96 protein-coding genes, 1 tRNA gene and 1 pseudogene (1 of these 98 running past the window's edge) are annotated in these 115,343 nt (G+C 72.7%); 55 read left to right on the forward strand and 43 right to left on the reverse strand.

Annotation, left to right across the window (positions count from 1 at the left end; genetic code table 11):
* Nucleotides 1-205: 205 nt before the first annotated feature.
* The gene (locus tag ACFY7C_RS14195) at nt 206-1,807 is read right to left on the reverse strand and encodes an ankyrin repeat domain-containing protein (protein WP_389648817.1); all 1,602 of its coding nucleotides are present in this window, start codon (nt 1,805-1,807) and stop codon (nt 206-208) included.
* Between the two features lie 56 nt (nt 1,808-1,863).
* Nucleotides 1,864-2,703 carry a hypothetical protein gene (locus ACFY7C_RS14200; RefSeq protein ID WP_389648820.1) on the reverse strand — a complete coding sequence of 280 codons (840 nt, stop codon included), beginning with the start codon at nt 2,701-2,703 and terminating at the stop codon, nt 1,864-1,866.
* A 164-nt stretch (nt 2,704-2,867) separates the two neighbouring features.
* Here ACFY7C_RS14200 and ACFY7C_RS14205 point away from each other — a divergent pair, with 164 nt between their 5' ends.
* Entirely contained in the window at nt 2,868-3,650 is a 783-nt protein-coding gene (locus tag ACFY7C_RS14205) for a S1 family peptidase (RefSeq protein ID WP_389648823.1), read from the forward strand.
* 177 nt (nt 3,651-3,827) lie between these two features.
* Here ACFY7C_RS14205 and ACFY7C_RS14210 read toward each other — a convergent pair whose 3' ends face one another.
* Nucleotides 3,828-5,633: a beta-galactosidase family protein gene (locus ACFY7C_RS14210; protein ID WP_389648826.1), complete on the reverse strand. Its 1,806-nt coding sequence runs from the start codon at nt 5,631-5,633 to the stop codon at nt 3,828-3,830.
* A gap of 95 nt (nt 5,634-5,728) precedes the next feature.
* Here ACFY7C_RS14210 and ACFY7C_RS14215 point away from each other — a divergent pair, with 95 nt between their 5' ends.
* From ACFY7C_RS14215 to ACFY7C_RS14240, 6 genes are all read left to right on the forward strand, one after another.
* Complete coding sequence (locus tag ACFY7C_RS14215; protein WP_389648829.1) at nt 5,729-6,616, forward strand: helix-turn-helix domain-containing protein; 888 nt, start codon at nt 5,729-5,731, stop codon at nt 6,614-6,616.
* An 11-nt stretch (nt 6,617-6,627) separates the two neighbouring features.
* Complete coding sequence (locus ACFY7C_RS14220) at nt 6,628-7,038, forward strand: chorismate mutase (RefSeq protein WP_389648832.1); 411 nt, start codon at nt 6,628-6,630, stop codon at nt 7,036-7,038.
* Complete coding sequence (locus tag ACFY7C_RS14225) at nt 7,038-8,042, forward strand: asparaginase (protein WP_389648835.1); 1,005 nt, start codon at nt 7,038-7,040, stop codon at nt 8,040-8,042. Before ACFY7C_RS14220 ends, ACFY7C_RS14225 begins: the two co-directional genes overlap by 1 nt.
* A gap of 54 nt (nt 8,043-8,096) precedes the next feature.
* Nucleotides 8,097-10,580 carry an aminopeptidase N gene (gene pepN, locus ACFY7C_RS14230; protein WP_389648838.1) on the forward strand — a complete coding sequence of 828 codons (2,484 nt, stop codon included), beginning with the start codon at nt 8,097-8,099 and terminating at the stop codon, nt 10,578-10,580.
* Nucleotides 10,581-10,764: 184 nt separating this feature from the next.
* Complete coding sequence (locus tag ACFY7C_RS14235; protein ID WP_389648841.1) at nt 10,765-12,168, forward strand: pyridoxal phosphate-dependent decarboxylase family protein; 1,404 nt, start codon at nt 10,765-10,767, stop codon at nt 12,166-12,168.
* The gene (locus tag ACFY7C_RS14240) at nt 12,165-13,598 is read left to right on the forward strand and encodes a lysine N(6)-hydroxylase/L-ornithine N(5)-oxygenase family protein (protein WP_389648844.1); all 1,434 of its coding nucleotides are present in this window, start codon (nt 12,165-12,167) and stop codon (nt 13,596-13,598) included. The genes ACFY7C_RS14235 and ACFY7C_RS14240 overlap by 4 nt, the downstream gene beginning before the upstream one ends.
* Before the next feature lie 25 nt (nt 13,599-13,623).
* On the opposite strand, the gene ACFY7C_RS14245 is transcribed toward ACFY7C_RS14240, so the two are convergent.
* Complete coding sequence (locus tag ACFY7C_RS14245; RefSeq protein WP_389648847.1) at nt 13,624-15,420, reverse strand: bifunctional metallophosphatase/5'-nucleotidase; 1,797 nt, start codon at nt 15,418-15,420, stop codon at nt 13,624-13,626.
* A 115-nt stretch (nt 15,421-15,535) separates the two neighbouring features.
* Here ACFY7C_RS14245 and ACFY7C_RS14250 point away from each other — a divergent pair, with 115 nt between their 5' ends.
* Both ACFY7C_RS14250 and pyk read left to right on the forward strand, forming a co-directional pair.
* Nucleotides 15,536-16,219, forward strand: coding sequence for an SIMPL domain-containing protein (locus ACFY7C_RS14250; protein ID WP_389648850.1), 684 nt, complete (start codon nt 15,536-15,538; stop codon nt 16,217-16,219).
* A 160-nt stretch (nt 16,220-16,379) separates the two neighbouring features.
* Nucleotides 16,380-17,810, forward strand: a complete 1,431-nt coding sequence (gene pyk, locus ACFY7C_RS14255) for a pyruvate kinase (RefSeq protein ID WP_389648853.1) — start codon at nt 16,380-16,382, stop codon at nt 17,808-17,810.
* A 2-nt stretch (nt 17,811-17,812) separates the two neighbouring features.
* Here pyk and ACFY7C_RS14260 read toward each other — a convergent pair whose 3' ends face one another.
* The gene (locus ACFY7C_RS14260; RefSeq protein WP_389648856.1) at nt 17,813-18,595 is read right to left on the reverse strand and encodes a transcriptional regulator; all 783 of its coding nucleotides are present in this window, start codon (nt 18,593-18,595) and stop codon (nt 17,813-17,815) included.
* 110 nt (nt 18,596-18,705) lie between these two features.
* A tRNA-Leu gene (locus ACFY7C_RS14265) sits at nt 18,706-18,780 on the reverse strand.
* Between the two features lie 99 nt (nt 18,781-18,879).
* On the opposite strand from ACFY7C_RS14265, the gene ACFY7C_RS14270 reads away from it, so the two are divergent.
* Complete coding sequence (locus ACFY7C_RS14270) at nt 18,880-19,548, forward strand: response regulator (protein ID WP_345489405.1); 669 nt, start codon at nt 18,880-18,882, stop codon at nt 19,546-19,548.
* 92 nt (nt 19,549-19,640) lie between these two features.
* Here the strand turns inward: ACFY7C_RS14270 and ACFY7C_RS14275 are convergent, their stop codons facing one another.
* From ACFY7C_RS14275 to ACFY7C_RS14315, 9 genes are all read right to left on the reverse strand, one after another.
* Entirely contained in the window at nt 19,641-20,357 is a 717-nt protein-coding gene (locus ACFY7C_RS14275; RefSeq protein WP_389648860.1) for an ABC transporter ATP-binding protein, read from the reverse strand.
* Entirely contained in the window at nt 20,354-21,370 is a 1,017-nt protein-coding gene (locus ACFY7C_RS14280; protein WP_389648863.1) for an ABC transporter ATP-binding protein, read from the reverse strand. The genes ACFY7C_RS14275 and ACFY7C_RS14280 overlap by 4 nt, the downstream gene beginning before the upstream one ends.
* A gap of 5 nt (nt 21,371-21,375) precedes the next feature.
* Nucleotides 21,376-23,127, reverse strand: a complete 1,752-nt coding sequence (locus tag ACFY7C_RS14285) for a branched-chain amino acid ABC transporter permease (protein WP_389649529.1) — start codon at nt 23,125-23,127, stop codon at nt 21,376-21,378.
* A 5-nt stretch (nt 23,128-23,132) separates the two neighbouring features.
* Nucleotides 23,133-24,065: a branched-chain amino acid ABC transporter permease gene (locus tag ACFY7C_RS14290; protein WP_389648866.1), complete on the reverse strand. Its 933-nt coding sequence runs from the start codon at nt 24,063-24,065 to the stop codon at nt 23,133-23,135.
* 113 nt (nt 24,066-24,178) lie between these two features.
* Nucleotides 24,179-25,414 carry a branched-chain amino acid ABC transporter substrate-binding protein gene (locus ACFY7C_RS14295; RefSeq protein ID WP_389648869.1) on the reverse strand — a complete coding sequence of 412 codons (1,236 nt, stop codon included), beginning with the start codon at nt 25,412-25,414 and terminating at the stop codon, nt 24,179-24,181.
* A 448-nt stretch (nt 25,415-25,862) separates the two neighbouring features.
* Nucleotides 25,863-26,294 carry a hypothetical protein gene (locus ACFY7C_RS14300; protein ID WP_389648872.1) on the reverse strand — a complete coding sequence of 144 codons (432 nt, stop codon included), beginning with the start codon at nt 26,292-26,294 and terminating at the stop codon, nt 25,863-25,865.
* A complete protein-coding gene (locus tag ACFY7C_RS14305; RefSeq protein ID WP_389648875.1) occupies nt 26,291-27,175 on the reverse strand; it encodes a trypsin-like serine protease in 885 nt (294 codons plus the stop codon). Before ACFY7C_RS14305 ends, ACFY7C_RS14300 begins: the two co-directional genes overlap by 4 nt.
* A gap of 182 nt (nt 27,176-27,357) precedes the next feature.
* The gene (locus tag ACFY7C_RS14310; RefSeq protein WP_389648878.1) at nt 27,358-27,867 is read right to left on the reverse strand and encodes a PaaI family thioesterase; all 510 of its coding nucleotides are present in this window, start codon (nt 27,865-27,867) and stop codon (nt 27,358-27,360) included.
* Between the two features lie 59 nt (nt 27,868-27,926).
* Nucleotides 27,927-30,209: an FdhF/YdeP family oxidoreductase gene (locus ACFY7C_RS14315; RefSeq protein ID WP_389648880.1), complete on the reverse strand. Its 2,283-nt coding sequence runs from the start codon at nt 30,207-30,209 to the stop codon at nt 27,927-27,929.
* 155 nt (nt 30,210-30,364) lie between these two features.
* Here ACFY7C_RS14315 and polA point away from each other — a divergent pair, with 155 nt between their 5' ends.
* Nucleotides 30,365-33,085, forward strand: coding sequence for a DNA polymerase I (gene polA / locus ACFY7C_RS14320; RefSeq protein ID WP_389648883.1), 2,721 nt, complete (start codon nt 30,365-30,367; stop codon nt 33,083-33,085).
* 560 nt (nt 33,086-33,645) lie between these two features.
* Nucleotides 33,646-33,999 (forward strand): annotated as a pseudogene (locus ACFY7C_RS14325) (serine hydrolase); the annotation flags it as partial.
* 136 nt (nt 34,000-34,135) lie between these two features.
* Here ACFY7C_RS14325 and ACFY7C_RS14330 read toward each other — a convergent pair.
* Nucleotides 34,136-35,056 carry a DUF4184 family protein gene (locus tag ACFY7C_RS14330; protein WP_389648886.1) on the reverse strand — a complete coding sequence of 307 codons (921 nt, stop codon included), beginning with the start codon at nt 35,054-35,056 and terminating at the stop codon, nt 34,136-34,138.
* A 193-nt stretch (nt 35,057-35,249) separates the two neighbouring features.
* Here ACFY7C_RS14330 and ACFY7C_RS14335 point away from each other — a divergent pair, with 193 nt between their 5' ends.
* The 3 genes from ACFY7C_RS14335 (at nt 35,250) to ACFY7C_RS14345 (ending at nt 38,277) form a co-directional block, all read left to right on the forward strand.
* Entirely contained in the window at nt 35,250-36,992 is a 1,743-nt protein-coding gene (locus ACFY7C_RS14335; protein ID WP_389648888.1) for a lytic murein transglycosylase, read from the forward strand.
* Between the two features lie 158 nt (nt 36,993-37,150).
* Complete coding sequence (locus ACFY7C_RS14340; protein WP_389648891.1) at nt 37,151-37,291, forward strand: SPW_0924 family protein; 141 nt, start codon at nt 37,151-37,153, stop codon at nt 37,289-37,291.
* An 11-nt stretch (nt 37,292-37,302) separates the two neighbouring features.
* Nucleotides 37,303-38,277 carry a DUF3068 domain-containing protein gene (locus ACFY7C_RS14345; protein ID WP_389648894.1) on the forward strand — a complete coding sequence of 325 codons (975 nt, stop codon included), beginning with the start codon at nt 37,303-37,305 and terminating at the stop codon, nt 38,275-38,277.
* On the opposite strand, the gene hrpB is transcribed toward ACFY7C_RS14345, so the two are convergent.
* Nucleotides 38,261-40,816 (reverse strand): ATP-dependent helicase HrpB, encoded by a 2,556-nt coding sequence (hrpB, locus tag ACFY7C_RS14350; RefSeq protein ID WP_389648897.1) that lies wholly within the window; start codon nt 40,814-40,816, stop codon nt 38,261-38,263. The two genes, ACFY7C_RS14345 and hrpB, sit on opposite strands and share 17 nt — an antisense overlap.
* Before the next feature lie 92 nt (nt 40,817-40,908).
* A complete protein-coding gene (locus ACFY7C_RS14355) occupies nt 40,909-41,742 on the reverse strand; it encodes a class I SAM-dependent methyltransferase (protein ID WP_389648900.1) in 834 nt (277 codons plus the stop codon).
* A gap of 360 nt (nt 41,743-42,102) precedes the next feature.
* Here ACFY7C_RS14355 and rpsA point away from each other — a divergent pair, with 360 nt between their 5' ends.
* Complete coding sequence (gene rpsA / locus ACFY7C_RS14360; protein WP_345489430.1) at nt 42,103-43,605, forward strand: 30S ribosomal protein S1; 1,503 nt, start codon at nt 42,103-42,105, stop codon at nt 43,603-43,605.
* A gap of 120 nt (nt 43,606-43,725) precedes the next feature.
* Here rpsA and ACFY7C_RS14365 read toward each other — a convergent pair whose 3' ends face one another.
* On the reverse strand, nt 43,726-44,676 hold the full coding sequence (locus ACFY7C_RS14365) for a right-handed parallel beta-helix repeat-containing protein (protein ID WP_389648903.1): 951 nt from the start codon (nt 44,674-44,676) through the stop codon (nt 43,726-43,728).
* A 276-nt stretch (nt 44,677-44,952) separates the two neighbouring features.
* Here ACFY7C_RS14365 and ACFY7C_RS14370 point away from each other — a divergent pair, with 276 nt between their 5' ends.
* The 3 genes from ACFY7C_RS14370 to ACFY7C_RS14380 all read left to right on the forward strand — a co-directional run bounded on the left by ACFY7C_RS14370 (nt 44,953) and on the right by ACFY7C_RS14380 (nt 46,962).
* Nucleotides 44,953-45,834, forward strand: coding sequence for a PAC2 family protein (locus ACFY7C_RS14370; RefSeq protein ID WP_389649532.1), 882 nt, complete (start codon nt 44,953-44,955; stop codon nt 45,832-45,834).
* 31 nt (nt 45,835-45,865) lie between these two features.
* A complete protein-coding gene (coaE, locus tag ACFY7C_RS14375; RefSeq protein ID WP_389648906.1) occupies nt 45,866-46,471 on the forward strand; it encodes a dephospho-CoA kinase in 606 nt (201 codons plus the stop codon).
* 119 nt (nt 46,472-46,590) lie between these two features.
* The gene (locus tag ACFY7C_RS14380) at nt 46,591-46,962 is read left to right on the forward strand and encodes a tetratricopeptide repeat protein (protein WP_356691847.1); all 372 of its coding nucleotides are present in this window, start codon (nt 46,591-46,593) and stop codon (nt 46,960-46,962) included.
* 11 nt (nt 46,963-46,973) lie between these two features.
* Here the strand turns inward: ACFY7C_RS14380 and ACFY7C_RS14385 are convergent, their stop codons facing one another.
* Nucleotides 46,974-47,246, reverse strand: a complete 273-nt coding sequence (locus ACFY7C_RS14385) for a DUF6343 family protein (RefSeq protein WP_389648909.1) — start codon at nt 47,244-47,246, stop codon at nt 46,974-46,976.
* 139 nt (nt 47,247-47,385) lie between these two features.
* Between ACFY7C_RS14385 and ACFY7C_RS14390 the strand changes: the two genes are divergently transcribed.
* Nucleotides 47,386-48,126: a class I SAM-dependent methyltransferase gene (locus ACFY7C_RS14390; RefSeq protein WP_389648911.1), complete on the forward strand. Its 741-nt coding sequence runs from the start codon at nt 47,386-47,388 to the stop codon at nt 48,124-48,126.
* A gap of 25 nt (nt 48,127-48,151) precedes the next feature.
* On the opposite strand, the gene ACFY7C_RS14395 is transcribed toward ACFY7C_RS14390, so the two are convergent.
* Complete coding sequence (locus ACFY7C_RS14395) at nt 48,152-48,559, reverse strand: hypothetical protein (RefSeq protein WP_389648915.1); 408 nt, start codon at nt 48,557-48,559, stop codon at nt 48,152-48,154.
* 189 nt (nt 48,560-48,748) lie between these two features.
* Between ACFY7C_RS14395 and ACFY7C_RS14400 the strand changes: the two genes are divergently transcribed.
* From ACFY7C_RS14400 to ACFY7C_RS14415, 4 genes are read left to right on the forward strand one after another with little or no spacing between them, the layout of a single operon-like run.
* On the forward strand, nt 48,749-51,607 hold the full coding sequence (locus tag ACFY7C_RS14400; RefSeq protein ID WP_389648920.1) for a DEAD/DEAH box helicase: 2,859 nt from the start codon (nt 48,749-48,751) through the stop codon (nt 51,605-51,607).
* Nucleotides 51,604-52,932, forward strand: a complete 1,329-nt coding sequence (locus ACFY7C_RS14405; RefSeq protein ID WP_389648923.1) for an SWIM zinc finger family protein — start codon at nt 51,604-51,606, stop codon at nt 52,930-52,932. The genes ACFY7C_RS14400 and ACFY7C_RS14405 overlap by 4 nt, the downstream gene beginning before the upstream one ends.
* A 43-nt stretch (nt 52,933-52,975) precedes the next feature.
* Complete coding sequence (locus ACFY7C_RS14410) at nt 52,976-53,428, forward strand: hypothetical protein (protein ID WP_389648926.1); 453 nt, start codon at nt 52,976-52,978, stop codon at nt 53,426-53,428.
* On the forward strand, nt 53,425-55,641 hold the full coding sequence (locus ACFY7C_RS14415) for a tetratricopeptide repeat protein (RefSeq protein WP_389648928.1): 2,217 nt from the start codon (nt 53,425-53,427) through the stop codon (nt 55,639-55,641). The genes ACFY7C_RS14410 and ACFY7C_RS14415 overlap by 4 nt, the downstream gene beginning before the upstream one ends.
* Here ACFY7C_RS14415 and ACFY7C_RS14420 read toward each other — a convergent pair.
* A complete protein-coding gene (locus ACFY7C_RS14420) occupies nt 55,613-56,920 on the reverse strand; it encodes a hypothetical protein (protein ID WP_389648931.1) in 1,308 nt (435 codons plus the stop codon). The genes ACFY7C_RS14415 and ACFY7C_RS14420 overlap by 29 nt on opposite strands.
* Before the next feature lie 686 nt (nt 56,921-57,606).
* Here ACFY7C_RS14420 and ACFY7C_RS14425 point away from each other — a divergent pair.
* Nucleotides 57,607-58,365, forward strand: coding sequence for a chaplin (locus ACFY7C_RS14425; RefSeq protein ID WP_389648933.1), 759 nt, complete (start codon nt 57,607-57,609; stop codon nt 58,363-58,365).
* A gap of 154 nt (nt 58,366-58,519) precedes the next feature.
* Here the strand turns inward: ACFY7C_RS14425 and ACFY7C_RS14430 are convergent, their stop codons facing one another.
* Both ACFY7C_RS14430 and ACFY7C_RS14435 read right to left on the reverse strand, forming a co-directional pair.
* Nucleotides 58,520-59,179, reverse strand: coding sequence for a DUF2293 domain-containing protein (locus ACFY7C_RS14430; RefSeq protein ID WP_389648936.1), 660 nt, complete (start codon nt 59,177-59,179; stop codon nt 58,520-58,522).
* A gap of 97 nt (nt 59,180-59,276) precedes the next feature.
* On the reverse strand, nt 59,277-60,488 hold the full coding sequence (locus ACFY7C_RS14435) for a pyridoxal phosphate-dependent aminotransferase (protein WP_389648939.1): 1,212 nt from the start codon (nt 60,486-60,488) through the stop codon (nt 59,277-59,279).
* 84 nt (nt 60,489-60,572) lie between these two features.
* Here ACFY7C_RS14435 and ACFY7C_RS14440 point away from each other — a divergent pair, with 84 nt between their 5' ends.
* Nucleotides 60,573-61,229 carry a winged helix-turn-helix transcriptional regulator gene (locus tag ACFY7C_RS14440; RefSeq protein WP_389648942.1) on the forward strand — a complete coding sequence of 219 codons (657 nt, stop codon included), beginning with the start codon at nt 60,573-60,575 and terminating at the stop codon, nt 61,227-61,229.
* Nucleotides 61,230-61,237: 8 nt separating this feature from the next.
* On the opposite strand, the gene ACFY7C_RS14445 is transcribed toward ACFY7C_RS14440, so the two are convergent.
* On the reverse strand, nt 61,238-61,603 hold the full coding sequence (locus tag ACFY7C_RS14445) for a MerR family transcriptional regulator (RefSeq protein ID WP_389648944.1): 366 nt from the start codon (nt 61,601-61,603) through the stop codon (nt 61,238-61,240).
* Nucleotides 61,604-61,629: 26 nt separating this feature from the next.
* Nucleotides 61,630-62,409 (reverse strand): SDR family NAD(P)-dependent oxidoreductase, encoded by a 780-nt coding sequence (locus ACFY7C_RS14450; protein ID WP_389648947.1) that lies wholly within the window; start codon nt 62,407-62,409, stop codon nt 61,630-61,632.
* Nucleotides 62,410-62,562: 153 nt separating this feature from the next.
* Between ACFY7C_RS14450 and ACFY7C_RS14455 the strand changes: the two genes are divergently transcribed.
* Nucleotides 62,563-63,198, forward strand: coding sequence for a uridine kinase (locus tag ACFY7C_RS14455; RefSeq protein WP_389648950.1), 636 nt, complete (start codon nt 62,563-62,565; stop codon nt 63,196-63,198).
* A 57-nt stretch (nt 63,199-63,255) separates the two neighbouring features.
* Here the strand turns inward: ACFY7C_RS14455 and ACFY7C_RS14460 are convergent, their stop codons facing one another.
* The 4 genes from ACFY7C_RS14460 to ACFY7C_RS14475 all read right to left on the reverse strand — a co-directional run bounded on the left by ACFY7C_RS14460 (nt 63,256) and on the right by ACFY7C_RS14475 (nt 67,162).
* Entirely contained in the window at nt 63,256-64,146 is an 891-nt protein-coding gene (locus ACFY7C_RS14460; RefSeq protein ID WP_389648953.1) for a carbohydrate kinase family protein, read from the reverse strand.
* On the reverse strand, nt 64,143-65,054 hold the full coding sequence (locus ACFY7C_RS14465) for a pseudouridine-5'-phosphate glycosidase (RefSeq protein WP_389648956.1): 912 nt from the start codon (nt 65,052-65,054) through the stop codon (nt 64,143-64,145). The genes ACFY7C_RS14460 and ACFY7C_RS14465 overlap by 4 nt, the downstream gene beginning before the upstream one ends.
* 70 nt (nt 65,055-65,124) lie before the next feature.
* Nucleotides 65,125-66,288, reverse strand: coding sequence for a hypothetical protein (locus ACFY7C_RS14470; protein ID WP_389648960.1), 1,164 nt, complete (start codon nt 66,286-66,288; stop codon nt 65,125-65,127).
* Entirely contained in the window at nt 66,272-67,162 is an 891-nt protein-coding gene (locus ACFY7C_RS14475) for a hypothetical protein (protein ID WP_389648962.1), read from the reverse strand. Before ACFY7C_RS14475 ends, ACFY7C_RS14470 begins: the two co-directional genes overlap by 17 nt.
* A gap of 490 nt (nt 67,163-67,652) precedes the next feature.
* Here ACFY7C_RS14475 and ACFY7C_RS14480 point away from each other — a divergent pair, with 490 nt between their 5' ends.
* The 4 genes from ACFY7C_RS14480 (at nt 67,653) to ACFY7C_RS14495 (ending at nt 72,042) form a co-directional block, all read left to right on the forward strand.
* On the forward strand, nt 67,653-68,009 hold the full coding sequence (locus tag ACFY7C_RS14480; RefSeq protein ID WP_389648965.1) for a cupin domain-containing protein: 357 nt from the start codon (nt 67,653-67,655) through the stop codon (nt 68,007-68,009).
* Between the two features lie 273 nt (nt 68,010-68,282).
* Entirely contained in the window at nt 68,283-69,620 is a 1,338-nt protein-coding gene (locus ACFY7C_RS14485; protein WP_389648968.1) for a discoidin domain-containing protein, read from the forward strand.
* Nucleotides 69,620-71,047, forward strand: coding sequence for an MFS transporter (locus ACFY7C_RS14490; protein ID WP_389648970.1), 1,428 nt, complete (start codon nt 69,620-69,622; stop codon nt 71,045-71,047). Before ACFY7C_RS14485 ends, ACFY7C_RS14490 begins: the two co-directional genes overlap by 1 nt.
* Entirely contained in the window at nt 71,044-72,042 is a 999-nt protein-coding gene (locus tag ACFY7C_RS14495) for a hypothetical protein (protein ID WP_389648973.1), read from the forward strand. The genes ACFY7C_RS14490 and ACFY7C_RS14495 overlap by 4 nt, the downstream gene beginning before the upstream one ends.
* Before the next feature lie 114 nt (nt 72,043-72,156).
* Here ACFY7C_RS14495 and ACFY7C_RS14500 read toward each other — a convergent pair whose 3' ends face one another.
* Both ACFY7C_RS14500 and ACFY7C_RS14505 read right to left on the reverse strand, forming a co-directional pair.
* The gene (locus ACFY7C_RS14500) at nt 72,157-73,449 is read right to left on the reverse strand and encodes an MFS transporter (protein ID WP_389648976.1); all 1,293 of its coding nucleotides are present in this window, start codon (nt 73,447-73,449) and stop codon (nt 72,157-72,159) included.
* 73 nt (nt 73,450-73,522) lie between these two features.
* Nucleotides 73,523-74,086 (reverse strand): methylated-DNA--[protein]-cysteine S-methyltransferase, encoded by a 564-nt coding sequence (locus tag ACFY7C_RS14505; RefSeq protein ID WP_389648978.1) that lies wholly within the window; start codon nt 74,084-74,086, stop codon nt 73,523-73,525.
* Nucleotides 74,087-74,242: 156 nt separating this feature from the next.
* On the opposite strand from ACFY7C_RS14505, the gene ACFY7C_RS14510 reads away from it, so the two are divergent.
* The 5 genes from ACFY7C_RS14510 (at nt 74,243) to ACFY7C_RS14530 (ending at nt 81,231) form a co-directional block, all read left to right on the forward strand.
* Nucleotides 74,243-75,148 (forward strand): MHYT domain-containing protein, encoded by a 906-nt coding sequence (locus tag ACFY7C_RS14510; RefSeq protein ID WP_389648981.1) that lies wholly within the window; start codon nt 74,243-74,245, stop codon nt 75,146-75,148.
* A gap of 70 nt (nt 75,149-75,218) precedes the next feature.
* Nucleotides 75,219-77,351, forward strand: a complete 2,133-nt coding sequence (gene uvrB / locus ACFY7C_RS14515) for an excinuclease ABC subunit UvrB (RefSeq protein ID WP_389648983.1) — start codon at nt 75,219-75,221, stop codon at nt 77,349-77,351.
* A gap of 125 nt (nt 77,352-77,476) precedes the next feature.
* Nucleotides 77,477-78,055, forward strand: coding sequence for a TerD family protein (locus tag ACFY7C_RS14520; protein WP_352078609.1), 579 nt, complete (start codon nt 77,477-77,479; stop codon nt 78,053-78,055).
* A gap of 53 nt (nt 78,056-78,108) precedes the next feature.
* Nucleotides 78,109-80,001: a TerD family protein gene (locus ACFY7C_RS14525; RefSeq protein WP_389648987.1), complete on the forward strand. Its 1,893-nt coding sequence runs from the start codon at nt 78,109-78,111 to the stop codon at nt 79,999-80,001.
* Nucleotides 80,002-80,220: 219 nt separating this feature from the next.
* Nucleotides 80,221-81,231 (forward strand): TerC family protein, encoded by a 1,011-nt coding sequence (locus ACFY7C_RS14530; RefSeq protein ID WP_389648989.1) that lies wholly within the window; start codon nt 80,221-80,223, stop codon nt 81,229-81,231.
* Between the two features lie 82 nt (nt 81,232-81,313).
* On the opposite strand, the gene ACFY7C_RS14535 is transcribed toward ACFY7C_RS14530, so the two are convergent.
* The 3 genes from ACFY7C_RS14535 to ACFY7C_RS14545 all read right to left on the reverse strand — a co-directional run bounded on the left by ACFY7C_RS14535 (nt 81,314) and on the right by ACFY7C_RS14545 (nt 84,094).
* A complete protein-coding gene (locus ACFY7C_RS14535; RefSeq protein WP_389648992.1) occupies nt 81,314-82,600 on the reverse strand; it encodes an MFS transporter in 1,287 nt (428 codons plus the stop codon).
* A gap of 88 nt (nt 82,601-82,688) precedes the next feature.
* Nucleotides 82,689-83,345: an MBL fold metallo-hydrolase gene (locus tag ACFY7C_RS14540; RefSeq protein WP_389648995.1), complete on the reverse strand. Its 657-nt coding sequence runs from the start codon at nt 83,343-83,345 to the stop codon at nt 82,689-82,691.
* Between the two features lie 47 nt (nt 83,346-83,392).
* A complete protein-coding gene (locus ACFY7C_RS14545; RefSeq protein ID WP_389648997.1) occupies nt 83,393-84,094 on the reverse strand; it encodes a maleylpyruvate isomerase family mycothiol-dependent enzyme in 702 nt (233 codons plus the stop codon).
* A gap of 214 nt (nt 84,095-84,308) precedes the next feature.
* Here ACFY7C_RS14545 and uvrA point away from each other — a divergent pair, with 214 nt between their 5' ends.
* Nucleotides 84,309-87,317 carry an excinuclease ABC subunit UvrA gene (gene uvrA / locus ACFY7C_RS14550; protein WP_389649000.1) on the forward strand — a complete coding sequence of 1,003 codons (3,009 nt, stop codon included), beginning with the start codon at nt 84,309-84,311 and terminating at the stop codon, nt 87,315-87,317.
* 63 nt (nt 87,318-87,380) lie between these two features.
* Here uvrA and ACFY7C_RS14555 read toward each other — a convergent pair whose 3' ends face one another.
* On the reverse strand, nt 87,381-88,274 hold the full coding sequence (locus ACFY7C_RS14555; protein WP_389649003.1) for a carbohydrate kinase: 894 nt from the start codon (nt 88,272-88,274) through the stop codon (nt 87,381-87,383).
* A gap of 127 nt (nt 88,275-88,401) precedes the next feature.
* Here ACFY7C_RS14555 and ACFY7C_RS14560 point away from each other — a divergent pair, with 127 nt between their 5' ends.
* Nucleotides 88,402-88,827: a Rieske (2Fe-2S) protein gene (locus tag ACFY7C_RS14560; RefSeq protein WP_389649006.1), complete on the forward strand. Its 426-nt coding sequence runs from the start codon at nt 88,402-88,404 to the stop codon at nt 88,825-88,827.
* Between the two features lie 25 nt (nt 88,828-88,852).
* On the opposite strand, the gene ACFY7C_RS14565 is transcribed toward ACFY7C_RS14560, so the two are convergent.
* Nucleotides 88,853-89,782, reverse strand: a complete 930-nt coding sequence (locus ACFY7C_RS14565; RefSeq protein WP_389649009.1) for a hypothetical protein — start codon at nt 89,780-89,782, stop codon at nt 88,853-88,855.
* A gap of 234 nt (nt 89,783-90,016) precedes the next feature.
* Here ACFY7C_RS14565 and ACFY7C_RS14570 point away from each other — a divergent pair, with 234 nt between their 5' ends.
* From ACFY7C_RS14570 to ACFY7C_RS14625, 12 genes are all read left to right on the forward strand, one after another.
* Nucleotides 90,017-90,610, forward strand: coding sequence for a papain-like cysteine protease family protein (locus ACFY7C_RS14570; RefSeq protein ID WP_389649012.1), 594 nt, complete (start codon nt 90,017-90,019; stop codon nt 90,608-90,610).
* A gap of 5 nt (nt 90,611-90,615) precedes the next feature.
* Entirely contained in the window at nt 90,616-91,449 is an 834-nt protein-coding gene (locus ACFY7C_RS14575) for a hypothetical protein (RefSeq protein WP_389649015.1), read from the forward strand.
* 99 nt (nt 91,450-91,548) lie between these two features.
* Nucleotides 91,549-93,573, forward strand: coding sequence for an excinuclease ABC subunit UvrC (gene uvrC / locus ACFY7C_RS14580; protein WP_389649017.1), 2,025 nt, complete (start codon nt 91,549-91,551; stop codon nt 93,571-93,573).
* Nucleotides 93,570-94,526 carry an RNase adapter RapZ gene (gene rapZ, locus ACFY7C_RS14585; RefSeq protein ID WP_389649019.1) on the forward strand — a complete coding sequence of 319 codons (957 nt, stop codon included), beginning with the start codon at nt 93,570-93,572 and terminating at the stop codon, nt 94,524-94,526. Before uvrC ends, rapZ begins: the two co-directional genes overlap by 4 nt.
* Complete coding sequence (yvcK, locus tag ACFY7C_RS14590; RefSeq protein WP_389649021.1) at nt 94,523-95,557, forward strand: uridine diphosphate-N-acetylglucosamine-binding protein YvcK; 1,035 nt, start codon at nt 94,523-94,525, stop codon at nt 95,555-95,557. Before rapZ ends, yvcK begins: the two co-directional genes overlap by 4 nt.
* Nucleotides 95,548-96,537 (forward strand): DNA-binding protein WhiA, encoded by a 990-nt coding sequence (gene whiA / locus ACFY7C_RS14595; RefSeq protein ID WP_121830017.1) that lies wholly within the window; start codon nt 95,548-95,550, stop codon nt 96,535-96,537. Before yvcK ends, whiA begins: the two co-directional genes overlap by 10 nt.
* A gap of 167 nt (nt 96,538-96,704) precedes the next feature.
* Nucleotides 96,705-99,662 (forward strand): M14 family zinc carboxypeptidase, encoded by a 2,958-nt coding sequence (locus ACFY7C_RS14600; RefSeq protein ID WP_389649025.1) that lies wholly within the window; start codon nt 96,705-96,707, stop codon nt 99,660-99,662.
* A 247-nt stretch (nt 99,663-99,909) separates the two neighbouring features.
* On the forward strand, nt 99,910-100,917 hold the full coding sequence (gap, locus tag ACFY7C_RS14605) for a type I glyceraldehyde-3-phosphate dehydrogenase (RefSeq protein WP_356691770.1): 1,008 nt from the start codon (nt 99,910-99,912) through the stop codon (nt 100,915-100,917).
* Nucleotides 100,918-101,025: 108 nt separating this feature from the next.
* Nucleotides 101,026-102,237, forward strand: a complete 1,212-nt coding sequence (locus tag ACFY7C_RS14610) for a phosphoglycerate kinase (protein ID WP_389649028.1) — start codon at nt 101,026-101,028, stop codon at nt 102,235-102,237.
* Nucleotides 102,238-102,242: 5 nt separating this feature from the next.
* Nucleotides 102,243-103,019, forward strand: a complete 777-nt coding sequence (tpiA, locus tag ACFY7C_RS14615) for a triose-phosphate isomerase (RefSeq protein ID WP_389649031.1) — start codon at nt 102,243-102,245, stop codon at nt 103,017-103,019.
* A gap of 121 nt (nt 103,020-103,140) precedes the next feature.
* The gene (gene secG, locus ACFY7C_RS14620) at nt 103,141-103,371 is read left to right on the forward strand and encodes a preprotein translocase subunit SecG (RefSeq protein WP_030205174.1); all 231 of its coding nucleotides are present in this window, start codon (nt 103,141-103,143) and stop codon (nt 103,369-103,371) included.
* A gap of 77 nt (nt 103,372-103,448) precedes the next feature.
* The gene (locus tag ACFY7C_RS14625; protein ID WP_003957010.1) at nt 103,449-103,784 is read left to right on the forward strand and encodes an RNA polymerase-binding protein RbpA; all 336 of its coding nucleotides are present in this window, start codon (nt 103,449-103,451) and stop codon (nt 103,782-103,784) included.
* Between the two features lie 105 nt (nt 103,785-103,889).
* Here the strand turns inward: ACFY7C_RS14625 and ACFY7C_RS14630 are convergent, their stop codons facing one another.
* Nucleotides 103,890-104,741, reverse strand: coding sequence for a MurR/RpiR family transcriptional regulator (locus tag ACFY7C_RS14630; RefSeq protein ID WP_389649034.1), 852 nt, complete (start codon nt 104,739-104,741; stop codon nt 103,890-103,892).
* Between the two features lie 66 nt (nt 104,742-104,807).
* Between ACFY7C_RS14630 and ACFY7C_RS14635 the strand changes: the two genes are divergently transcribed.
* The 5 genes from ACFY7C_RS14635 (at nt 104,808) to ACFY7C_RS14655 (ending at nt 110,408) form a co-directional block, all read left to right on the forward strand.
* On the forward strand, nt 104,808-105,734 hold the full coding sequence (locus ACFY7C_RS14635) for an N-acetylglucosamine kinase (protein WP_389649037.1): 927 nt from the start codon (nt 104,808-104,810) through the stop codon (nt 105,732-105,734).
* A gap of 124 nt (nt 105,735-105,858) precedes the next feature.
* Complete coding sequence (locus ACFY7C_RS14640; protein WP_389649039.1) at nt 105,859-106,623, forward strand: sugar isomerase domain-containing protein; 765 nt, start codon at nt 105,859-105,861, stop codon at nt 106,621-106,623.
* A 79-nt stretch (nt 106,624-106,702) separates the two neighbouring features.
* Nucleotides 106,703-108,409, forward strand: a complete 1,707-nt coding sequence (gene pgi, locus ACFY7C_RS14645; RefSeq protein WP_389649042.1) for a glucose-6-phosphate isomerase — start codon at nt 106,703-106,705, stop codon at nt 108,407-108,409.
* Nucleotides 108,410-108,414: 5 nt separating this feature from the next.
* A complete protein-coding gene (locus ACFY7C_RS14650; RefSeq protein WP_389649044.1) occupies nt 108,415-108,906 on the forward strand; it encodes a PH domain-containing protein in 492 nt (163 codons plus the stop codon).
* On the forward strand, nt 108,903-110,408 hold the full coding sequence (locus ACFY7C_RS14655) for a PH domain-containing protein (RefSeq protein WP_389649047.1): 1,506 nt from the start codon (nt 108,903-108,905) through the stop codon (nt 110,406-110,408). Before ACFY7C_RS14650 ends, ACFY7C_RS14655 begins: the two co-directional genes overlap by 4 nt.
* A gap of 22 nt (nt 110,409-110,430) precedes the next feature.
* Here the strand turns inward: ACFY7C_RS14655 and pgl are convergent, their stop codons facing one another.
* The 5 genes in view from pgl to tkt are tightly spaced (at most 32 nt apart) and all read right to left on the reverse strand, a layout consistent with a single transcriptional unit that may run on beyond the window.
* Nucleotides 110,431-111,213, reverse strand: a complete 783-nt coding sequence (gene pgl, locus ACFY7C_RS14660; protein ID WP_389649050.1) for a 6-phosphogluconolactonase — start codon at nt 111,211-111,213, stop codon at nt 110,431-110,433.
* Nucleotides 111,210-112,277 (reverse strand): glucose-6-phosphate dehydrogenase assembly protein OpcA, encoded by a 1,068-nt coding sequence (opcA, locus tag ACFY7C_RS14665; protein ID WP_389649053.1) that lies wholly within the window; start codon nt 112,275-112,277, stop codon nt 111,210-111,212. Before opcA ends, pgl begins: the two co-directional genes overlap by 4 nt.
* On the reverse strand, nt 112,274-113,806 hold the full coding sequence (gene zwf, locus ACFY7C_RS14670; RefSeq protein ID WP_389649056.1) for a glucose-6-phosphate dehydrogenase: 1,533 nt from the start codon (nt 113,804-113,806) through the stop codon (nt 112,274-112,276). The genes opcA and zwf overlap by 4 nt, the downstream gene beginning before the upstream one ends.
* A 5-nt stretch (nt 113,807-113,811) precedes the next feature.
* A complete protein-coding gene (gene tal, locus ACFY7C_RS14675) occupies nt 113,812-114,930 on the reverse strand; it encodes a transaldolase (RefSeq protein ID WP_389649059.1) in 1,119 nt (372 codons plus the stop codon).
* Nucleotides 114,931-114,962: 32 nt separating this feature from the next.
* Nucleotides 114,963-115,343, reverse strand: partial view of a transketolase gene (tkt, locus tag ACFY7C_RS14680; RefSeq protein ID WP_389649062.1) — the final stretch only. 1,707 nt of this gene lie beyond the right edge of the window; 381 of the gene's 2,088 nt are visible here — the last part of the coding sequence; its start codon lies beyond the right edge, outside the window; it ends in the stop codon at nt 114,963-114,965.

Genomic DNA, 115,343 nt, shown 5'->3' on the forward strand with positions numbered 1-115,343 from the left:
GGGGAGGAGCCGCCGGCGCTGGTGTGCCGGGCGGAGGGTCGCTCCGGGGTTCCGGAAGCTGGGGGTGCCGGGCGGGTGTGGCTTCGGGCCGGCGTGGCCGGGCCGAGGGCGGGCGGCTCCGGGGTTCCCACCCGCGGCCCCGGCGGGTGCGGCTTTCTGGGCCGTCCGGTTCGGCCGGGGGGTGGGCCGGGCTTGGCCGGCGGGGTCAGCGGCAGCGGGGGGTCGTCCATTCCAGGCGGGTCCTGGTGCGCGGGTCCCGTACGTGATCGAGGGCGGCCAGGGCCGTCTCGCGCGGGGCGCCTTCGGGGTCGCCGTCGGCCAGGATGCGGGCCAGGGCCTCGACCGCCCGCGGGTCCTGACGGATGGCCAGTCCGCGGGCGGCCTCGGCGCTGGTGTCCGGGTCCGGATCGGTGAGGCGGGCGGCGAGGGCCTCGCGTACGGCGGGCGTGTCACCGGGCAGTTCGGCGAGGGCGAGGGTGGCCCAGTCGCGGACGCGGGGGTCGTGGTCGCGGCTCAGCGAGACGAGCACGGAGACGGCCTCCCCGTCCCCGAGAGGGACCAGCCCGGTCAGCGAGGCGGCCACCTGACGCCGTACCTCCGCGTCGGGATGCGCGGCGAACGCGAGCAGTTCGGGCACGACACCGGGGTCCCCGCACTCCCCGAGCGCGAAGGCCACCGCGAGCGCGAGCTCGCGCTCGGCAGGCTCCCCTGGCCCGTCGGTCGCAGGCCGGCCCACGGCTCCCTCCGGCCGGAGGGCGTCCGGGGCGGACCCGCCCATCGGCCCCTCCGTGCCGGGCACGTCGGTCGCGGCCCGCGGCGGGGCCGTCTCTGCCGCCAGGCGGCGCAGAACCGGGATCGCGCTCGTCCGCAGGGCCGGCGGGAGGGCGGCGAGGACGCGGGCGCCCAGGGCGCGGCGGAGGGGGGAGGGGCTCGCGCACCAGGTGGTGGCGGTGGCGAGGACGGTCTCGTCGGCGCGGTCGGCGAGCGCCGTGACCGACGTGATCCAGTCGTCCTGGTCGGACGCCCCGCAGCGCAGCGCCCGGTCGGCCAGTTCCTCGTGCGGGACGCGGATCCCGAGGGCGCCCTCCAGGAGGGTGGCGATGGCCGCGTGGCCCGTCTGCCGTTCGTCGCCGCGGCTCGGCGCGCCGTCCTCGCGCAGCAGCTCGACGACCACGGTCACCCCGCCGTCCTCCGGGACCCGCCGCACCACCGCCTCGTACGTGTCGCCGGCCCCGCCGCTCTCCACGAGCCCGCGCCGCAGCACCGCCGCCATGTCGACGCCGATCCACCGCCGGGCCTCGGCCAGCGCCTCCTCGAGGACCTCGCGGTCGCGTCCGGCGCCGTGGTCGAGCAGGGCGCGGACGGCGGAGGCCGAGCCGCGGCGGGCGGCGGCCGTGAGCGGGGCGAGCCCGTCCGGGCCCGGCCGGTCGGGAGCGGCGCCGGCCTCCAGGAGCGCCCGGACCACCTCCGCGTGCCCGAGCCGTACCGCCCAGGCCAGGGCGGTGAACCCGTACGCCTCCTCCTGGTCCGGGTCCGCGCCGGCCGCCAGCAGGGCCCGCACGACCTCGCCGTGGCCGCCGCACGCCGCCCCGCACAGCGGCAGGTCCCCCTCGTCCTCGCCGCTCGCCCGACCCGGGTCGGCCCCGGCGGCGAGCAGCACACGGACCGCGACCGGCCGGTTCGCGACGGCCGCGCGGTAGAGCGGCGTCTCGCCGTCGTCCCGCGCCTCCGGATCGGCACCCTCCCGCAGGGCCCGGACCAGCCCGTCGTCGTCCCCGTCCACCAGCGCGTCGAACACCTTGCTCATGTGCCGACCCTCACCCGAGCGGCGCGAATGGCGCAAATCTATTCCCCGACCGGGCGTTACGGCGCACACTCCAGGACCGTGCGGCACACCCCGCACCGGGCCTTCACCCGTCGCCGCCCGGCCGCCGCCACCCGCAGCCGCTGCCCGCACACCGGGCAGGGGAAGACGCCGTCCGCCGTGGCCCGGGCCCGGGCCCGTCGCCGCGCGGCCCAGCCGGCGCCGGCGAGCGGCGGGCGGCGCCAGTCCCGCGCGGCCTCCGCCCTGCCCCGTACCCACGCCTCGTACGCCACCGCGCTGGTGAACCACGGCGAGGGATCCTCGCCGAACACCTCGGCCCGCTTGGCCAGGACGTAACCGAACTCCTCCGGCGTCAGATAGCCGAGCTTCTGGCTGGACACGCCGTCCTGCCGGAAGGCGTCCAGGAGCAGCCAGCCCGCGCCCAGGTACGTGGTGACGACGTCGGTCAGGATCTCGTTCTCGGCGGTCGTGGGGAAGGCGAGCCCGAGGCGGTGCAGCAGCACATGGGTGACCTCGTGGGCGAGCGCGGCGCCGATGTCGCGGCGGTGGGTGCGGAAACGGTCGTTGAGCTCGACGAAGTACTCCGGGCCCGCCGTCAGTTCGACGCTCGCCGCGTGCTCCATGGCGCGAAAGCCCACCACCATCCGGGCGTCGGGAAGCCGCAGGTGGCGCACGAGGGCGCGGGCCGCGCGCTGGGCGCCGAGGTGCGGGCCGTCGTCGGTGGCGTCCACGCGTACGTCCGCCGCCGCGACGCTCGTGTCGTAGCGCCGTACGCCGTCGGGGGAGAGTCGCCCGTACAGCGCGGCGATCGAGGCACGGACCGTGTCGAGGTGCGGGAAACCGCGGACCACACGAGAGACTTCCTCGCTGTGCGACATGCCGGACCACCCCCTGCCGTTCAGGGTACGGGCGCAGCCCCCGTGTCCCCCGTCTGGCCGAAAAGGCCTCCTTGTGACCCGTGTTGGGCGCTCTCCATAATCCGGACCAAGTCTTGACGGGCGCATGCCATCAAGGTCAACCCCCCATGAAAGAAGGCAGTCGCATGAAGAAGAACAGACTGGTCCGCGCACTGCAGAAACTCGCCGCGGCCGGTGCGGTCGTCCTCGCCGCCGTCAGCCTCCAGCCCACCACCGCCTCGGCCGCCCCGTCGCCGGTCGTGGGCGGCACCCGCGCCGCCCAGGGCGAGTTCCCCTGGATGGTCAGGCTCTCCATGGGCTGCGGAGGCTCCCTGCTCACGCCTCAGGTCGTCCTCACCGCGGCGCACTGCGTGAGCGGCTCCGGCAACAACACCAGCATCACCGCCACCGCCGGAGTCGTGGACCTCCAGTCCAGCAGTGCGATCAAGGTCCGGTCGACCAAGGTCTACCAGGCCCCCGGCTACAACGGCCAGGGCAAGGACTGGGCCCTCATCAAGCTCGCCTCGCCCATCACGAGCCTGCCCACCCTGAAGATCGCCGAGACCACCGCGTACAACAGCGGCACCTTCACCGTCGCCGGCTGGGGCGCCACCCGCGAGGGCGGCTCGCAGCAGCGGTACCTGCGCAAGGCGACCGTCCCGTTCGTCTCGGACGCCGAGTGCCAGGCCGCGTACGGCAGCTCCCTCGTCCCGGGCGAGGAGATCTGCGCCGGCTACAACGAGGGCGGCGTCGACACCTGCCAGGGTGACTCCGGCGGCCCGATGTTCCGCAAGGACAACACCGGCGCCTGGATCCAGGTCGGCATCGTGAGCTGGGGCGAGGGCTGCGCCCGCCCGGGCTACCCCGGTGTCTACACCGAGGTCTCCACCTTCGCCACCGCGATCAAGTCCGCCGCGGCGACGCTGTAGCGCCCACCCGAACGCACAGAGGCCCGGGGCCGACCCAGCCCCGGGCCTCACGCGCGCCCCGGGCCTCACACGCCCCGCCCGTGCGCCGGGCCTCACACGCCCCGCCGGTGCGCCGGGCCTCACACGCGCCCGGCCTCACGCGCGCCGTCGCGCCCGCGCCCCCCCCGGGCCCCGCCCTCACGCCAGTTCCACCCCGCCACCCGCCCCGCCCGCCAGCTCCAGGACCCACACCTCGTTCGGGCCCTCGCGCAGTACCGGGCCCGGGACGAACAGGGACCCCTGCGGGCCCGCGTTCCAGTAGCGGCCGAGGCAGAAGCCGTTGACCCAGACGAAACCGCGGGTCCAGCCGGGCAGGCGCAGGGACGCGTCGCCCGGGGACGCCACCGGCACCGCGGCCCGGTACAGGCCGGGGGCCGCCGCGCCCGACGGCACGTCACCGAACGGCACCTTCGCCACCGCCGCCGCCTCGAACGCGTCCAGCCGCAGGCCCCGCGCCCGCACCCCGTGCAGGAACTGCCGCTCGTGCCGTACGCCGCCCGTGACGCCCTTCGGCTCCCCCTGCCGCGGCCCGTAGTTGACCCGGCCCAGCGACTCCACCCACAGCTCCACCACCGCCGGCCCCGCCACCGGCTCCGCGAGCTCCGCCTCCTCCGTGTCCAGGACCCCGGCCGGCACCCCGTCCACGTACACCGTCGCCAGGTCCCGCAGCCCCGACACCGCCAGCGGATACGGCTGACGCGGACCCGGCACCTCCAGCCGGTAGCGGACCAGGCCCCGGTCGACGCCCAGCTCCTCGAAGGTCGGCGGCAACGGCGTGTCCGACTCCTCGTCGCCGAGGACCTCCAGGACCTCCGCGAGCGGCGCCCAGCCGTCCACCGCGCCCGCCGCCGGCGCCCCGATCCGTACCGGCGGCTCCGGAACCTCCGGCAGCGGCCCCTCCGCGTACTGGGCCAGCACCTCCCGGAACCGCCAGAACTTCTCCGTCGGCAGCCCCGCCTCGTCGACCGGCGCGTCGTAGTCGTACGAGGTCACGGTCGCCCGCAGCTCGCCCTGGTGCAGACGTCCCGCCCGGTTCGACCCCGCCCACCCGGCGAAACTCGTCCCACCGTGCGCCATGTAGACGTTGACCGACGCCCCGCACTCCAGGATCTCCCGCAACGCCGCCGCCGCGTCCGCCGCGTCCCGCCCGACGTGCTCCGTGCCCCAGTGGTCGAACCAGCCGCACCAGAACTCCATGCACATCAGCGGCCCCGTCGGCCGGTGCCGGCGCAGCACCTCGAACGCCTCCCGCGCCCCCGACCCGAAGTTCGCCGTCGCGAGGATCCCCGGCACCGAACCGCCCGTCAGCATGTGGTCCTCCGGGCCGTCCGAGGTGAACAGCGGCACCTCCACCCCGCACTCCACCAGCAGGTCCGCCACCCGCCGCAGATAGCCCGCGTCCGTGCCGTAACTGCCGTACTCGTTCTCCACCTGCACCAGGATCACCGGGCCGCCCCGCCCGATCTGCCGCTCCACCACCTGCGGAAGCAGCCGCCGGAACCAGCGCTCGACATGGCCCAGATACTCCGCGTCGTCCGTCCGCACCCGCCGCCCGAGCCGCCCCGTCAGCCAGTGCGGGAGCCCGCCGTTCTCCCACTCGGCGCAGATGTACGGTCCCGGGCGGACGATCGCCCACATGCCCGCCCGCGCCACCGCGTCCAGGAACCGCCCGAGCGCGCCCACGTCCCTGTACCCGCCGCCGTTCCCGCCGGCGCCGTCCCCGCCGTCGCCGTTCCCGTACCGGCCCGGCTCCGGCTCGTACAGGTTCCACGGCACATACGTCTCGACACAGTTGAGGCCCATCGCCCGCAGCATCCGGAGCCGGTGGTCCCACTGCTCCTCGTGCACCCGGAAGTAGTGCAGCGCCCCGGACAGCAGCCGCACCGGCCTGCCGTCGAGAAGGAAGTCGTCGTCACCCACCACGAACTGGCTGAACTCGCTCATGCGCCTCACCCTCACCCTCTGGCGGCGGACCGGTCCATGGACAAAGATCGTGGCGGTTTGGACGTTCGGAACGAGGTCGGGAAGGCGGTCGCGCCGTGTATCACACCTGGATGCGCTACTTCACGCCCGGACCGGTCCACCACCGCCTGGGCCTGGTCTGCCTCGGCGTCGGACTCCAGCACGGCGCCCTGCCCACCGTCGGCCCGCGCACCCTCGACCACCACGTCGCCGTCGTCGTCAGCTCCGGCGGCGGCTGGTACCGGGGCCCCGACGGACGCCGCACCACCGTCACCGCCCCCGCCCTGATCTGGCTCACCCCCGGCGTGCCCCACCACTACTCCGCCGACCCCGGCACCGGCTGGGACGAGTCCTTCGTCGACTTCTCCGGACCCGCCACCGCCACCTACACCGAACTCGGCTACATCGAACCCGACCGGCCCGTCGTCCCCCTCGCCGACGCCGCCCCCGCCCGCGCCGCCATCGCCCGCATCGCCCGCGCCGCCCGCCCCGGCAACCCCCTCCTGGAGGTCGAGACCGGCGCCGCCGTCCACGAACTCCTCGTCGCCCTGCGCCGCGCCCGCGCCGACACCAACGCCGACGGCGACCCCGTCCTCGCCGCCCTGGCCCGCGACGCTGATCGCCGACTGACCGTCGCCGAACACGCCGCCCGGCACGGCATGACCGCCGCCGAGCTGCGCACCGCCGTCCGCCGCGCGGCCGGCTGCAGCCCCAAGGACTACCTCCTCACCGTCCGCCTCGGCCGGGCCAAGGAACTCCTCGCCGGCACCGACCTGCCGGTCGCCGCCGTCGCCCGCCGCGTCGGCTACGACGACCCCGCCTACTTCTCCCGGCTCTTCACCCGCCGGGTCGGCACCGCCCCGATCCGCTTCCGCGAACAGCAGGGCAGGACCGTGCCGGGCGGCTGGAGCCACATCGTTCCGGATCCCGAACACCCGCCCACCATCCTCGGCGGATCCGGATAGGCTCGCTGGTCATGAGCGAGATCGACGAGTCCGTACGGGCCGAGCTGACCCGACTGCGCGAGAGCATCGACAACATCGACGCGGCGGTGGTCCACATGCTCGCCGAGCGCTTCAAGTGCACCCAGCAGGTCGGCGTCCTCAAGGCGAAGCACCACCTGCCGCCCGCCGACCCGGCCCGAGAGGCCCGCCAGATCACCCGGCTGCGGGAACTCGCCGGGAGCGCGAAACTGGACCCGGCGTTCGCGGAGAAGCTGCTGAACTTCATCATCGCGGAGGTCATCCGCCACCACGAGACGATCGCCGACGGAACGGTCGCCGACGGAACGGTCGCCGACGGAACGGTCACCGAGGGAACGGTCACCGAGGGACCGGTCGCCGAAGCGGCCCCCGCCGAGGGCCCGATGACGGACGGAGCACGCTGATGGCCCGCGTCACCGTGTTCACGCTGGGGGGAACCATCTCCGCGAGGGGCGGTGACGCGGCCCGCATGACCGGCACCGAGGTCCTCGCCGGGCTCGGCGTCGCCCCCGCCGGCCCCGACGCCCCGGACGTGGAGCTCCGCGACTTCCGCCGCGTCCCCAGCTCCTCCCTCTCCTTCGAGGACCTGGCCGCCCTCGCCGACGAGGTGGCCCAGACCGTCGCCGCCGGCTCCGGCGTGGTCGTCGTCCAGGGCACCGACACCCTGGAGGAGACCGCCTTCCTGCTCGACCTGCTGTGCACCACCGAGGAGCCGGTCGTCGTCACCGGCGCCATGCGCCGCCCCGACCTGCCCGGCGCCGACGGCCCGGCCAACCTGGCCGCCGCCCTCGCCGTCGCCGCCGACCCCGGCTGCCGCGGCCTCGGCGTCCTCGTCGTCCTCGCCGACGAGATCCACGCCGCCCGCTTCGCCCACAAGGCCCACACCACCTCCGTCGCCACCTTCGCCTCCGCCGGTGCCGGACCCCTCGGCGCCGTCGTCGAGGGCGAGCCCCGCATCCTGCTCCGCCCGGCCGTCCCCACCCGGCTCTGCCCGCTGGCCTTCGACCCCGACGTACGGGTCGCCCTGCTGACCCTCTCCGTCGGCGACCGCGGCGAACTCCTCGAGACCGTCGCCGAGCGGTACGACGGCCTGGTCGTCGCCGCCTTCGGCGCCGGCCACGTGCCCGCCTGGCTCGTCGACCCGCTCGCCGCGCTCACCGCCCGCATGCCGGTCGTCCTCGCCTCCCGTACGGGCGCGGGCGCGACCCTCTCCCACACCTACCGCGGTCCCGGCTCCGAATCGGATCTGCTGCACCGGGGACTGATCCCGGCCGGACCCCTCACCCCCGTCAAGGCCCGGCTGCTGCTCCACGCGCTCCTGTCCAGCGGCGCCAAGGGCCCCGCCGGCTACGACCGCCCCCGTATCTCCGCCGCCTTCGCGCACCTGGACGGCACCGGCCTCGCCTGAGCTTTCGGTGAAACCCCCCTGACCCGGCAGGGGGCCATCGGGCAGCATGGGCGCATGTCCGTACTGACGCGCGACGAAGCGCAGACCCGTGCCCAGCTGCTCGACGTCCACCACTACACCGTGGACCTCGACCTCACCACCGGCGACGACACCTTCGCCTCCACCAGCCTCATCCGCTTCACCGCCCGCGCCGCCGGGGACACCTTCGTCGAGCTCAAGCCGGAAACCCTCCACTCCGCCGTCCTCGACGGCGAGCCGCTCGACATCGCGGCCCTGGACGACAACCGGCTCCCCCTCACCCTCACCGAGGGCGAGCACACCCTCCGCGTCAGCACCACCATGCGCTACTCGCGCACCGGCGAGGGCATGCACCGCTTCACCGACCCCACCGACGGCGAGACGTACGTCTACACCCAGCTGTTCATGGACGACGTCCAGCGCGTCTTCGCCGCCTTCGACCAGCCCGACCTCAAGGCCGTCTTCGAGGTCTCCGTCACCGCCCCCGAAGGCTGGACCGTCCTCGCCAACGGCATCACCGAGCAGCAGCCCGACGGCCGCTGGACCGCCGCCCCCACCCCGCTGCTCTCCACCTACTTCGTCTGCGTCGCCGCCGGACCCTGGCACTCGGTCCGCACCGAACACGCCGGCCTGCCCTTCGGCATCCACTGCCGCCGCTCGCTCGCCCCGTACCTCGACGCCGACGCCGACGAGATCCTCGACGTCACCAAGGCCTGCTACGACCGCTACCACCAGAAGTTCGACGAGCCGTACCCCTTCGACTCGTACGACCAGGCCTTTGTCCCCGAGTTCAACGCGGGCGCCATGGAGAACCCCGGACTCGTCACCTTCCGCGACGAGTTCGTCTTCCGCTCCGCCGTCACCGACACCGAGCGGATGACCCGCGCGATGGTCATCGCGCACGAGATGGCCCACATGTGGTTCGGCGACCTCGTCACCCTGCGCTGGTGGGACGACATCTGGCTCAACGAGTCCTTCGCCGAGTACATGGGCTTCCAGACCATCAACGAGGCCTGCTCCGACCGCTTCGCCGACACCTGGATCGACTTCGGCGTCACCCGCAAGTCCTGGGGCTACGAGGCCGACCAGCGGCCCTCCACCCACCCCGTCGCCCCCGACCCGGACGCCGTCCCCGACACCGCCTCCGCGCTGCTCAACTTCGACGGCATCTCCTACGCCAAGGGCGCCTCCGCACTGCGCCAGCTCGTCGCGTGGATGGGGGAGGACGACTTCCTCGCCGGCATCAACATCCACTTCAAGCGCCACAGGTTCGGCAACGCCACCCTCGCCGACTTCATCGACAACCTGGCCGCCGCGACCGACCGCGACGTCCACGGCTGGGCCGAGCAGTGGCTGCGCACCACCGGCGTCGACACCCTCACCCCGCGCCTGGAGGGCAAGGGCACGGCGTGGCGGCTCACCGTGGACCGCGACGGCAGCCGCCCGCACCGCATCCGGGTCGGCGTCTACGACCGCGACTCGGCCGGCGCGCCCCTGCTGCGGGCGCGCCATGACGTCGACGTGCCGCAGGCGGCGCCGCTCCACCTGGCCGGCCCCCGCCCGGCGCTCGTCGTCCTCAACGAGGACGACCTCACCTACGCCAAGATGCGCTTCGACGAGGACTCGGAGGAGACCGCCCTGCGCTCCCTCTCCCGGATCCCCGACGCCCTCACCCGAGCGGTCGTCTGGAACGCCATGCGCGACATGGTCCGCGACGCCCAGCTGGAGCCCTCCGACTACCTGGAGTTCGCCCTCGCGCACCTCTGCGACGAGACCGAACTCGCCGTCGTGCAGGGCGTCCTCGGCTTCGCCCGTACGCAGATCGCCGACCGTTACGTCTCCGAGGCCGACCGCCCCGCCGCCCTCGCCACCCTCACCGCCCTCACCCGCGACCTGCTGCGCCGCACCGAGGACGGCGACTCGCCGGGCCTGCGCCTCACGGCCGTCCGCACCTTCATCGACAGCGCCACCACCCCGCAGAAGATCGCCTCCTGGCTGGAGGACGGCACCGTCCACGGCGGACCCGAGCTCGACCCGGAGCTCCGCTGGCGCATCCTCGCCCGCCTCGCCGTCCTCGGCGCCGTCGACGAGGCCGCCGTCGCCGCCGAACTCGACCGCGACCCCAGCGCCACCGGCCAGGAGGGCGCCGCCCGCTGCCGCGCCGCGCTGCCCACCCCGGAGGCGAAGGAAGCCGCCTGGTCGGCCATGTTCGACTCCGACGACCTGTCCAACTACCTGTTCACCGCCACCGCCCAGGGTTTCTGGCAGCCCGAGCAGTCCGAGCTCGTCGCCCCCTACGTGGCCCGCTTCTACCCCGCGGCCGTCGCCCTGGCCGAACGCCGTGGCCCCGCCATGGCCGAGGCGGCGGGCCGCTGGGCCTTCCCGTCCTACGCGGTCGACGCGGAGTCCCTGGCCCTGGGCGAACGCCACCTCGCCCAGGACGACATGATCCCCGCCCTCCACCGCAAGCTGACCGACCAGCTGGACGACCTGAGGAGGGCCCTGAAGGTCCGCGGCTAGCCAGAGCCCTGAAGGTCCGCGACCGCGGCCGGCCGCAGGGGCCGGCCGCGTGCCGCACGACCACCGGCCCGCCGCCGGACGACGACCCAGAGGACGGGGCCTCGCGCAAGGCCCCGTCCCTCGTTCGGGTCACACCACGGCCCTCTCCGGACACACCGGCGAAAACCCCGGCACCCTGTCGTCCATGCGTGCCGAACCCCCGCCCCTCGCCGCCGACTCCACCGCCCTGCGCGCCCTCCTGCCGACCGTCCTCGACGCCCTCCACGACGGCGCCGCGGCACGCCGCGGCCCCCTCCCGGCCGGCGGCCCGGAGGCCGTCACGCGCCAGGTGCGGGAGGCCCTGGGGGAGGCGCTCCCGGAGAAGGGCACCGGCCCCGACGAGGCCCTGCGCGCCGTCGTCCACGCGCTCGCCGCCGGCGCCGCCGACCCCGCCCACTCTCTGTGCGCGGCACACCTCCACACCCCACCGCTCGCCCTCGCGGTCGCCGCCGACCTCGCCGCGTCCGCCCTCAACCCGTCGATGGACTCCTGGGACCAGGCCCCGGCCGCCTCCGCGCTCGAAGCCCTCGTCACCACCGCCCTCGCCACCGAGATCTTCCCCACCACGGCCGAGACCGGCACCCCCGCCACGTCCGAGACCGGCACCCCCGACGCCCTCGTCACCACCGGCGGCACCGAGTCCAACCAGCTCGCCCTCCTCCTCGCCCGGGAACGACAAGCCCACACACGCGTCGTCGTCGGCGCCAACGCCCACCACTCCTTCCACCGCGCCGCATGGCTGCTCGGACTGCCCGAACCGGTCACCGTCCCCGCCCCCAACGGCACCATGGACCCCGTCGCCCTGGACGAGGCCCTCACCGACCTCGGCGGCCCCCTCCTCGTCGCCGCGACCGCCGGCACCACCGACGCCGGGCAGATCGACCCGCTCCCCGAGATCGCCGACCTGTGCGCCGCACACGGCGCCGACCTCCACGTGGACGCCGCCTACGGCGGACCCCTGCTGTTCAGCGACACCCACCGCGCCCTCCTCGCGGGGCTCGACCGGGCCCGTACCGTCACCGTCGACCTGCACAAACTGGGCTGGCAGCCCGCCGCCGCCGGAATCCTCGCCGTACGCGACGCCACCGACCTCGCCGTCCTCGCCCACACCGCCGACTACCTGAACGCGGACGACGACACCGAAGCCGGACTCCCCGACCTCCTCGGCCGCTCCCTGCGCACCACCCGCCGCCCCGACGTCATCAAGACCGCCGTCACCCTCCGGGCCCTCGGCCGCACCGGACTCGGCGCCCTCGTCGACGCCTGCATGGACCGGGCCCGACACCTGGCCGACCTCGTGGAGAAGGCACCGGGCCTCGAGCTGTACGCCCGGCCGACCCTGACGACCGTGCTCTTCCGGCCCCACGACCTCCCCGACGGCGCCGTCGCGGCGGTCCGCCGCACCCTCCTCGCCGAAGGCCGCGCGGTCCTCGGCCGGGCCACGGCCGACGGCCGGACCTGGCTCAAAGCCACCCTGCTCAACCCCCACGCCACCCCCGGCGACCTCGAAGAGATCATCACCCTCGTGGAAGGCAGCACCCCCCGATGACCGGCAGCACCGGCGGCACCACCAGCACCCCGCAACCCGACCCCGACCGTCCCCACGACCTGGTGGGCGTCGGCATCGGCCCGTTCAACCTCTCCCTCGCCGCCCTCGCCCACGGCGTCCCCGGCGGCCTCGCCACCGCCTTCTACGAACAGCGACCCGACTTCCACTGGCACCCCGGACTGCTCATCGAGGGCGCCACCCTCCAGGTCCCCTTCCTCGCCGACCTGGTCACCCTCGCCGACCCGGCGAGCCCCTGGACCTTCCTCAACTACCTCAAGAGCCGCGACCGGCTCTTCCCCTTCTACTTCGCCGAGAAGTTCCACATCCAGCGCGCCGAGTACGACGCCTACTGCCGCTGGGTCAGCGGCCTCCTCCCCGGACTCCACTTCGCACACCAGGTCGACTCCGTCCGCTGGAACCCCGAACGCCGCCTCTTCGAGGTCGACTACACCCAGCTCGACGCCGACGGCGAGGCCGAGGCCCTCGGCCGCTCCTACACCCGCAACGTCGTCCTCGGCGTCGGCACCGAGCCCTACGTCCCCGAGCCGCTGCGCCCGCTCGCCGACGCCCCCGGCGTGCCGGTGATCCACTCCTCGGACTACCTCGCCCACCGCGAGACACTGCTCGCCGCCGGACACGTCACCGTGATCGGCTCCGGCCAGTCCGGCGCCGAGGTCTTCCTCGACCTGCTGCGGGCCCGCCCCGCCGGAGCGGAGAAACTGCACTGGCTGGCCCGCACCGAGGCCTTCGCACCGATGGAGTACTCCAAACTGGGCCTGGAGCACTTCACCCCCGACTACACCCGCTACTTCCACGCCCTGCCCGAACACACCCGCGGCGAACTCGTCCCCCGCCAATGGCAGTTGCACAAAGGCATCGACGCCGACACCATCGCCGCCATCCACGACGAGCTCTACCGCCGCACCCTCCACGGCGGCTGGCCGGACGCCGTCCTCACCCCCGGCGTCCGCGTCCGCACCGCCGGACGGGTCGCCACCACCAAGGTGGAGCTGCACCTCGAACACCTCCAGCAGAACACCCGCTCCCGCCTCACCACCGACGCCGTGGTCCTCGCCACCGGCTACCGGGAACGCCCGGTCGACCGCATGCTGGCCGGCCTCGACCCGTATCTGCGCCACGACTCCGCGGGCCGGGCCAGGATCGACGCCACCTACCGACTCGTCCTCGACGCCTCGGTCACCGGCTCGGTCTACGTCCAGAACGCCGAGAAGCACACCCACGGCGTCGGCGCCCCCGACCTGGGACTCGCCGCCTGGCGCAGCGCGGTCATCCTCAACTCGGTGACCGGAAAGGAGCCCTACCCGCTGCCCCGCCGCACCGCCTTCACCAGCTTCGGCCTGGACGCGCGAGAGGCGCCGAGCATCCCGGCCCAGGGCCAGAAGCTGACGCCTCTCACACAGAACGTCTGACGGGTGACGTCTGACGGCTGACGGACTAGAACACCGGCACGCCGTCCCGCGTCAGCTTCCAGCCCACCGACGCGAAGGCGGCCGGATCGACCGTCCCCTTCGCCTTCACCCACTGGATGATGGTGTTGCGGATCTCGTCCGAGTTCGCCCACAGCTGCTGCGCGCCCGCGATGTGCGGGAACGCGCCGCCGCCGCTCGCCCGGTAGTTGTTGACCGCGAGCACGAACCGCGCCGCCGGGTCGAGCGGCCTGCCCTCGAAGGACAGGTTCACGATCCGCTGCCCGGCCGGCTTGGCGATGTCGATCTCGTACGTCAGGCCGGACACGGCGTCGTAGTTGTAGTCCGGGGTGCCGTCCGCGTTGGTGAGCTTCGCCGTGTCGACGGGCGCGCCCGCCGGCGTCGTGACGTAGTACTTCGCCGAGTACTCCAGGTAGTCCTTCAGCTGGGCGCCCGTCATCAGACGGGCCTCCAGGGTGTTCTCGAAGGGGTAGAGCCCGGCGGCGTCCCGGATGGTGACCTGCCCGGCCGGGATACGTGCCGTGCGGGAGAAACAGGAGGCCTGGGACAGCACCGGCAGGTCCGCGTAGGCACCGCCCGCCAGAGCCGCCTTCACCGTCTCGGCCTGGACCACGTTGATCAGGTCGATGATCGGCTCGTCCTTCCACGGCGCGTCGGCCGTGGTCATGACGGCGGTGGAGGTGCCGATGATCTGGTTGACGTACGCGACGACCTTCTTGTGCTCGTCGGCCAGCAGCCCGGTGATCTCCGGGTCCTCGGGCACCGTGTTCGAGTTCAGCACGGTCGCGCCGAGCCTCTCCACGACCCAGCGGCCCTTCTCCCACACCAGGTCCACGTCGAAGAGGGTGAGCCGCTGACCCCACTTGAGCGGCTCCGACAGGACCACGTCCTTGCCGGTCTCCTTGTTGGTCACCCGGTACTCGGCGATCTCCGTGTGCGCGTGGCCGACGAGGATCGCGTCGATGCCCGGCACCTGCTCGGCGACCAGCCCGGCCGCGTTCTCGATGTACGGCAGCTGGTCACCGTACGAGGAGGTGCCGCTGGAGCCGGAGTGAGCGGAGACGATCACCACGTCGGCGCCCATCGAGCGCAGCTTCGGCACCCACTTCGCCGCCTGCTCCTCCAGACCGGGGAAGACCATCTTGCCGGAGACGTTGGCCTTGTCCCAGATGGCGATGCCCGGGTTGGTCAGACCGAGCACCGCCACCTTCACGTCACGGCCGTGCGGCGTCCGCAGCCGGTGCATGCTGTACGGCGGGAAGGCCGGCCGCAGCGTCTTCGCGTCGAGCGCGTTGGCACCGAGCAGCGGGAAGTCGCACTGCTCCTGGAACTTCCGCAGCACCGGTATGCCGTAGTTGAACTCGTGATTGCCGAGCGCCGCGGCGTCGTAGCCGATGGCGTTCATCGCCTGCGCCATGGGGTGGACCGGGCCGCCGGCCTGCGTGATCGGGTCGACCTTGGCGTAGTAGTACGACAGCTGGGTGCCCTGGATGGTGTCACCGGCGTCGATGAGCAGGGTGTTGCACTCGCCCTTCTCCGCGCGGACCTGCTTCACCAGGGTGGAGATCTTGGCCAGACCGACGTCGTTGTGGGCCTTGTCGTCGAACTCCTTGTCGGTGAAGTAGTCCCAGTTGAAGACGTTCCCGTGCAGATCGGTGGTGCCCATCACGGTGAACGAGTACCGCTTGGCCGGCCGGGGGCGGGCCGGGTGGGCCTCGGCGGGGGCGGCGAGCCCGGTGGTGAGAGCGGCTCCGGCTCCGACGGCGGCGGAGCCCTCCAAGAAGGCCCGGCGGTTCAGCGGCATGTGTTTCTCCCCTTTTGTGTCAGCGCTGCCCATGGCGCACAACGCGCGTAGATTCTGGCTCAGACCGCACGGTCGCAACAGCCCCTGTCGATGACGGAATGGGAAAGTGTTCGGTATGACACAGCACCCCCCGACCCCCGAGGCCCCCCAGGTGACGGTCCGCGGCGAGGGCCGCCTCGAGGTGGAACCGGAACGCGCCCGCATCGGCGTCTCCCTCCGCGCCCGGGGCACCGACCGCACCGACGTCCTCGCCACCCTGACGAGCCGTAACACCGAAGCGATCACCCTGATCAAGTCCTACGGCGAGGCGGTCGCCACCCTGGAGACCGGCGCCCTGTCCGTCACCCCCGAACCGGCCCGCCACGGCCGCGGCGAACGCGTCCGCGGCTACCAGGGCTGGGTGCACCTCTCCACCGAACTGACCGACTTCACCGCCCTCGGTGAACTCGTCACCCGCCTCGCCGACCTGGAATGGACCCGCGTCGACGGCCCCTGGTGGTCCCTGCGCCCCGACTCCCCGGCACACGCGGAGGCACGCCGCCAGGCCGTCCGCGAGGCGGTGCGCCGGGCCCGCGAATACGCCGAGGCACTCGGCTCCACCCTGGTGGCGCTCCTCGAACTCTCCGACACGGGCCTCGGCCCCGGCCCCGGCATGTCGGGCCCGCCGGGAGGCGGCATGCGGATGGCCTTCGCCGCGGAGAGCACCGAGGCACCCCCTGCGCTGGACCTGGAGCCGCAGCGACAGACCGTCACCGCGGAGGTCGCCGCACGCTTCGTCATGAGCCCGCCCGCACTCTGACGTCCGCGCTGTGAGACACCGGCGCCCCGACCCCGTAAACCGCTCATCGGAGCAAGCCCGCGCACAGATTCAAGACTTGTCAACAACCTTTCACCGAAAGGTTGTTGAGTCGACATGCCCGACCCCTTCGCTACCAGCCGGTAAGCCCTAGGCTCGCCTCATGCGCCGAGCGAAAATCGTTTGTACCCTTGGGCCCGCCACCGAAACATACGACCAGATCAAGGCATTGGTCGAAGCCGGAATGGACGTGGCCCGCCTCAACCTCAGCCACGGCAGCTACGTCGACCACGAGGAGCGCTACCAGCGCGTGCGCAAGGCCGCCGACGAGACCGGCCGCAGCGTCTGCGTCCTCGCCGACCTTCAAGGCCCGAAGATCCGCCTCGGCCGCTTCCGCGAAGGCCCCGTACTCCTTGAACGCGGCGACCACTTCACCATCACCACCGAACCGGCCGAAGGCGACCGCCACCACTGCGGCACCACCTACCCCGGCCTCGCCGACGACGTCACCCCCGGCGAACGCATCCTGGTCGACGACGGCCGCGTCACCCTCGAGGTCACCTCCGTCGAAGGACCCCGCGTCCACACCCGCGTCGTCGAAGGCGGCATCGTCTCCGACAACAAGGGCCTCAACCTCCCCGGAGTCGCCGTCTCCGTCCCCGCCCTCTCCGACAAGGACGTCGACGACCTCCGCTGGGCCCTGCGCACCGGCGCCGACGTCATCGCCCTCTCCTTCGTCCGCAGCGGCCGCGACGTCGAGGACGTCCACCGGATCATGGACCAGGAAGGCCGCCGCGTCCCGGTCATCGCCAAGATCGAGAAGCCCCAGGCCGTCGACAACATCGACGACATCGTCGCCGCCTTCGACGGCATCATGGTCGCCCGCGGCGACCTCGGCGTCGAAATGCCCCTGGAACAAGTCCCGATCGTCCAGAAACGAGCCGTCAAGCTCGCCAAGCGCAACGCCAAGCCGGTCATCGTCGCCACCCAGATGCTCGACTCGATGATCGACAACTCCCGCCCCACCCGCGCCGAAGCCTCCGACGTCGCCAACGCCGTCATCGACGGCACCGACGCCGTCATGCTCTCCGGCGAGACCAGCGTCGGCAAATACCCCATCGAGACCGTGCGCACCATGAGCCGGATCGTCGAAGCCGCCGAAGAGGACATCCTCGCCAAGGGCCTCCCCCCGCTCACCGACCGGAACAAGCCCCGCACCCAGGGCGGCGCCGTCGCCCGCGCCGCCGCCGAGATCGGCGACTTCCTCGGCGCCAAGTTCCTCGTCGCCTTCACCCAGTCCGGCGACACCGTCAAACGCCTCTCCCGCTACCGCTCCCCGATCCCCCTCCTCGCCTTCACCCCCGAACCGTCCACCCGCTCCCAGCTCAACCTCACCTGGGGCGTCGAGACCTTCCTCGGCCCCCACGTCGACTCGACCGACGCCATGGTCGCCCAGGTCGACGAGGAACTGCTCCGCATCGGCCGCTGTCAGAAGGGCGACATCGTCGTCATCACCGCCGGCTCCCCGCCCGGCGTGGCCGGCTCCACCAACATGGTCCGCGTCCACCACATCGGGGACCCGGTGACGGGCTGAGGTCAGTACTTGGGGCCGACGTGGGCGTCCATGAGGGCGACGGAGGCCCGCCGTGCCACGGACACGTCCTGCGCTCCCGTCGCACGCCGCCGGCTCCGCCAGGCGACCCCGACCCGGTCGAGGGCCGCTGTGTACAGCCGCACGATGTCCTCCGACGTGTTCGTGAAGAAGTACCGGGGGTACTCATAGCGCTTCGTCCGCCCGGCGATCGTCTTCTCCGTCCAGTTGACGATCCGCGCCCCGTCGGAGTGCACCAGCCCCCGGAGGAAGTCCCAGGGGTGCGCGTCGACGATCTCCTGCTGCCAGGGTTCGAGCGCGATGCGCCGCTCGTGCTTCTTGCCCGGGCCGTGCTGGGGGAACAGGCACGTCCAGTGCCGGCCGTAGCTGGTGACCATGACGCACCCCTGCTTCTGCAGGACGCAGACGCTGCCCTCGGGGCGTACGGCTTTGATCGCGGCCCGGCACATCTCGATCAAGCCGGGCCAGGCGTCGGCGCACGCGATCCGCAGATGGTGGCCCCCCTTGGGGTGAGCGCTGATACAGCCGTCGCCGAGGTAGAGCCCGAGGAGGTAGGCGTACTCGGCCGTGGCGACCGGGACGCCCGGCACCGGCCGGCATCTCGGGCACGGGGCGGTCTGGGCGGAGATCCGTGGCTTGGGTTCGAGCCGCGTCCTCCAGGTGCGTATCGCATGACGCGAGACGTTCAGCTGCTTGCTGACGGAGTTGAGGCTGCGGCCCTGGGCGACGAGAGCCAGCGCCCGCTTACGGGTCCCGAGGTCGTACATGTGATCGAGCCTTGCTCGCCCGCCTCTGTCGCGGGGTGTGAACCGTCGTGGTTCACACGTGTGAGTGACGACCGTTCCGAGGGGTCGTGACCTTGGAACTGAAGGAAAAGTGCCCCGGGTCGGACTCGAACCGACACTGTGTGGGTTTTGAATCCACTGCCTGCTGCCAATTGGGCTACCGGGGCCCGCAAAATCAAAGGTTTCCCATGACCCTGCGCGCGTCCACCTTACCGCAGCTAGGTAGGCTCATGGGGAGCAGAAACTGCGCCCACCGAGGAGCCCGCGTGACCGCCCCCGAGTCGCCCCAGCCCGTCGCCGACGACGACGCCGCCACCGCGTCCCACGTCCCGCCGCTGACGACCCGCGTCGTCATCGCCGAGGACGAGGCCCTCATCCGTCTCGACCTCAAAGAGATGCTGGAGGAGGAGGGCTACACCGTCGTCGGCGAGGCCGGCGACGGGGCCACGGCCGTCGAGCTGGCCCGGGAGCACAAGCCGGACCTGGTGATCCTCGATGTGAAGATGCCGGTCCTGGACGGCATCTCGGCGGCCGAGAAGATCGCCGGGGAGTCCATCGCCCCGGTCCTCATGCTCACCGCCTTCTCCCAGCGCGAGCTCGTCGAGCGCGCCCGGGACGCCGGCGCCATGGCGTACCTGGTGAAGCCGTTCAGCAAGAGCGACGTCGTGCCGGCCATCGAGATGGCCGTCTCCCGCTTCGCCGAGCTGCGCGCCCTGGAGAAGGAGGTCGCGGACCTCTCCCAGCGTCTGGAGACCCGCAAGCTGGTCGACCGTGCCAAGTCGATCCTGCAGACGCAGTACGGGCTGACCGAGCCCGCCGCGTTCCGCTGGATCCAGAAGACGTCGATGGACCGGCGCATGTCGATGCAGCAGGTCGCCGAGGCGGTCATCGAGGACGCCGAGGAGAAGAAGGCGGCCAAGGCCAAGGAGCAGTAGCCGGCCCGTACGGACCGGCTACCTCTACGGAGAAGGCCCGCCCCACGTCACTGTGGGGCGGGCCTTCCGTTCGTGGCGGAGCGGGCGGAGGGTTACTCCTCGCCGAGGTACGTCTTGCGCACGTCGTCGTTGTGGAGCAGCTCCTGGCCCGTGCCGGAGAGCTTGATCTTGCCGACCTCGAGCACGTACGCCTGGTCCGCGAGGGAGAGCGCGGCCTGTGCGTTCTGCTCGATGAGCAGGATGGTCATGCCCTCGGACTTGAGCGTGGCGATGGTCTCCATGATCTTCTGCATCATGATCGGGGAGAGGCCCATGGAGGGCTCGTCGAGCATCAGCAGTTTGGGCTGGGACATCAGCGCCCTGCCCATGGCCAGCATCTGCTGCTCGCCGCCGGAGAGGGTGCCCGCGGCCTGCTTGCGACGCTCGCCCAGGATCGGGAAGAGGTCGTAGGCCCGCTGGATGTCCCGCTCGATGCCGTCCTTGTCGCTGCGCAGGAAGGCGCCCAGCTGGAGGTTCTCGGCGATGGTGAGCCGGGGGAAGATGTGCCGGCCCTCGGGGGAGTGGGCGAGGCCCAGGGAGACCACCTTGTGGGCCGGGATGCCGTTGAGCGCCTGGCCGTCGAAGAGGATCTTGCCGGCGGTGGGCTTGAGCAGGCCCGAGAGGGTGCGCAGGGTGGTGGTCTTGCCGGCGCCGTTGGTGCCGATCAGGGCGACGACCTGGCCCGCCTCGACGGAGAAGGAGATGCCCTTGACGGCCTCGATCTTGCCGTAGGCGACCCTGAGGTCCTCGACCTCCAGGAGTGCGGTCACTTGGAGTCTCCTTCGGTGGTGCTGTCCGCGTCGGCGGTGGGGGCCGCGTCGTCGGTGTCGTCGGCCGGAGCCGCCTCGTCGGCCTCGTCGGGCTCGTCGGCCGCCTCGGTCTCGGCCGGCTCGGCGGCCTGGGTCTCCGCCTCGGCCTCCGCTTCGGCGTGGGCCTCCGCGGCCTCGACCTCGGCGAGCTCCTCCGCGCCGGGCGCGCCCTCGAAGGGCGTGCCCAGGTAGGCGGCCACGACGCGCTCGTCGCCCTGGACGACCTCGGCCGTGCCCTCGACGAGCTTCTCGCCCTGGACGAGGACGGCGACCCGGTCGCACAGCTTGAAGATGAACTTCATGTCGTGCTCGATGACCAGGACGGCGATGCCGCGGTCGCGGATGGCGAAGACGAGCTCCTCGGTGGTGCGGGTCTCGCTCTGGTTCATGCCGGCCGTGGGCTCGTCGAGCAGCAGCAGGCCGGGGTCGCTGGCGAGCGCGCGGGCGATCTCCAGCTTGCGCTGCTCGCCGTACGGCAGGTTGCGGGCGAGGTGCTCGGCCTTGTTGGCCAGGCCCACGAACTCCAGGAGTTCCATGGCGCGTTCGCGGGAGGCGGCCTCGGCCTTCTTGAAGCCGGGGCCGCGCAGCAGCGCCGACCAGAGGCCCTCCTTGGTCCGGGTGTGGCGTCCGACGAGGACGTTCTCCAGGACCGTCATGTTGGAGAAGAGGCGGATGTTCTGGAAGGTGCGGGCGATGCCGGCCTGGGTGACCAGGTGCGGCTTGGGCGGGAGCACCGTGCCCTTGTAGCTGACCTGGCCCTCGGTGGGGACGTACAGGCCGGTCAGGCAGTTGAAGAAGGTGGTCTTGCCGGCGCCGTTGGGGCCGATCAGGCCGACGATCTCGCCTTCGCGGACGGTGAGGTCGACGTCGCGGACGGCGGTGAGGCCGCCGAAGCGCATCGTGACCCCGCTGGCGTCCAGGACGGTGGCGGCCGTGGCGGTCTGGGTGGCGCCGTTCTCGGTGGTGGTGGTCATGGCGTTCACGCCCCTGCCTTCGCCGCACCGGCGTCCGATGGCGCGTCGGTTTCCGCTTCGGCGGACTGACGCGGTTCGGGTACGTCGGGCTGGTCGTCGTTCTCGTGGAATTCCAGCTGCGCCCGCTTGTTGGCGATGAGGCCCTCGGGGCGGACCCGCATCAGCACGATCAGCGCGATGCCGAAGCCGAGCAGCTGGTAGTCCTGGAGGAACTGCAGCTTGGCCGGGATCAGGAAGAGCAGCGCGGAGCCGACGATGGGGCCGCTGATGGTGCCCATGCCGCCGAGGATGACGGCCGCGAGCAGGAAGGCGGAGTTCGGCGGGACGGGGCCGGCGAAGACGTAGTTCTCCGGGACCACCGTGGTGTTGACGTGTGCCTGGACGGTGCCGGCGAGGCCGGCCAGGGCGGCGCCGAGGGCGAAGGCGACGAGCTTGACGCGGAAGCCGTTGATGCCCATGGCGGTGGCGGCGGTCTCGTCCTCGCGGATCGCGACCCAGGCGCGGCCGATGCGGCTGTTGCCGGCGCGGGCGAAGACGATGATGACCAGGGCCATGACCAGGATCATGAGCAGGTAGTAGTTGGCGTAGGCGCCGAGCTCGATGCCGAGGACGGTGTGGGACTCGCCGAAGTTGTAGCCGAAGAATTCCAGCTGCGGGATGTTCGGGATGCCGTTGGGGCCGTTGGTGATCTGGGGGCCGGAGGTGCCGTCCAGGTTGCCCATGGCGATGCGGAAGATCTCTCCGAAGCCGAGGGTGACGATGGCGAGGTAGTCGCCGCGCAGCCGCAGGGTCGGGGCGCCGATGACGACGCCGAAGATCAGGGAGGCGGCCATGCCGGTGAGGGCGGCGGCCCAGAAGGGGAACTGGACGTCGAAGGCCGAGGAGGTGGCGCCGGAGACCAGGGCGGCGGTGTAGGCGCCGACGCCGAGGAAGGCGACGTAACCGAGGTCGAGCAGGCCGGCGAGGCCGACGACGATGTTCAGGCCGAGGGCGACGGTCGCGAAGATCAGGATGTTGACCGCGATCAGCGTGTAGGTGTCGCCGCTCTGCTGGATGAACGGGAAGGCGATGGCGGCGAACAGGCTCGCGGTCACCGTCACCTGGCGGTTGCGGGCGGTGATCTGGGTGAGTCGGGCGCTGAGTCCGGACTTGACCAGTGCGGTGGCGGAGAAGCCGACCAGGATCAGGTACGCGATGAAGAGCTGCGGCTCCGAGTCCTCGGTGTCGATGCCGAAGGTGACGACGTAGAGGCCGAGGGCGAAGACGGCGATGATGATCAGGATCTCGGCCCAGGAGGACAGCTGCTTGGCGGGGGCCGCCTTGCGGGTGTCGTCGGGGAGCTTGTACGCGGCGATCGCGGGGACGGCCGCGGCGAGGACGGCGACGCCGGCGCCGGGCTCCAGGTCCACCAGGGCGCCCAGCTCGACGATGATCGAGAGCGCGGTGAACAGGGTGGTGGCGAAGGTGCCGAGGGCCATGATCCACAGCGGTCGGCGGGCGCCGGTGGGGGTGAGCCAGCCGAGGCCCTTGACGCCGAGCGCGGAGAGCGCGAGGGCGCCGGTGAGCACGGCCCCGACGAGGGTGAGCATCTGGAGCGGGGCGGGGTAGCCGTAGACCGTGAGGTTGCCCGGGAAGAGGGTGGTCCAGGTCCAGGCGAGGAAGGTGCTGGCGGCGGCCGCGGCGGAGCCGGCGGCGATCGTCCAGAGCAGGCCCTTGGGCGTGGTGGTGGCCGGGGTCTTGGTGAGGGTGTCGGTCATGGTGCTCACGCCCTGTCCGCGACGCGCTCGCCGAGCAGGCCCTGGGGCCGCACGAGGAGGACGAGAATGAGGAGGACGAAGGCCCACACGTTGGACCAGGCACCGCCGCCGAGCTGCTGCATGCCGGGGATTTCCTCGATGTAGGCGATCGAGAGGGATTCGGCGATGCCGAGGACGACGCCGCCGATCATGGCGCCGTAGATGTTGCCGATGCCGCCGAGGACGGCCGCGGTGAAGGCCTTGAGGCCGAGGATGAAGCCCATCTCGAAGTTGATCTGGCCCTTGTCCACGCCGTAGGCGACGGCGGCGACGGCGGCGAACGCGGCACCGATGGCGAAGGCCATGACGATGATGCGGTCGGTGTTGATGCCCATCAGCTTCGCGGTGTCGGGGTCCTGTGCGGTGGCCTGCATGGCGCGGCCGCTGCGGCTCTTCGAGACGAAGAGGCCGAGGGCGAGCATGCACAGGGGGGCGAGGGCGAGGACGAAGGCGTCGGCGCGCTGGATCTGGAGGCCGTCGGTGATCTGGAAGGCCTCGCCCTGGAACTCGGGGAAGCTGACGGCCTTCTTGGCGTCCGGGTAGAACTGCCACACGAGCTGCTGCAGCGCGATGGACAGGCCGATCGCGGTGATCAGCGGCGCGAGCCGGGGCGCGTTGCGCAGCGGGCGGTAGGCGAAGCGCTCGGCGGCGGTGGCGACGGCCACGGAGGCTATCGCGCCACCGACGATCATGAGCGGTATCGCCACCAGCAGGGACGTTCCGCTCGGCAGAGCGGTGTAGGTGGTGAGGGCACCGAAGCCCCCGATCATGAAGATCTCGCCGTGGGCGAAGTTGATGAGCTGGACGATGCCGTAGACCATGGTGTACCCGATGGCGATGAGGCCATAGAGGGCACCGAGGGCCAGGCCGTTGGCCAGCTGTTGCGGCAGTTCGTGCACCGCAGGCCTCCGATGAGCTTGTCGGATAAGACTCCGCGCGAGGGCGCTGTTTGCGCCCTCGCGCGGCTTGGTTCAGTTGGTGCGGGGTTCCCGGCCCGGTGCCGGGGCGGGGACTACTGGTTGAAGGTGTCGCTCTTGACGTCGATCCACTTGCCGCCCTCGACCTTGTAGACCGTGAGCTGCTTGTTGGTGGTGTCGCCGTACTCGTCGAAGGAGACCTTGCCGGTCACACCGTCGAAGGAGACCTTGCCCAGGGCCTCGGTGACCTTGGCGCGGGCGTCGGAGGGCAGCTTGCCGCCGTTGGCCTCGACGACGGCCTTGACGGCCTGGATGATGGCCCAGCCGGCGTCGTAGGAGTAGCCGCCGTAGGCCGCGTAGGGGTCCTTGTAGCCGCCCGCGTTGTAGTCCGCGATGAACTTCTTGGCGGTGTCGAGCTTCTCGACCGGGAAGCCGATCGAGGTGGCCAGGTCACCGTCGTTGGCCTCGGCGGAGGCGCTGATGAAGGCCGGGTCGTAGATGCCGTCGCCGCCCATGACGGGGATCTTGGCGCCGGTCTTCTTGATCTGGTCGGAGAGCAGGCCGCCCTCGGGGTACTGGCCGCCGAAGTAGACGGAGTCGGCGCCGGAGGCCTTGACCTTGTCGGCGGTGGAGGAGAAGTCGGTCTCCTTCACGGTGACGTGGTCGGTGCCGACGACCTGGCCGCCGAGGCGCTTGAACTCGGCGGAGAAGATCGCCGCGAGGCCGGCGCCGTAGGTCTGCTTGTCGTCGACGACGAAGACCTTCTTCTTGCCGGCGTCCTTGAAGAGGTACTGGGCGGCGAACTTGCCCTGGACCACGTCGGTGGCGGCGGTGCGGAAGTAGGTCTTGAAGGGGCGCTTGAACTCGCCCTTGCCCCAGTTGTCGCCCTGGGAGAGGGACGGGTTGGTGTTGGCCGGGGAGACCTGCGCCAGGTTGGCCGCGGCGAAGACGCCCTGCATCTGCTGGGAGACGCCGGAGTTCAGCGGGCCGACGACGCCGAGGACGTCCTTGTTGCCGACCAGTTTGGTGGCGTTGGCCTGGCCGGAGGCGGGGACGGCCTGGTCGTCGAGGGCCTCGATCTTGAAGGTGACGCCGGGGACGACCTTGTCCTTGTTGGCGGTCTTGACCGCGAGGTCCACGGAGTTCTTGATGCCCTGGCCCAGAGCGGAAAGCGAACCGGTGAGAGGGGCGTCGACGCCGATCACCACGGTCGTGGTGCCGCCGGCGTTGTCGCCGCCACCCTTGCCCTCGTCACGCGAACCGCAGGCGGTGAGGGTGAGCGCTCCTGTGGTGAGGACGCTGGTCAGGATGAGCAAAGAACGGTGTCGCACGAAGATTCCTTTCCCTGGCGCGGCCCCCTCGAGCTGAGGCGGTGCCGTGAAGCGTGTAGCTAGAGGTGCCGTTTTCGATGCCGGGCCGTACTGGGTCGAGCAGGCCGTGCAGAGAGGGCGCCCGGCGGCGCGGTGACTGGCCGTGACTCTAGGCGCAGGTGGGGAAGGTCGGGGAGCGCCCAGGTCATGATGTGACTGTCTTGTTATGCCGACGGGGGGAACCGGTGTGCGGGCCAGGGGCAAACTCGGGCACATCGGTCCGTAGTGCGGTGTTCACATAGTGAGAACGTGCAGTTCCGCTAAGGGGCTTGAGCAGATCATGGTGCTGACGGCCCTCTCGGAGGGGTATCCGGATATCGGACACTCGCCTCGGCGTGAGCGGACGGATGGGTCGACCTGATCACTCCGCTTCCGAGCTCTTTCCTCGCGGAGCGAATGTCACGCAGCGTTACGGGGGTGATGGCCGAGACCCGCTGGTGGGAACTCCGTGTTCGCTGGGCGGTCGCCAGTTCTCCGAACTCCCCGTCGCGCCCTTCGCCGCCTCGCACCGCCGGCGCGTCTCCCGGTCGGTCAGTGCGAAGGCCGACGCCCGCCCGGCGCGGCGCTCCTCCGCCCGCGCCGCGACCAGCACCTCGTCGTGGAGCGCGTACTGCTCGTTCGACAGGCCCTTCTGCTCCCAGTCGAGCCCGGCCCACGAGCTTCCCTTCAGTGCCTCTTTCACCCAGTACGACACGAGACTTGTGCAGATGTCCGCAGGCGTGCTCGCGCGCGGCGCGGGGTCTCGGGGCGCCTGGTCGCACCCGGTGCCCAGGGTCAGGAGGCAGCCGGCCAGGGCCGCGGCGAGCGCGGTCCCGGCCGGAGCGAAAGGCCTGCCGGTCAAGGGAGTTGGACGTACGGCTTCAGGAAGTCGCGGGCACCGGGAGTGTCCAGTCGGTACACCACGTTGGTGGCGTAGCAGGGGCCGTCGCCCGTGATGGTGGTCGCCACCAGGGTGAGCCGGCCGCCCAGCGTGGCGAAGTTCGGACCGCCCGAATCGCCGTAACAGGCACCGCCGTTGCCCTGCGGGGCCGTCATGGCGAGACGGACCCACGCGTTGTTCAGCGCGTTGAAGGAGACCGGCGCCTTCATGCGCACCCCGCCGCCCGGGTGCGTGTGACCGCCCGGCCCGCGCTGCGCCTCCTGCGTGCCGTACCCGGCGACGAGGAAGTCGGTGTCGTTCAGTCCCTGCGGGCCGAGCGCGCTCAGCGCCCCGGCCTTCGGCAGGGTGGCCGGGGTGAAGCTCCAGCGCTCCTTGATCTTGGCCGCGGGCAGTTCGATCACCGATATGTCGTGGTCGTCGGAGGCCGGTCCCGGGTACGCGGGGTGACTGATCGCCCGCCCCTCGACCGCCACGGCCCGCGCGACGGCCGTCGGGTCGCCGGGGTGCTCGGCGGCGGCCCGGTCGAGCCCGCCCTGGACGTCCTGGTCGAGGGAGACGTAGAAACGCACGTTCTCCGGCCAGTCGGTCGTGCAGTGCGCCGCGGTGAGGAAGGTGTCCGCGTCGATCATGGTGCCCGAGCAGACCCAGTCGACCCGGTCGGGCGTGGCCGGGTCGTCGTCGTTGTCCCAGGTCGCCACCAGGGCGCCGACCTCGGTGCGCTCGGGCGCGGGAGCGGCGTTGTAGGAGTTGATCGCCGCGGACGGGATCGCGGTGGCGATCACGGCGGCGCAGGCGGCGGCGGTCACGGCGGTGGCCATGGTGGTGGTGCGTACGGCGGTCAACAAGAGCCCCTCGGTGTGTGGTGGACCGGGTCTTCTCCTGTGGGGGGAGGGTCGCCAGTGAACCGGCTGACGCGCGGGAGGGCAAGAGGTCCTGAAGATCGGGGAGTTGGGGGAGCGGGAACGACGGAGCCCCGGTGCGGAAGATCCGTACCGGGGCTCCGGGCGGCCGAGGGCCGCTTCGCTCAGGCGCCGGCGCCGTCGAGGCGGCCCGCCTCCGGAAGGTCGCCCGCGTCCTTCGCGCCGATCTCCCGGAGCATGCAGGTCAGGCGGGCCGAGCAGACCCGCTTGTCCTGCTCGTCGGTGATCACGATCTCGTACGTGGCGGTCGACCGGCCCCGGTGCACGGGCGTCGCGACCCCGGTCACCAGGCCGCTGCGCACACCCCGGTGGTGGGTGCAGTTCAGGTCGACGCCCACCGCGATGCGGGAGACGCCGCCGTGCAGCATCGAGCCGATCGACCCCAGGGTCTCGGCGAGCACCGCCGAGGCGCCGCCGTGCAGCAGACCGTACGGCTGGGTGTTGCCCTCCACCGGCATGGTCCCGACCACGCGCTCCGCGGAGGCCTCCAGGATCTGCACACCCATCCGGTTCCCGAGGTGTCCGGCCGAGAAGAGCGCCGGCAGATCCACGCCGAGCGAGGCGTACTCGTCGATGACCTCCTGCGGGAACTTCACATGCTGCTGCTCACCCATCACCGGGCTCCGTTCGTCGTCGGACGGCTGGTCTTCTTCCGCACTGCCTGAGCAAACGCTTAGGCGGGTGCGGATTCTTCCAGACGCACGACGACCGACTTGCTCGCGGGGGTGTTGCTGATGTCCGCGGTCGACTCCAGCGGCACCAGCACGTTCGTCTCGGGGTAGTACGCCGCCGCGCAGCCCCGGGCCGTCGGATAGTGCACCACCCGGAAGCCGGGCGCCCGCCGCTCGCTGCCGTCCGTCCACTCGCTCACCAGATCCGCGTACGCCCCGTCGGCGAAGCCCAGCGCCGCCGCGTCCTCGGGGTGGACCAGGACCACCCGGCGGCCGCCCGTGATGCCCCGGTAGCGGTCGTCCAGACCGTAGATCGTGGTGTTGTACTGGTCGTGCGAGCGCAGTGTCTGCAGCAGCAGCCGCCCCTCGGGCACCCTCGGATACTCCACCGGCGCCGCCGTGAAGTTCGCCTTCCCGGTCTTCGTCGGGAAACGGCGCTCGTCGCGCGGGGCGTGCGGCAGCGCGAAGCCGCCCGGGTCCGCCGCGAGCCGCGCGTTGAAGTCCTCGAAACCGGGGATCACCCGCGCGATGCGGTCGCGGATCAGCGCGTAGTCCGCCTCGAACTCCTCCCACGGCGTCGCCGAACCCTCGCCCAGCACCGCCCGCGCCATCCGCGCCACGATCGCCGGCTCCGAGAGCAGGTGCGGGCTCGCCGGCGGCAGGTTCCCCCGGGAGGCGTGCACCAGACCCATCGAGTCCTCGACCGTGACGAACTGCTTGCCGCTCCTCTGCACGTCCTTGTCCGTGCGGCCCAGCGTCGGAAGGATCAGCGCGCGCCTGCCGGTCACCGCGTGCGAGCGGTTCAGCTTGGTCGACACATGGACGGTCAGACGCGCGTTGCGCATCGCCGCCTCGGTGACCTCGGTGTCCGGGGTCGCCCCGACGAAATTGCCGCCCATCGCGAAGAACACCTTCGCCTCGCCGTCGCGCAGCGCCCGGATGGACCGCACCACGTCGAAACCGTGGTGGCGCGGCGAGACGATCCCGAACTCCTTGTCCAGGGCGTCCAGGAAGGCCGGCGCCGGCCGCTCGAAGATCCCCATCGTCCGGTCGCCCTGCACATTGGAATGCCCGCGCACCGGACACACCCCGGCGCCCGGCCGGCCCACGTTGCCCCGCAGGAGCAGGAGGTTGACCACCTCGCGGATGGTCGGCACGGAGTGCTTGTGCTGGGTCAGGCCCATCGCCCAGCAGACGATCGTCCGCTCCGAGGCCAGGACCATCTCCAGGGCCTTCTCGATCTCGGCGCGGGTCAGACCGGTCGCGGCGAGCGTCTCGTCCCAGTCGGCCTCGCGGGCCGCCGCCGCGAACGCCTCGAAGCCGTGGGTGTGCGCGGCGACGAACTCCTCGTCCACCGCGCCCGGCGTCTCCAGGACCAGCCGGCCCAGCAGCCGGAACAGGGCCTGGTCGCCGCCGATGCGGATCTGCAGGAAGAGATCGGTGAGCGCCGCGCCCTTCAGCATCCCCTGCGCGGTCTGCGGGTTCTTGAACCGCTCCAGGCCCGCCTCCGGCAGCGGGTTCACCGAGATGATCCTCGCCCCCGCCGCCTTCGCCTTCTCCAGCGCCGACAGCATCCGCGGATGGTTCGTGCCCGGATTCTGCCCGGCGACCACGATCAGATCCGCCCGGTGCAGGTCCTCCAGGGACACGCTGCCCTTGCCGACGCCGAGGGTCTCCGTGAGCGCCGAGCCCGAGGACTCGTGGCACATGTTGGAGCAGTCCGGCAGGTTGTTGGTGCCGAACTCGCGGGCGAACAGCTGGAGCAGGAACGCGGCCTCGTTGCTCGTACGACCCGAGGTGTAGAACAGGGCCTCGTCGGGGGAGGAGAGCGCCGTCAGCTCCTCCGCGATGATCGCGAACGCCCGCTCCCAGCTCACCGGCTCGTACCGCTCGGCGCCCTCCGGCAGATACATCGGCTGCGTGATCCGGCCCTGCTGGCCCAGCCAGTAGCCGCTGCGCTCCGCCAGGTCCGCCACCGGGTGCGCGGCGAAGAACTCCGGCGTCACCCGGCGCAGCGTCGCCTCCTCGGCGACCGCCTTCGCCCCGTTCTCGCAGAACTCCGCCACGTGCCGCTTGTCGGCCTCCGGCCAGGCGCAGCCCGGGCAGTCGAAGCCGTCCTTCTGGTTGACCTTGAGCAGGGTCCGCGCCGTGCGCCGCACACCCATCTGCTCGTGGGCCATCCTCAGCGTGTGCGCGACGGCGGGCAGCCCGGCGGCCGCGTGCTGCGGCGCCGCGACCCGCGGCGCGTCCTGGACCGGGTCGCCGGCCGGCGGCTTGCTGACCATCGCGCTCTCCTTTGAGCGATGAAGGACTCGTACGTCTCCGATCCTGTCACGCGCCACCGACAACGGACCACGCACCGCCGGTGCACGGCCGGTGCACGGTCGGTCACCGTCGGCGGGTGGACGGGAATGTCAGTGGCGCGTGGCAGGATCGTCCCGTGGCCGAGACAGCAGCGAAGAAGACCGAGATGACCGAAGAGAACCGCCCGCGCCTGCTCCTCATGGACGGGCACTCCCTGGCGTACCGGGCGTTCTTCGCACTGCCCGCGGAGAACTTCACCACCGCCACCGGGCAGCCGACGAACGCGATCTACGGTTTCGCGTCCATGCTGGCGAACACGCTCCGCGACGAGGCGCCCACGCACTTCGCCGTCGCCTTCGACGTGTCCCGCAAGACCTGGCGCTCCGAGGAGTTCCCCGAGTACAAGGCGAACCGCTCGAAGACCCCCGACGAGTTCAAGGGGCAGGTCGAGCTGATCGGCGAGCTGCTCGACGCCATGCACGCCCCCCGCTTCGCCATCGACGGGTTCGAGGCGGACGACGTCATCGCCACCCTCGCCACCCAGGCCGAGGCCGAGGGCTTCGAGGTCCTGATCGTCACCGGCGACCGGGACTCCTTCCAGCTGGTCTCCGACCACACCACCGTGCTCTACCCCACCAAGGGCGTCTCCGAGCTGACCCGCTTCACCCCGGAGAAGGTCCAGGAGAAGTACGGACTCTCGCCGTCGCAGTACCCCGACTTCGCCGCCCTGCGCGGCGACCCGTCGGACAACCTGCCCGGCATCCCCGGCGTCGGCGAGAAGACCGCCGCGAAGTGGATCAACCAGTTCGGCTCCTTCGCGGACCTGGTGGAGCGCGCCGAGGAAGTCAAGGGCAAGGCAGGCCAGAACCTCCGTGACCATCTGGAGTCGGTGAAGCTCAACCGCCGCCTCACCGAGATGGTCCGCGACGTCGAGCTGCCGAAGACCGTCGCGGACCTCGCCCGCGAGCCGTACGACCGCACGGCCGTCGCCCTCGTCCTCGACACCCTGGAGATCCGCAACCCCTCGCTGCGCGAGCGGCTCCTCGCCGTCGACCCCGGCGCCGCGGAGGAGACCGCCCCCGCCCCGGCCCCCGGCCTCGACCTCGACTTCACCGTCCTCGGCTCCGGCGAGCTCGCCGGCTGGCTCGCCGAGCACGGCGGGCAGCCGCTCGGCGTCGCCACCCTCGACAGCTGGGCGCTCGGCACGGGAAGCGTCGCCGAGATCGCCCTCGCCTCCGGCGACGGCGCCGCCGCCTGGTTCGACCCCTCCGAGCTCGACGAGGCGGACGAGCGGGCCTGGGCCGCCTGGATCGCCGACCCCGCGCGGCCGAAGGTCCTGCACAACGCCAAGGGCGCCATGCGGGTCTTCCCCGAGCACGGCTGGAGCGTCGCCGGCGTCACCATGGACACCGCGCTCGCCGCCTATCTGGTGAAGCCCGGCCGCCGCTCCTTCGCCCTGGACGCGCTCTCCGTGGAGTACCTGGGCCGCGAGCTCGCCCCCGCCGCGGCCGCCGACGGCCAGCTCGCCTTCGGCGCCGACGACACCGCCGAGGCCGAGGCCCTGATGAGCCAGGCCCGCGCCGTCCTCGACCTCGGCACCGCCTTCGAGGAGAAGCTCGCCGAGGTCGGCGCCAAGGAGCTCCTGCACGAGGTCGAGCTGCCCACCTCCGCGCTCCTCGCCCGCCTGGAGCGGCACGGCATCGCCGCCGACCGCGACCACCTGGAGGCCCTGGAGCAGCAGTTCGCGGGCGCCGTGCAGCAGGCCGTGAAGGAGGCCCACGCCTCCGTCGGCCACGAGTTCAACCTCGGCTCGCCCAAGCAGCTCCAGGAGGTCTTCTTCGGCGAGCTCAACCTGCCCAAGACGAAGAAGACCAAGACCGGCTACACCACGGACGCCGACGCGCTCGCCTGGCTGGCCGCCCAGACCGAGCACGAGCTCCCGGTGATCATGCTGCGGCACCGCGAGCAGGCCCGGCTGCGCTCCACCGTCGAGGGCCTGATCAAGACCGTCGCCGCCGACGGCCGCATCCACACCACCTTCAGCCAGACGGTCGCCGCCACCGGCCGGCTGTCCTCCACCGACCCCAATCTGCAGAACGTGCCGGTGCGCACGGACGAGGGCCGCGCCATCCGCCACGGCTTCGTCGTCGGCGAGGGCTTCGAGGCCCTGATGACCGCCGACTACAGCCAGATCGAGCTGCGCGTGATGGCCCACCTCTCCGAGGACGAGGGCCTGATCGAGGCCTTCACCTCCGGCGAGGACCTGCACACCACCGTCGCCTCACAGGTCTTCAACGTCGAGCGGGCCGCCGTCGACGCCGAGATGCGCCGCAAGATCAAGGCCATGTCGTACGGCCTGGCGTACGGGCTCTCCGCCTTCGGCCTCTCCCAGCAGCTGGGCATCGAGCCGGCCGAGGCGCGCGGCCTGATGGACACCTACTTCGAGCGCTTCGGCGGCGTGCGCGACTATCTGCGCCGGGTCGTCGACGAGGCCCGCGCCACCGGCTACACCGAGACGATGCTCGGCCGCCGCCGCTACCTGCCGGACCTCAACAGCGACAACCGCCAGCGCCGCGAGGCCGCCGAGCGGATGGCGCTCAACGCTCCGATCCAGGGCACCGCGGCCGACATCGTCAAGGTCGCCATGCTGCGGGTCGACCGCGCCCTCGCCGAGGCCGGTCTCGCCTCCCGGATGCTCCTCCAGGTCCACGACGAAATCGTCCTGGAGCTCGCCCCGGGCGAGCGCGACCGGGTCGAGGCCCTCGTCCGCGAACAGATGGCCCACGCCGTCGACCTGCGCGCCCCGCTCGACGTCTCGGTCGGCGTCGGCCCGGACTGGGACTCTGCGGCGCACTGAGTCGAGACGGCGCCTGTCGCCGGCGTGGGCCGGTCCGGCCCGGGCGCACGGTTTCCCGACCCGTGCCCCGGAGGCCTCGCGCCTTCGGGCCACGGGCGGCCGGGCGGCTCGGTGGGCCCCGCTCGTTTGGGCCGCTTGGACCAGCGGCGGGATGCCGGGCGGGCGGCGGTCCCGACACTGGGGGCATGCCCGTGACCACGAGCCGCCGCCCCCGCCTGCGCACCTGGACCCTCGTCGCCGCCCTCCTCGGCGGGTTCGCGGCCACCGTCGCCACCCCGGCCCGCACGGCCGCCGCCGCGTCCGCGTCGTGCAGCTCGTCGCGCGAGCCGACCCTCGCGGCCAAGCTGTCCGCGGACATCCGCGCCGCGCTCAAGGGCCGCGACGGCACCGTCTCCGTCGCCGTCCACGCCCCCGGACGGGGTCTGCGCTGCCGCCTCGTCGACGACCGCTCCTACGACTCCGCCAGCATCGCCAAGGTGCTGATCATGGAGGCCGTGCTCGGCCGGGCCGAGGAACTGGGCCGCCGGCCCACCCGCCTGGAGACCCAGCGGCTCAAGGCGATGATCACCCGCTCGGACAACACCGCCGCGAGCGAGCTGTGGGACGGCCTCTCCCGGGAACGCCTCCGCCGCGTCCTGCGCGAGGCCGGAGCCGTCGACACGGTCCTCGGCCACGGCAGCTACTGGGGCCTGACCAGGACCACAGCCCGCGACCAGCTCGCCCTGCTCGCCGCCGTCTCCCGCCGCCCGACGGCCCTGGACCTGATGGGCCGGGTGATCGCCGGTCAGGCCTGGGGCGTGTCCGCGGGCGCCCCGCGCGGCACCAAGGTCCACCTCAAGAACGGCTGGCTGCCCCGCGCCACCCACGGCTGGCGGGTGCACAGCGTCGGCATCGTCCGCGGCACCGGCCTCGACTACCGGCTCGCGCTCCTCAGCCACGACAACGGGACCTTGCGGTACGGCGTGCGGACCCTGGAGGGGATCGCGCTGGCCGTCCACCGGCGCCTCGGCCCCGGCACGGCGGCGCGCGGCTTCACCCCGGCGGACGGGATCAGCGAAGTCCCGGACGGGAGCGCACCGGCTCACGTCCCGCCGTACGGCCCTGCTCCGTTTCCGGACGGCCCTCCTCCGGACGGTCCTCCGGGCGGCCCTCCTCCGGGCGGGGCCCAGCCCGGAGAGCCCGCAGCCGCATCCCCGCCCCGTACAGCACCACCCCGAGGAAGAGCCCCGCACCGGCCCCGAAACAGAACGTCGGGATGACGTCCAGGGGCGAGTCGACCCGGCCCCAGTACGCGTACCAGCGCAGCACGCGATGCGCCGCGCCCGCCAGGGCGCACGCCCCGATCACCCCGGCGGCGAGCAGCAGCCCGCGCCGGTCGAGGACCGGGACCCGCTCCGGCGGCGGCGCGTCCGAAGGGGCCGAGCGCAGGGCCCGTACGGTGAACCAGCCGAGCAGCAGCAGGGCGAGCGCCGAACCGCCGTACTGGGCGTACAGATAGACGGGCAGACCGCCCACCACCTCGCCCAGAACCGGGATCAACCGGGTGCCCCAGCGGTCGAGATGGGTGAACGCGTCCCACACCACGTGCGTCATCGCCCCGAGCGCCGCCGAGACGGCGAACCACGCGGCGAGCGACACCGGCCGCCGCTCCCGCCACGGCCGGCCGCGGACGAGCCCGTACACCCGGCCCCGCGAGCGGCGCGGCAGCAGTGCCACCAGCGGCTCACGCACCATCAGCCACAGCGCCACCAACGCCGCGGTGACGACCACGTCGACGGTGACGACCCCGAGGAAGGAGTGCGTGACGTCCCCGAAGAACATCGCGTCGGGCACGGCGGTGGCCGCGAAATAGGTCATGTCGGGCGAGAAGGAACCGGCGACCAGTGCCGAGGTCACCAAGGGGCCCCGGGCCGTCCCGTCCCTGCGGAGGGCGGGCAGCACCGCGGCGGCATGGCTGAGCGTGAACGGCACGGAAAATCCCCCTCGTCCGGTGTGCTCCCAGTATTCAGGACGGGCCCATGTCGAACGCGCGGACGGCCAAGTGGTGACGAAACCGTGAAACACGGTCAGGGCCCGGTGTTCGGGTGTCCGGAGTTGGCATAGGGTCGGCAGGTCGGAGCCGCGCGGGGAGCGCGGAAGCGGGACACGGGGAGGGACCACACACATGGCATCGCACTTGGGCCGTCGGCTGCGCAGGGGAGCCACGAGCGGTGCGGTGGTGGCCGCCGCGGTCGCGGCGCTCGCCGCCTCGCAGGGACCGGGTTCGATCCCGCCGCCCACGGACAACGCCGGCGGTGACCTGCCGGTCGGTGCGGGCGACGCGACCACGCCCCCGGACGGCGCGGGCCCCGGCGACTCGTCGTACTACACCGAGCTGCCCCCGCTGAACACGCCCAACAAGCCGGGTGCGCCCGCCAATCCGCCGCTCATCACCGGCCCCGCCCAGGCCGGCATACCCGCGACCGTCCTCGCCGCCTACCAGCGTGCCGAGCAGTCGATACGCTCCACCGACCCCTCGTGCAACCTGCCCTGGCAGCTCCTCGCCGGCATCGGCAAGGTCGAGTCCGGTCAGGCACGCGGCGGCGCGGTCGACGCCAACGGCACCACCAACTCGCCGATCCTCGGCCCCGCCCTCAACGGTGTGGGCTTCGCCAACATCTCGGATACCGACGACGGCGCCTACGACGGCGACAAGGTGCACGACCGCGCGGTGGGCCCGATGCAGTTCATCCCGTCCACCTGGGCCACCTGGGGCCAGGACGCCAACGGCGACGGGAAGAAGGACCCGAACAACATCTACGACGCGGCCCAGGCCGCAGGCCTCTACCTCTGCGCCAACGACCGCAACCTCGCCGTCAAGGCCGACCTGGACCGGGCGATCCTCAGCTACAACCGCTCGCGGGAGTACCTGAACACGGTCCTGTCCTGGTTCGAGTACTACAAGCGCGGCACCCACCAGGTCCCCGACGGCACCGGCGTGCTCCCCGGCGCGCGCAACGACGACCGGGTCACCACGCCCGGCCGGACCACGCCGTCCCCGACGGCCCCCGTGACGAAGCCCCCGGCCACGCCCAAGCCGACGCCGTCCAAGCCCGGCACCCCGAAGCCGACCGACCCGCCGACCACGTCCCCGGCGGCCAAGGTGGTACGGATCGAGAAGGCCGGCTCCGGCACCCTCACCGCCACCGCCGGCGGCACCTTCGCCACCCGGCCCACGGTCCTGGCGGTCGACCTCGCGGGCAAGCCGGTCGCCGGCGTCCAGGTGCGCTTCCAGATCACGGGCGACACCGACGCCCGCTTCGGCATCGGCACGCGTGAGGTCACCGCCACCACCGGCAGCACCGGCAAGGCCGCCACGCCGACCATCAAGGCCGGCGAGCGGACCGGCGGCTTCACCGTCAGCGTCACCGTCGTGGGGCGCAGCCTGAACGCGGTCTCGTTCGCGGCCACCGTCACCGAGCGCGCCGCCGACACGCTCACGCGTCTCGACGCCAAGGAGCTGGCGGCCACCACCGGCGGCCAGTTCACCGACCGGGTCCAGGTGAAGGCCACCGACGGCGGGGCGGTCGCGGCCGGCGTCGCCCTCACCGCCACCTTCGTCACCTCGGCGGACGGCTCGCAGACCGCCACCGACGGCCCCTTCTTCAAGACCGCCGACGGCACCGCCGTCCGCACCCTGACCGGTCTGAAGACGGACGCCGACGGGCTCCTCACCCTCCCCGCGATCCACGCGGGCGAGAAGACCGGCACCTTCCTGCTGCGTCTGACCGCCCCCGGTGGCGGCACGGTGACCGTCACGCTCAAGGTCACCGCCCCGGCCCCGGAGCCGACGCCGTCCCCGGACTCGTCGACCTCGCCGTCGCCGTCGCCCTCCACGAGCACACCGGAGGCCACGCCCTCCTCCTGACGCCGGCAGCCCCGGTGTCTCCGCGCCGCCCTCGTGTCCCTCCGGGACGCGGAGGCGGCGTCGTGCGTTGTGGGTGCGACGTGTTCTCATCTCACGGTCGCGTTGCTACGGTGCCCCCGCCCTGACGATGTATCAGATCGAGCACCGGGAGGCCGACCATGCGCGCCCTTGCCGCCGCCGCCATCGGACTCGTTCCCGTCCTCCTGTTCATGCTCCTCGTCTCCGTGGTCGACCTGCCGCCGGACGGGCCGACCTCGCCCAAGCCGCTGCTGACCGCCGATCCCGGCCCCAAGAAGTGAGGGGCCGCCCGATGCGCCGCCGCGCCAGCCTGGTCCTGCTCGCCTTCGCCGTCTTCTTCGCCGCCATGGCCCCCACCCTGCGCTGGTACGCCTTCCCCCGTCTCGCGAAGATCCCGCCGAACCAGTACCAGGAGACGGTCCTGGAGGCGAAGCCCGCCACCCTGCTCGACTACTCGACCCTCAAGGCCGAGAAGGTCGAGAGACTCACCATCGTCCAGACCCTCAAGGGCAACGTGGAGGAATCCCGGAAGATCGAGCGCGACGCCGGCCGGGACGTCGTTGTCTGGGACTCCCTCTCCTATGTCATCGGCCCCGACGGCAAGATGGTCTCCAAGATCCCCGAGCGCTACATCTTCGACGCCCACACCCAGGACCCGGTCCACGCCACCGGCGAGATGGTCGACGGCGACCCGGTCCGGCGCGAGGGCATCGAGTTCAAGTGGCCCTTCCTCACCGAGAAGCGGGACTACCAGTACTTCGACGCCCAGACCCGGACCTCCGCCCCCATCCACTACAAGGGCACCCGCACCTTCCGCGGCCTGGAGGTCTACTACTTCGAGCAGACCGTCCCCTGGACCAAGGTCCCCATGCCCAAGACGATGCCCGTCCAGGGCATCACCCCCGAGGTCCTCGCCCAGACCGGCCTCACCCGCTGGTACACCACCAAGCGCATGTTCTGGGTCGACCCCGTCACCGGCGCCCCGGTCAACGGCGAGGAGATCCACAAGGAGGAGCTCCGCAACGCCCGAGCCCTCATGGGCCAGGACACGGTCACCGTCTTCGACGGCCATGTGAAGATGCGGGAGGACTACATCGCCCACATCGTCGGACTGGTCGAGTCCAACCGGCTGATGGTGCTGCTGCTCGTCTCCTATCTCCCCTGGGGCTTCACCGGCCTCGCCCTCCTCCTGCTCGCCGTCTCCCTCTGGCTCGAAGCCCGCTCCCGCCGCCCCGAGCCAGCCCCACCCGTCACCGCTCCCGTCTGAGCCGGGCACTGGTGTACCGGGTCGGCTCCGCCGTCGAAGGGTCCTCCGGCCACGGGTGCCGGGGATAGCGCCCCCGCAGCTCCGCCCGCACCGCGCGGTAGCCCTCCCGCCAGAACGAGGCGAGATCGGACGTCACCGCCGCCGGCCGCCCGGCGGGGGAGAGCAGGTGCACCAGCACCGGAACCCCCGCCACCCGCGGAGTCTCGGCGAGCCCGAACATCTCCTGGAGCTTCACCGCGAGCACCGGCCGCTCCCCGCCGTACTCCACCCGGATCCGCGAACCGCTCGGCACCTCGATCCGCTCCGGCGCCAGCTCGTCGAGACGTCCCGCCTCACCGGTCGCCCACGGCAGCAGCCGCCGCAGCCCCTCACCGGCGTCGATCCGGCCCAGATCCGCCCGCCGCCGGGCCCGGGACAGCTCAGGCTCCAGCCACTCCCCGGCCCGCCCGAGCAGCGCCTCCTCCGAGACGTCCGGCCACGGCTCACCCCTCTGCCGGTACAGAAAGGCCAGACGCGCCCGCAGCTCCTGGGCATCCCGGCTCCAGCGCAGCAGCGCCGTGCCCTCCCGGCGCAGCCCGTCCAGCAGCGCCTCCCTGACGAGGACGGGATCGGCGTCGTCCCGCAGCGGGCGGACCGTCAGCTCCACCGCCCCGAGCCGCTCCACCGACCGGGCCACCACGTCCCCGTCCTCCCAGTGGACCTCCTCGCCCGCACGCAGCAGATGTCCCGCCGCGCGCCGGGCGATCGGCTCGTCCACCACGGCCGCCAGCCGCACCCGGGCCGTGGCGCTCCGCGCCGTACGGTCCGCCACCGCGACCGCCAGCCACCCGCCGGCCCCGAGCCGCGAACCCTCGGCCAGCCCAGCCCCCGTACCCGACACCATCAGATATCCGCCCTGCTCACGGGCCCGCGCCACCCGCTCCGGAAACGCGAGCGCCGTCACCAGACCGGCCACCGCGTCCTCACCGCCGACCGCTTTGGCCGCCTCGCCGCCCGCACCGAGGCCCGCCTCGGAGGCCACCGAGCGCTCCAGCCGCCGCGCCTCCGCCTTCCAGCGCGCCGCGTACCCGTCGCCGCCCCGCCGCGCCTCCCGCCAGACCGCCGCCAGATCGTCCCCGTACTCCCTGGGAGGCTCCTCGCTCAGCAGCGCCACCACCTCCGCCGCCCGCCGGACACCCACCTCGGCGGCACCGTCCAGGAGCGCCCGGGCCAGCCGAGGGTGCAGCCCGAGCCGGGACATCCGCAGCCCCCGGTCCGTCGCCCTGCCGTCCCCGTCCACCGCGCCCACCGCCGCCAGTACCTGCCCGGCCGCCGCCATCGCACCGGCCGGAGGCGCGTCGAGCAGCGCCAGCCCGGCCGCCGTCGGATCGCCCCAGCACGCGGCCCGCAGGGCGAAGTCCGCCAGGTCCGCGATCCGGATCTCGGGGGAGGGGAAACGGGCCCGGTTCCCGTCCTCCGCCTCTGCCCAGCAGCGGTAGACCGTGCCACGGGCCTCACGGCCCGAGCGGCCCGCCCGCTGGGTCGCCGCCGCGACCGACACCGGCACCGTGGCCAGAGAGCCGAGACCCCGCGCGTGATCCATCCGCGGCTCCCGCGCCAGCCCCGCGTCCACCACGATCCGCACACCCGGCACCGTCAGGCTCGACTCCGCCACCGAGGTCGACAGGACCACCCGCCGCCGCCCCTCCGGCCCGGACCCGCGCAGCACCGCGTCCTGCACCGCCGCCGGAGCCCGCCCGTGCAACTGCAGCACCTCGGCGTCCAGGCCCGCGAGAAGCCCCGCCGTCCGCGCGATCTCCCCGGTGCCCGGCAGGAAGCACAGCACATCGCCCTCGTGGCGCTCCATCGCGAGCCGCACCGTCGCCGCCACATGGCGCAGCAGCGCCGGATCCACCCACGTGCCGTGCGCCGGCCTGATCCCCGCCGGCGGCGCCGCGTAGTGCACGGCGTATCCGTGGACCTCGCCCTCGGCCCACACGACGGGAGCGGGCCCGCCCCCGTCCAGGACGGTGAGGAGCCGCGCCCACGCCTCCGCGTCACTCGTCGCCGACGCGGCGATCAGCTTCAGCTCGGGGCGCAGCGTGGCCCGCACGTCCACCAGGAACGCCATCGCGGTGTCCGCGTCGAGGTGCCGCTCGTGGCACTCGTCCAGCAGCACCACGTCCACCCCCGCGAGCTCCGGATCACGCTGGAGCCGCTGGAGCAGGACGCCCGTCGTCACCACCTCGACCCGCGTCGCCGGACCCGCCCGCCGCTCCCCGCGCACGGAGAAGCCGACGGCCCCGCCGACCTCCTCGCCGAGCAGCCACGCCATCCGCCGCGCCGCCGCCCGCACCGCCATCCTGCGCGGTTCGGCCACCAGCACCCGCCGCTCCGGCCCGTCCCCTATGAGCCCGGCGAGGGCCAGCGGGACCAGCGTGGTCTTGCCGGTCCCCGGCGGGGCGTACAGCACGGCCGTGCCGCGCTCCTCGAGCGCGGTCAGCAGCTCCGGGACGGCATGGCGGACGGGTAGACGGTCGAGTGCGTCGTTTCGGATCACGCGGCAAGTCTCGTACGCCGGGCCGACCCGGTGCGTCCGGTCGTCCACAGGCCCCCCGATTCATATGACTAATCGGGTCGGCGGTGGTCGGCTCAGTCGTCCGCGCGTTCGCAGACGAAGATTGCCGTGCCGGGGATCAGGTTCCCCCGCAGCGGGGACCAGCCGCCCCACTCCTGGCTGTTCCACTCCGGCCACTCCGGCTCCACCAGGTCGAGCAGCCGGAAGCCGCCCGCCACCACGTCCCGCACCCGGTCACCGATGGTCCGGTGGTGCTCGACATAGACCGCGCGCCCCCGCTCGTCCTGCTCCACGTACGGCGTGCGGTCGAAGTAGGAGGCCGCGACCGAGAGCCCCTCCGGCCCCGGCTCGTCCGGGAACGCCCAGCGGATCGGGTGCGTCACCGAGAACACCCACCGGCCGCCCGGCCGCAGCACCCGGCGCACCTCACGGAAGACCCGCACGGGATCCGCGACGAACGGCACCGCCCCGTACGCCGAGCAGGCCAGGTCGAACGAGCCGTCGCGGAACGGCAGGGCCCCCGCGTCCGCCTCCACCAGCGGCACGTCCGCCCCGATCCGCAGCGCGTGCTGGAGCTGCCGGTGAGAGAGGTCGAGGGCGACCGGCCGGGCGCCCTGGGCGGCCAGCCAGCGCGAGCACTGCGCCGCACCCGCGCCGATCTCCAGGACGTCGAGCCCCTTCAGCGAGCCGGCCGGTCCGAGCAGTCCGGCGTCGGCCTCGTCCAGGCCCTCGGGCCCCCAGACGAACCGGTCGTCCCCGAGGAACGCTCCGTGCTCGCTCTGGTACTCGTCGGCGTTGCGGTCCCACCAGCCCCGGCTGGCCCGGCTGCTCTCCGCTTCACCGGCGTCACGCCGGGTCGCCTCCGCCTCTTCCTCGGGGCCGTCTTCCTGTCCGTACTCTTGGTTCATCTCGCCCGTCGATGTAGTTTGCGCTCAGTGCCGCCGCGCGAGAGCGCGGGCGGTTTTCCGCGGCCAGGATCGCCTGGGGCTACACGAGTTGTGCCGGGTATGCGGCGATCCGCCCCCGGTGCGCGCTTCGCGCATTGACCCTGTCCGGCCGCCCCCGTATGCTAAAGGTTGCGCTGCGGGCCTGCGCGCCTCAGACGGAGCAGGCCGCGCTCGCACCTGTTGTATGTCCCCTCGGTTTTCGAGGCGTCCCCCGCTCGCGCGGAAGGCGCTTCATTGGCTGTCCGGCTTCTTCAGTGCGATACGGGCTCACGGCGTAGCAGTACCTACGACTTTCTGTCCGTAACCGGAGCCCTTTCCCACATGACGAGCAGCACCGAGACCACCGCCACCACCCCGCAGGTTGCGGTCAACGACATCGGTAACGAGGAAGCCTTCCTCGCCGCGATCGACGAGACGATCAAGTACTTCAACGACGGCGACATCGTCGACGGCGTCATCGTGAAGGTCGACCGGGACGAGGTCCTGCTCGACATCGGTTACAAGACCGAAGGTGTCATCCCGAGCCGCGAGCTCTCGATCAAGCACGACGTCGACCCGAACGAGGTCGTCAAGGTCGGCGACGAGATCGAGGCCCTGGTCCTTCAGAAGGAGGACAAGGAAGGCCGCCTGATCCTCTCGAAGAAGCGCGCCCAGTACGAGCGTGCCTGGGGCACCATCGAGAAGATCAAGGAAGAGGACGGCATCGTCACCGGTACCGTCATCGAGGTCGTCAAGGGTGGTCTCATCCTCGACATCGGCCTCCGCGGCTTCCTCCCGGCCTCCCTGGTCGAGATGCGCCGCGTCCGCGACCTCCAGCCCTACGTGGGCAAGGAGCTCGAGGCGAAGATCATCGAGCTGGACAAGAACCGCAACAACGTGGTCCTGTCCCGTCGCGCCTGGCTGGAGCAGACCCAGTCCGAGGTTCGCCAGACCTTCCTCACGACCCTCCAGAAGGGTCAGGTCCGCTCCGGCGTCGTGTCCTCGATCGTCAACTTCGGTGCCTTCGTGGACCTGGGTGGCGTCGACGGTCTCGTGCACGTCTCCGAGCTGTCCTGGAAGCACATCGACCACCCGTCCGAGGTTGTCGAGGTCGGCCAGGAGGTCACCGTCGAGGTTCTCGACGTGGACATGGACCGCGAGCGCGTCTCCCTGTCGCTGAAGGCGACCCAGGAGGACCCGTGGCAGCAGTTCGCCCGTACCCACCAGATCGGCCAGGTCGTCCCGGGTAAGGTCACGAAGCTGGTTCCGTTCGGTGCGTTCGTCCGCGTGGACGAGGGCATCGAGGGTCTGGTCCACATCTCCGAGCTGGCCGAGCGCCACGTGGAGATCCCGGAGCAGGTCGTCCAGGTCAACGACGAGATCTTCGTCAAGGTCATCGACATCGACCTCGAGCGTCGTCGCATCAGCCTCTCGCTGAAGCAGGCCAACGAGTCCTTCGGTGCCGACCCGGCCTCGGTCGAGTTCGACCCGACCCTGTACGGCATGGCCGCGTCCTACGACGACCAGGGCAACTACATCTACCCCGAGGGCTTCGACCCCGAGACCAACGACTGGCTGCCGGGCTACGAGGCCCAGCGCGAGGCGTGGGAGACCCAGTACGCCGAGGCGCAGCAGCGCTTCGAGCAGCACCAGGCTCAGGTCATCAAGTCCCGCGAGGCCGACGAGGCCGCCGCTGCCGAGGGTGGCGCCGCCGCTCCGGCCGGTGCCCCGGCGGGCGTGTCCGGTGGCTCCTACTCCTCGGAGTCGGACGACAACTCCGGCGCCCTGGCGTCGGACGAGGCGCTTGCCGCCCTGCGCGAGAAGCTGGCCGGCGGCCAGAGCTGAAACGGCTCACCGCTGAGCTCCAGTAGCTAGCGTCGAGGCCCGCCTCCCTTCGGGGAGGCGGGCCTCGGTCTTTTCCGCCCGGACCGCCCGGACCGCAGAGCCGCCCGGACCGGCCGGCCGTCAGGGAGTGACGGCGACGTTCGTCAGCCCGTAGCCGCCCGTCACCGTGTTCGAGCTGTAGACCGTGGTCGTACAGCCGCTGCTCTGGTTGGTCACGTAGACGGCCAGCCGCTTGGCGCCGGTCGCCCCGGTGAGGTCGGAGCGGTTGCCGCGGAAGACCGTGCCGCAGCCCCAGCCGCTCTGCTGGCTGTGGGTCTCGTAGCCGTTGTTGGTGGTGCCCCGGCCGGTGTTGTTCTCCACCAGGACGTTGTTTCCCTTCACGTCCACCCAGGAGTCGTCGTAGTGGACGCCCGTCAGGCCACCGCCGTCGAAGGTGTTGCCGACGATCCGCGCGCCCGTGGTGCCTTCCTTGATGTCGATGTTCTCGCCGCCGACGTCCGGGCCGATCACGTTGTCGAGGATCTGCACGTTGTCGCTGCGGTCGGAGAGCGTGTTGGCGGTGCCGACGTAGACGCCTTCGCCCATGCCACGACCGTCGTTGCCGGTGTCGTGGATCCGGGAGTTCTTGATGACCCCGTTCCTGCTGGAGTTGCGGAAGTGCACGCCCTCCATGTCGAGGTCGTGCACGGTCACTCCGTCGATCACCACGCCACTGGCGTAGTCGGTCATGATTCCCTTCTGGCCGCCGGTCACGGTGACGCCCCGGACCGTCCAGTACGAGGCGCCGTCGAGGTGCAGCCCGTAGCCGCCGCCGGCCCGCAGGACCGCCCGTGACGAGCCCGTGAGCGTGATCCGGGCCGAGGACGTGCCCGGGACGGTGGCCTTGAAGTTGCCGCTGTAGGTGCCGTCCGCGAGGCGGATGGTGTCTCCGGGGCGGGCGTTGGCGAGGGCCGTCTTGAGCTGGGTCGCGGTGGAGACGTCGATGGTGGCCGCCGAGGCCGGCGCCGCCGTGGCGAGAGGGAACGCGAGCAGGGCCGGGAGCAGGGGGAGGAGCAGCGTTCGGGCGCGCATGGGGTGCCTTCCGGTCGATGCCAGAGGTTCTCGGGATCGTTCTTGTATGTGTACGACGAACGAGATGGTGAACGCGGTGCTGTCCCGTGACGGTAGGGAGAGGCTGTGGGCATGTCAAGGTCTGGACCAGTGAGCCGGAGTGCGGGGAAATCCGCGGCGCGGGAATGGTGCCGCGCCGGGCCGCGTTGTCCAGGAAGAACGCGAGGAGGAGCGGAAATCGTGCTTGATCCCCAGGATTTGTACGAATGGGACCAGAAGGGCCTGGCCGTGGTCGACATGGCCCTGGCCCAGGAGTCGGCCGGACTGGTCATGCTCTACCACTTCGACGGTTACATCGACGCCGGTGAGACCGGCGAGCAGATCATCGAAGGACTGCTCGACACCCTGCCCCACCAGCTGGTGGCCCGCTTCGACCACGACCGGCTCGTGGACTACCGCGCCCGTCGGCCCCTGCTGACCTTCCGGCGCGACCGCTGGACGTCGTACGAGACGCCGTCGATCGAGGTGCGCCTCGTCCAGGACGCCACCGGTGCGCCCTTCCTGGTGCTGTCTGGCCCCGAGCCGGACGTCGAGTGGGAGCGGTTCGCCGTCGCCGTCCGCCAGATCGTCGACCGCCTCGGCGTCCGGCTCGCGGTCAACTTCCACGGCATCCCGATGGGCGTCCCGCACACCCGCCCCGTCGGTCTCACCCCGCACGGCAGCCGCACCGACCTCATGCCCGGCCACCGCAGCCCCTTCGACGAGGCCCAGGTGCCCGGCAGCGCCGAGTCCCTCATCGAGTTCCGGCTCACCGAGGCGGGCTACGACACCCTCGGCGTCGCCGCCCACGTGCCGCACTACGTCGCCCGCTCCCCGTACCCGGACGCCGCCCTCACCGCGCTCGAGGCCGTCACCGCCGCCACCGGTCTCGTCCTCCCCGGCGTCGCCCACGCCCTGCGCACCGAGGCGCGCCGCACCCAGACGGAGATCGACCGCCAGATCGGCGAGGGCGACGACGAGCTGGTCGCGCTCGTCCAGGGCCTTGAGCACCAGTACGACGCGATGGCCGGTGCCGAGACCCGCGGCAGCCTGGTCGCCGAGCCCGTCGACCTGCCCTCCGCGGACGAGCTCGGCCGCGAGTTCGAGCGCTTCCTCGCCGAGCGCGAGGGCGACGTCTAGCCGCCCGCCGACGGGCTCTAAGCTGCCGCTCATGCTGAAAGTGGGCCTGACCGGCGGAATCGGTGCCGGCAAGAGCGAAGTGTCCCGGCTGCTCGTCTCCTACGGAGCCGTGCTGATCGACGCCGACCGGATCGCCCGCGAGGTCGTGGAGCCCGGCACTGCCGGGCTCGCGGCCGTCGTCGCGGAGTTCGGGCCGGAGGTCCTCGACGCCCGGGGCTCCCTGGACCGGCCGAAGCTCGGCGCGATCGTCTTCGCCGACCCCGAGCGGCTCGCCGCCCTCAACGCCATCGTCCACCCGCTCGTCGGCGCCCGCTCCGCCGAGCTGGAGGCCGAGGCCGGCTCCGACGACGTCGTGGTCCACGACGTGCCCCTGCTCACCGAGAACGGCCTGGCGCCCCTGTACGACCTGGTCGTCGTGGTGGACGCGTCCCCCGAGACCCAGCTCGACCGCCTCGTGCGACTGCGCGGCATGACCGAGCCCGAGGCCCGCGCCCGCATGGCCGCCCAGGCCACCCGCGCGCAGCGACGCGCCGTCGCCGACCTCCTCATCGACAACGACGGCCCCCTGGAGGCGCTGGAGCCGCAGGTGCGCACGGTCTGGGACGAGCTCCGGCAGCGGGCCGCCGACGCTCGATAAGAGACCGCCGACGGGGTAGAGATGACGTTCGCGGGGAATCGGCCCATCGGTCCTTCCTTCGTGGAATACGGCCGCCGTGCCCGCTGTTGAACCGCCGGAGCGAGGGAAGGAAGACCGCCGTGGCCGAGAGGAACCCGGAGACACACGTCATCGACTTCCGTGCCGCCGAGCAGCTGCTGGCCGCCCGGGACCCGCGTGGCGCGGTCAAGCTGCTCGACTCGGTGATCGCCGCCCATCCCGAGAACACCGCCGCCCGCCTGCTGCGCGCCCGGGCCTTCTTCGCCGCCGCCCAACTCAGACCGGCCGAGCTCGAGTTCGAGCTGGTCCTGGAGAGAGAGCCGGACAACGCGTTCGCGCACTTCGCCCTCGCCCGGACCTACCAGCGCTCCGGCCGCCCCGAGCAGGCCACCCGCCACTTCCGCCTCGCCGCCGCGCTCGACCCGAAACCGGAGTATCTGGAGGCGGCCCGCTTCGACCCGACGCCCGAGTAGCCGCCCGGGCCTCAGCGTCGCCTGCGACCGCCGTGATCGGGCTCGTACGGCGGGATGTCACGCCCCGGCTGCCAGTGCGGGCCCTGTCGGATGTGGCGGGAGACCACGATCAGGTCGACCGCCGCCACCACGAACAGCACGCCGCACGCCGCCGCCCACCCCGGCCGTCCGACCAGCGAGAACGCCGCCGTACCGAAGGCGGCCCACAGCACTCCCCACAGACTCAGCCAGAACCGCAGCCGCAGCGCACTGCGCGCGGTCGCGGGTTCACTCCCCGTACGCATGACGTCGCATCTCCCGGGTGAAAGACCCCCGAAGGCACTTCCAGCATCCACCCACGACGCACGATCCGAAAGGTCTGCCGAGGTTCGCCGGCGCCCGCCCAGGGACGGTCGGCCGTGGAGCGAGAGGACGCGAGAGGACATGGACGCACACAGCGAGGCGGGCACGCGGCGATACCCCCGGCGGAACGGTCACCAGGGAACCGGGCCCGGCCCCATCACCCCGGACGGCTGCGCCGTGGAGCTCTACCGGCGGCTGTCGGTCGGCAGCGAACCGGACGTGATCGCGGCGGCCGTGCCCGCCGACGCCACGCTCCTCGAACTGGGCAGCGGCGCGGGCCGGGTGACCGCCCCTCTCGCCGAACGCGGCTTCGCCGTCACGGCGGTGGACGAGTCCGCGGAGATGCTGGCGGCGGTCGCCGAGCGGGCACCGGAGGTCGAGACCGTCCACAGCTCCATCGAGGCGCTGCGGCTGCCCCGGCGGTTCGACGCGGTCGTGCTCGGCTCGTTCCTGGTGCACACGGCCGACCACGGGACCCGGCAGGCGCTCCTGGAGACCTGCCGGCGGCACGTGAAGGACGACGGGCTCGTCCTGATCCAGCGCGAGGGCGCGGACTATCACGACGACGTGCCGCGTGAACGCCGTGACCCCGCCGGATACACCGTACGGATCGTGTCGTCCGACCCGATCGGCGACGGCGTCGACCGCGTCTTCGCCGAGTACCTCTTCCCGGACGCCCGCTGGACCCAGACGTTCCTGTCCCGGCCGCTGACCCGGGAGGCCTTCGAAGGCCATCTCGCCGAGGCCGGGCTCGTCGTCGACCGTTATCCCACCGACGACGGCACGTGGGCCCTCGCCCGGCCCGCCGCGGCCGGCGGATGACCTCGTCGGTCGGTGGTCGAGTCGGTCAGTGGACGAAGTTGTAGCTGCGCCAGGGCGGCGTCCCCGGCACGATCTCGTTGCCGCTGTTGGTCGGCAGATACGAGTACTCCCCGCCCCGGCAGTCCGGCGTCACGTACAGCCGCATGTCCACCAGCGTGCTGTTCTCGACCCGGCTCGCGCCCTCCGGGGACAGCTTGTGGCAGCCCCTCACCGTGGGGCTGGTCACCAGCACCGCGGCCGCCGGGTCCGCCGTGTGCGCCGCCTCGGGCTCGGCCTCCTGCCCGGCCTCGTGACCGGCTTCCTGCCCGGAGCCCTGCCCCGTCTCGTACGAGATCGTCCCCACCGCGCTGCGCCCCAGGCCCGAGCAGCCCGCGACGGCGAGCGAGAGCAGGGCGGCCCCGGTGGCGATGGTGAGACGCCGGTGAAGGGACATGGCGGGATCCTCGTCTGTCGGGCGCGGGCGGCCGAAGCCTGTTCCCCGCCACCCTGCCGCCTTCCGCACCGGCTGTCATGTCCGGTTGGGCCGCCCGGGGGAAGCGCCGCGGAGGCCCGTTGTCAGACCCCACCCGTAAGGTCGGAGGTCCAGTCGGAAACCGTCGCGGACCGGGAGGTGAGCAGCGCCGTGACCAGCACCCTGATCGGCCGTGCCGCCGTCTTCCTGCCCGCCGCCCTGCCCCGGGAGGGACGGGTCGCCTTCTGGTCTCCCGACGGGACCGAACTGTCGGGGGCGGAGTTCCCGTCCGGCGCCGCCGAGCACGGCGAGATCACCGTCGTGCGGCGCCACGGCACCCACGTGCGCGGCCGGACCGTGCCCGCCGTCCTGATGCCCGTCGCCGCCGCCCTGCCCCATCTGGTCGCCGCCCGCCGGCACCCCGCCGCGCACCCCGCGGCCGCCTGCTGGGGCGCCGCCGCCCTGCACGCGCTGCACCTCGTCGCCCGTGGCCGCCTGCTGCCCGGGCTCACCGCCGACGACCACGACGCCTGGCGGGCCGGTCCCCTCGACGCCGACGACATCGCCCACCTCCGGTCCGTCGCCGCCGCCATGCCGTACGAGGCGCACGCCACGCCCGTGCCCGGCCGCGGCCCGCTCCGGCTGCCCGAGCCCGAAGCGATGGTCCGGGCCTTCCTGGACGCCGTCGCCGACACCCTGCCCCGGACGCCGGCGGCGCCGCTCGCCGTCGGCGCGCCGTTCGCCGCTCGCGAGCCCCGGCACCTGCCCCGCGCGCGAGCGTGGGCCGCCGAGGCCGCCGCCGGCATGGACGCCGGGGTCCGCGTCTCGCTCCGCCTCGACCTGTCGGGGTACGAGCTGTTCGACACCTCGGACGACGGCACCGGCGAGGAACGGCAGGCCGCCGCGGCCCTCCTCCAGGTGCACAGCCTCGCCGACCCCACCCTCGTCATCGACGCCGCCGCCCTCTGGGCCGGTGACGGCGACGAGCACTTCGGACCACGCGCCCGGATCGACGCCGTCCTCGCCCTGCGCCGGGCCGCCCGCGTCTGGCCGCCGCTCGGCCGCCTCCTGGAGCGGGACGTGCCCGACGTCCTGTCCGTGTCCGAGGACGAGCTCTACGAGCTCCTCGGCCCCGCCGCCGCCCGGCTGGCCGACGCCGGGGTCGCCGTGCACTGGCCCCGCGACCTCGCCCGCTCCCTCAGCGCCTCCGCCGTCGTCCGGCCGGCCCGCTCCGCGCCCGGCTCCGCCACCGACGGCACCGCCTTCTTCGACAGCGAGGAACTGCTCCGTTTCAACTGGCAGCTCGCCCTCGACGGCGACCCCCTCACCGAGCGGGAGATGGACGCCCTCGCCGAGGCCCACCGCCCGGTGGTCCGGCTGCGCGACCAGTGGGTGGTGATCGACCCCGACCTCGTCCGCAAGGCCCGCAAGCGCGAGCTCGGCCTCCTCGAGCCGGTCGACGCGCTCGCCGTCGCCCTCACCGGCACCGCGGACATCGACGGCGAGACCGTCCCCGCCGTCCCCGTCGGCGCCCTCGCCGCGCTCCGCGACCGGCTGCTCGCCGGACCCGAGGACGTCCCGCAGCCTCCCGGCCTCGACGCCACCCTGCGCGACTACCAGCTGCGCGGCCTCGCCTGGCTCGACCTCATGACCTCCCTCGGGCTCGGCGGCTGCCTCGCCGACGACATGGGCCTCGGCAAGACCGTCACCCTCATCGCCCTCCACCTGCGGCGCGCCCGCCCCGCACCCACCCTCGTCGTCTGCCCGGCCTCCCTCCTCGGCAACTGGCAGCGGGAGATCCGCCGCTTCGCGCCCGGAGTGCCCGTCCGCCGCTTCCACGGAGCCGACCGCACCCTCGAAGGTCTCGACGGAGGCTTCGTCCTCACCACCTACGGCACCCTGCGCACCAGCGCTCCCCAGCTCGCCGAGCAGGAGTGGGGCATGGTCGTCGCCGACGAGGCCCAGCACGTCAAGAACCCCTTCTCGGCGACCGCCAAGGCCCTCCGCACCGTCCCCGCCCCCGCCAGGATCGCCCTCACCGGCACTCCCGTGGAGAACAACCTCTCCGAGCTGTGGGCACTGCTCGACTGGACCACCCCAGGACTCCTCGGCCCCCTGAAGGCCTTCCGCTCCCGGCACGCCCGCGCCGTGGAGAACAGCGAGGAGATCGACAACGAGGAGGCGGTCGAGCGCCTGGCCCGGCTGGTCCGGCCGTTCCTCCTGCGCCGCCGCAAGTCCGACCCGGGCATCGTCCCCGAACTGCCGCCCAAGACCGAGTCCGACCACCCCGTCGCCCTCACGCGCGAGCAGGCCACGCTCTACGAGGCGGTGGTGCGCGAGACGATGGCGCAGATCGAGGGCGCCGAGGGCATGGCACGGCGCGGACTGATCATGAAGCTGCTGACCTCGCTCAAGCAGATCTGCAACCACCCCGCCCAGTACCTCAAGGAACAGGGCCCCCACGGAGCCGGGGGAAAGCCCGGCACGGTCCGGCTCGCCGGCCGCTCCGGCAAGCTCGCCCTCCTCGACGAGCTCCTCGACACGATCCTCGCCGAGGACGGCTCGGTCCTCGTCTTCACCCAGTACGTGTCGATGGCGCGGCTCCTCGCCGACCATCTGACCGGCCGGGGCATCCCCGCGCAGCTCCTGCACGGCGGCACGCCCGTCGCCGAGCGCGAGCGCATGGTCGACCGCTTCCAGGCCGGGGAGGTCCCCGTCTTCCTGCTCTCCCTGAAGGCGGCGGGAACGGGCCTCAACCTCACCCGGGCCGGCCACGTCGTCCACTACGACCGCTGGTGGAACCCGGCCGTCGAGGACCAGGCCACCGACCGTGCCTACCGCATCGGGCAGACCCAGCCCGTCCAGGTCCACCGGCTCATCGCCGAAGGCACGGTCGAGGACAGCATCGCCGAGATGCTGCGTGCCAAGAAGGCCCTCGCCGACGCCGTGCTCGGTTCCGGCGAGGCCGCCCTCACCGAACTCACCGACCGCGAACTGGCCGACCTCGTCTCCCTGAGGAGGCCCGCATGAGCCCCGACGGCCCCCGCCTCCCCGGCACTTCTCCCGGCCGCCCCCGGTCCTCCCGACTCCGCGCGGGCACCGCCCGGCCCGCCCTGCCCCGACACGACGACCGGCGCAGGACCTTCCCCGCGCTCGCCCCGCGCGAGGCACCCGACGGCCGGTTCGCCGCCACCTGGTGGGGCAACGCCTGGGTGGACGCACTGGAGGACACCGCCCTCGACGCCGCCCGGCTCGCCCGCGGCAAGGCGTACGCCCAGCGCGGACACGTCGACGCGATCACCGTCACCCCCGGCCGGGTCGTCGCCTACGTCCACGGCAGCAGGCCCCGCCCGTACCGCACCGAGATCCGGCTGCGGACCCTCGGCGACGACGACTGGGAACGGTTCCTCGACGAGGCCGCCGCCCGCCCCGAGCACATCGCCGCCCTCCTCGACAAGGACGTCCCGCACGCCCTGGAGGCCGTCACCGGACTCCTGCCCGCCCCCGGCGACCTCGTCCCCGACTGCTCCTGCCCCGACGACGGCTATCCCTGCAAGCACGCCGCCGCGCTCTGCTACCAGTCCGCCCGCCTCCTCGACGAGGACCCCTTCGTCCTCTTCCTCATGCGCGGCCGCGGCGAGCAGGAACTCCTCGCCGCCCTCACCCGGCGCAACGCGGCCCGCTCCGCCGCCGAGAGCGCCACCACCGCACCCGCCCTGCCCACCGTGCCGGCCCGCACCGTGCTCGCTCCGACCACCGGCCACACCCTCCCGCCGCTGCCCGCACCGCTTCCCGCACCCGCGCACCCCGGCCGCCCCGCCGTCTTCCCGGCCGACCCCGACGCACCCGACCCCCTGGCCCTGGACCTCCTCGCCACCGAGGCCGCCGCCCGCGCCCACACCTTCCTCACCACCGGACACGACCCGGTCGCCGACCTCACCCCCTGGCAGGACGCGGTACGGCTGGCCGCCGCCCACCCCGGTTCCGGTCTCACCGCCTCCACCCGCGCCCTGTACCGGGACCTGGCCTACGCCCTCGACCGCACCCCCACCGACCTCGCCCGCGCCGTCGCCGCCTGGCGCCAGGGCGGCATCGCCGGACTCGCGGTCCTGGAGGAGCCCTGGGACCCGCCCGCCGGCCCCTTCGACCGGGCCAGACCCGCACTGCTCGCCGCCGACCTCCCCGCCTTCCGTCCCTGGCGCAACCGGCTGTCCACCCGGTCCCTCCAGCTCCGCTTCGGCCGCGACGGACTCTGGTACGGATACGAGTCGGACACCGACCGCGAGGACTGGTGGCCACGCGGCACCCCCGACGCCGACCCGGTCGGGGTGATCACCGACCTGCTCGGACGGTGACCGATAGGCTGAGGACGACGGACGACGCTTCGAAGGGGGCCTGATGGAAGCCGAGTTGGTGGCACTGGCGTCGGCGGGGGCGACCGCCCTCGTCCAGCAGATGGTCGGCGACGGCTGGGAGCGGATGCGGACCAGGATCGCCGCGTTCTTCGCCGCCCGCTCCGGCGTTGACGCGGAAGCCGTCGGCGCCGACCTCGACGCCGCCCGCGACGATCTGCTGCGCGCCGAACAGGCCGGTGACGAGGACGCCGCGAACGAGGCCAGGGACGAGGCCCGCGTCGAGTGGCGCGCCCGGATGCGCCGCAGTCTGCTCGCCGACCCCCGGTCCGCCGACGAACTGCGCGCCATCCTGGACGAGCTGGAACCGCAGCCCGGCACGGTGATCAACAACACCATGTCCGGCGACGTCCACGGGATCGCCTTCCAGATCGGCACCGTCGGCCGGATGACCAACCACATCGGTGGCGACGGCGGCGCGGACGGACGCCGGTCGTGAACCCCTCCGTGCGCAACGAAGTCGGCGGCGCGGTGCACGGAACGGTCGTCCAGGCAGGGCACATCGCCACCCTGACCGTGGAGCACGCCGTCGTCCCGGCCATCCTGCCCGGCAGTCCGCCGCCCCGGTTACTCCCGGCGCCCACCCGCCACTTCACCGACCGGCACGCCGAACTCGACCGGCTCACCGCCCTGCTGGAGGACGGGGACGACGACCCGGCACCCCGCGTGGTCGTCCTCACCGGGACCGGCGGCATCGGGAAGTCGGCCACCGCCCTCCACTTCGCCGCCCGCCTCAAGGACCGCTTCGACGGCGGCCAGCTCCACGCCGACCTGCACGGTGACGCCACGGCCACGGCGACCGCCCCCTCCACCGTCCTCGTCCGCTTCCTGCGCGCCCTCGGCGTCGCCCCGCCGTACGTACCGGCCGACGAGCAGGAGCAGATCGACTGGTTCCGCACCCTCACCGCCGACCGTCGCCTCCTCACCGTCCTCGACAACGCTCACTCGGTCGCCCAGGTGCTGCCGCTGCTGCCCACCGGCCCCGGCTCGCTCACCCTCGTCACCAGCCGCCGCCGGCTCGCCGGCCTCGGCAGCGCGGCCGGCGCCCACCACCTCACGCTCCCACCGCTCGGCCCCGCCGACGCCGCCCTGCTCCTCACCCGGCTCGCCGGCCGGGCCACCGACCCCTCCACCGACGCCGGTTCCGCCACCGACTCCGACGGCGCGGCAGCCGTCGCCCGCCGCTGCGGCGGACTCCCGCTCGCCCTCTGCATGGCGGGCGAACGCCTCGCCGTACGCACGCACCTCACCTGGCAGCAGTTGGAGCAGGACATGGCCTCCACGGCAGCCCACGACGGCTCCGACGACCTCGACGGTCAGGGCGGCCCGGAGCGCGACCCCGTCGGCGCCGCCGCCGACACCTCCTACGACGACCTCGGCCCCGACGCCGCCCGCCTCTACCGCCTCGGCGGGCTGCGCCCCTGGGCCGGGCTCACCGCCCCGGCCGCCGCCGCGCTCGCCGAGGTCCCCGAGGAGCGCGCCGCCGCACTGCTCGAAGAGCTCGCCTCCCTCCACCTGGTGGAGGAGCACGCGCCCGGCCGCTACCGCCACCACGACCTGCTGCGCGCCCACGCGGAGCGCCGCTCCCTCCAGGTCGACGGCCACGCCCGCTCGGCCGCCGCCGTCGGGCGGCTGCTGCGCCACCATCTGGCCGCGGCCGCCGCCGCGGACGCCCGCGTCATGCCCGGCCGCTGGCACCTCGGCCCCGCCTACGACCGGCTGCCCGACGACGCCAGGACGGCCGACCAGGCCACCGACTGGCAGCTCGCCGAGCGCGAGAACCTCGTCGAGGCCGTGCGGACCGCCGACGAGTACGGACTCGACGACCTCACCTGGCAGTTGTGCGAGACCCTGTGGAGCCTGTTCTTCCGGCAGGGCTTCCACCAGGACTGGCTCACCACCCACCGGCTCGGCGTCCGCGCCGCCGCCCGCTGCCCCGGAACTCCCGAGGCGGAGGGCCGGATGCAGGCCCAGCTCGGTTTCGCCCTGCTCGGTCTCGGCCGCCACGGCGAGGCCGAGGAGGCGTTCACCGCCGCCGCCGAGGCCGACCGGCGCTGCGGTCACCGCAGGGGAGAGGCGACGGCGGTCGAGTCCCTCGGTTTGGTACGGCTCGCCCAGGGCCGGTACGAGCAGGCCGCGGACCACTTCCGGGCCGCACAGCACCTCGCCGAGGACCCCCGCGCCCGCGCCCTCCTCGAACACCACCTGGGCCGTGCCCTCTCCGGCCAGGGCCGCCACGCCGACGCCGCCGCCACCCTGGAGCGGGCCCGGGAACTGATGACCGCGCTGCCGGTCCCCGACCCATACAACGAGGCCCGCGTTCTCACCAGCCTCGGTGAGGCGGCGCTCGCCGCCGGTGACCCCGAGCGCGCCGCCGGCCTCCTCGCGGAAGCGGCCCGGCGGATGGCCCACGAGCGGGTCCCGGTCCAGGAGGCGGCCCTCGCGGCGCTCCGCGCCAGGGCCGCCACCACCCCCGAGGAACGCGGGCGCTTCCTCACGGAGGCGATCGAGCGGTACGAGCGACTCGGCTCACCCGCGGCGGCCGCCCTGCGCGCCGTACGGGACCGGGAGGCCGAACAGGACCGGCGGGAAGGGGGCCGGGGCCGCGCCGGAGAGGGAGCCGTCAGCCCGCCGGAACGGCCCGTACCGTGACCCGGTGGCGCACGCTCCCCGTCACCACCACCAGGACGCCCGCGTCGGCGAGCGCCGAGAGCGGCCGGCCGCTCGTCCGCCAGGCGTACACGGCCGAGGCGTAGGCGAAGGGGCCGCAGGGATCGGCGAAGCCGTCCGGGCGGGGAAGCGCGGCCAGTTCGAGGACCATGCCCTCCCGGTCGCGGACCAGACAGCGCCCGGAGCCGGTCCGTACGGCGGCGAGGCCGGCGTACGGGTGCTCCGCGAGCAGCTCCGCCGCGCGCGGGCCCGCCGGGTCGCCGCTCCTCCCGTCGTCGGTCACTACGTCGGCGAGGGAGAGCCTTCCCGGGGCGGCGGTCCAGGCGTCCGCCGCCGTGTGCGCGTCCTCGGCCTCGGGCGCGTCCGGCTCCGCGGCGGGATCGGCGAACCGGGTGACGGCGACCTCGGGCACCCCGCCCACGGGGGCCCGGACCGTGGTGAGGACCCGGACGGGCACGGTGAGATCCGGTGCGGGGAGGTCCTCGGGCAGCAGTGGCCGCGGGCGGGGCGGCCGTACGGGCTCGGGCAGGTCCAGCATGGTGTGGAAGAGCGTCCGCAGCAGCCCCGCCGAGGCACCCGGGTCCGAACTGGCCGCTGCCGCGAACCCGTCGTACCGCCCCGGCACATGTCCGTCGATCACCGCGTCCACCTGCGCGCGCAGCGGCGCCCCCGGGCGCAGTCGCGGCGCCGCCCGCCCGAGCGCGGCGACCGGTGACGCGGGGTCGAGGTCCCGCTCCGCGAAGGCGCCGAGCAGGACGGGAAGTCCGAGCGCGGCGGCGTAGTAGGTGACGGAGCCGTGGTCGCCGATGACGCAGTCGGCCGCCGCGACCGCCTGCCGCCACGGGCCGAGGGGGTCGATCGGCGTGAGTCCGGCGTCGGTGGCCCGGCGCAGCCAGGCGCGCACCTGTCCGGGCCCGTGGCCGTACCAGATGTTGGGGTGCAGCACCGCGCAGAGCCGGTACTCGTCGACCGGGAAGGTCTCCGTCAACTCCCGCAGCAGTACGGGGAAGGCGTCGGAGCCGAGCAGTGAGGCGCGGCCCCAGGTGGAGTTCAGGACGACGAGCCGTCGCCCGTCGCCCGCCCCGAACGCGCGGCGCAGCGCGGGCCGCCGGCGGTGCAGCGCGAGCATCCGGTCGAAGCAGGGGTCACCGGCGAGGACGGCGGTCGCGGCGGCCTCCGGGCAGTCCCGGCGCAGCCGGTCGAGCTGTTCGGGGTGGGACAGCACGGTCGCCGCCGCGAGCGGCCGGCCCTCGTGGAGCACCCACGCCGGATCCGTACCGAAGACCGGCGCGACATCGACATCGCCCTCGACCTCAGTCCGGCGCTCGTCCCCCCACTCCCACTCGCCGAGTCCGGTGTCCGGTGTCCGGTGTCCGGTGTCGCCAGCCTCTTATTGTATCCAGCGCCATGTGAGAGGATGGTCAACTTCCCTTGGAACGCCTCGAGTTCCCCGCCGTAGCTCGCGGTGACCGCAAGGTCGATCCTTCCCGCCGCGGCCTGTTCCTTCGCCTGTTCCCAGGGGAGCACCGACAGTCCGGCGGCGTCGAGGAGTTCGGGAACCCCGGCCTGGAACGGGGACGATCCCGTACAGGTCACGAGGGTCTGCACGTCCAGGGCGTCGTCGAAGAGCGGCAGCACGTCGAGCAGCCGGGTCGCCGAGGTGACGTTGTGGACGATGAAGAGCACCGTGCGGGCGGGTTCGCGAGTCCGCCAGCGCTCCGCGTCCCGACCGACCGGCACCCGCAGCCACTCCTGCCCCACCGTCACCTCAGCCCCCTCCCGCGTCACGGTAACCCACCGCACACGTCCGACGTCGGGACATGATCCGCCGCGCCCCACTCCCTCGATGGAGTGAAACACGCCGACGGCCGGATCCGCGCTCCTCGCGGACGGCGTTATTTCGGGTACGGGCGAGTGCCCGTGAAGACATCCGGAAGGCAGGAAGCCATGAGGCAGATTCGCCGAAGTGGTCTGGCCACTCTGTTGGTCACCGGTGGCGCGCTCGCGCTCTCGGCGGGCGCCGCCCACGCCGACTCCGTGGCGCAGGGCGCCGCTGTCGGTTCGCCGGGGGTCGGCTCCGGCAACGCGGTTCAGCTGCCGGTGCACGTCCCCGTGAACGTCTGCGGGAACACCGTCAACGTCGTCGGACTGCTCAACCCGGCGTACGGCAACAGTTGTGCCAACCGCTCCACCGGGAGCGGCGGCCACGGCTCCGAGGCCGGCGGCCCGGTGCACAAGGACGTGCCGGGAACCGCTCACGCCGGCTCCTCGGCCGGCGGTTCGCGCGACGGAGGAGCCTCCAACGGCGGTGGTGCCACCGCCGAGAGCCGCACCGAGGGCTCCCCGGGCGTGCTCTCCGGCAACGGCATCCAGCTGCCGATCGACCTCCCCGTCAACGTCAGCGGCAACTCGGTCAACGTCGTCGGCATCGGCAACCCGGCCTTCGGCAACACCTCGGTCAACGAGTCCGAGGAGGAGTGCGAGCACCCCGAGACGCCCACTCCGCGCCCGCAGACCCCGGTGCGCAACGTGCCGCCCTCCCCGAGCGGTGGCGAGGCCCCCCGCCCCGCCCCGCAGTCCAGCTCGGTCCAGCTCGCCAGCACCGGATCGGACGCCGTCGGCTACGCCGCTCCGGTCGGCGCCGCGCTGCTCCTCGGCGGCGCGATCATGTACCGCCGGGCCCGCCGCGCGGGCGGCGAGGTCTGACACGACGGACGGATCTCACCCGACGGAAGGAACGGAGCCGTCCCCCTGCCGACCCAGGGGGCGGCGCCCAGGGTCGAACGCCCCCGGTTCCCCGCCCGGTTCCGCGGAGCGCCGCAGGTCAGTCCCCGCGTCCGGTTCCGCGGAGCGCCGCAGGTCAGTCCGCGCGCCAGGTCCGGAGCACCGCCTCGATGGCGGGTGCCACCCTCGTCCGGGCCTGGTGACGGGGGATGCCGGACATGAGCAGCGCGTCGTAGTCGGTGTCGACATGGCGTACGGCGGCCCGCACCGCGGCCGTGACCGCGCCCCGGTCCAGGGAACGGCCGGCGGCCGTCCGCCCCACCCGCCCGCTGCCCTTCGCCGAGGCGTGCGCGGCGATCCCGGCGGCCCGCTCCGGCGGGCAGCCGGGGAACAGCCGCAGGATCTCCGCCTCCAGGGCCGCCGTGACCTCGGCGTCCCGCTCGGCCCGGCGCGCCGCGTCCCGGGCCCGGCGCCGCGCCCGTGCCTCGGCGTCCGCGAGACAGGCCGCCTCCGCCCTGGCCAGCGCCGCCTCCTCGACGAGCAGGCCCTGGCGCTCGTACCGCGTCCGGCGCCGGTTGTGCCGGACCACCAGCGCCCACAGACCACTGCCCTCGCGGGCGCGCCGGGTGAGGGCCGTGTCGCCGCGGCGCAGGAAGACGAGGTGGCCGAGATCGGCGCAGTCGAGGCACACGGGCGCGTTGAACTCGACGATCATCCGCTCCAGCGGCCCCTGGCGGCACTCCGAGCAGCGGCGCCGCCGGAGCGGCTCGACCACGACCGGGGCGACGAGATCCACGACGGTCTTCTACCCGTACGCCCACGCGCGCACCCCTCGGCGGCCGCCGGCACCGATGGTCCCGGGCAGCACGGAGGCCGAGTCGCTTCTTGAGCGGCTACTGCCGGTAGCTGCTCAGGAAGCGGCCGATGCGGCTGATCGCGGCGTCCAGGTCGTCCGCGTACGGCAGGGTCAGGATGCGGAAGTGGTCCGGGCGGTGCCAGTTGAAGCCGGTGCCCTGCACCACCTGGATCTTCTCCCGCAGCAACAGGTCCAGGACGAACTTCTCGTCGTCGTGGATCGCGTGCACGGCCGGGTCGAGGCGCGGGAAGGCGTAGAGCGCGCCCTTCGGTTTGACGCAGGAGACGCCGGGGATCTCGTTGAGCTTCTCCCACGCCCGGTCGCGCTGCTCGCGCAGGCGTCCGCCGGGGGCGGTGAGCTCGTGGATCGACTGCCGGCCGCCGAGCGCGGCCTGAATGGCGTACTGGGCGGGGGCGTTGGGGCACAGCCGCATGGAGGCCAGCATCGTCAGGCCCTCCAGATAGCTCTTGGCGTGCTCGCGCGGGCCGGTGACCACCAGCCAGCCGGAGCGGAATCCGGCCACCCGGTACGTCTTCGACAGGCCGCCGAAGGTGAGGACGACCAGGTCGGGGGCGAGGGCGGCGGTGGGGTGGTGGACGGCCTCGTCGTAGACGATCTGGTCGTAGATCTCGTCGGAGAAGACCATGAGGCCGTGGCGGCGGGCGAGGTCGAGGATGCCCTCGACGATCTCCTTCGGATAGACCGCGCCCGTCGGGTTGTTGGGGTTGATGATGACGACGGCCCGGGTGCGGTCGGTGATCTTCGACGCCATGTCGTCGAGGTCCGGATACCAGTCGGCGGACTCGTCGCACAGATAGTGCACGGGCCTGCCGCCCGCGAGGGTGGTGACGGCCGTCCACAACGGGTAGTCGGGGGCCGGGATGAGGACTTCGTCGCCGTCCTCCAGGAGGGCCTGGGTGGCCATGGAGATGAGTTCCGAGACACCGTTGCCGAGGTAGACGTCGTCGACGTCCACGTCCGTCAGGCCCATCGACTGGTAGCGCTGGACGACGGCGCGGCGGGCGGACAGGACGCCGCGGGAGTCGGTGTAGCCGTGCGCCTTGGGGAGCATCCGGATCATGTCCTGGACGATCTCCTCGGGTGCCTCGAAGCCGAAGAGCGCGGGGTTGCCGGTGTTGAGCCGCAGGACGCTGTGGCCTGCCTCCTCCAGGGCGTTGGCCTGCTCGATGACCGGGCCGCGGATCTCGTAGCAGACCTCGCTCAGCTTGCTCGACTGCCGGAACTCCATGCGCCGACCTCCCCAGAAGTGTTGATGCTTGGTTTTACCAAGTGCAAGCTTGGAAAGTCCAACAACATGTCTAGACTGCGTCGCATGCCACGCCAGCCTCGCCGTCGAAGCTATGACCAGTACTGCGCCGCAGCCCGCGCCCTCGATGCCGTCGGCGACCGGTGGACGCTGCTGATCGTCCGTGAACTCCTCGCCGGGCCGCGCCGCTACACCGATCTGCACGCCGATCTGCCGGGCGTCAGCACCGACATGCTCGCGGGCCGGCTCAAGGACATGGAGGCCGCCGAACTCGTCACCCGCCGCCGGCTGCCGCCGCCCGTCGCCGCGTCCGTGTACGAGCTGACCGACCGCGGCCGCGAGCTGCTGCCCGTGCTGCGCGCCCTCGCCGCCTGGGGCGCGCCCGCCCTCGGCGAACCCCGGCCCACCGACGCCGTGCGCGCGCACTGGTTCGCGATCCCGCTGCTCACCGCCCTCGAAGGGCTGGGGGCGGGGGTCGTCCAGGTGACCCTGGACGAGGGCGAGTTCCACGTACGGACCGGGGGCGACGGACAGGTGGAGTACGGGGAGGGACCGGCCGCCGACGCCCAGGTGCGCCTGCGCACCGACACGGCGACCTGCCGGGCCCTGGCCGGCGGGGAGCTGACCCTCGCCGAGGCCGTCGCATCCGGCCGCGCCGAACTCCACGAGGAGCTCGGCGAGGAGCGCCGCGAGGAACTCCGCGCATCCGCCCCGCTCTCCTGAGGCGGCTCCTAGGACTGCTGCGGCGCGGTGGCATGGGAGGACAGGGCGGCCGCGAGCCGGTCCCTGGCCTCCGTCTGTGCCGCGATCCGCGCGTCCAGCACGGCGAGCCGTTCGCGGGCGATCGCGAGCCCGTGCGGGGAGGGCGCCGCCGCGGGCAGGTCGCCGTCGAGGCAGGGCTCGAACGCCGCCACGTCCTCCAGGGTCAGCCCCGCGTCCAGCAGATATCGGATATTGGATACACGGACCACGGCGCCCTCGTCGTACATCCGGTATCCATTGGGCGCGCGCGTCGAGGAGACCAGCCCCGACTCCTCGTAATGACGAAGAGCGCGGGCCGTCGTCCCGGTCCTTCGGGCCAGTTCACCGATGCGCACGGACGCCACCTCCCCGCGCAGTCGTATCACGACACCAGGGCGCCCCCGTCGACGGGCAGCACCGTGCCCGTCAGGAAGGCGGCATCCGGCGAGGCCAGCGCCGTGATCGCCCAGGCGACCTCCTCCGGGCGGCCGATCCGGCCCAGCGGGGTGTGCGCGATCTGCCACTCCCGCACCGCGCGGAGCCGCTCCGGCGTCAGGCCGCTGTGCTCGGCGATCGGCGTCTCGACCGCGCCGGGCGCGACCGCCACCACCCGCACACCGCGCGGCGCGAGCTCCAGTGCCCAGCAGCGGGTCAGCGTCTCCAGAGCGCTCTTGGTCGCCGGATACACGGAGTTGTTCGGCCAACCGCGCTGCCCCACCGTGGTCGTGACGTTCACGACCACCCCACCGGCGACGGTGAGCGCGTCGAGGGCGGCCTGGGTGAGCAGGACCGGGGCGACGAGATTCGTCTCCAGGAGCGGGCCGATCGTCTCGCGGCCGAGCGCGCCGAGCGGGCCGCCGGTCGCGATGCCGGCGTTGTTGACGAGCACGTCGAGGCGCCCGTACGCCTCGACCGCCGTGCGCACGATGGCCTCGGGCACGTCCGGGGCCGTGATGTCCGCGACCAGCGGCCGGATCCCCGGAAAGCCCGCCGCCGTCTCGTCGAGCGGCCCCGGCCTGCGCCCGACGGCGACGACCGTCGCTCCCTCCCGGGCGAAGGCCCGTGCCGTGGCGCGGCCGATACCGGTACCGGCGCCCGTGACGACGACAACCCGGCCCGCGGTGTCGACGCCGGTGTTCTGCTGCTGCGTCTCGCTGTTCATGCGGCGATCGTCGAACCCTGCCGCCAGTGGCAAGGTCAAGCGCGATGCCCTGGATCGTGGATCCTGGCGATTGGATCTTGGATGTTGAATGTTGGATTCAATCTCCAAGATGTTGGATCCAACATCCAGGATCCATGCGGCAGGATGGGACGGATGCAATTCGAAGCGATCAGCTGGGAGCGGCTGACCGACGCCGTGGCCGACCGCGTCGACGGCGCCGAGCCCGTGGACGGCAGTGCCTGGCTCAAGGTGGGCGTCGACGGCGCCCCCGCCGCGCCCGGCGGGGAGTTCGCCGACCGGGTCGCCGAGGCGCTGAGGCTGCGCGGGCGGTCCGTGCTGGTCGTGGCGACCGGTGGCTTCCTGCGACCGGCGTCGCTGCGCTTCGAACACGGCAAGCGGGACCCCGACGCGTACTACAGCGGCTGGTACGACACCGGGGCGCTGTGGCGGGAGGTGTTCGGCCCGCTGGAGCCGGGCGGCAGCGGCCGGGTGCTGCCCGACCTGTGGGACCCGGTCACCGACCGCGCCACGCGCAGCCCCGCCGTACCGCTGGCGCCGGGCGGAGTCCTCGTGGTCCACGGGCCGTTCCTGCTCGGCCACTGGTTCCCCTTCGACCTCACGGTGCACCTGCGCCTGTCCGCCGGCGCGCTCGCCCGCCGCACCGAGCAGCCGTGGACCCTGCCCGCCTTCGCCCGCTACGAGGAGGAGGTCGGCCCCGCCGGCGTCGCCGACGCCGTCGTCCGCACCGACGACCCCCGCCGCCCGGCCTGGACGGGCTTCACCGACTAGGAGAAGCCGCCGCCGCGGACGCGAACTGACGGGAGGATGGGCCCCTGAGGCCGGCTCTCAGGGACGTCCGCCCACTCTGGTCACGGCACGGGCGCCCGCGGCGCAGCCGGATTCGGCCGCGTCGGCCGGGGCGGCGCCGTTCAGCAGGGAGGCAAGGAAGGCGCCCGTGAAGGCGTCGCCGGCACCCGTGGAGTCGATGGGGACGGCAGGGGGCGCGGTCACGCGGTCCGTCACTCGTCCGCCGGTGGCGAGGACGGCGCCGGCGGCGCCCAGAGTGACCGCGACCAGCGGGAAGCGCCGGCTGAGTGCCGCGGCGGCCTCGGCGGGGTCCGCGCGGCCGGTCAGCAGCCGGGCCTCGTCCGCGTTCGGCAGCAGGCACTCCGCGCCGTCCACGGCGGCGAGGAAGGATTCCGGGCCCTGCTGCGCGAGGAAGCCGGCCGACGCCGGGTCCACGCTCACCGCGACGCCCGCCGCGCCCGCGTCCCGCAGCACCCGACCGGCCGTCTCGCGGCTCCGGTCGGCGAAGAACAGATAGCCGGACAGATGCACCCGGGCGGCGCCGTCCAGCAGCGCCGGTGACCAGTCGGCGGGCGAGAGCCGCAGCGCCGCCCCGCTGTCCGTCAGGAACGTGCGTTCCGCGTCCGCGCCGACGAGCGCGATCACCGACGCCGTGGGCGCCTCCGGATCCGGCACCAGCATCGGCCGTACCCCAGCCCGACGCAGCGCCTGCTCGTGCCAGACCACGGAATCGGTGCCCACGCGCGCGAGGAGCCGTACGTCCGAGCATCCCGAACGCGCCGCCCAGCAGGCCACGTTCGCCCCGGCGCCGCCGGGCAGGGTCCGGATCTCCGCCGCCGTGTCCGTCGCGGGGGCGAGCGGGGTGCGATGCCGGGCGACCACGTCGGTGACGACGTCCCCGACCACCAGGAGCGCGCCCGGTGCCGTCACGGCCGGGCGCGGTAGGCCGAGGCGATCCGGGCGGCGAGCCACACGTTCCCCCGCACCGCGGCCAGATTGGCCTCCAGGGAGGCCCCGTCCGTGTGCGTCGTCAGATACTCCAGCAGGAAGGGGGTCACGGCCTGCCCCGTGACACCCTTCTCCCGCGCCGCCGCGAGCCCCTCCGCGAGGACCCGGTCGTGCAGGTCCGGATCGAGCTGCCGCTCCGGCGCCACCGGATTCGCGACGATCAGCGCGGAGCTCGGCCCTCCCAGCTCGTCCTGGGCGCGCATCACCTTCGCCACGCCCTGCGGGGTGCCCAGCGTCCAGTCGACGCCCTCGCCGGAGGAGGTGAGGTAGAAGCCGGGGAAGGTGTCCGTCCCGTAGCCGACGACGGTCACTCCGAGGGTCTCCAGACGCTGCAGGGTCGCGGGCACGTCGAGGATCGACTTCACCCCGGCGCACACCACGGTCACGCCGACCTGGGCCAGCAGGCGCAGGTCCGCGGACTCGTCCTGGGACTGCGTCCACTCCCGGTGGACCCCGCCGAGACCGCCCGTCGCGAACACCCGTATTCCGGCGGAGTCCGCGAGCAGCGCCGTCGCCGAGACCGTGGTCGCCCCCGTCGCCCCGGTCGCGAGCGCGGGCGCCAGATCGCGGTGGCCGAGCTTGCGCACCGACGGGTCCTCCGCGATCCGGGCGAGCCCGGCCTCGTCCAGACCGATCCGCACGGTGCCGTCGACGACCGCGATGGTGGCGGGGACCGCTCCGCCGTCCCGCACCAGGGCCTCCAGCTCCCGGGCCACCGCCAGGTTGCGCGGGCGCGGCAGACCGTGCGCGATGATCGTCGACTCGAGCGCGACGACGGGACGCCCCTCGTGGAGCGCGTCCCGTACCTCTTCGGACACGTGTGTGGACATGGTGGATCTCTGGCGCGCCCACCGGGCCCGCAAACCTCGGCGGCGGACATGGCGGACCTCAGCCACGACCTCAGCCGCAACGCGGCAGCCCCGGCAGCCGGGCCGCGTCCACCACCTGGATCACGGGGCGGGCTCCGGCCGTCTTGGCGTTCCCGACGCTGTACGCGACGGCCAGGGCGTTTCCGGAGGCCGCGGCGTAGCCGTACGCCGGGGTGATCGCGGCGTACGCCCCCGAGCCCGGATCCAGCGCGTACGAGGTCTCCGGCGTGCGCCAGGTGATCAGGCGACCCGCGATCCGCAGCTGGTCCATGCCGTCGGCGGCGGGGGAGGCGGCGACGGCGGCCGACGGGCGGGGCTCGCCCGTGCGCCAGACCATCAGCCGGGGCTCCGTCTCGCCCGCCACCCACGCCCAGGTGGTGCCGTCCGAGACGAGGGCGCGGAAGTCGCGCAGGCCGGCGATCGGCGCCGGCAGCGCGACCGGCCGGCCGTCGCTCAGGGAGACGGCCGCCGTACGGGTCCGGTCGCCCTCGGCCTCGCGCCACACCAGCAGGCCGCCCGCCGCGAACGGAGCGTCGAGGACACCGGTGTGCCACGCGCGCGGGTGGCCACCGCCGGCCGGGGCGGCGAAGACGGTCGCCTTTCCCGCACCCGTACCCTGCGCCCACAGCACGGTGCCGTCGTGGACGACCGGGCGGGGGAGCGGGCCAGGCCGGTCGGCGCGGGCGAGGCGCCGGGCCCTGCCGGTCGCCGCGTCCCACACGTACAGGCTCCATGGGCTGTCGAGCGTCCGGCCCTCCAGGACGGCGAAGGCGGCCCAGCGGCGGCCGTCGAAGTCGGCGGCGAGCAACTGGTGTTCGACCGGGTCGGCGAACCGGAGCAGCGTCTGCGGTGACGTTTCGCCACGGCGGACGAGGACGGCGCGGCGCCCGTGCGCACCGGTGAGCTGGAGCGCGGTCCACCCGGGGCCCGCGTCCGTGAGCACCGGGCGCTCCCCGACCGGTGGCCGGTACGCGCCGGCGGCGAACTCTGCCCGCCAGGCGGCGGGAAGCGGCACCTCGCAGGCCGCGGCCCGCGCCCGCGCGGTGCCGGTCGCGGTGCCGTTCGGAGTGCCGGTCGGGGCGACCGCAGGCGCGGGTCCGCCCCCTCCCGGCGAACATCCCAGGAGGAGGGCGCCCGCCAGGAGGAGGGCGCCCGCCAGGAGGAGGCAGCGCAGGTGCCTACCAGACGTAGCCACGGCCGCCCATGATGGTGGTGATCGTGTCGGAGGAGATGCGCGCGGACTTGGGCACGGAGCCGGCCCACGAGATGACGCCGGTGCTCACCCCGCCCACCGGGTCGAGGTAGTTGACCTGCGCGGCGGCGGTGTCCGTGTTGTAGCCGTCGATCGCGACCCAGTGGAAGATCTCGATGTTGGGGTGGCCCACGAGATGCGGACCGCCCGGCACCTCCCAGGCGTTGCCGGCGATCGCGTAGTCGTTGTCGGTGTTGTGGGTGATGTGCTGCCTGAAGGTGGTCTTGTCCGTGGCCGTCGGGGTGTAGGCCAGTGCCTTCGGCACGTAACCCGCGCCGGGCAGGCGGTGGTTGAGCGCGTCGGCGATCGGGTATCCGGTGGGGTTCGCCACGTTGATGTTGATGCCGTACCAGGCGGTGCCGTTGGTGGTCGTCTTGAGCAGCGTGGCCGCGTCCTGCTGCGAGCGGCCGCCGACCTCGTCGTGGGCCGACTGGGCGATCACCAGAGTGGCCGGGCCGCACCAGTAGGAGGTCTTCTGGGACTGGTGGATGCCGCCCGACAGCTTGTACCCGGCGAGGGCACCGGAGGCGCCGAGGGTGCGCAGCCGCTCGTACGATCTGGCCGCCTCCACCTGCTTGGCGTCGGCGAGCCGGCGCTGGGCGGGCGTCAGGCGCTGTGGGCCGAGGGTGTCGTGGGCGGCCTTGTAGGCGGCGCCGGCCGCCGGTTCACCGACTGAAGCCGTCGATGATGTCGTGGTCGTCGTGGTCGTCGAGGTCGTCGAGCCCGCCGGCGTCGCCGAGGCGGCGGGGGTGGTCGCGGCGGCGGCGAGCAACGCGGCGGCGCCGAGAACGGCGACGCGGACATGGGTGGGGGTCATCGCACTCTCCTGTCCGAGGTGGGGGAGCGGAGGAGGGGGGCGTGCAGGGAGCGAAGAGCTCGGGGGGAGTGTGACGCTGTCGTGCCCGCCTGTCAGGGGGCGCGGCGCAATCTCCGGGACCAACATTGGGCCCACCAAAGGCGCCGCCTCCGACCAGCGGAGACCTCCGCCGTCGACGCCCGCCCGGCGCGCGGTTTTCGGCACGGAGCGCCGGCGCCCGGCCCCGTAGGACCGCATGCGTCGCCCCCGTTTTCGCCCTCCAGTCCACTGGTGACCGGAGGACAGGGCCCCTGCGGAATCGGTGCCTCACCGCCCCGCTCCGAGCCCCCGGAACGCCGCCCGCCCCGCGCTCCGGCGGCAAACCCCTCCTGCGGATTCCGCTGTGTTCGCGCGAGGGCGAAGTGCCTGGTCGGAGGCGGGAACGGAGGGCTACGTTCCGTCGGGTCCCGGCACCCCGCCGGACTTCGGGGCCCCGCTACAGTCACCGCCCATGACGACACACGCACAGCCTTCCTTCGCCGTCCACATCCCCGACGCCGACCTCGAGCCCGAGCCGCTCGACCCCGGCCAGATCGTCTCCGGCACCCCCGAGGTGACCGGCAAGGTCCTGTGGGAGTCCGCCGACGGCAAGCAGATCCGCGGCATCTGGCAGATCACCCCGGGCGTGGTCACCGACACCGAGGCGAACGAGCTCTTCGTCGTCGTGAGCGGCCGGGCCACGGTCGCCGTCGAGGGCGGCGAGACCCTGGAGATCGGCCCCGGCGACGCCTGCGTGCTGCGCGAGGGCGACCGCACCACATGGACGGTGCACGAGACCCTGCGCAAGGCCTACCACATCAGCCTCTGAGCCCCGACAGTCGTTGGGAGCCCCGACTCCCCCTGGGAAGAGCCGGGTTCGAGGTCTGGTAGGAAACTTTCCTATCAGCTAGCATCCCGGGCGGCGGCTTGGCGCGGCGCCCGTTCCCCGGCGTGCTCGGGGACGGGCGTGACGCGCTCAGCGAGAGCTCTGACCCGGCCGCCGCACCACGGCACGCCCTCTGGCGCCCGACGCCGGCGGGCCGGCCGCGCTGCCCGCACCGGTGCCCAGCTCTCACCGTTCCCAGGCAAGGGAGTCCCAGGTATGCGCCTGAACGCCTCAGCCCCACCGCACCGCCCCGTCCTGACCCTCCTCCTCGCCGCCGTCCTGCTCCTTACCGGCGGCCTGCTGCTCGCCGCCCCCGGCCGCGCCGACGCCGCCGACCCGCTCCTCTCCCGCGGCAAGCCCGCCACCTCGTCCTCGGACGAGGACTCCACCCTCACCCCCGACAAGGCCTTCGACGGCGACCCCGCCACCCGCTGGGCCAGCGCCGAGGGCTCGGACCCCCAGTGGCTCCGCGTCGACCTCGGCACCACCGCCTCCGTCTCGCGCGTCCGCCTCTCCTGGGAGGTCGCCTACGCCAAGGCCTACCGCATCGAGATCTCCGCCGACGGAGCCACCTGGACCACTCTCGCCACCGAGGCCGCCGGCAACGGCGGCACCGACGACTGGACCGGTCTCACCGGCAAGGGCCGTCACCTCCGTGTCTACGGAACCGCCCGCGGCACCTCGTACGGCTACTCCCTCTACGAAGTAGAGGTGTACGGAATCGCCGACGGCACCACCCCGCCGCCCACCACCGGCGCCTTCACCGTCGTCGCCGCGGGTGACATCGCCGCCCAGTGCACCGCCTCCAGCAGCTCCTGCGCCCACCCCAAGACCGCGGCCCAGGCGCAGCGGATCAACCCGAAGTTCTATCTGACGATGGGCGACAACCAGTACGACGACGCCCGGCTGTCCGACTTCCGGAACTACTACGACAAGACCTGGGGCGCCTTCAAGGCCAAGACGCGGCCCGCGCCCGGCAACCACGAGACCTACGACCCGGCCGGCCCGCTCGCCGGCTACAAGGCGTACTTCGGCGCGATCGCCTACCCCGCCGGCAAGCCCTACTACAGCTACGACGAGGGCAACTGGCACTTCGTCGCCCTCGACTCCAACTCCTTCGACGACCCCGCCCAGATCCAGTGGCTCAAGGACGACCTCGCCCGCAACACCAAGGGCTGCGTCGCCGCCTACTTCCACCACCCGCTCTACTCCTCGGGCGGCCACGGCAACGACCCCGTCTCCCAGCCCGTCTGGCGGATCCTCTACGCGGCCAAGGCCGACCTCGTCCTCAACGGACACGACCACCACTACGAGCGCTTCGCCCCGCAGGACCCGGACGGACGGGCCACTCCCGACGGGATCGTCGAGATCGTCGGCGGCATGGGCGGCGCCGAGCCGTACCCCATCGAGACCGTCCAGCCCAACAGTCAGAAGCGGATCAGCGGCCCGTACGGGGTGCTGAAACTGAACTTCACCGACACCACCTACACCTGGCAGTACGTCGGCACCGACGGCCAGGTCAAGGACACCGGCCCGACCTACACCTGCCACTGATGTACCTCGCGACCACCGGTCGCCGCAGCGTGCCGCCCGCCCCCTCCGGGGCGCGGCGGCGCGTCTCCGGCACCGTCCTCGCCCTCGGAACGGTCAGCCTGGTCACCGACGTGTCCTCCGAGATGGTCACCGCCGTCCTGCCGCTCTACCTGGTGCTCGGCCTCGGCCTCACTCCGCTCCAGTTCGGCTTCCTGGACGGGCTGTTCACCGGCGCCACCGCCCTCGTACGGCTCGTCGGCGGCCACGCCGCCGACCGCGGCGGCCACCACAAGAGGGTCGCCGGATTCGGCTACGCCCTGTCCGCCTGCTCCCGGCTCGGCCTCCTCCTCGCGGGCGGCGCGACCGGCTGGATCGCCACCGCCCTCGCCGCCGACCGGCTGGGCAAGGGCATCCGGACCGCCCCGCGCGACGCCCTCATCACCCTCGACAGCCCGCCCGACGGCCTCGGCCGCGCCTTCGGCGTCCACCGGGCCATGGACACCACCGGCGCACTCCTCGGCCCCCTCGCGGCCTTCGCCCTGCTGTGGGCCACCGCCGACGCGTACGACGCCGTCTTCGTCGTCAGTTTCTGCACGGGGCTCCTCGGCGTGCTGCTCCTCGTCGTCCTCGTCCCCGGCGGACGCAGGGCGGTGGACGGTATGGACGGCACGGCACACGGGCAGCGGGGTGCCGGTGGAGAGGAGGCGACGGTGCGGCCGCGCACCACCTGGCGCGAACTCACCGCGCCGCTACGGCTGCCCGCCGTCCGCCGGGTCACGCTCGGCGCGGCCCTCCTCGGCGCGGTCACCGTCGGCGACGCCTTCCTCTACCTGCTGCTCCAGCACCGGACCGACCTGGCCGCCACCTGGTTCCCGTTCCTGCCGCTCGGCGCCTCGGCCGCCTATCTGCTGCTCGCCGTTCCGGCCGGACGCGTGGCCGACCGCATCGGCCGCCGGCGTCCCTTCCTGTACGGGCACGGGGCCCTGCTCCTGGCCCTCGGACTGCTCCTGGCGCCGGTGCCCGGCCCGGTCCTCCTCGTCGGGGTCCCGGTGCTGCTCGGGGTCTTCTACGCGGCCACGGACGGCGTCCTGATGGCGCTCGCCGGCCCGCTGCTGCCAGCCGCGCGGCGGGCGAGCGGGCTCGCCCTCGTCCAGACGGCACAGGCGCTCGCCAAGGTGGCCGCCGCGACCGGCTTCGGGGCCGCCTGGACCCTGTGGGGGCCGACGACCGCGCTCGTCCTCGCCGCCGCCGGGCTGGCGACGGCCCTGTGCTGCGCCGGACGTCTGCTGCGGGTCGGGACGGCGGACCCGGCCGGGACGTACGAGGCTCCTGGGCCTGCCCCGTCCGTGGCCGCCGGTCCGTCCGTGGCCGCCAGTCCCTCCGTGCGCGCTCATCCGTCCGTGCCCGCCGATCCGTCCGAGTCGCCACACGAAAGGGAACCGTCATGACCGAAGGCACCGCGGCGACCGGCCCGACCACCCGGCACCGCCTGTGGGCGCTCGTCCTCGGCGTGCTGCTCCTCGCCGGCGGAGCCACCGCGTACACCGTGCGGGCCGCCGCCGACCGCCCCGGCGCCGCCCCGGCCGCCGCCGGCGAGGGCTTCACCCTCGACGGGCCACCCGGGACGCTCTGGTTCCGCGACACGGCGAGCGGGCGCGTCGCCCGCCAGGACCCGTCCGCGCCGGGCGGCCGCGTCGCGCTCGGGCCGCGCTGCGACCGCTTCCACGCCGCCGGGGACACCGCGCTCTGCCTCCAGCGGCGCCCCGGCGTGCCGGCCCGCTCGTACGTGATCGTCCTGGACCGGCGGCTGCGCGAACTGCGCAGGATGAGCCTGCCCGGCATCCCCAACCGTGCCCGGGTCTCCGCCTCCGGACGGGTGCTCGCCTGGACCAACTTCGCCACCGGCGACTCCTACGCCACCTCCGCGTTCTCCACCCGGACCTCGATCCTCGACCTGCGCACCGGCTATCTGATCAAGAACATCGAGCAGATCCCGCTCACCCTGAACGGGCGACGTCACCACGCTCCCGACGTCAACTACTGGGGCGTCGGCTTCGCCCGCGACGACAACCGCTTCTACGCCACCGTCGCCACCCAGGGGCACACCTATCTCGTCGAGGGAGACCTGCGGGCGTGGTCGGCGCGCGCCCTCAAGGAGAACGTCGAATGCCCGTCGCTCTCCCCGGACGGCACCCGGATCGCCTACAAGAAGAAGGTCTCCCGGGACCCCCGGGCACCCTGGCGGCTCCATGTCCTCGACCTCGCCACCCTGCGCGAACACTCGCTCGCCGAAGCGCGCTCCATCGACGACCAGGCGGCCTGGACCGGCCCCGGCACCCTCTCCTATGCCCATGAGGGCGCGGTGTGGAGCGTGCCCGCCGACGGCACGGGGGCTCCGCGCCGCGTGGCGGCGGGGGCGACGTCCCCGGCGATGCCGCGGTGAGGCTCGGGCCGGATCCCGGATACCGGATGTTGGATCCAGGATCCCGGATACCGGATGTTGGATCCAGGAGATCGGATGTCGGATCCCGGATGTCGGATCCGACACCCCGCCCGCTCAGGCCCTCCGCACCGCGCCCCGCACCGCCAGCAGCGTCATCGGCGCCAGCAGACACGCCCCGACGACGTTCAGCCAGCCGTATCCCGCCTGGGAGACGATCAGTCCGGCCGCGAGGCCGCCGATGCCGGCGCAGGTGTTCATGGTGAAGTCGGAGAGTCCCTGGACGGCGGCCCTGGCCGCCTGGGGGACGGAGTCGGTCAGGAGCGCCGAGCCCGAGACCAGCCCTGCCGACCAGCCCAGGCCCAGGACGAAGAGCCCGAGGGCGACCTGGTTGTGGCTGGGACCGGCCGTGCCGGCGAGCAGGGCGGCCACCGAGATCAGCGCGACGGCGAGACCGATCACCGTGAGGCGTCCGAGCCGGTCGGACAGCCAGCCCATCACGGGCGAGAAGGCGTACATGCCGGCGATGTGCACGCTGATCACGAGGCCGATCAGCCGGATGTCCGCCCCGTGGTGGGTGAGCGCGACCGGGGTCATCGACATGATCGACACCATCGCGGTGTGCGATCCGGCGACGGTCACCAGGGCGAGCCGGGCCCGGGAGGACTCCCGTACCGCCCGCATCCCGGCCTTCAGGGAGCGGCCGTCCGCTCCCTCCGCCTCCTCGGGGCCGGCCAGGGCCCGGGCGGTCAGCAGCGGGTCGGGGCGGAGCAGCAGCGCCACCATGACGGCGGCGGCCACGAACACGCCCGACGCCCAGACGAACGGCCCGGCCGCCGCCGGGATGCCGAGGCCGGCCACGCTCTCGCCGGCCGGGGCGGCGATGTTGGGGCCGAGGACGGCGCCGATGGTGGTGGCCCACACCACCGTGGAGATGGCCCTGGCCCGCCGGTCCGGCTCGGCGAGGTCCGCGGCGGCGAACCGGGCGGCGAGGTTGGCCGAGGAACCGGCTCCGAAGCCGACGAGGCCCGCCAAAAGCAGGGGGAAGTTGCCGAGGTCGGCGCCGAGGACGGCGACGCCCGCGCCGACGGCCCCGACGAGATACGCGAGCACGAGCCCGGCCCGCCGCCCGCGCCGGGCCATGAGGGCGGCGAGCGGCATCGCGAGCAGGGCGGGCCCCGCGACCGCGGCCGTCGACGCGAGCCCGGACAGCGCCTCCGTACCGCTGACCTCCTTGGCCAGGACCGCGGCGAGCGCGAACCCGATCGCGATGCCGAGCCCGCCGAGGATCTGGGTGGCGATCAGCACCGCCTGGATACGGCGGCGAAGGGCCGGGAGCCTGGCGGGAGGGACGGCCGCGGATATCCCGGCCGACACGAGCGCGTCAGGAGCGTCAGGGGCGTTGGTCACTTACGCATAGTGCCAGCCATCTCCCGAGGGGGGAACGTCAGTGCCCCCACTCGGCGGTCACGCACCGGACGGTTCAGAACAGCGGCTCCGGCAGTACGCCCTCCAGGGCGAGCAGCCTCCGCTTGGTCTCCAGGCCCCCACCGAAGCCCCCGATCCCGCCGTCGCTCTCGACCACCCGGTGGCACGGCACCACCAGCGGCAGCGGATTGGCGCCCATCGCCGCGCCGACCGCCTGCGCGGCCGCCGGCTGCCCGACCCGGCGGGCCAGCTCCCCGTACCCCACCACCGTCCCGTACGGGACGGTGTCCGCCAGCTCGCGCAGCACCTGGCGGTTGAATCCGGTCACCAGCGACCAGTCCAACTTGACGTCGAAGCTCCGAAGACTCCCGTCGAAATAGGCCTCCACCTGCCGTATCGGCTCCGCGAGCCGGCCCGAACCGCTCTCCACGAGCTCCCCGCCGAGCGCCCCGGCGATCCGCCCCAGCGCTCGGTCCCGCACCCGCTCGTCGGCGTGGAAGTTCACGCTCACCAGACCCCGGTCCGTCGCGGCGAGCAGCAGGGGGCCGATGTCGCTGGGCACCACCGCCCACTCCACCCGTCCCGCCGCCCGCTCCGTCACCGGCTTCTCCCGCTCCATGCGGATCACCGTACGACCCGCCACCGACAAAGGGGCAGACCAATTCCCGGACGACGTGGCCGCGGGACCTCGCCGGACGCCATAATCCGGTAGCACTACTCAGCGGTACCGACTGTTTTCGGACGACGTTGCACCAGGGGTGGAGGACGGACGCTCATGCAGGGCACGGTCGACGGATTCAGCTACGGACTCGTCACGCCGGTGGCGGCCTTCCTCATGGCCTGCCTCGGCGGGGCACTCGGACTGCGCTGCACCACCAGATCGCTGCGTCACCAGGACACCTTCAAGGCCGGCTGGCTGGCGCTCGGCGCCACCTCCATCGGCACCGGCATCTGGACCATGCACTTCATCGCCATGATGGGCTTCTCCGTCCGGCAGGCCCCGATCAGCTACGACCGGCCGATCACCTTCGCCAGTCTCGGCGTGGCCATCGTCATGGTCGGCATCGGCATCTTCATCGTCGGCTACCGCGGCGCGACCCCGCTCACCCTGGTCACCGGCGGCACCATCACCGGCCTCGGCGTCGCGACCATGCACTATCTGGGCATGGCCGGGATGCGCCTGCACGGACAGATCCAGTACGACACCCTCACCGTCGCCCTGTCCGTCGTCATCGCCGTCGTGGCCGCCACCGCCTCCCTCTGGGCCGCCGTCTCCGTGCACGGCTTCCTGGCCAGCCTCGGCGCGAGCATGGTGATGGGACTGGCGGTCAGCGGCATGCACTACACCGCCATGGCGGCCGTCGACGTCACCCTGCACGGCACGCCCACCCCCGGCGGCGGAGACACCGCGACCTCCCTGCTGCTGCCCATGCTGATCGGACCGGCCGTCTTCCTGCTGCTCGCCGCCGTGGTGGTCATGTTCGACCCGCTGCTCGTCATGGGCGAGCCCGACTGGCACAAGCCCACCGCCCACGACGGCTACCGCCACGGCGCTCCCGGCCTGCCCACCCAGCGTCGGGCCCCGGCCTACGGCGAGCCCGCGAACTGGTCGGCGCGGCCCGCCGCCCGCTCCGCCCGCAGGGGCGCGCACCGCGACACGTACCGCTCCCAGGACTGGTGACCGGCGCCGCGCGACCCGGAGCCCGGCCGATCACCGCCCGACTGTCAGTGCCGGGTCGTACGGTGGGTGCATGCGGCCCGTTTCCAAGATCGAACGTACGGTGGCGCCCTTCGAGGTCGTCAGCCCCTACCAGCCCAGCGGTGACCAGCCGGCGGCCATCGCCGAGCTCGACCGGCGCATCCGCGCCGGCGAGAAGGACGTCGTGCTGCTCGGCGCCACCGGCACCGGCAAGTCGGCGACCACCGCCTGGATGATCGAGAAGCTTCAGCGCCCCACCCTGGTGATGGCGCCGAACAAGACACTGGCCGCCCAGCTGGCGAACGAGTTCCGCGAGCTCCTGCCGAACAACGCGGTCGAGTACTTCGTCTCGTACTACGACTACTACCAGCCCGAGGCGTACGTCCCGCAGTCCGACACCTACATCGAGAAGGACTCCTCCATCAACGAGGAGGTCGAGCGGCTGCGCCACTCCGCCACCAACTCGCTGCTGACCCGCCGCGACGTGATCGTGGTCGCCTCCGTCTCCTGCATCTACGGCCTCGGCACCCCGCAGGAGTACGTCGACCGGATGGTCTCCCTCCGGGTGGGCGACGAGATCGACCGCGATCAGCTGCTGCGCCGCTTCGTCGACATCCAGTACACCCGGAACGACCTCGCGTTCACCCGCGGCACCTTCCGCGTCCGCGGCGACACCATCGAGATCTTCCCGGTGTACGAGGAGCTCGCCGTCCGCATCGAGATGTTCGGCGACGAGATCGAGGCGCTCTCCACGCTCCACCCGCTCACCGGCGAGGTCATCAGCGACGACCGGCAGCTGTACGTCTTCCCCGCCAGCCACTACGTCGCCGGACCCGAGCGCATGGAGCGGGCCGTCAACGACATCGAGCGCGAGCTGGAGCAGCGGCTCGGCGAGCTGGAGAAGCAGGGCAAGATGCTGGAGGCCCAGCGCCTCCGCATGCGCACCACGTACGACATCGAGATGATGCGGCAGATCGGCTCCTGCTCCGGCATCGAGAACTACTCGATGCACTTCGACGGCCGCGAGCCCGGCTCCCCGCCCAACACCCTCCTCGACTACTTCCCCGAGGACTTCCTGCTCGTCATCGACGAGTCGCATGTCACCGTCCCCCAGATCGGCGCCATGTACGAGGGCGACGCCTCCCGCAAGCGGACCCTCGTCGACCACGGCTTCCGGCTGCCCTCCGCGCTGGACAACCGCCCGCTGAAGTGGGAGGAGTTCCAGGAGCGGATCGGGCAGACCGTCTACCTCTCCGCCACCCCGGGCACGTACGAGCTGTCCCGCGGCGACGGCTTCGTCGAGCAGATCATCCGCCCCACCGGCCTCGTCGACCCCGAGGTCGTCGTCAAGCCCACCGAGGGTCAGATCGACGACCTGGTGCACGAGATCCGGCTGCGCACCGAGCGGGACGAGCGCGTGCTGGTCACCACGCTCACCAAGAAGATGGCCGAGGACCTCACCGACTACTTCCTCGAGCTGGGCATCCAGGTGCGCTATCTGCACAGCGACGTCGACACCCTGCGCCGGATCGAGCTGCTGCGCGAGCTGCGCGCCGGTGAGTACGACGTCCTGGTCGGCATCAACCTGCTCCGCGAGGGCCTGGACCTGCCCGAAGTGTCCCTCGTCGCCATCCTCGACGCCGACAAGCAGGGCTTCCTGCGCTCCGGCACCTCCCTCATCCAGACCATCGGCCGCGCCGCCCGAAACGTCTCCGGCCAGGTCCACATGTACGCCGACACCATCACCCCGGCGATGGCGCAGGCCATCGACGAGACCAACCGCCGCCGCGAGAAGCAGGTCGCCTACAACAAGGCGAACGGGATCGACCCGCAGCCGCTGCGCAAGAAGATCAACGACATCGTCGCCACCATCGCGCGCGAGGAGATCGACACCGAGGAGCTCCTCGGCTCCGGCTATCGCCAGTCGAAGGACGGCAAGGGCGCCAAGGCCCCGGTGCCCTCGCTCGCCGCCCACGCCCCCAAGGCCAAGCGCGCGAAGGCCGGCTCCACCGTCGAGCTCGGCGACCGTCCGGCGACCGAACTGGCCGGGATCATCGAGGAGATGACCGACCGCATGAAGGCGGCCGCCGCCGAGCTGCAGTTCGAGGTCGCCGCCCGGCTCCGCGACGAGGTGCACGAGCTGAAGAAGGAGCTGCGCCAGATGAAGGAGGCGGGCCTGGCCTGACCGCTGCCCCCGAAGCCCCGCGACGGCCCGGTGTGTTGCAAGACCGACACAAAACCGGGCCGCTCCGGGCACGTTGTCAGTGCCCCTGCGTAGGGTGCTGATCACACCGATGAGAGGGGCAGCGCGTGACGGTCAACATGACCAAGGGACAGGCCATCAACCTGGAGAAGAAGGACGGGGGGAGCCTGACCTCCGTGCGGATGGGCCTCGGCTGGAAGGCGGCGCCCCGCCGCGGACTGTTCGGCTCGCGCACCCGTGAGGTCGACCTCGACGCCTCCGCCGTCCTCTTCGCCGACAAGCAGCCGGTGGACGTGGTCTTCTTCCGCCACCTGGTCAGCGACGACGGCTCCGTCCGTCACACCGGTGACAACCTGGTCGGCGGCGCCGGCCAGGGCGGCGACGACGAGTCGATCCTGGTCGACCTCCAGCGGGTCCCGGTCCACATCGACCAGATCGTCTTCACGGTGAACTCCTTCACCGGCCAGACCTTCCAGGAGGTGCAGAACGCGTTCTGCCGCCTCGTGGACGAGACCAACGGCCAGGAGCTCGCCCGCTACACCCTCGACGGCGGCGGCCAGTACACGGCGCAGATCATGGCGAAGGTGCACCGGGCCGGATCCGGCTGGCAGATGACGGCCCTGGGCAACCCGGCCAACGGCCGCACCTTCCAGGACCTCATGCCGTCGATCTTCCCGGTCCTGTAGTCGGGCCGGTCCGGCCGCCGCATCGCCCACGTTCGTACGGAGAGACGGAAGAGATGACCGCCGAGCTGGTCCGGGGGCAGAACCACCCCCTGCCCCACACCCGCCTGGAGATCCGGGTCTCGGCCGGTCATCCGGTCGTCGCCGCGGCCACCCTCGGCGACGATCGGGGCAGGATCGCGGGCGCCGAGGCCGTCGCCCACCCCGGTGCCGCCGCGCTGCCCGGGATCGAGGTGCCCCGGCAGGCCGCCGTCCGGCACCGGCTCGCGGTCGACCTGGAGGCGATACGGGACACCGTCCACCGGGTCTCCGTCCTCCTCGCCCTGCCCGTCGGCGCGGGCGGCCCCACCCGCTTCGGTGCCTCCGCCGCCCCCGTCGTCACCGTGACGGCCCCCGACGGCACCGCCGTCGCCGACTACACGATCACCGGCCTCGACCGGGAGTCCGCGGTCGTCGCCCTGGAGCTGTACCGCCGCCAGGGCGCCTGGAAGGTCCGCGCCGTCGGCCAGGGGTACGAGGGCGGGCTCGCCGAGCTCCTCGCCGACCAGGGCCTCGACCGCCCCGCCGAGCTCGCCGGCACCGTCCTGGAGGCCGCCGCCCAGGAGCTCGCCCGCGCGGTCGCCGCACCACCGCCCGACCTCCCCGAGACCGACCGCGTGCGCCGGGCCGCCCCGGCCCCGGCCGCCGCCCCGCCGTCGCCCCCTCCGCCCCCCGCGGGCGGGCCGATCGACTACAGCCACCCCGGCCGCCGCCCCGCCCCCGAGACGGCCCCGCCGACCCCGCAGGGCGCCGCGCCCGCCGCGGCTCCGGCCCCCGTCGCCGGCGACGCGAGCGGCTGGTCCATGGACGAGCGGCTCTACAACCAGGTGTGGGGCATGTTCGAGGACCTGGCCCGCACCACCGCCGCGTACCGCAGCGCCTGCCAGTTCGCCGAGTCCCGCCTCGACCAGGAGCTCGACCGGGTCCTGTCGGATCCCCGCAGCCGGATCGGCGGGGCGGGCGACGCCGCCCGGGCCGCGGCCAAGGCCAAGCACGACGAGCTCACCGCCCGCGCCCAGGAGGCACTGGACCGCGACCTCGCCCACCTCACCGCCGAGTCGGAGGTGGTCGAGCCCGCGCTGCCCGCCGCCTACGCCCGCTGGGACAGCCCCGTGTGGCAGGCCTACCGGGTCCCCATGGAGGCGCCGTTGGCGGTCCGCCTGGGCGATCTCCACCTCCCGGAGCGGACCGGGCTGCGCATTCCGTTCCTGGCCCGGCTGCCGCTGGCCCGAGGGCTCTGGGTGGACAGCGGGCGCGGCCACTCCGAGGCGGCCTCGCTGCTCGACGCGGCGGAGCTGCGCCGGCTGGCCCTGGACACCGCCGTGGCGCACGCGGTGCGGCTGCTCGCCGTGCACCCGGTGAACCGCTTCCGGGTGCAGGTGATCGACGCGGCGGGAGCGGGCGCGACCGCGTTCGCGCCGCTCGTGGAGGCGGGCGTCCTCCAGGCCCCGCCGGCGGCCGGAGCGGCCGGTGTCTCCGCCGTGCTGAACGGGCTCACCGAGCGGGTCGACCTGTTGCAGATGGCGGCGCGGGCCGGGGCCCTGGACGATCTGCCGCCCGGTCTGGACGCCGCCGAGCAGCTGCTGATCGTGCACGACTTCCCGCACGGCTTCGACGACCGCGCGGTCACCCAGCTGCGCTACCTCGCCGACGAGGGCCCGGCGGTCGGCACCCATCTGCTGATGGTCGCCGACCGGGAGGACGCGGCCGCGTACGGGCCGGTGCTCGACCCGCTGTGGCGCTCGCTGACGCGGCTCACCCCGGTGCCCGACGACCACCTCGCCGATCCCTGGGTCGGCCATGCCTGGACGTACGAGCCGCCGGTCTTCCCGGCGGGGAGCGGCGTGCTGCGGCAGGTGCTCGCGCAGGTGGCCGAGGCCCGAGGGCAATGGGGGGCGGACCACTCCTGACCTGCGAGCTTGGGAGCCCTTTACCTATTTCTTTACCTTTCCTTGGTTCTTCGGGTAGTGTTCTCGGTGCGGAGGGGAGTACTCCCCATGCGCGGCGCACCCGTCAGTACGGACAGGTCGGACACCTGAGCCCGGGGCGTCGGCCCGGGCCGTCCCGGGTGGAAGAGACCTCCGGCAACGACGAGGCTGTTACGACAGCCGTACGACGCCGGAGGCGCAGTGGACGTTTCGATGACCCTGTGGGTGCTGACCATTCTCGGTCTGTGCGCCCTGATCGCGGCCGACTTCTTCATCGGGCGCAAACCCCACGACGTGTCGGTCAAGGAAGCCGGAATCTGGACGGTCGTCTGGATCGTCCTGGCCGTGCTGTTCGGCCTCGGCCTGCTGGTGTTCGGCAACAGCCAGGCCTCCGGCGAGTTCTTCGCCGGATTCATCACCGAGAAGTCGCTCAGCGTCGACAACCTCTTCGTCTTCGTCCTGATCATGGCGAAGTTCTCGGTGCCCTCCCACCTCCAGCAGCGGGTGCTGCTCGTGGGCGTGCTGATCGCCCTGGTGCTCCGCGCGATCTTCATCGCGGCCGGCGCCGCGATCATCGCGAGCTTCTCCTGGGTCTTCTACATCTTCGGCGCGTTCCTGATCTACACCGCCTGGAAGCTCATCCAGGAGGCGCGCTCCGACGAGGAGGACGAGGAGTTCGAGGAGAACCGTCTCCTCAAGTCCATCGAGAAGAAGTTCGGCGTCGCCGACCGCTACCACGGCACCAAGCTCTTCATCCGCGACAACGGCAAGCGGGTGCTGACCCCGCTCATGGTCGTCATGCTGGCGATCGGCACCACCGACGTGCTGTTCGCCCTCGACTCCATCCCGGCGATCTTCGGCCTCACCCAGGACCCGTACATCGTCTTCACCGCCAACGCCTTCGCCCTCATGGGTCTGCGGCAGCTGTACTTCCTGATCGGCGGCCTGCTCAAGAAGCTGGTCCACCTCAGCTACGGCCTGTCGGTGATCCTCGGCTTCATCGGCGTGAAGCTGGTGCTGCACGCCCTGCACGAGTCCGGGGTGCACGTCCCCGAGATCTCCATCCCGTTCTCCCTCGCGGTCATCTGCGGCGTCCTGGTCGTCACCACGATCACCAGCCTGATCGCGTCGAAGAAGCAGGCGGAGCGCGAGGCCGCCGAGAGCGGCGGGACCCCGGCCGGCGAGACCGAGAAGGACAGCGTCGGGGCCTGACCCCGACTGACCCCGCCGGACACCCGCAGGGGCCGGTACGGACGGCCGAGCGCCGCCCGTACCGGCCCCTGCCGCATCCCCCCTACGCGGGCACGCTCTCCGGCTCGCGCTTCTCCGCACGGGCCGGCAGGGTCTCGGGGAGCAGGGCGAAGCAGGCCAGGCTCACCAGGGCCACCACCGTCAGATAGGCCGCCACGCCCCAGGGCGGGCCCGAGCGGCCGTCCGAGACGGCCGTCGCCACGATCGGGGTGAGCGCGCCGCCGAGCACGCCCGCCAGGTTGTAGCCGACGGCCGCGCCCGTGCAGCGCACCCGTGGCTCGTACAGCTCCGGCAGATACGCGGCGACCACGGCGAACATGGTGATGAAGGACAGCATCGAGCCGAGGAAGCCGAGGAACATCAGCAGCGGCCGCGCGGTGTGCAGCAGCGCCACCATCGGGAACATCCACAGCGCCGAGGCCGCGCATCCGACCAGGCACATCGTCCGGCGGCCGTAGCGGTCGCCGAGCATCGCGACGAACGGCGTCAGTGCCCCCTTGATCGCCACCGCGGCCATCACACAGATCAGCATCACGGTGCTGGACACCCCGAGCCGCTCGGTGCCGTAGGCCAGGGCCCAGGTGGAGACCGTGTAGAAGACGGCGTAGCCGACGGCCAGCGCGCCCGCCGTGAGCAGCACGAGCCGCCAGTGCCCCCGCACCACCTCGGCCAGCGGCGCGTTCGCCTGCCGCCCCTCGGCGGCCAGCTTCTCGAACTGCGGGGTCTCCGCGAGCGAGGAGCGCAGCGCGAGACCGGCGGCGGCGAGCAGCCCCGCCGCCCAGAACGGCACCCGCCAGCCCCAGGAGCGGAACTCCGCGTCGCTCAGCCCGGCCGTCAGCGCCAGCATCACCCCGTTGGCCAGCAGGAAGCCGACCGCGGGGCCGATCTGCGGGAAGCTCGCCCACAGGGCCCGCCGCCGCTCCGGCGCGTGCTCGGCGGTCAGGAGCACCGCCCCGCCCCACTCCCCGCCGAGGCCGAGCCCCTGGAGGAAGCGGAGGACGAGCAGCAGCACGGGCGCGGCGACGCCGAGCGTCTCGTACGTCGGCACGCAGCCGACCGCGACCGTGGCGCAGCCGGTCAGCAGCAGCGAGGCGAAGAGCACCGGGCGCCGTCCGTAGCGGTCGCCGACATGGCCGAAGACGATCGAGCCGAGCGGCCGGGACACGAAGCCGACAGCGAAGGTGCCGAAGGCGGCGAGGGTCCCGGCGACGGGGGAGAAGGTCGGGAAGAAGAGCGGGCCGAGCACGAGCGCGGCCGCGGTGCCGTAGACGAAGAAGTCGAAGAACTCGATGGCGGTGCCGACGAGGGAGGCCGCGGCGATCCTCCCCATCGACGGAGGGTGACTGGGGTGCTGGTGCATGTCGCGCCAACTACCCGGCCGCCGTCCCGGTTACGGGGGCGTACGGGGGCGCCCGGGATCACCAGCCGCGCTCGCGCCACTCCGGGAGGTGCGGGCGCTCGTCACCGAGCGTGGTGTCCCTGCCGTGGCCCGGATAGATCCAGGTCTCGTCCGGCAGCACGTCGAAGAGCTTGGTCTCCACGTCGCGGAGGAGACTCGCGAAGGCCTCGGGGTCCTTGCGGGTGTTGCCCACCCCGCCGGGGAACAGGCAGTCGCCGGTGAAGACGTGCGGGTGGCCGTGCGGGTCGTCGTAGACCAGCACGATCGAGCCGGGGGTGTGGCCGACCATGTGGCGGGCGGTGAGCTCGACCCGGCCGACCCGGATGGTGTCGCCGTCCTCCACCAGCTCGTCGGTCCCGACGGGGATGCCCTCCGCGTCGTACGCCCCCGCGTACGTGCGGGCGCCGGTGGCGGCGACCACCTCGGCCAGGGCCTGCCAGTGGTCGCCGTGCCGGTGGGTGGTGACGACGGACGCGATGCCGTCGTCACCGATCAGCGTGAGCAGCGTGTGGGCGTCGGCGGCCGCGTCGATCAGCAGCTGCTCGCCGGTCGCCCGGCAGCGCAGCAGATACGCGTTGTTGTCCATCGGGCCGACCGCGACCTTGGAGATCATCAGGTCGCTCAGCTCGTGCACGTCGGCGGGCCCGCCGACCTTCACCGCTCCGCTGTACGTCATGGCCTCAGACTATCTCCGGGCACCGACAACGGGGACGCCGACCGCGATCACAGCGGCGGGAGCTCCGGGAGGCCGCCGCCGGAGAGCACGGTGAGACGGGCACCCTTGTCGCCGCGGCCGGCCAGCCAGCCGAGCAGCTCGGCCGCGGTGCCCCGCAGCACCACCGGCTCGCCCTCGGTGCCGCCGGTGCGCCAGCCCGGGTGGTCCTCGGGGTGCACCGGGCGCAGGGTCACCGGCGGGACGTCCGGGCGGCCGGACCAGCGGTCCGCGAGGAACTCGATCTCCCGGGCGGTGAACTCCTCCGGGAGGTCCTCGAGCTCGTAGCCGCAGTCGAGGTCGACGTGGTGCAGCGCCACCTCGACCCAGCGGCGGAAGGGCACCCGGGCGGCCCGGTCGGTGACGCCGTTGCGCAGCTCCACGGTCCGGTCCCAGTCAGCGGGCTCGCGGCACACCTCCTCGAAGCGGTCGGCGGTGACGCGCAGGTCGGCGAGCTGGGCCTCGACCGGCCGGCCGGCGTCCCGCTCGATGTCGGCGTCGCGGGTCTCGGCGTCCTTGTACATCGGCAGGCCCTGGAGGACGTTCACCAGGGCGTCGGCGTTGCGGGACAGGTGGGCCAGGACATGGCCGCGGGTCCAGCCCGGCAGCCGTGACGGCTCGGCCAGTGCCGCGTTGTCCCAGGAGGAGACGGCTTCGATGAGCCGGTCGGTCGCCTCGTGCACGGAGGCGATGTCACGGAGATGGTCGATCATGCCGCCGACCCTAGGGGGTGCGGGACCGGTCCGGCCAGGGAGGCGGCCCTTCCGACCTGGGCCGGAGCCCCGCAGCCGCCACTCGTTCGGGTGAAGCGGGCGGTCGGCGTCCGGAAATCGAATGTGCGTGCTATACGCTCGGAGGAAGCATCCGGCATCCTTGGTTGTTGGATGTTCAGGCACATCCGCTCTCTCAAGAAAGGTGCGGACCGGCGTGGCCGACCGTCTCATCGTCCGTGGCGCTCGCGAGCACAACCTCAAGAACGTCTCGCTCGACCTCCCCCGTGACTCCCTCATCGTCTTCACCGGGCTCTCCGGGTCGGGCAAGTCCTCCCTCGCGTTCGACACGATCTTCGCCGAGGGGCAGCGCCGGTACGTCGAGTCGCTCTCCTCCTACGCCCGTCAGTTCCTCGGCCAGATGGACAAGCCGGACGTCGACTTCATCGAAGGTCTGTCGCCCGCCGTCTCCATCGACCAGAAGTCGACCTCGCGCAACCCGCGCTCGACGGTCGGCACCATCACCGAGGTCTACGACTACCTCCGTCTGCTCTTCGCCCGCATCGGCAAGCCGCACTGTCCCGAGTGCCGCCGGCCGATCTCCCGCCAGTCGCCGCAGGCCATCGTCGACAAGGTCCTGGAGCTGCCCGAGGGCAGCCGCTTCCAGGTCCTCTCGCCGCTGGTGCGCGAGCGCAAGGGCGAGTTCGTCGACCTGTTCGCCGACCTCCAGACCAAGGGCTACAGCCGCGCCCGGGTCGACGGGCGGACGATCCAGCTCAGCGAGCCGCCGACCCTGAAGAAGCAGGAGAAGCACACCATCGAGGTGGTCATCGACCGCCTCACCGTCAAGGACAGCGCCAAGCGCCGGCTCACCGACTCCGTGGAGACCGCGCTGGGCCTGTCCGGCGGCATGGTCGTGCTCGACTTCGTCGACCTTCCCGAGGACGACCCCGAGCGCGAGCGGATGTACTCGGAGCACCTCTACTGTCCGTACGACGACCTCTCCTTCGAGGAGCTGGAGCCGCGCTCCTTCTCCTTCAACTCGCCCTTCGGCGCCTGCCCGGACTGCACCGGCATCGGCACCCGCATGGAGGTCGACCCGGAGCTCGTCGTCCCCGACGAGGAGAGGTCCCTCGACGAGGGCGCCATCCACCCCTGGTCGCACGGCCACACCAAGGAGTATTTCGGCCGGCTCATCGGCGGCCTCTCCCAGGCCCTCGGCTTCCGCACCGACATCCCGTACGCCGGGCTGCCGCAGCGGGCCAAGAAGGCCCTCATGTACGGCCACAAGACCCAGGTCGAGGTCCGCTACCGCAACCGGTACGGCCGCGAGCGGGCCTACACCACCCCCGCCTTCGAGGGCGCCGTCTCCTTCGTGAAGCGGCGGCACAGCGAGGCCGAGAGCGACTCCAGCCGCGAGCGCTTCGAGGGCTACATGCGCGAGGTGCCCTGCCCCACCTGTGAGGGCACCCGCCTGAAGCCGATCGTGCTGGCGGTCACGGTGATGGACAAGTCCATCGCCGAGGTCTCCGCCATGTCGATCAGCGACTGCGCCGACTTCCTCGGCCGGCTCACCCTCACCGCCCGCGACAAGAAGATCGCCGAGCGGGTCCTCAAGGAGGTCAACGAGCGGCTGCGCTTCCTCGTCGACGTCGGCCTCGACTACCTCTCGCTCAACCGGGCCGCCGGCACCCTCTCCGGCGGAGAGGCCCAGCGCATCCGGCTCGCCACCCAGATCGGCTCCGGCCTGGTCGGCGTGCTCTACGTGCTCGACGAGCCGTCCATCGGTCTCCACCAGCGCGACAACCACCGGCTCATCGAGACCCTGGTGCGGCTGCGCGACATGGGCAACACGCTCATCGTCGTCGAGCACGACGAGGACACCATCAAGGTCGCCGACTGGGTGGTGGACATCGGCCCCGGCGCCGGCGAGCACGGCGGCAAGGTCGTCCACTCCGGCCCCTTGAAGGAGCTCCTCGCCAACACGGAGTCGATGACCGGGCAGTATCTGTCCGGCCGCAGGGCCATCGGCACGCCGGAGATCCGGCGCCCCGTGGACCCGAGCCGACGCCTCACCGTGCACGGGGCCCGGGAGAACAACCTGCGGGACATCGACGTCTCCTTCCCGCTGGGCGTCCTCACCGCCGTCACCGGTGTCTCCGGCTCCGGCAAGTCGACCCTGGTCAACGACATCCTCTACACCCACCTGGCGCGCGAGCTCAACGGCGCCAAGTCGGTGCCCGGGCGCCACACCCGGGTGGACGGCGACGACCTCGTCGACAAGGTCGTGCACGTCGACCAGTCGCCCATCGGCCGCACCCCGCGCTCGAACCCGGCGACCTACACCGGCGTCTTCGACCACGTCCGCAAGCTGTTCGCGGAGACCATGGAGGCGAAGGTCCGGGGCTATCTTCCCGGCCGCTTCTCCTTCAACGTCAAGGGTGGCCGCTGCGAGAACTGCTCCGGCGACGGCACCATCAAGATCGAGATGAACTTCCTCCCGGACGTCTACGTCCCGTGCGAGGTCTGCCACGGCGCCCGGTACAACCGGGAGACCCTGGAGGTCCACTACAAGGGCAAGTCCATCGCCGAGGTCCTGGACATGCCGATCGAGGAGGCCCTGCACTTCTTCGAGGCCGTCCCGACGATCTCCCGCCATCTGCGCACCCTCACCGAGGTCGGCCTGGGCTACGTCCGCCTCGGCCAGTCCGCGCCGACCCTCTCCGGCGGCGAGGCCCAGCGCGTCAAGCTCGCCTCCGAGCTCCAGAAGCGCTCCACGGGCCGCACGGTCTACGTCCTGGACGAGCCGACCACGGGCCTCCACTTCGAGGACATCTCGAAGCTGATCAAGGTCCTGTCCGGCCTGGTCGACAAGGGCAACTCGGTGATCGTCATCGAGCACAACCTGGACGTCATCAAGACCGCGGACTGGGTCATCGACATGGGACCCGAGGGCGGCAGCGGCGGCGGCCTGGTCGTCGCCGAGGGCACGCCCGAGGAGGTCGCCTCGGTCCCGGCCAGCCACACCGGCAAGTTCCTCCGCGAGATCCTGGGCGGCCGCGTCAGTGACGCCTCGGCGACCGTCCCGGCCGCGCGGAGCGCCAAGAAGGCACCGGCGAAGAAGACCGCCGCCGGTACGACGGCCGCCAAGGCCGCCGCCAAGAAGGCCGCGCCCGCGAAGAAGACGGCCGCCAAGAAGACGACCGCCCGGGCCCGCAAGGCCTGACGGTCGGATCGACCGGTTCCGGAGGGGCGCCCCCGTGCGGGGGCGCCCCTCCGCCGTTCCCGGTCAGACGTCGCCCAGCTCGTCCGCGTACGGAGGCTCCGCACCCGCCCGCGTACAGGTGACCGCCGCCGCCCGCGCCGCGAAGGACAGCAGCGCCCGCCAGCCGTCCGGGCCGAGCGAGGCGGGCGGACGCCCGGCGAGACCATGGAGCAGCGCCGCGTTCACGGTGTCGCCCGCGCCGATCGTGTCGACCACCGGCACCGGCACGGCCGGGACGGAGACCTCGTAGCCGCGGGTGAAGACCGTCAGCCCCCCGGCGCCCCGGGTCAGGACCACCGCCGCCGGACCCCGCTCCAGCCAGGCGGCGGGGGAGCCGCCCAGCCAGGCCGCGTCCTCCTCGGAGAGCTTCAGCAGCGAGACGTACGGCAGCCAGCCCGCGAACCGCTCGCGGTACGCCGCCGCGTCCGGGATCAGGCCCGGCCGGATGTTCGGGTCCAGGAGCGTGAAGACGCCCTCCCGTGAGGAACGCCGAAGCAGCGCCTCGTAGGCGCTCGCCCCCGGCTCGAGCGCGAGCGAACAGGTCCCGAAGGCCACCGCCCGCACCCCGTCCGGAAGCCGCTCCGGCAGCGCGAAGAGCCGGTCCGCCGTGCCCTCCACGTAGAAGCCGTAGCGCGCGGAGCCGTCCGGCCCCACCGACGCCACCGCGAGCGTCGTCGGCTCGGGCCCCCGCTGGACCAGATCCGTCGCCACCCCCGCCGCCCGCAGCCCCTCGACCAGCACCCCGCCGAAGGCGTCCGTCGAGATCCGCGAACAGAAGGAGACCTCCGCGCCGATCCGCCCGAGCGCCACCGCCGTGTTGTACGGGCCGCCGCCCGGCCGGGGCAGCAGCGGGGCCAAGGGGCCCGCGGGCCCGTCCGGAACCAGGTCGATCAGGGACTCACCGGCGACGACGATCACGCACCGGAACGTAACCCATGCCCCACCGGTCACGACAGCCCGAGGCAGGCCCCCGCGCGGGACGGCCGAGACCCGCCGGTATCGTCGAATCGGTCCCTGAAGTCCCGATCCTCACCGTGGAGCGCTCATGTCCGGCCAGTCCACCCGCCGCACCGTGCTGAAAGGCGCCGCCCTCGCCGGGGCCGCCGGGCTGGGCGTCGCCGCCTGCTCCACCGATTCCAAGCTGGGCCACGCCGAGAACCCGACCCCGACCGCCCCGGTCGCCCTCGGCGCGCCCGACGAGATCCCCGTCGGCGGCGCCAGGCTCTACCGCGAGCAGCGGCTCCTGGTGCACTGCCCGGCGAAGGGCCAGTACAAGGCCTTCAGCGCCCAGTGCACCCACGCCGGCTGCGTCCTGGACAAGATCGAGGACAACGAGGGCAACTGCCCCTGCCACGGCAGCCGCTTCGACGTCACCACCGGCAAGGCCCTCCGGGGCCCGGCGACCGTGCCGCTCCCCGAGGTCCCGGTCCGCGTCGAGAACGGCAAGCTGATCGCGGGCCCCACCGCCTGACCGGAGCGGGGCCGGCGGGGAGCGCCTACGCCCAGTCCCACTCGACGCCCAGGATCCCGGGGCGCACCCCCTGCTCCACCAGATGCACCGCGCGGTGCCGGCCGGACAGCGTCAGCTCCTCCCGCCCGCCGCGCGGCGCGCCCGTCGACGCCTGCGCGAACCGCCGGCACCGCACCGGCAGCGCCGCCTCGTCGAAGCGGACCTGGAGCACGTACTGCCCGCCCGCGAAGCTGAACCCGCGCACGTACTCCCGGCCCGGACCGCCCGTACCGTCCTCGAAGCCGTACGAGAAGACGTACGTGTCCCCGGCCCGCAGGCGGGTGTCGAAGAGCAGCTCGGCGACGAGCACCCCGGTCCCGGCATGCCGCCGCACCCGCCCCGGCCGGCAGTTCTCCGTCGCCCGCACCCGCACCCGGTCCGGGTCGCAGCCCGGATCGCCCCGGTGGATCGCCAGATAGCGGTCGACGCCGTCCCGGTGCGCCCGCACCACCTGCTGGGAGTCCCGCCCGAGCAGCTCGCGCCCCGCCCCTATCCGCACCCGCTCGTGATGGCCGACCGTGTGCAGCCCGCCGTCCGTCGGGCACTCCAGCTCGGCGAGCAGCCGCTCCACGACGCCCGAGGCCTCGATGAGCGAGCGGTACGAGCGGGTCGCCGGGCGTTCCGCGTCGGCGCGGGCGGCCGAGTCCTCGGCGAGCAGCCGGATCAACGAGTTCCCCGGCAGCTGGAGCACCTCCTCCAACGCCCGTACCGCCTTCATCGACTCGGGCCGCTGCGGCCGGCGGGCGCCCTGCTGCCAGTAGCTCAAGGAGGTCACCCCGACCTTCACACCGCGATGGGCCAGATGGTGCTGGACCCGCTGGAGCGGCAGCCCGCGCACCGCGAGCGCGGTGCGCAGCGCGAGATGGAACGGGCCCGTGTGCAGCAGTTGCGCCAGATCGGCCTCGGTGTGGCCCACGAGGACTCCTCAGTGAACGTTCACGGTGGGGGAGGGGGAGCAGGCTGCCGCCCCGACGGGCGGGCAGGTGGACCGGGGACGGCCGTTCACACCCGGGTCACACCGTTCACAGCCCGCCGTCACCCCGCATTGAAGCGTGTTGACCGGATCCGGACAACGCCCGATGCTCCAGACCAGCGTCCGGACGCGCTCCTCTCCTCCAACTCCCCACATCCCCCCATCGGGAGGAACGCGATGCGCAGAAGAAGGCCGGCCCTCGCGGCCGTCGCCGCGGCCGCCGCCGCCCTGTTCCTCGTCCCCGCCGCGCCGGCGACCGCCGCGCCGTCCGGCGAGGACGTCTCCACCCTGGCGTACAAGCGCCTGAACATCACCATGCAGGCACAGCAGAAGACCAACTGGTGCTGGGCGGCCGGCGGCAACACCATCGCCACCTGGTTCGGCCGCAACCACACCCAGAACCAGTTCTGCAACGCCGCCTTCAACCGGCAGCAGGGCTACGACTGCCCCAACTGGCAGGCCACCCTCGGCAACGTCCAGAACGGTCTGCGCTGGGCGGGCATCAATCCCGGCTCGTACGTGGACGGCTGGCTGCGCTACTCCACCGTCCAGACCGAGATCAACGCCGACCGGCCCGTCGAGACGCGGATCCAGTGGTCGAGCGGCGGCGGGCACATGCACGTCGTCTACGGGTACGACGACGCCAACAGCTGGGTGTACTGGGGCGACCCGTGGCCGTCCAGCGACCGCTACAACTGGGCGTCGCACGCCTGGTACGTGAACAACGGCTCGTTCTCCTGGACCCACTCGCTGTACCGGATCGGGGCGTGACGACCATGAGCGACACACGGATACGTCCCCGGGTCCTCGCTTCCGCCGCGGTGACCGGTCTGCTGGCCGCCGCCGCCCTCGTCGGCCTCGGCGCGGTCCCGGCCCACGCGGCCGGGGCACCGCCGGCGCCGCCCACGGCCCCGACGCCCGAGCAGGCGGCGGCCGCGCCGCAGACCCTCGCCACGGTCGCCCGCTTCTTCGCCCGGGACGGCGCGCTCGCCCGTACGGCGGCCGGGCCCCGCATCGAGGGCGGGTCCGTGCCGGTGCGGTTCCTCTCCGCCGACTTCGTCGCGGGGAAGCCGGGTGCGCCGGTGGCCCGCGTCGAGTTCCACGCCAGCAAGGCGGTCGCCGCGGACGGCCGGACGGCCTCGCTGTGGACGGTGCGCGGCGCGGGCGGCTGGCAGGTGGTGAACATCGCCACCGGCGACGACGAGCTGCGCTACACCGAGCAGGGGCGGCGGGCGCTGCCCGGCGGGACGGTCTTCCGCGAGCCGCAGATCGACGCCTGGTACGTCCACAAGGGCACGAAGGTGCTGCCGCTGGACGAGGACGCGGTACGGGCCGTCGGCAGGAACGGCACCACCCTCGCCGCCTACCGCGAGCGGGTCGCGCGGGCCTACGGCGACAAGCTCCCCGGCTCCGCCTACGCGCAGAAGGGCGCGGCCGGCGGCTACGCCCCCACCCCCACCGCCCCGCACGACGCCGCCGGCACCGACCCCACGGTGACCGCCGCCTCCGCCACGGCGGCCGCGGGCGCCCTCCTCGCCCTCACCCTGGGCGCGGGCCGTGCCGTCCGGCGCCGCAGGACCACCGGCTCCCGGGCGGCCACCACACCCTGACGGCTCCGGGCAACGGGCCGGGCCGGCCGATCGCCGGCCCGGCCCGCGCCCGTCCGTGAGTGCGGTCGGAGTGTCGGTGGCCGCCAGTAGGGTGGGAGCATGGCCGACCCCTCCAGCTACCGCCCCAAGCCGGGACAGATCCCCGACTCGCCGGGGGTCTACAAATTCCGTGACGAGCACCGCCGGGTGATCTACGTCGGGAAGGCGAAGTCCCTGCGCCAGCGCCTGGCCAACTACTTCCAGCCGCTGGCGAGCCTGCACCCGCGCACGGCGACGATGGTGACCACGGCCGCCTCCGTGGAGTGGACCGTCGTGTCGACCGAGGTCGAGGCGCTGCAGCTGGAGTACTCCTGGATCAAGGAGTTCGACCCCCGGTTCAACGTCAAGTACCGGGACGACAAGAGCTACCCCTACCTCGCGGTCACGCTGAACGAGGAGTTCCCCCGCGTCCAGGTCATGCGCGGCCACAAGAAGAAGGGCGTGCGCTATTTCGGGCCGTACGCGCACGCGTGGGCCATCCGCGAGACCGTCGACCTGATGCTGCGGGTGTTTCCGGTGCGGACCTGCTCCGCCGGGGTGTTCCGGAACGCGGCCTCCGCCGGCCGCCCCTGTCTCCTCGGCTACATCGGCAAGTGCTCGGCGCCCTGCGTCGGCCGGGTGGACCCCGAGGAGCACCGCGAACTGGCCGAGGAGTTCTGCGACTTCATGGCCGGCCGCACCGGCACGTACATCCGCCGGCTGGAGAAGCAGATGATGATCGCGGCCGAGGACATGGAGTACGAGAAGGCCGCCCGGCTGCGTGACGACATAGGGGCCCTGCGCAGGGCCATGGAGAAGAGCGCGGTGGTCCTCGCCGACGCCACCGACGCCGACCTGATCGCCCTCGCCGAGGACGAGCTGGAGGCCGCCGTCCAGATCTTCCACGTCCGCGGCGGACGCGTCCGCGGCCAGCGCGGCTGGGTGACCGACAAGGTCGAGGCCGTCGACGCGGCCGGTCTCGTCGAGCACGCCCTCCAGCAGCTCTACGGAGAGGAGAGCGGCGAGGCGGTCCCCAAGGAGGTCCTCGTCCCCGCCCTGCCCGAGGACACGGCGGCCGTCACCCAGTGGCTCTCCGGCCGCCGGGGCTCCCAGGTCTCCCTGCGGATCCCGCAGCGCGGCGACAAGAAGGACCTGATGGAGACGGTCGCCCGCAACGCCCAGCAGGCCCTCGTCCTGCACAAGACCAAGCGGGCCAGCGATCTGACCACCCGCTCCCGGGCCCTGGAGGAGATCGCCGAGGCCCTGGACCTGGACTCGGCGCCGCTGCGCATCGAGTGCTTCGACATCTCCCACCTCCAGGGCGAGGACGTCGTGGCGTCCATGGTCGTCTTCGAGGACGGCCTGCCGCGCAAGAGCGAGTACCGCCGCTTCCAGATCAAGGGCTTCGAGGGGCAGGACGACGTCCGGTCCATGCACGAGGTGATCAGCCGCCGCTTCAGGCGCTACCTCGCCGAGAAGGAGAAGACCGGCGAGTGGGGTGCGACCGCCGACGGCGAGGGAGGGGTCGACGGGAACGGCGAGGTGCCGGCGGACGCCGGGCCCGAGGGCCGTGACGAGGAAGGGCGGCCCAAGCGCTTCGCGTACCCGCCCCAGCTCGTCGTCGTCGACGGCGGCCAGCCCCAGGTCGCGGCCGCCCGCCGCGCCCTGGACGAGCTCGGCATCGACGACATCGCCGTCTGCGGTCTCGCCAAGCGCCTGGAGGAGGTGTGGCTGCCCGGCGAGAGCGACCCGGTCGTGCTGCCCCGCTCCAGCGAGGGCCTCTATCTCCTCCAGCGGGTGCGTGACACGGCTCACGACTTCGCCATCCGTTACCAGCGGTCCAAGCGGAACAAGCGCATCCGCACCAGCCCCCTGGACGACGTCCCCGGCCTCGGCGCGACCCGCAAACAGGCACTCATCAAGCATTTCGGCTCGGTCAAGCGGCTCCGACAGGCGACAATCGAGCAGATCTGCGAGGTCCCCGGCATGGGCCGCAAGACGGCGGAAGCCGTGGCGGTGGCACTCGCGCAGGCGGCCCCGGCCGCGCCCGCCGTGAACACGGCAACAGGAGAGATCATGGAAGACGACGGGGGCACCACGGAATGACCACGCACGAAGAGCACCACGAGCAGGAAGACGGAGCAGCGGACATGGACACGGGCACCACCGAGCCCGCCGCCGACACCAACGGCGACGCGCCCATCCCCGAGCTGGTGATCATCTCCGGCATGTCCGGCGCCGGCCGCTCCACCGCCGCGAAGTGTCTGGAGGACCTCGGCTGGTTCGTCGTCGACAACCTGCCGCCCGCGCTCATCCCCACCATGGTGGAGCTCGGCGCCCGCTCCCAGGGCAACGTCGCCCGGATCGCCGTCGTCGTCGACGTCCGCGGACGGCAGTTCTTCGACAACCTCAAGGACTCCCTCGCCGACCTCGACGCCAAGCAGGTCACCCGCCGGATCGTCTTCCTGGAGTCCTCCGACGAGGCCCTCGTCCGGCGCTTCGAGTCGGTCCGCCGCCCCCACCCCCTCCAGGGCGACGGCCGCATCGTCGACGGCATCGCCGCCGAGCGCGACCTGCTGCGCGAGCTGCGCGGCGACGCCGACCTGGTGATCGACACCTCCAGCCTCAACGTGCACGAGCTGCGCGCCAAGATGGACGCCCAGTTCGCCGGCGACGAGGAGCCCGAGCTCCGGGCCACCGTCATGTCCTTCGGCTTCAAGTACGGCCTGCCCGTCGACGCCGACCTCGTCGTCGACATGCGCTTCCTGCCCAACCCGCACTGGGTCCCCGAGCTGCGCCCCTTCACCGGACTGAACGAAGAGGTCGCCGCCTACGTCTACAACCAGCCCGGCGCCAAGGAGTTCCTCGACCGCTACACCGAGCTGCTCCAGCTGATCGCCGCCGGCTACCGCCGCGAGGGCAAGCGCTACGTGACGATCGCCGTCGGCTGCACGGGCGGCAAGCACCGCTCCGTGGCCACCGCCGAGAAGCTGGCCGCCCGACTCGCCTCGGAGGGCGTGGAGACCGTCGTCGTCCACCGGGACATGGGGCGCGAGTGAAGCCGTACCGTCGGCGCACGTCCACGCTCTCGGTGCGGCGTACGCTCCGCAGGCGCGGCGCCCAGCCCAAGGTCGTCGCGCTGGGCGGCGGCATGGGCCTGTCGGCCTCCCTCGCCGCCCTGCGCCGGATCACCGGCGACCTGACCGCCGTGGTCACCGTCGCCGACGACGGGGGCTCCAGCGGCCGGCTCCGCGAGGAGCTGGGCGTGCTCCCACCGGGAGACCTCCGCAAGGCGCTCGCCGCGCTCTGCGGCGACGACGACTGGGGCCAGACCTGGGCCCGGGTCATCCAGCACCGCTTCCAGTCCAAGGGCGAGATGCACGGCCACGCCGTCGGCAACCTGCTGATCGTCGCGCTCTGGGAGCAGCTGGGGGACCCCGTGCAGGCCCTGGACCTGGTCGGCAAGCTGCTCGGCGCCCACGGCCGGGTGCTGCCCATGTCCGCCGTACCGCTGGAGCTCCAGGCCCTGGTCAAGGGCCACGATCCGGCGCGCCCGCACGACGTGGACACCGTCCGCGGCCAGGCCACGGTGGCGCTCACCCCCGGCGAGGTGCAGTCCGTGCACCTGGTGCCGAACGACCCGCCGGCCGTGCCCCAGGCGGTCGCCGCCGTCCTCGACGCGGACTGGGTGGTGCTCGGCCCGGGCTCCTGGTTCTCCTCCGTCATTCCGCACCTGCTGGTGCCCGAACTCCTCGACGCGCTCATGGAGACCAAGGCCCGCCGGGTGCTCTCGCTGAACCTCGCGCCGCAGCCCGGAGAAACCGAGGGCTTCTCCCCGCAGCGTCATTTGGAGGTTTTGGCACGACACGCCCCTAAACTCGCCCTGGACGTGGTGCTGGCCGACGAGGCCGCCGTGCCCGACGCGTCAGCGAGAGAACCCCTCGCCGAAGCCGCGAAGCGGCTCGGCGCCGCGGTCGAGCTGGCGCCGGTGGCCCGGCCCGACGGCGCTCCGAAGCACGACCCGGAGCTGTTGGCCGCCGCGTACGACCGTATTTTTCGGATGCATGGAAGGATCGGCCCATGGCGATGACGGCAGCGGTGAAGGACGAGATCTCCCGGCTCCCCGTCACCCGGACCTGCTGCAGGAAGGCCGAGGTCTCGTCGATCCTGCGGTTCGCGGGCGGGCTGCACCTGGTGAGCGGCCGGATCGTGATCGAGGCGGAGCTGGACACCGCGATGGCGGCCCGCCGGCTCAAGCGGGACGTCCTGGAGATCTTCGGGCACAGCTCCGAACTGATCGTGATGGCTCCCGGCGGACTGCGCCGCGGCTCGCGCTTCGTGGTGCGCGTGGTCGCGGGCGGCGATCAGCTGGCCCGTCAGACCGGCCTCGTGGACGGCCGGGGCCGCCCCATCCGGGGCCTGCCCCCGCAGGTGGTCTCCGGGGCCACCTGTGACGCCGAGGCGGCCTGGCGCGGCGCCTTCCTGGCGCACGGCTCGCTGACCGAGCCGGGCCGCTCCTCCTCCCTGGAGGTCACCTGCCCCGGCCCCGAGGCCGCCCTCGCCCTGGTCGGCGCCGCCCGCCGGCTCTCCATCGCCGCGAAGGCCCGCGAGGTGCGGGGCGTGGACCGGGTCGTCGTCCGCGACGGCGACGCCATCGGCGCCCTGCTCACCCGGCTCGGCGCGCACGAGTCGGTGCTGGCCTGGGAGGAGCGGCGGATGCGGCGCGAGGTCCGCGCCACCGCCAACCGCCTGGCCAACTTCGACGACGCCAACCTGCGCCGCTCGGCCCGCGCCGCGGTCGCCGCGGGCGCCCGGGTGCAGCGCGCCCTGGAGATCCTGGGCGAGGAGGTGCCCGAGCACCTCGCCGCCGCCGGCCGGCTGCGCATGGAGCACAAGCAGGCCTCCCTGGAGGAGCTGGGCGCGCTCGCCGACCCGCCGCTCACCAAGGACGCGGTCGCCGGGCGGATCCGCAGGCTGCTCGCCATGGCCGACAAGCGGGCCCAGGACCTGGGCATCCCCGGGACCGAGTCCAACCTGACGGAGGAGCTCGACGACAGCCTCGTCGGCTGACCCTGGCCGAGAAGCCCCGTCTTCGCCCAACGAGAAGCCGCCGATGCCTTTCTGAGGCATCGGCAGCTTCTTCTCCCGGCGCGCCGGAGGCACCCTTGACGCGCCCGCGAACCCCCACGAGCCTGGCGTCCGTTCACTTCCGTGGCAGACAACTGCAAGGGGGGCTCATGAGACGCAGAGCGAGATCGATCCTCGCCGCGGCTTCACTGCTGATCGCCGGCCTGGCGGCGGCACCCGTCGCCGAAGCGCAGCCCGACCCCGCCGACGGGGACTCCGCACACCTCTCCGTGTGGCACGCGAACGTCACCAAGGAGCAGGTGCCGCTCCTCCTGGAGGCCGGCACCGACGCCCACGAGCTGACCGAACAGGTGCCCGCCCAGGGCACCGCCACCCTGGAGCTCCACCTCACCGGGAAGCAGGCCGGACAGTTGCGCCGGCAGGGCGTCCGGCTCACCGAACACACGCTCACCGACCGGGCCGAGAAGCGGGTCGCGAACGCCGGGGACGGCGTCTTCCGCCCGTACGGCGGTGAGAACGGCCTCAAGCAGGAGATCCTGGACGCGGGCCGCGCCCACCCGGCGCTCACCAAGGTCGTCTCCATCGGCAGGACGGTCAGGGGACAGGACATCCTCGCCCTCAAGCTGAGCAAGGGCGCCCGCACGACCAAGGACGGCAGCAAGCCCGCCACGCTCTACCTGTCGAACCAGCACGCCCGCGAGTGGATCACCCCCGAGATGACCCGGCGGCTGATGCACCACTACCTCGACGGCTACGGCAAGGACCCCCGGATCACGAGGATCGTCGACACCACCGAGCTGTGGTTCGTGCTCTCCGCCAACCCGGACGGCTACGACTTCACGCACGCCGACCCCGCGAACCGCCAGTGGCGCAAGAACCTGCGCGACAACGACGGCGACGGACGCGTCGCACCCGGCGACGGCGTCGACCTCAACCGTAACTTCGCCTACAAGTGGGGCTACGACGACGAGGGTTCGTCCCCCGACCCGGCCGACGAGACCTACCGCGGCACCGGCCCCATGTCCGAGCCCGAGACCCGGGCCCTGGACGCCTTCCAGAAGCGCATCGGCTTCCAGTACGGCATCAACTACCACTCCGCCGCCCAGCTGATCCTGTACGGCGTGGGCTGGCAGGTCGCCACCGACACCCCCGACGACGTGGCCCTCGAAGCCCTCGCCGGCACCCCGCAGAAGCCCGCCGTCCCCGGCTACCGGCCGCAGGTCTCCTCCGAGCTCTACACCACCAACGGCGAGGCGGACGGACACGCCGCCAACGTCAACGGGATGCAGATGTTCACCCCCGAGATGTCGACCTGCGCCACCGCCTCCCGCGTCGACCCGAACGACGCCTGGGACCCGGCCGACTGCGCCTCCGTCTTCACCTTCCCCGACGACGAGAAGCTGATCCAGGCCGAGTTCGCCAAGAACGTCCCGTTCGCGCTCGCCGTCGCCGAGTCCTCCGCCCACCCCGACCGCCCGGTCTCCCCGGTCGGGATCGAGGCCCCCGACTTCACCCCGGACGTCTTCACCACCTCCTGGGCGGCCCGCGGCGCCGCCCAGGAGGTGTCCGTCACCGCCCGCGCGTCGCTGCGCGGCAAGACCCTGAACTACCGGATCGACGGCGGCCGCACCCACCGCGCGGCCCTGGAGCCGTGGAAGGGCGGCGAGACCTACGGCGGCGAGGACAACCTCTACTTCGACGAGTACCGCGCCGAGGTCGAGGGAGCCCGGCCCGGCGACACGGTCGAGGTCTGGTACACCGCCCGCACCCGCGAGGGCCGGGCGACCGCGTCCACCCCGTTCACGTACACCGTCGCCGAGCGGCCCCGCGCCGACGTCCTCGTCCTCGCCGAGGAGGGCGGCACCACCGCCGCACGCCACACCGACACCTATGTGAAGGCGCTCGCCGCGGCCGGCCGCCGGGCCGCCGTCTGGGACGTCGCCGCACAGGGCGCCCCGCACGCCCTCGGCGTCCTGAGTCACTTCCGTACCGTCGTCTGGTACACCGGCGCCGAGCAGCCCTCCGGTGCCGTCCTGCTCGCCGTCCGGGCCTATCTCAACGAGGGCGGCAAGCTGATCAACGCGGGCGAGAGGTCCGGCGGACTCGTCCGGGTCGGCCGGGCCCAGTCCAACGACTTCGCCCAGTACTACCTCGGCGCCTATCACCGCGTCGGTCTCCAGGCCCCGCCGTCCTTCGCCGGAGCCGGCCGCCTCGGCGGCGCGGGCGGCGGCCTCGGCGCGGCGGCGGACAACCCCCTCGACCACGCGGGCGCCTTCACCGTCACCTCCGACACCCTCGCGCCCGACCGCTTCCCGCAGTTCGCGAGCAGCGCCGCCGCGGGCGGCTTCCCCGGCATCCGCACCCCCTTCGAGCCGTACGAGGGCAGCCGCTTCGCCGCCCTGCGGCACACGGACGGCACCTGGGCCCGGCTCGGCCGGACCGTGGACCTCACCGGCGTGGCCGCCGCCTCGAAGCCGAACCTGACCTTCCAGGTCAGCCATGACACCGAGCCCGGCTACGACAACCTGGTCGTGGAGGCCCGCACCGCCGGCCAGGACGACTGGACCACGCTGCCCGACGCGGCCGGCGGCACCTCGGCCGAGCCGCCCGCCGACTGCGGCGAGGGCTACTACGTCCGTCAGCACCCCTTCCTCGCCCGCTACCTCACCGTCGGCCAGGACGGCTGCGCCGCCACCGGCACCACCGGCGCCTGGCACGCCTTCACCGGCCCCTCCAACGGCTGGCGTCAGGCGACGATCGACCTCAGCGGCTACGCCGGCAAGCGGGTCGAGCTGGCGATCTCGTACGTCTCCGATCCCGGCAGCGGCGAGACGGGCGCCTTCGTCGACGACCTGCGCCTCACCGCGGGGTCCACGACCGAGGTCGAGGGCTTCGAGAGCGGGACCGCCACCTGGACCGCGTCCGGACCGCCGGCCGGCAGTCCCGGGAACGGCAGCGGCTGGACCGTCTCCGAGGGGCTCTTCCACTCCCACGCGGCGGTCACCACCCGTGACACCGTCCTCCTCGGATTCGGTCTCGAGCACGTCCCGAATGCGACGGAACGGGCGGCTCTGCTCGGAAAGGCCCTTAGTTCGCTCCGACGCTGAATCGGGCGCTCAGGCGAGCACCGATTTTGATTACGCTCCGTAATCGGGACCAAGGTCCCCCGACAGCCCTTACCCGTTGGTAGGCAAGGGCTGTCGGCCTTTTACCGGTGGTTTCCGGGCGTGTACAGGTGCACTCGATGTCACGCCGAGCCATCCGGAGAGGTAGGGTCGTAAGCGGTCGGGGACATCCCAAAAGAGAAGCTCGCCGGGCGTCGAAACCCGGCGTACCTAACGAGGAGATCGGTTCGTGACGATCCGCGTAGGCATCAACGGCTTTGGCCGTATCGGTCGCAACTACTTCCGCGCGCTCCTTGAGCAGGGTGCCGACATCGAGGTCGTGGCCGTAAACGACCTGGGTGACACCGCGACCACGGCGCACCTGCTGAAGTACGACACCATTCTGGGCCGCCTCAAGGCCGAGGTGACCCACACCGCCGACACCATCACCGTCGACGGCCACACCATCAAGGTGCTGTCCGAGCGCAACCCGGCCGACATCCCGTGGGGCGAGCTGGGCGTCGACATCGTCATCGAGTCCACCGGCATCTTCACCAAGCGCGAGGACGCCGCCAAGCACCTCGCGGGCGGTGCCAAGAAGGTCCTCATCTCGGCTCCGGCCAAGGACGAGGACATCACCATCGTCATGGGCGTCAACCAGGACAAGTACGACCCGGCGAACCACGACGTCATCTCCAACGCGTCCTGCACCACCAACTGTGTCGCCCCGATGGCCAAGGTCCTCGACGAGAACTTCGGCATCGTCCGCGGCCTGATGACCACGGTCCACGCGTACACCAACGACCAGCGCATCCTGGACTTCCCGCACAAGGACCTGCGCCGCGCCCGCGCCGCCGCGGAGAACATCATCCCGACCACGACGGGCGCCGCCAAGGCCACCGCCCTGGTCCTCCCGCAGCTCAAGGGCAAGCTCGACGGCATGGCCATGCGCGTGCCCGTCCCGACCGGATCGGTCACCGACCTGGTCGTGGAGCTCTCCCGCGAGGTCACCAAGGACGAGGTCAACGCCGCGTTCAAGAAGGCCGCGGACGGCGAGCTCAAGGGCATCCTGTTCTACACCGAGGACGAGATCGTCTCCTCCGACATCGTCAGCGACCCGGCCTCCTGCACCTTCGACTCGTCGCTGACGATGGTCCAGGAGGGCAACTCGGTCAAGGTCCTCGGCTGGTACGACAACGAGTGGGGTTACTCCAACCGTCTCGTCGACCTCACCGTCTTCGTCGGCGGCCAGCTCTAAGCTTCAGGGCGGGCTTTCGATGTGAAGCAGGGCTCGGGCAGTGCGATGACGCACTGCGCGAGCCCTGTGTCGTGTGCTCCATCGCGTGTACCAAGGAGTCAGGAACAGATGAAGACGATCGACGAGCTGCTCGCCGAGGGCGTATCCGGCAAGCGGGTGTTCGTCCGCGCCGATCTCAACGTGCCCCTCGACGGCACCACCATCACCGACGACGGCCGCATCCGCGCCGTCGTCCCCACCGTCAGGGCGCTCGCCGAGGCCGGCGCCCGCGTGGTGGTCGCCTCGCACCTGGGCCGCCCCAAGGGCGCCCCGGACCCGGCGTTCTCGCTCGCCCCGGCCGCCCGGCGCCTCGGCGAACTGCTGGACGCCGACGTGGCGTTCGCGACCGACACCGTCGGCGAGTCGGCCACGTCGACCGTCGCGGGCCTCGCCGACGGCCGGGTGGCCGTCATCGAGAACCTCCGCTTCAACGCGGGCGAGACCTCCAAGGACGACGCCGAGCGCGGCGCCTTCGCGGACCGGCTGGCCGCCCTCGCCGACGTCTACGTCGGTGACGGCTTCGGCGCCGTGCACCGCAAGCACGCCTCGGTCTTCGACCTCCCGGCCCGCCTCCCGCACGCCGCCGGCTACCTCATCGCCACCGAGGTCGGCGTCCTGAAGAAGCTCACCGAGGACGTCAAGCGGCCCTACGCCGTCGTCCTCGGCGGCGCCAAGGTCTCCGACAAGCTCGGCGTGATCGACCACCTCCTGGAGAAGGCCGACCGCATCCTCGTCGGCGGCGGCATGGCCTACACCTTCCTCAAGGCCCAGGGCCACGAGGTCGGCATCTCGCTGCTCCAGGAGGACCAGATCCCGGCCTGCCTCGAATACCTCGAGCGCGCCAAGGAGCGCGGCGTGGAGTTCGTGCTCCCCGTCGACGTGCTGGTCTCGGCCGAGTTCCCGGACCTCAAGACCAAGGCCCCGGCCAACCCCACCACGGTCGCCGCGAACGCCATCCCGGCCACCGAGGAGGGCCTGGACATCGGCCCGGAGACCCGCAAGCTGTACGCATCGAAGCTCGCCGACGCGGCCACCGTCTTCTGGAACGGCCCCATGGGCGTCTTCGAGCACCCCGACTACGCCGAGGGCACCAAGGCCGTCGCCCAGGCGCTCGTCGACTCCCCGGCCTTCACCGTGGTCGGCGGCGGCGACTCCGCCGCGGCCGTCCGCCAGCTGGGCTTCGACGAGAACGCATTCGGCCACATCTCGACCGGCGGCGGCGCGTCCCTCGAATACCTCGAGGGCAAGACGCTTCCCGGCCTCGCCGCACTGGAGGACTGAACACCTTGAGCACCCGTACCCCGCTGATGGCGGGCAACTGGAAGATGAACCTCAACCACCTCGAGGCCATCGCCCACGTCCAGAAGCTCGCCTTCGCCCTGACCGACAAGGACTACGACGCCGTCGAGGTCGCCGTCCTCGTCCCCTTCACCGACCTGCGCTCCGTGCAGACCCTGGTGGACGGCGACAAGCTGAAGATCAAGTACGGCGCCCAGGACATCTCGGCGCACGACTCCGGCGCCTACACCGGTGAGATCTCCGGCCCGATGCTGTCCAAGCTGAAGTGCGCCTACGTCGCCGTCGGCCACTCCGAGCGCCGCCAGTACCACGCCGAGAGCGACGAGGTCTGCAACGCCAAGGTGAAGGCCGCCTTCAAGCACGGCGTCACCCCGATCCTGTGCGTCGGCGAGGAGCTGGAGGTCCGCGAGGCCGGCAACGCCGTCGCGCACACCCTCACCCAGGTCGAGGGCGGCCTGGAGGGCGTCCCGGCCGAGCAGGCCGAGACGATCGTGATCGCCTACGAGCCGGTCTGGGCCATCGGCACCGGCAAGGTCTGCGGCGCCGACGACGCGCAGGAGGTCTGCGCGGCCATCCGCGGCAAGCTCGCCGAGCTGTACTCGCAGGAGCTGGCCGACAAGGTCCGCATCCAGTACGGCGGCTCCGTCAAGGGCGGCAACGTCGCCGAGATCATGGCGCAGGCCGACATCGACGGCGCGCTGGTGGGCGGGGCCTCGCTGGACTCCGACGAGTTCGTCAAGATCGTGCGCTTCCGCGACCAGTGATGATCGCGCGATGAGGTTGTAGAGCGGTAGCGACGATCCGTCGTACCCTTGCGGGGGTCGGACAGGTACCCTGTCCGGCCCCCGTCCGTATAAGTCCGAGGAAGTTGGTCCAGCCGTGGTTATGGGGTTTTCGATCGCCCTGATCGTCTTCAGTGCGCTGCTGATGCTGCTCGTGCTGATGCACAAGGGGAAGGGCGGCGGCCTCTCCGACATGTTCGGTGGCGGCATGCAGTCGTCCGTCGGCGGCTCCTCGGTCGCCGAGCGCAACCTGGACCGCATCACCGTCGTGGTCGGTCTGCTGTGGTTCGCGTGCATTGTCGTACTTGGTCTGCTGATGAAGTTGGACGGGTAACTCCAATCACTGGACGCGCGTTGGGCCTTACGTAGACTGGGGCATCTTCGAGCACCATCACGCAGGGAGTTACGACCGTGGCAAGTGGCAACGCGATCCGGGGAAGCCGGGTCGGAGCGGGGCCGATGGGCGAGGCCGAGCGGGGCGAGTCGGCACCGCGTCTCCGCATCTCCTTCTGGTGCTCGAACGGGCACGAGACCCAGCCGAGCTTCGCCAGTGACGCACAAGTCCCGGACACCTGGGACTGCCCGCGCTGTGGATTCCCGGCCGGCCAGGACCGGGACAACCCGCCGGACCCGCCCCGCACCGAGCCGTACAAGACGCACCTCGCGTACGTACGCGAGCGGCGCAGCGACGCGGACGGCGAGGCGATCCTCGCCGAGGCGCTGGCCAAGCTCCGGGGCGAGATCTGACGTGATGAGGGGCCCTGCCCGCGAAACGACTTCGCGGGCAGGGCCCCTTCCTCGTCCGCGCCTTCCGCACGGGCGGCGGCCCGGGGCCTCTCGCGGCCCGGGCTCTCAGCGGTGGTCGCGCGCGATGTGGGCGGTGAGGGCGAGGGCCGCCGTGGCCCGCGCGTAGGTCAGCTGCGCCACGCGCGCGTACAGGCAGTCGAGGATCAGCAGCACCGAGTGCCGGGTGCCGAAACCGCCGTGCCGGAAGCCGGTCGGAGCGGCGGTCGACGTGAGGTGCGTGCCGGCCGCGCGGGCCACCGGGGAACGCGGATCGGCGGTCACGGCGACGGTCGCCGCGCCCCGCTCGGCGGCCAGCCGCAGCGGGGCCAGCACCTCACGGGTCGCGCCCGAATGGGAGAGCGCGACCACCGCGTCCGCCGGCGTCAGCAGCGCCGCCGAGGTCTTCGCCGCGTGCACCTCCGTCCAGGCGCGGGCCTCGCACCCGATGCCGAAGAGCCGGGCCTGGGTCTCCAGGGCGAGCACGCCCGAGGCGCCGACCCCGTAGACGTCGACACGACGGGCCTGCGCGAGGACGCGGGCGGCCCGCTCCAGCGCCGCCAGGTCCAGCTGCTCGGTCGTGGCGCGCAGGGCCTGCAGATCCGCGCGGGCGACGGCGGCGACGACCGCGTCGAGCGGGTCGTCCGGGCCGATCTCCGGACCCAAGGGGCGGATCGCCTGGTCCTCGGCGCTCTCCTGGCCTTCCTCGCGGGCCAGTTCGAGCAGCAGCCGCTGGTACGAGTCGAGGCCGACGGCCCGGCAGAACCGGGTCACCGTCGCCTGTGAGGTGCCGGTGCGGCGGCCGAGCTCCGCGGCGGAGAGTCCGGCGACCCGGGCCGGGTCCGCCAGCACCCAGTCGCCGACCTTGCGCAGGGAACCGGACATCCGGGGGAGTTCGGAGCGGATCAGTGCGGTGATCATTCGCGGTGCCTTCCGGCCTGCCCGGGTCTTGTGGTCCGGTGAATCTATCAACCAGCATGCGGACCGATGAACGGATCCGGGATTCAGTACGTGATGGGCGTCGACGCCGGCGGTACGCGGACCAGGGCCCGGCTCGCCGAGGCGGCGACCGGCCGGACGGTGGGCGAGGGGATCGGCGGGCCGGGGAACGCGCTGAGCGTGCCGGCGGAGGAGCTCGTACGGCACCTGGCGGAAGCGGTGCGGGGGGCGCTGCCGCGGTCGCCGGGCGCGGCAGCGGTGCGGGTCGCCGTCGTGGTGGGCGGGTTCGCGGGTGGCGGGCCGGGGGGCGGGCGGGCGAAGGCGCTGGCGGCTCTGGCGGGCGCGCTCCGTGAGGCCGGTGTGGTGCCGGGGGCGGTCGAGGTCCGGGGTGACGCGGAGGTCGCCTTCGCGTCGGGCCCCGGAGCACCGGCCGACGGGCTCGTCCTCATCGCCGGGACGGGAGCGGCGGGCGCGCGGGTGCGGGGGCGGCGCATGGTGGCCGCCGCCGACGGGGACGGCTGGCTGCTCGGGGACGCCGGGAGCGGCTTCTGGCTGGGGCGAGAGGCGCTGCGGGCGGTGCTGCGGGCACTGGACGGGCGCGGGCCCCGAACGGCCCTCGCCGGGCCGGTGGGGGAGCTGTGCGGCGGGCTGAGCAAGGAGCGGGTCGTCCGCCACGCGTACGGGGCGCACCCGGTGCGCCTCGCGGAGCTGAGTCCGGTGGTGGTGCGGGTGGCGGAGGCGGGGGACGGGGTGGCGGCGGGGCTCCTCGACCGGGCGGCGGACGAACTGACGGGAACCGTGCGGGCCTTGGGGCCGGTCGCGGGGGAGCCGCTCGTGGTGACCGGTGGGCTGCTTGGGCCGGGCGGGCCGCTGCTGGGCCGGCTGGCCGAGCGGGTCCGGGAGTGGGGGCTGCGGCCGAGTCCGGTGCGGGACGGGGTGGGGGGTGCGGTGGCGCTGGCGCGGCTGCCGCGCTGACCGGCCTCGTGGGCGGGAGTGCGGGGGCGGACGCGGGCCTGCTCCCTTGACCCGCCTTCACGGGGCTGGTTCATTGAGCCGGTCAGTTCGCTCAAGCTCGGTTCGACTAGCCGGAGGTTTCGTCATGGCGCCCTACCCGCCGAGTGCCGCTCAGTTCGTCGAGCAGGCCCGTGCCGCCGTCGACCGGGTCGTGGCCGGCAACAAGGACGGGGTCGCCCGGGCCGCGCGGCTCGTCGCCGACTGCGTCGCCGCCGACGGGGTGGTGCACGCGTTCGGCACAGGGCACTCGCAGGCGGCCGCCCTCGAGATCGCGGGCCGGGCCGGGGGACTGGTGCCGACCAGCCGGATCGCGCTCGCCGACCTCGTCCTGCGGGGCGGGGAGGACCCGGCGATCCTGCGGGATCCGCTCCTGGAGCGGTCACCCGGGCTCGCCGACCGGCTCTACGCGCTGGCCACCCCGCGGCCGCAGGACCTGTTCGTGATCATCTCCAACTCCGGGGTCAACAACGCCGTCGTCGACCTCGCGCTGAAGGTCACCGGCGCCGGGCATCCGCTGGTCGCCCTCACCTCCCTGGAGCACACCCACGCCGTGCCCGCTCTGCACGCGAGCGGCAGGCGGCTCGTCGACCTCGCCGACGCCGTGCTCGACAACGGCGCGCCCGCCGGCGACGCCGTCCTGCCGCTGCCCGCCGGCGGCGCCCTGTGCGGGATCTCGACCCTCACCTCGTCGCTGCTCGTGCAGATGGTCGTCGCCGACGCGGTGGCGCTGCTGGCGGCGGAAGGAATCGAGCCGCCCGTGTACGTCTCGGCCAACCTGCCCGGCGGGCACGAGAGGAACGCCCTGCTCGAAGCCCGCTACGCGGGGCGGCTGCACCGTGGCGGACACTGAACGCATGCCAGATCAATTAGGTTGGAGGGGCAGCGGGGCACGTACGCAGGACATGGAGCAGGACGAAGAAATGGGCGAGATGACGAACGAACAGAACAGCGCGCGGAGCGCTCCGCAGAAGGGTGGCGGCGGGCGACCGGCGGGACGCACCAGGCTCAACCAGCTGCCCGAGTGGGCGGCCCTCGGCAAGCACCGCGAGCAGCTCGGCGACACCCACCTGCGCGAGCTGTTCGCCGCCGACCCCGAGCGCGGCACCGGATACGCGCTGCGCGTCGGCGACCTGTATCTGGACTACTCCAAGCACCTGGTGACCGACGAGACCCTGGCCCTCCTGCGCGACCTGGCCGCCGCCACCGGTGTCGCCGAGCTGCGCGACGCCATGTTCCGCGGCGAGAAGATCAACAACACCGAGCACCGGGCCGTCCTGCACACCGCGCTGCGCGCCCCGCGCGACGCGGTGGTCGAGGTCGACGGCGTGAACGTCGTCCCCGAGGTGCACGCCGTCCTCGACAAGATGGCCGCCTTCGCCGACAAGGTCCGCGCGGGCGAGTGGACCGGACACACCGGCAAGCCGATCAAGAACATCGTCAACATCGGCATCGGCGGCTCGGACCTGGGCCCCGCCATGGCGTACGAGGTGCTGCGCGCCTACACCCAGCGGGATCTGACGTTCCGCTTCGTCTCCAACGTCGACGGCGCCGACCTCCACGAGGCCGTCCGCGACCTCGACGCCGAGGAGACCCTGTTCATCGTCGCGTCGAAGACCTTCACGACGATCGAGACCATCACCAACGCCACCTCCGCCCGCGACTGGCTCCTCACCGGGCTGCGGGCCGGTCAGGAGGCCGTCGCCCGGCACTTCGTGGCCCTGTCGACCAACGCCGAGAAGGTCGAGGACTTCGGCATCGACACGGCGAACATGTTCGAGTTCTGGGACTGGGTCGGCGGCCGCTACTCGTACGACTCCGCCATCGGCCTGTCCCTGATGATCGCCATCGGGCCGGAGCGCTTCCGCGAGATGCTCGACGGCTTCCACCTCGTCGACGAGCACTTCCGGACCGCCGCGCCGGAGGAGAACGCCCCGCTCCTGTTGGGCCTTCTGGGCGTCTGGTACGGGGCATTCTTCGACGCCCAGTCGCACGCCGTGCTGCCGTACTCGCACTACCTGTCGAAGTTCACCGCCTACCTCCAGCAGCTCGACATGGAGTCCAACGGCAAGTCCGTGACCCGGGACGGGCAGCCCGTGGACTGGCAGACCGGGCCCGTGGTCTGGGGCACCCCCGGCACCAACGGCCAGCACGCCTACTACCAGTTGATCCACCAGGGCACCAAGGTCATCCCGGCCGACTTCATCGGCTTCGCCCGCCCCGTCGAGGACCTGCTGCCCGGCCTGGTCGCCCAGCACGACCTGCTCATGGCCAACTTCTTCGCCCAGACCCAGGCGCTCGCCTTCGGCAAGACGCCCGAGGAGGTACGGGCCGAGGGCGTGCCGGAGGAGCTCGTCCCGCACAAGACCTTCCAGGGCAACCACCCGACCACGACGATCCTCGCCGACGCGCTGACGCCGTCCGTGCTCGGCCAGCTCGTCGCCCTCTACGAGCACAAGGTCTTCGTGCAGGGCGCCGTGTGGAACATCGACTCCTTCGACCAGTGGGGCGTCGAGCTCGGCAAGGTCCTCGCCAAGCGGATCGAGCCGGTGCTGACCGAGGGCGAGGGCGGCGAGCGGCTCGACTCCTCGACCGCCGGGCTCGTCGCCGCCTACCGCGCGCAGCGCGGCCGGAGCTGACCGACGTGACGGGGGTACGGCTGCGCCCGCCGAGGAACGCCGTCGACCGCCGGGCCGTCGCCTGGTGGCGGGCGCAGCTGCTGGTGGCCGCGGCCGTACCGGTGGCGGTCCTGGCCGTGCTCGGGGTCTTCCTCGGGCCGGCCAGGGCCTGGCTGTTCGGCGCCGCCGGGGTGGTCGCGGTCCTCGGGCTCGCCGCCACCGCGCTCCTGCCCGCCTGGTGGTTCCGGGTGCACCGCTGGGAGGTCACCGAGGACGCCGTCTACGTCCGTACCGGCGCGCTCTGGCAGGAGTGGCGCATCGCCCCCATGTCCCGGATCCAGACCGTCGACACCGTACGCGGCCCCCTGGAGCAGCTGTTCCGACTGGCCACCGTCACCGTCACCACGGCGTCCTCCAAGGGCGCCCTCCGGATCGAGGGGCTCGACCACGAGCTCGCCGCCGGGCTCGCCGAACGGCTCACCGCGATCACGCGGAGCACCCCCGGGGACGCCACATGAGCGAGGAGTGGCGGCGGCTCGCGCCCCGCACCCTGCTCGCCGGAGTGGCCGTCCTGTGCGGCGTCGCAGGCGGCGCGGCGCTGCCCGCCACCCTGACGCTCGCGGGATCCCGGCCGCTGTGGCAGGCCGTCGCCTGGGCGCTCGCCGGGGCCGTGCTGCTCGTCGTCGGCGGCGGCGCGGCCGACTGGGTCCGGCTGCGCCGCACCCGCTACCGGATCGGCCCCGAACGGGTCGACCTCCACACCGGACTCCTCGTCGTCAAACGCCGCTCCCTGGCCCGCGAGCGGATCCGCAGCGTCGACCTCACCGCCAATCCGCTGGAACGGCTCCTCGGCCTGGTCAAGGTCAGGATCGGCACCGGCGAGCACACCGGCGGCGAGTCCACCCTCGAACTCGACCTGGTCACCCGGGCCGAGGGCGAACGGCTCCGCCGCACCCTGCTGGAGCGGGCCGCCGCCGGGGACCCCGGCCACGACGGCGTCCTCGCCGCCCTCGACCCCCGCTGGATCCGCTATGCCCCCGTCTCCTTCGTCGCCCCGCTGCTCGGCGGCGCGGCGGCCGGGGCCGTCATGCAGGTCAGCGACTGGTTCGGCGCCCAGGACGAGGTCCTGAACTGGATAGGGGACCGCTTCGAGGACGTCTCGCTGGCCTGGATGATCATCGACCTGGTGGTCCTGGCCACCGTCGTCGGCGTGATCGGCGCGCTCGGCCTGTGGGTCGAGATGTGGGCCGACTACCGGCTCGAACGCGAGGCGGGCGGCACGCTGCGGGTCCGCCGTGGCCTGCTCACCGCCCGCTCGGTCTCCCTGGAGGAGCGGCGCCTGCGCGGGATCGAGCTGGTCGAACCCCTCGGCGTACGGATGTTCCGCGCCGCCCGCGTCGACGCCGTCGCCACCGGCCTCGCCCAGCACGACGACGACAAGCACGCCGACCTCAAGAACCTGCTGCCACCCGCGCCCCGCGCCGTCGCCGACCGGGTCGCCGCCCAGGTCCTGCGCGAGCCGGAACCACCCACCGGGGCGCCGCTCGCCGCCCACCCGCCGGCCGCCCGCACCCGGCGGCTGCGCTGGGCACTGTGGACCGCGCTCGCCCCCGCCGCCGTCCTCGCCGTGCTCGGCGTCCTGCTCACCCCCGTGCTGCTGTACGTGGCGGCCGGGATCGCCGTCGTTCTCGTACCGGCCGGTGTGCTCCTCGCCCTCGACGCCTACCGCAGCCTCGGACACGGCGTCAGCGGCCCCTACCTCGTGACCCGTTCCGGCACGGTCCGCCGCTCCACCGTCGCCCTCCAGCGGGCCGGCGTCATCGGCTGGACCGTCAAACAGTCCTGGTTCCAGCGGCGCGCCGGGGTGCTGACCCTGAGCGCCACGACGGCGGCCGGGGAGGGCGCGTACGCCATCCTCGACGCCGGTGAGGGACAGGGCCTGGCCTTCGCCGACGAGGCCGTACCCGGGCTGCTCACCCCCTTCCTGGAGCACGCCGAAGCCCCGCTCACCGTGCGGTGAGCGGGGCTTCGGCGGCGTGTCCTCAGGCCGAGGGCTGCGGATACAGGCTCCGCGGCAGCTCGGACGCGGCGGCCGCGTCGAGCAGCCACAGCGTGCGCGAGCGGCCGTAGGCGCCCGCGGCGGGGGCCTGCAGCTCGCCCGCGCCGGACAGCGCGATGGCCGCGGCCTTCGCCTTGTCCTCGCCGGCCGCGAGCAGCCAGACCTCCTTCGCGGCCCGGATCGCCGGCAGCGTCAGCGTGACCCGGGTCGGCGGCGGCTTGGGCGCGCCGTGCACGCCCACCACCGTCCGCTCGGTCTCGCGGACCGCCGGCAGCTCCGGGAAGAGCGAGGCCACGTGGGTGTCCGGGCCGACGCCCAGCATCAGCACGTCGAAGGTCGGCACCCCGCCGTGGTCGCCGGGAGCGGCGGCCGCCGCCAGCTCGGCCGCGTAGGCCGCGGCCGCGGCGTCCACGTCGGAGCCGTGGGGGCCGTCGGAGGCCGGCATCGCGTGCACCCGCGCCGGGTCCAGCGGCACGCTGTCGAGCAGCGCCTCGCGGGCCTGGGTGACATTGCGCTCCGGGTCGCCCTCGGGCAGGAACCGCTCGTCGCCCCACCACAGGTCGAGCCGCGACCAGTCGATCGCGTCCCGGGCGGGCGCCGAACGCAGCGCCGCGAGCAGCCCGTTGCCGTTGCGGCCGCCGGTGAGCACCACCGAGGCGGAGCCGCGGGCGGCCTGGGCGTCCACGATCTTCGTGATCAGCCGGGCCGCGGCGGCCTGGGCCATCAGCTCCTTGTCGCGGTGGACGACCAGCTGAGGAGTGCTCACTTGGCCGCCGCCTTCCTGGCCGCGGTCTTCTTTCCGGCGGGCTTGGCGGCCGGGGCCTCGGCCCGCGCCTCGGCCGGCTCCTCGGCCGCCACGACGGGCTCGGCCTCGGGCTCCGGCGCGGGGGCGGTCGTCGCCGCCTCCTCGTCCAGGCGCTCCAGGCCGAACTTCAGCGCCGAGGCATAGGTGTCGTCCGGGTCGAGCCGGCGCAGCTCCTCCGCTATCAGCTCGGCCGTCTCCCGGCGCTTGAGCGCCACGGCACGGTCCGGCTGGCCCTGGATGGAGAGCGTGGCGAGCGAGCCGTCCGCGCGGTCCAGCACGATGGGACCGGCGTCGGTCTCCATCCGTACGGAGGTCAGGCCCGGGCCCGTCGACCTGGAGCGGCGCACCGGGATCTTCAGCCGGTCCGCCAGCCACATGGCGAGCAGCTCGACGCTCGGGTTGAACTCCTCGCCCGCCACCTCGGCCGAGGTGACCTCGCACACGACCTGGTCGAGCGCCGCGGCCAGCATGGAGCGCCACGGGGTGATCCGGGTCCACGACAGGTCGGTGTCGCCCGGGGTGTAGGCGTCCGCGCGCGCGGCCAGCTCCTGGATGGGCTGCTCGGCGGCGTACGTGTCGGTCACCCGCCGCTGGGCGAGGGCGCCCAGCGGGTCGTTCGCCGGGTCGGTCGGCGCGTTCACCGGCCACCAGACGACGACGGGCGCGTCCGGCAGCAGCAGCGGCAGCACCACCGACTGGGCGTGGTCGACGACGTCGCCGTACAGCCGGAGCACGACCGTCTCGCCGGTGCTGGCGTCGGCGCCGAGGCGGACCTCGGCGTCCAGCCGTGCCTGGGCGCGGTCCCGCGGGGACCGCGAGACCCGCTTGATGACGACGAGGGTCCGCGAGGGGTGCTCGCGGGACGCCTCGTTGGCCGCCTTCAGCGCGTCGTAGGCGTTCTCCTCGTCGGTGACGATGACGAGGGTGAGGACCATGCCGACGGCCGGGGTGCCGATGGCCCGCCGCCCGAGCACCAGCGCCTTGTTGATCTTGGAGGACGTGGTGTCCGTCAGGTCGGTCTTCATGGCCGGCGCCAGCTCCTGCCGTCTCGTGCGAGCATCTCGTCCGCCTCGACCGGGCCCCAGGTCCCGGCCTCGTACTGCGCGGGCCTGCCGTGCCGGTCCCAGAACTGCTCGATCGGATCGAGGATCTTCCAGGACAGCTCGACCTCCTCGACCCGCGGGAAGAGGTTGGAGTCGCCCAGCAGGACGTCGAGGATGAGCCGCTCGTACGCCTCGGGGCTGGACTCGGTGAAGGACTCGCCGTAGGCGAAGTCCATCGACACGTCCCGGATCTCCATCTGCGTGCCCGGCACCTTCGAACCGAACCGCACCGTGACGCCCTCGTCCGGCTGGACGCGAATCACGATGGCGTTGCGGCCGAGCTCCTCGGTCGCGGTGTGGTCGAAGGGCGAGTGCGGGGCGCGCTGGAAGACCACCGCGATCTCGGTGACCCGGCGGCCGAGCCGCTTGCCCGTGCGGAGGTAGAAGGGGACGCCCGCCCAGCGGCGGTTGTCGATCTCCAGCTTGATCGCCGCGTAGGTGTCGGTCTTCGACTGGGGGTCGATGCCCTCTTCCTCGAGGTAGCCGACGGCCTTCTCGCCGCCCTGCCACCCGGCCGCGTACTGCGCCCGGACGGTGGACTCCGCCAGGTCCCTGGGCAGCTTCACCGCGCCCAGCACCTTGGTCTTCTCGGCCGCGAGCGCGTCGGCGTCGAAGGAGGCGGGCTCCTCCATCGCGGTCAGCGCCAGCAGCTGGAGCAGGTGGTTCTGGATGACGTCACGGGCGGCGCCGATGCCGTCGTAGTAGCCGGCGCGGCCGCCGATGCCGATGTCCTCGGCCATGGTGATCTGCACGTGGTCGACGTACGAACGGTTCCAGATCGGCTCGAAGAGGGTGTTGGCGAAACGGAGCGCCAGGATGTTCTGGACGGTCTCCTTGCCGAGGTAGTGGTCGATGCGGAAGACCGCGTCCGGCGGGAAGACCTCGTGGACGACCTCGTTGAGCTCCTTGGCGGAGGCCAGGTCGTGCCCGAACGGCTTCTCGATGACCGCGCGGCGCCAGGAGCCGTTCTTCTGGTCGGCCAGACCGTGCTTCTTGAGCTGCTGCACGACCAGGGGGAAGAACTTCGGCGGCACGGAGAGGTAGAAGGCGAAGTTGCCGCCCGTGCCCTGCGCCTTGTCCAGCTCCTCGATGGTGGACTTCAGCTGCTCGAAGGCGTCGTCGTCGTCGAAGTCGCCCTGGACGAAGCGCATCCCCTGGATCAGCTGCTGCCACACCTCCTCGCGGAACGGGGTGCGGGCGTGCTGCTTGACGGCGTCGTGGACCTCCTGGGCGAAGTCCTCGTCCTGCCACTCGCGTCGGGCGAACCCGATCAGCGAGAAGCCCGGCGGCAGCAGACCACGGTTCGCGAGGTCGTAGACGGCGGGCATCAGCTTCTTACGGGACAGATCGCCCGTGACACCGAAGATGACCAGACCCGACGGCCCCGCGATGCGCGGGAGCCGTCGGTCTGCGGCGTCACGGAGCGGGTTGGCTCCGGTGACTGCGCTCAAGGTGCTTACGCCTCCGAGGGTGCGAGGCGGGCGAGCTCCGCCTCGGTCGACTTCAGCAGGTCGTTCCAGGACGCCTCGAACTTGTCGACGCCCTCGTCCTCCAGGACCTGGACGACATCGTCGTACGAGATGCCCAGCGCGGCGACCGCGTCGAGCACCGCGCGGGACTCGTCGTACGTGCCGCGGATGGTGTCGCCGGCGACCTCGCCGTGGTCGGCGGTGGCCTCCAGGGTCGCCTCCGGCATGGTGTTGACGGTGCCCGGGGCGACCAGGTCCACCACGTACAGGGTGTCCTTGTACGCCGGGTCCTTCACGCCGGTCGAGGCCCACAGCGGACGCTGCTTGTTGGCCTGCGCCTTGTCGAGGGCGGCCCAGCGCTCCGAGGAGAAGACCTCCTCGTAGGCCTCGTAGGCCAGACGCGCGTTGGCCAGGGCCGACTTGCCCTTGAGGCCCTTGGCCTCGTCGGTGCCGACGGCGTCCAGGCGCTTGTCGATCTCGGTGTCCACGCGGGACACGAAGAAGGACGCCACCGAGTGGATCTTCGACAGGTCCAGGCCCCGCTCGCGGGCCTTCTCCAGACCGGCCAGGTAGGCGTCCATCACCGCGCGGTAGCGCTCCAGCGAGAAGATCAGCGTCACGTTCACGCTGATGCCGAGGCCGATGACCTCGGTGATCGCCGGCAGACCCGCCTTGGTGGCCGGGATCTTGATGAGGGTGTTGGGACGGTCCACCAGCCAGGCCAGCTGCTTGGCCTCGGCGATGGTGGCCGCCGTCTCGTGGGCGAGCCGCGGGTCGACCTCGATCGACACCCGGCCGTCCTGGCCCTGGGTGGCGTCGAAGACGGGCCGCAGGATGTCGGCGGCGTCCCTCACGTCAGCCGTCGTGATCATGCGGATGGCCTCGTCCACCGTCACCTTGCGGGCGGCGAGGTCGGCGAGCTGCTGGTCGTAGCCGTGCCCCTCGGAGATCGCCTTCTGGAAGATGGACGGGTTGGTGGTCACACCCACCACATGGCTCTGATCGATGAGCTCGGCCAGGTTGCCGGACGTGATCCGCTGACGCGAGAGGTCGTCCAGCCAGATCGCGACGCCTTCGTCGGAGAGGCGCTTGAGAGCGTCTGTCATGAGAGGTTCTCCAAAAGTCGTATCTATGGACGTCAGCGCGCGGCGGCGTCGAGAGATTCCCGGGCCGCGGCGACGATCGCCTCCGGCGTGAAGCCGAACTCCCGGAACAGGACCTTGGCGTCGGCCGAGGCGCCGAAGTGCTCGAGCGAGACGATCCGGCCGGCGTCACCGACGTACTTGTGCCAGGTCAGACCGATACCGGCCTCGACCGCGACGCGCGCCTTCACCGACGGCGGCAGGACGGAGTCCTGGTACGCCTGGTCCTGCTCCTCGAACCACTCCACCGACGGCATCGACACCACACGGGTGGGGACGCCGGCGGCCTGGAGCTGCTCCCGGGCCTCGACGGCCAGGTGCACCTCGGAGCCGGTCGCGATCAGCACGATCTGCGCGTCGCCGCCCTCGGCGTCGAA

Origin of the sequence: Streptomyces sp. NPDC012769 (assembly GCF_042901205.1) — a bacterium.
Taxonomy (GTDB): domain Bacteria; phylum Actinomycetota; class Actinomycetes; order Streptomycetales; family Streptomycetaceae; genus Streptomyces.

Bases quoted from the DNA above. Each gene is read 5' to 3' on its own strand.
- ACFY7C_RS14195 (WP_389648817.1), bottom strand. From the start codon at position 1,807: ATGAGCAAGGTGTTCGACGCGCTGGTGGACGGGGACGACGACGGGCTG.
- ACFY7C_RS14200 (WP_389648820.1), bottom strand. From the start codon at position 2,703: ATGTCGCACAGCGAGGAAGTCTCTCGTGTGGTCCGCGGTTTCCCGCAC.
- ACFY7C_RS14205 (WP_389648823.1), top strand. From the start codon at position 2,868: ATGAAGAAGAACAGACTGGTCCGCGCACTGCAGAAACTCGCCGCGGCC.
- ACFY7C_RS14210 (WP_389648826.1), bottom strand. From the start codon at position 5,633: ATGAGCGAGTTCAGCCAGTTCGTGGTGGGTGACGACGACTTCCTTCTC.
- ACFY7C_RS14220 (WP_389648832.1), top strand. From the start codon at position 6,628: ATGAGCGAGATCGACGAGTCCGTACGGGCCGAGCTGACCCGACTGCGC.
- ACFY7C_RS14225 (WP_389648835.1), top strand. From the start codon at position 7,038: ATGGCCCGCGTCACCGTGTTCACGCTGGGGGGAACCATCTCCGCGAGG.
- pepN (WP_389648838.1), top strand. From the start codon at position 8,097: ATGTCCGTACTGACGCGCGACGAAGCGCAGACCCGTGCCCAGCTGCTC.
- ACFY7C_RS14235 (WP_389648841.1), top strand. From the start codon at position 10,765: ATGCGTGCCGAACCCCCGCCCCTCGCCGCCGACTCCACCGCCCTGCGC.
- ACFY7C_RS14240 (WP_389648844.1), top strand. From the start codon at position 12,165: ATGACCGGCAGCACCGGCGGCACCACCAGCACCCCGCAACCCGACCCC.
- ACFY7C_RS14245 (WP_389648847.1), bottom strand. From the start codon at position 15,420: ATGCCGCTGAACCGCCGGGCCTTCTTGGAGGGCTCCGCCGCCGTCGGA.
- ACFY7C_RS14250 (WP_389648850.1), top strand. From the start codon at position 15,536: ATGACACAGCACCCCCCGACCCCCGAGGCCCCCCAGGTGACGGTCCGC.
- pyk (WP_389648853.1), top strand. From the start codon at position 16,380: ATGCGCCGAGCGAAAATCGTTTGTACCCTTGGGCCCGCCACCGAAACA.
- ACFY7C_RS14260 (WP_389648856.1), bottom strand. From the start codon at position 18,595: ATGTACGACCTCGGGACCCGTAAGCGGGCGCTGGCTCTCGTCGCCCAG.
- ACFY7C_RS14280 (WP_389648863.1), bottom strand. From the start codon at position 21,370: ATGACCACCACCACCGAGAACGGCGCCACCCAGACCGCCACGGCCGCC.
- ACFY7C_RS14285 (WP_389649529.1), bottom strand. From the start codon at position 23,127: ATGACCGACACCCTCACCAAGACCCCGGCCACCACCACGCCCAAGGGC.
- ACFY7C_RS14310 (WP_389648878.1), bottom strand. From the start codon at position 27,867: ATGGGTGAGCAGCAGCATGTGAAGTTCCCGCAGGAGGTCATCGACGAG.
- ACFY7C_RS14315 (WP_389648880.1), bottom strand. From the start codon at position 30,209: ATGGTCAGCAAGCCGCCGGCCGGCGACCCGGTCCAGGACGCGCCGCGG.
- ACFY7C_RS14335 (WP_389648888.1), top strand. From the start codon at position 35,250: ATGGCATCGCACTTGGGCCGTCGGCTGCGCAGGGGAGCCACGAGCGGT.
- ACFY7C_RS14340 (WP_389648891.1), top strand. From the start codon at position 37,151: ATGCGCGCCCTTGCCGCCGCCGCCATCGGACTCGTTCCCGTCCTCCTG.
- ACFY7C_RS14345 (WP_389648894.1), top strand. From the start codon at position 37,303: ATGCGCCGCCGCGCCAGCCTGGTCCTGCTCGCCTTCGCCGTCTTCTTC.
- ACFY7C_RS14355 (WP_389648900.1), bottom strand. From the start codon at position 41,742: ATGAACCAAGAGTACGGACAGGAAGACGGCCCCGAGGAAGAGGCGGAG.
- rpsA (WP_345489430.1), top strand. From the start codon at position 42,103: ATGACGAGCAGCACCGAGACCACCGCCACCACCCCGCAGGTTGCGGTC.
- ACFY7C_RS14365 (WP_389648903.1), bottom strand. From the start codon at position 44,676: ATGCGCGCCCGAACGCTGCTCCTCCCCCTGCTCCCGGCCCTGCTCGCG.
- ACFY7C_RS14370 (WP_389649532.1), top strand. From the start codon at position 44,953: ATGGCCCTGGCCCAGGAGTCGGCCGGACTGGTCATGCTCTACCACTTC.
- coaE (WP_389648906.1), top strand. From the start codon at position 45,866: ATGCTGAAAGTGGGCCTGACCGGCGGAATCGGTGCCGGCAAGAGCGAA.
- ACFY7C_RS14385 (WP_389648909.1), bottom strand. From the start codon at position 47,246: ATGCGTACGGGGAGTGAACCCGCGACCGCGCGCAGTGCGCTGCGGCTG.
- ACFY7C_RS14390 (WP_389648911.1), top strand. From the start codon at position 47,386: ATGGACGCACACAGCGAGGCGGGCACGCGGCGATACCCCCGGCGGAAC.
- ACFY7C_RS14395 (WP_389648915.1), bottom strand. From the start codon at position 48,559: ATGTCCCTTCACCGGCGTCTCACCATCGCCACCGGGGCCGCCCTGCTC.
- ACFY7C_RS14405 (WP_389648923.1), top strand. From the start codon at position 51,604: ATGAGCCCCGACGGCCCCCGCCTCCCCGGCACTTCTCCCGGCCGCCCC.
- ACFY7C_RS14410 (WP_389648926.1), top strand. From the start codon at position 52,976: ATGGAAGCCGAGTTGGTGGCACTGGCGTCGGCGGGGGCGACCGCCCTC.
- ACFY7C_RS14425 (WP_389648933.1), top strand. From the start codon at position 57,607: ATGAGGCAGATTCGCCGAAGTGGTCTGGCCACTCTGTTGGTCACCGGT.
- ACFY7C_RS14435 (WP_389648939.1), bottom strand. From the start codon at position 60,488: ATGGAGTTCCGGCAGTCGAGCAAGCTGAGCGAGGTCTGCTACGAGATC.
- ACFY7C_RS14440 (WP_389648942.1), top strand. From the start codon at position 60,573: ATGCCACGCCAGCCTCGCCGTCGAAGCTATGACCAGTACTGCGCCGCA.
- ACFY7C_RS14450 (WP_389648947.1), bottom strand. From the start codon at position 62,409: ATGAACAGCGAGACGCAGCAGCAGAACACCGGCGTCGACACCGCGGGC.
- ACFY7C_RS14455 (WP_389648950.1), top strand. From the start codon at position 62,563: ATGCAATTCGAAGCGATCAGCTGGGAGCGGCTGACCGACGCCGTGGCC.
- ACFY7C_RS14465 (WP_389648956.1), bottom strand. From the start codon at position 65,054: ATGTCCACACACGTGTCCGAAGAGGTACGGGACGCGCTCCACGAGGGG.
- ACFY7C_RS14475 (WP_389648962.1), bottom strand. From the start codon at position 67,162: ATGACCCCCACCCATGTCCGCGTCGCCGTTCTCGGCGCCGCCGCGTTG.
- ACFY7C_RS14480 (WP_389648965.1), top strand. From the start codon at position 67,653: ATGACGACACACGCACAGCCTTCCTTCGCCGTCCACATCCCCGACGCC.
- ACFY7C_RS14485 (WP_389648968.1), top strand. From the start codon at position 68,283: ATGCGCCTGAACGCCTCAGCCCCACCGCACCGCCCCGTCCTGACCCTC.
- ACFY7C_RS14490 (WP_389648970.1), top strand. From the start codon at position 69,620: ATGTACCTCGCGACCACCGGTCGCCGCAGCGTGCCGCCCGCCCCCTCC.
- ACFY7C_RS14495 (WP_389648973.1), top strand. From the start codon at position 71,044: ATGACCGAAGGCACCGCGGCGACCGGCCCGACCACCCGGCACCGCCTG.
- ACFY7C_RS14505 (WP_389648978.1), bottom strand. From the start codon at position 74,086: ATGGAGCGGGAGAAGCCGGTGACGGAGCGGGCGGCGGGACGGGTGGAG.
- ACFY7C_RS14510 (WP_389648981.1), top strand. From the start codon at position 74,243: ATGCAGGGCACGGTCGACGGATTCAGCTACGGACTCGTCACGCCGGTG.
- uvrB (WP_389648983.1), top strand. From the start codon at position 75,219: ATGCGGCCCGTTTCCAAGATCGAACGTACGGTGGCGCCCTTCGAGGTC.
- ACFY7C_RS14525 (WP_389648987.1), top strand. From the start codon at position 78,109: ATGACCGCCGAGCTGGTCCGGGGGCAGAACCACCCCCTGCCCCACACC.
- ACFY7C_RS14535 (WP_389648992.1), bottom strand. From the start codon at position 82,600: ATGGGGAGGATCGCCGCGGCCTCCCTCGTCGGCACCGCCATCGAGTTC.
- ACFY7C_RS14540 (WP_389648995.1), bottom strand. From the start codon at position 83,345: ATGACGTACAGCGGAGCGGTGAAGGTCGGCGGGCCCGCCGACGTGCAC.
- ACFY7C_RS14545 (WP_389648997.1), bottom strand. From the start codon at position 84,094: ATGATCGACCATCTCCGTGACATCGCCTCCGTGCACGAGGCGACCGAC.
- ACFY7C_RS14560 (WP_389649006.1), top strand. From the start codon at position 88,402: ATGTCCGGCCAGTCCACCCGCCGCACCGTGCTGAAAGGCGCCGCCCTC.
- ACFY7C_RS14570 (WP_389649012.1), top strand. From the start codon at position 90,017: ATGCGCAGAAGAAGGCCGGCCCTCGCGGCCGTCGCCGCGGCCGCCGCC.
- ACFY7C_RS14575 (WP_389649015.1), top strand. From the start codon at position 90,616: ATGAGCGACACACGGATACGTCCCCGGGTCCTCGCTTCCGCCGCGGTG.
- uvrC (WP_389649017.1), top strand. From the start codon at position 91,549: ATGGCCGACCCCTCCAGCTACCGCCCCAAGCCGGGACAGATCCCCGAC.
- rapZ (WP_389649019.1), top strand. From the start codon at position 93,570: ATGACCACGCACGAAGAGCACCACGAGCAGGAAGACGGAGCAGCGGAC.
- whiA (WP_121830017.1), top strand. From the start codon at position 95,548: ATGGCGATGACGGCAGCGGTGAAGGACGAGATCTCCCGGCTCCCCGTC.
- ACFY7C_RS14600 (WP_389649025.1), top strand. From the start codon at position 96,705: ATGAGACGCAGAGCGAGATCGATCCTCGCCGCGGCTTCACTGCTGATC.
- ACFY7C_RS14610 (WP_389649028.1), top strand. From the start codon at position 101,026: ATGAAGACGATCGACGAGCTGCTCGCCGAGGGCGTATCCGGCAAGCGG.
- secG (WP_030205174.1), top strand. From the start codon at position 103,141: ATGGGGTTTTCGATCGCCCTGATCGTCTTCAGTGCGCTGCTGATGCTG.
- ACFY7C_RS14630 (WP_389649034.1), bottom strand. From the start codon at position 104,741: ATGATCACCGCACTGATCCGCTCCGAACTCCCCCGGATGTCCGGTTCC.
- ACFY7C_RS14635 (WP_389649037.1), top strand. From the start codon at position 104,808: ATGAACGGATCCGGGATTCAGTACGTGATGGGCGTCGACGCCGGCGGT.
- ACFY7C_RS14640 (WP_389649039.1), top strand. From the start codon at position 105,859: ATGGCGCCCTACCCGCCGAGTGCCGCTCAGTTCGTCGAGCAGGCCCGT.
- pgi (WP_389649042.1), top strand. From the start codon at position 106,703: ATGACGAACGAACAGAACAGCGCGCGGAGCGCTCCGCAGAAGGGTGGC.
- ACFY7C_RS14655 (WP_389649047.1), top strand. From the start codon at position 108,903: ATGAGCGAGGAGTGGCGGCGGCTCGCGCCCCGCACCCTGCTCGCCGGA.
- opcA (WP_389649053.1), bottom strand. From the start codon at position 112,277: ATGAAGACCGACCTGACGGACACCACGTCCTCCAAGATCAACAAGGCG.
- tal (WP_389649059.1), bottom strand. From the start codon at position 114,930: ATGACAGACGCTCTCAAGCGCCTCTCCGACGAAGGCGTCGCGATCTGG.